Source organism: Streptomyces sp. NPDC002276, assembly GCF_053891435.1.
In genome coordinates, this window is record NZ_JBSFCQ010000002.1 from 699,557 (window position 1) to 809,798 (window position 110,242).

The window sequence follows — 110,242 nt, forward strand, 5'->3', positions numbered from 1 at the left end:
GCGAGACCCAGACCGCCGAGCGCTGGTACCGGGCCGCGATGGACGCCGGTGACGTGAACGGCGCGTACAACCTCGGGCTGCTCTGCGCCGAGCAGGCGCGTACCGCGCAGGCCGAGCAGTGGTACCGGCGCGCGGCCTACGCCGGACACCGCGAGGCGGCCAACGCGCTCGCCGTGCTGTTGCTCCAGGGCGGTGACGCGACCGGTGCGGAGCCGTGGTTCTCCAAGGCCGCGGAGGCCGGCAGCGTGGACGCGGCCTTCAACCTCGGGATTCTCTTCGCCGGGCGCGGCGAGGAGACGGTCGCGCTGCCCTGGTACGAGCGGGCCGCCGCCGCCGGGCACACGGAGGCGGCGCTCCAGGTCGGGATCGCGCGGCTGCGGGACGGCGACGAGCGGGAGGCCGAACGGCATCTGCGGTGCGCCGCCGGCGGGGGGAGCCCGGAGGCGGCGTACCGGCTGGCCTCGGTGCTCGACGCGCGGCGGCCGCCGACGCCCGCGCACGAGCTGGGTGAGCAGGTGCACGAGAAGACCGAGTGCGAGGAGTGGTACGAGCGGGCGGCCTCCCAGGGGCACCGGCGTGCGCAGGTGCGGGTCGGGATGCTGTCCGCCGCGCGCGGGGACGTCGTCGAGGCGGCCCGGTGGTACCGGGAGGCGGCCGAGGCCGGGTCGCGCAACGGGGCCTTCAATCTTGGGCTGTTGCTGGCCCGGGAGGGGAGTGAGCCGGAGGCGGCGGTGTGGTGGGCGCGGGCCGCTGACGCGGGGCATGGGCGGGCTGCGTTGCGGCTGGCCCTGGTGTACGCGCGTCGGGGGGAGCTGGCGGAGGGGCAGCGGTGGGCCGATCGGGCCGTGTCCCTTGGGCCCGCTGAGGTGTCGGAGCGGGCGGCTCGGTTGCGGGACGCGTTGCGGCAGGAGCTGACGGCGTAGGGGGTGGGTTTCTCGCCCCCGCCGCCCCTGCCCGTCCCGTCCCTGGGGGCTGCGCCCCCAGACCCCCGCTTCGGCCTGGACGGCCTCGTCCTCAAACGCCGGACGGGCTGACCACAGCTGACCTGGGCTGATAAGTGATTTGCTTCTTGCTGCACCGCTGACGTACGGTTACAACACAACGGCGCGGGGTGGAGCAGCTCGGTAGCTCGCTGGGCTCATAACCCAGAGGTCGCAGGTTCAAATCCTGTCCCCGCTACTAAGGCCGAGGGCCGGAATCCAGATCATGGATTCCGGCCCTCGGTGTTTCTACTGCTGGTGGCCCACCGCCTCCTCGTACAGCGAGCGGTCCACGGTCCGTGACTCCGGGAGCGCGGCCCCCTTCGACACCCCCGCCGCCTTGTACGCGGCCTGCAACCGTGTCGTCGTCCCGGCGCGGATCTCCCAGTCCATGGTGAGCGACGGCGTCGACTTCAGGACCGTCTCGTCCGTCTTCAGGAGCTTCGCCAGGTACGCGACGAAGGCCGGGTCGCTCTTGTAGTCGCCCGCGAAGTACGTGTTCACCGTGCGGATGTAGGCCCGGAGGAGGGCCACGCCGGCGTCCACGTCGTCGTGCAGGAGGCTGCGGCCGTACAGCATGCCGCCCAGGGGCTCGCCGAGGGGCTGGCCGCCCAGGAAGGCGTACGCGGGGTTGCCGTCGACCTTGCGCCAGACCGGGTCCAGGAGCCACGCGGAGTCGACGCCACCGTTCTGGAGGGCGGTGAGGACGTCGGCCGAACCGAGCTGCTGGTACTGGATCTTGTCGAGGCCGCCGCCGTGGGTCGCGAGGGCCTTCTCCATGGGGTACGCGATCACCGAGCCCTTGCCGATCATCGTGCCCATCCTGCGGCCCGCCATCCGGACGTCCGCAGCCGCCTCGCCCTTCTTCAGCTTCACCCACAGACCGCTCTTCGACCTGGGGTCGGGCGAGAAGTTCCCGGCGACCCACTTGATGTCGAAGCCGCCCTCGACGCCGTTCATGACGGCCGCCTCCGGGGCCGCCCACATCGCGTCGATGTCGCCCTTCGCGAGGAGGGGCAGCGCGTCCGGGGTCGGCAGCACCTTGAGCGTGACGTCCAGGCCCTCCTTCTTGAACTCGCCCTTGTCCAGGGCGACTTCGAGCGGGGCGACATACTCCGCGCTCAGTGTTCCGGTCGCGATCGTCACCTTCCGGGTCTCGGGGAGGGGCTGCGCGGAGGGGGCGAGCGGCAGACAGCGGGCCGGGACGCGGGTGGGGGAGAGGTCCGCCGGGTCCGTCCAGGACGACTTGCCGCAGCCCTCCACGGACTTGACGGTGCGGTTGCCCACGGTCGCGCCCGAACTCCCGGAGTCGTCCGAGTACTTCGACGAGCAGCCCGCCGACACCAGCACCGCCGTCACGACGACCACCACACCGTACGCACGCCGTCTCACGACTGCCCCCGTCCACGGTCCCGCGGTGCCCACGGTGTGAGCAACCGGCCTGCCACACGCACCAGTTCGGAGAAGACGACCCCCAGGACCGCGACGCAGACGATGCCGACGAACATCACGTCGTTCTCGAACAGCGCGCGGGAGTCGAAGATCAGATGGCCCAGGCCGTCCGTCGCGGCGATCTGTTCCGAGGCGACGATGACCAGGACGGCCACGCCCGCCGCGATCCGCGCGCCCACCAGGACCGCGGGGAGGGAGGCGGGGAGCAGGACATGGCGGAACATCTGCCACGGGCTCGCGCCGAAGACCTGGCCCGCGTCGCGGTGGCCGGAGGGGATCGCGACGACCGCCGACATCGTCGAGATCCACACGAAGAAGAACACCGTGGCGGCCACCAGGGCCAGTTGGGGGCCCTCGCCCAGGCCGAACATGTTCAGGAAGACCGGCAGCAGGGCCAGTTTCGGTACGACGTACAGGGCGTCCAACAGCGGTTCCAGCGCGGCCCGTACGAGCGAGAGCGAGCCCATCAGCAGGCCCAGGGCGTAGCCGACCGCCGTGCCGATCGCGTAGCCGCCCAGCACGCGCCGGGTGGTGGCCCACACGTCCGGCCACAGCTCGCCGGCGGTGGCACGGTCCCAGCCGTCGGAGAGGATCGTGGAAGGGGCCGGGTAGACGCGGGGGTCGATCCAGCCCTGGGTGGCGGCCAGTTGCCACCAGAGGATGAGGGCGAGGGGTACGGCCACGGCGAGGGAGAGTTCCAGTGCGCGCCGGCGACGGTGGGTGCGTACGGGGTGGAGTTCGTGCGGGCCGGGGCGGCGGACCAGGACCGATTCCTCGCGGTCGGTGGCGACTGTCGTCATACGGGCATCACCGCCTCCTTGCGCAGCAGCTCCCACAACTCGCTCTTCAGGGCGGTGAATTCGGGAGTGTCGCGGATGTCGCCGGTGCGGGGGCGCGGGAACGGCGGACGGTGTTCGGCGATGATCCGGCCCGGGCGCGCGGACATCACCAGCACACGGTCACCGAGCACGAGCGCCTCCTCCAGGCTGTGCGTGATGAAGAGAGTGGTCGTGTGCAACGCCTGGGTGAGATCGAGGAGTTCGTCCTGGAGGATCGTCCGGAGCTGGGCGTCCAGGGCTGCGAACGGCTCGTCCATCAACAGGAGTTCGGGTTCTACGGCGAGTGCGCGGGCGATCGCGACACGTTGCCGCATGCCGCCGGAGAGGGTCGCGGGGTAGGCGCGCGCGAAGTCGGCGAGGCCCATGCGGGTCAGCCACTCGTCCGCACGGGCGTTGGCCTCGCGGCGCGGGACGCGCTGGATGTCCAGGCCGAAACGGACGTTGGCGCGGACCGACTTCCAGTCGTAGATGCCGTAGTCCTGGAAGATCATGGCCGCCGGGCGGGGGCTGGACGTGCGGATCTCCAGGGTGCCCGTGCTGGGGCGCAGGAGCCCTGCGGCGATGCGCAGCAGGGTGGATTTTCCGCAGCCGGACGGACCGACCAGGCAGACGAACTCGCCCCGGGCGACGGTGAGTTCGACCGGGCCGAGGGCGTGGACCTGGTGGGGCGGGCGGCCGAAGGTTCGGGTCAGGCGGGTGGCGTGGAGTTTGGGGTGCGGGTCTCCCACGGTTGCTCCTTGCGGAGGGCGGTACGGCTGTCTGCACGGGTGGGGGATGGTGCCGCACGACGATATGACGGACCGTCAGATTCGGGAAGCCTGTAGGCAGCACAAAGCCCCGGCATCCGTCCGTGCCGAACGGATGCCGGGGCCCTGCGGAAGGAACTTGCTACGCGCTCGCGCAGTTCGGGCACAGTCCGCGGTACGTCACCTCGACGTCCGAGACCGTGAAGCCGAAGCGCTCCGAGTCGGGGAGGTCGGCGAGGGGGTTGCCGCCCGGGTGGACGTCACGGATCTGGCCGCAGTTGGCGCAGACCAGGTGGTGGTGCGGGCTGTGCGCGTTCGGGTCGTAGCGCTTGGCGCGCTTGTCCGTGGCGACTTCGAGGACCTCGCCGAGGGAGACCAGCTCGCCGAGGGTGTTGTAGACCGTCGCCCGGGAGATCTCGGGCAGCTTGGCCACAGCGCGGGAGTGGACCTCGTCGGCGGTCAGGTGGACGTGGTCGCCGTCGAGCACTTCGGCCACGACGCGCCGCTGTGCGGTCATCCGCCATCCGCGTCCGCGCAGCCGCTCCAGAAGGTCACTCATACAGGCCAGCCTAACAGCAACGTGACCAGTTCCCGAATAGGTGTGACTTTGGAGGACTGCTGGACTTGGACTGGATCCAACCGGGATCGGCGCGGCCGTCAGGCCGGTATCCGTGCGGCCATCGGGCCGGTATCCGTGCGGCCGTCAGGCCGGTACCTGCTGCCGTGCGGGCGCCCAGCAGCGGATGATGTCGCGGACCGAGACGATGCCGGCGGGCTCGGCGCGGTCGAGGACGATGAGATGGCGGAAGCCGCCGTGGGCCATCGCGCTCGCCGCGTCCTCCAGGGTCCAGGCCGGGGTGGCGAACACGACGTCGGTGGTGGTGTGGGCGTGGGCGCGCTCGGTGTCCGGGTTCTGGCCCTTGCCGAGCGAGTTGAGGATGTCCCGTTCGGTGAGGATGCCGATGCCGCCGGCGTCCGGGTCGAGAACCACGGCCGCGCCGACGTGGCGCGAGGACATCAGGGCGGCTGCCTGGCGGAGGGTGTGGGCGGGGCCGATGGTGAGAACCACCGTGCTCATGGCGTCGCGGACCAACATGGGATGAGGCCACCTCCTAGGGAATCCGGATGAGCTAGTTCCCGGATTCACAAGTTCACAAGTGGGGGGACTCTCAGAGTCGCAGGTAAAGCACGGGTCAACAAGAGGGCGTGCGGGGCCGGTTGGGGGCGTGTGCGGGCGTCTCGTGGTGCTCAGTAGCGCATGTATTGAACCGCCCCTTCGGTGGGGTGCGGCATCGGCCTGCATGCCACCGGGGACCTGCGCCAGGGCGGTTGTCCTGGGTCGTCGTTGGTCGTTGCTGGCTCCCCTCGGACGGCCCGCAGACGGCCCGAGGGGAGCCAGCGTTGGCCGGGAGCGCGGTGGTTGGGCAGCATCGTTGTTGCAGGGCAGGACCGATCAACCCGGGCGCGAGTGACCGCCTTGTCATTGGTTGTTCACGGGTTGGTGACGGTTCTGTCGGTGCTGTGACTCGTGAGCCTGGGTGAAGGCATCGTGATCTGCATGACACCGCAACGTCGAATGTGGCTGTGGATCGCGGCAGCCCTGTGTGGGCTGGTCTCGGTTGGGCTCGGCATCTACTTCATCAAGGTCGGAATGGATCAAGCCAGTGAACTTGCTGGAATTATCGGCCTGTTTGTTTCTATCGCTGGATTGGCTACTTCAATCTACTCCATCACTCAGGCGGGCTCGGCGCATCGAGCTTCGCGGACTGGAAATGTCCAAATGACTCAGAGTAGTGGGAATAATTCAACCAACATTCAGTCCGCCGGTGACGTGAATATTGGCGACAGTAATACGCTGGGGGGCCGCTAGTTGACCTGGCTTCGCCAGAAGGCGGGAAATAATTCGCAGCTTGTCCAGGCTGATACTGTGAATAATAACTACGGCATTAGCGTCGCGGATGCGGAGCATATTTGCCTTAGGCTCATAGAGGAGAAGTTTGCTACCCATTCTCAGGAGGCTTACGCAATTGCGAAAGGGCGATTTGAGGAGTTCGCTTTCAATTATCTCAAATCTCTCATGGAGAGAAATCCGTTAGCCGTCGAGAATTTGAGTGACCCTGGCATTCAGTCTGCAATTCTGGCTGCTGAAGAAGGTTACGCGAAGTCGGGTGACACGGATCTTGGAGAGATTCTTGTAGAGATGCTAGTGCAGCGCACTTCGGAAACCAGGAGAGATGTCCGCCAACTGGCGCTCAATGAGGCCATTGATGCGGCTCAGAAGCTGGCGCCGAAGCATCTCGATGCACTGTCTGTTCTCTTTTTTCTCAGGAGGGTTCAAACTACGCCGCTGGATATCCCAGAGTTCTTCCGGGATATGAAGGATCTGATTGAGCCCCTCGCCGGGAGCTTCGCGAGTTTTACTGAGTCTGATGCCCAGTACTTGGAGGCGACTGGGTGTGCTGTGCAAACTATGGGGTCGGTTAGTTGGCCCTTGGCGATGAGGGAAAAATATCCAGGATACTTTCATAAAGGCATGCTCAGGGAGGAAACTCCGGCTGTGGTGGAAATCCTGGAGAAGGCTTCAAGTCCTGATGATCTATTTGTGCCGAGCCTGCATGACCCCGAGATGATCCGTGTAAACGCTATAACGAAAGATCAGGCGCGCGCATTGGCTCTGGCGTCAGGCCTTGATCGTGAATCCCTAGTGAACCTCATGTCGTCGTATCCGTTGCCCGATGAGGCGATTTTCGATCTACTTGTGAGAGAGGTCCCCAGTCTCTCCCGCGTGATCGAAAAATGGTCGATAGTAGGTCTCGAAACTCTCAATGTATCTCTTACGGGGATTGCCATCGGGCACGCCAATTTCAAAAGGGTCGCGGGGGATCTATTCAGTGCAGAGATCGATGCGTGGATCAATTAAGGTGACGGTATGGGATCTTCAACCGCGCCAGTCAGTTGATGATGTGCTTCCCTGCGTGGTCAACTTTTGTCGTAGAGGGAAGTGAGGGTGCGGTTCGGGTCGCAAAGCGGGTCATTTACGTGATCGGGGTATACCCCACCGCGAGCAGATGTGAGCTGGCAGCGAGCAACTCCGGATAGGGCTCAGCCATCCGGGCGGCGGCAATGGCGGAGGCGATCAGATCGTCGGTGGGTCCCTCGCCAGGTTGCTGTTCGACAGCCTTGACGAGTGACCATGCCGGGCCCTCGATCCCGAATACTTCCACCTGCGTAAGCCCTGCCTGGCGAAGCTCCTCGGCAAGTTCTTCTGCCCGATGGAAGTAGGCCAGGGTGAAGTGGGTCCCCTCATGCACTGCGGTGCGGAGAATCTTGGATACCGGCTCATGCATGCGCTCGGTGTGCAGGTGTGCGTACGCGACGTGCTCGAAAAGGGATGCGTAGCGGTTGATCGCTGCCGCAGCTACAAGCCCACCAGGCTTGACCACACGCCGCGCTTCGGCGAGCGCCCGCTGGCGGTCAGCGGCATCGGGCAGGTGATAGAGCGGGCCGAGTAGCTGAACCGCGTCGTAGCTGTCGTCGCTCGCATCTAGCGCCCGTGCGTCTCCAAGTGACGCTGCGCAGATGGCGGTTGCCTGCTCAACGTGGCGGGGGATGGGGTCCACCAAGGAGACTGTGTATCCGTCCTTGACCAACCACTCTGCATGCACGCCGGTCCCACCTCCGACGTCCAGCACACTCGCGGGCGCCGGCGGAAGGAACCGGCGTAGAAGCTCCTTGGTTCGGACCAGCTCAAGACGGCCGTCCGCTGAGCGATGCAGGCGCCTGCTCTCGTCCACGGTCTCGCCGTAGAAGCGCAGAACGGAAGGAGCCAATCCGAGATTCGACATATCGGCAGTATGCTGTGTACCGGTGGACCAGTCCAGCAAGGGGACGGCAAGAGAGGCAGTCATGGCGCTACTGAAGTACGAGGAGATTGCGGAGTCGCTTCGCGCCCGCATCGCCGCTGGCGAGTTCGCGCCAGGCGAGACCGTGCCATCCGGGCGTGACCTGGCAGAACAGTGGTCAGTCTCTCGTGCCACCGCTATCAAAGCGATGGACGTGCTGCGGAACGACGGCGTTGTCGTGGCTAAGCAAGGTACGGGCTTCGTGGTGACGCAGACGCCCGTTGCACGCCCGGCGGGTGCCCGGCGAGCGGGCTCCGCTCGTGTCGTCGGCGGCATGCCCTTCCTGCGTGTCGGTGAGCCGGATTGGGCAGAGCCGCCCGCGCGGGTGGCCGCAGTCCTGGGCATGGACTCGGGTGTGACGACGCTGCGGCGTATCCGGATTCACCAACTCCCTGACGGGAGCCCGCACAGCTATGCCGAAGCGTGGTTCCCTCCCGAGATTGCGGAGGCTTCCCCCCGGCTCGCGCAGACCGCACCTATTCCGGAAGGGACAACTCGATACGTCCGTCGTCAGACCGGCCGTTTCCCTGCGGAAGGGGTAGATGTGACAACGGTCCGCCTGGCGACCGAATCCGAAATCCACCATCTGGGTCTGTCCGGCGCAACGGCGGTTGCTGTGGTTCTGCACACCGCCTACGACCAAGAGGGCCGCCCGCTCGTGTGCGAGGAAGGTGTCACGCCCTCCCCTCACTTCGAACAGGTAGAGAGCTATGAGATGTAGTAGGCCAGAGTGACGTTTGAGGAAGCTGGACCGGTCCGCCGGTCCAGCTTTTTTCTTTCTTTTTGTGCCTCTGAACTGCACGGATAGTCAGTTCGCTGTGTGGGGTGGCGAGTTGGCGCTTGACTGGACCGGTCCACCGGTCCAGTCTATGGATGTGCCCGGAGGAAAGCCCGCAAGGGTGAGTACGAAGTGAGCGCGAATTGATTGAGAACTCAACAGTGTGCTTGAGGTAGTCGCCCCACCTCTGCAAGCAAGAGGGCGACGTGCGCGGGTCCTGTCCCGTGCGCGGTACAGCGCAACCCGACTTTCCGCAGCTCATCCGCTGTGGCCGGTTGCCTCCGCTGCTCGTCTCGTACGAGCAGCGCTGAGGGGAGCCGGAGGGGTTCCACACGAGTGCGGTCCCCCGGGATGCCACCCGAGGGACCGCGTACAGGCACCTGAGTTGGAGGCACCTGTGATCACCAGTCTGACAGACGCGGAGCGGGCGGAACTGGCCCGCAAGAACGGCGAGGCGAACAAGCGCAGCGCGGACAACGCCCGTGTACGGGGCGGCCGTTGATGGCCGACTCCGAGCACGACAAGACGAAGGAACCGCTCCCGCAGCGTCCCCGCGGGCCGCACCCCTACCTGTGGGTGAGCGCCTGCTGAACCATCGCCCCGGCATCCAGCCGTGAGGGCGCGGGGTCGACTCCCGCCCGGGGCGCGCACCCGATCCACCGGAACCGTTCACTCGACACGTCAGGAGTCCGCATGTCCGGCAGCAGCCACCGCTTCACCATCATGGCCGCCCGGGGTGGCCGCAAGTTGCAGTACGTCTGCTCGTGCGGCGCCCGGGGCTGGGAAACCAACAGCTACTCCAGCGCCCAGCAGATGGGCAACCAGCACGTCGCCCGGCGCAAGGCCAGGTAGCCCACGTTCGAGCACTGCCCCATCACTCAACGGCGCGCACCCCCGGAGCTGGAACTCCGGGGGTGCTGTTCGGGCCGTTGCACCTTCTAGGGAGACCACGACCCAATGAGCAACATCGTCACACTTCAGGACGCTGTTACCGCGTTCGCCGACTGGCGTGAGCCAACAGCCGCTGAGCTGACCGCGATTGAGCGGGAGATGCCCGTCATCCTGGCGGACGTCGACCTGCTGGACGCGCAGATCATCACCCTGGACCGCACCCCCAGCGAGCTGGACTCCCAGCGCATCCGCCGGGCCACGCGCCGCCTGCTCACCGCCCGCCGCGAGCACGCCAACCGCACCCCGGCCGCAACGCTGCCGGAGGTGGGGGCATGAACGACGACACCCGCGCGTTCCTCGCTGCCGTCCTGGCGGCCATCGACATTCCCTCACCTGCCCCCTACGGCGATCACGAAGCGTTCCGGCTCCTGCTGGAAGACCGCGTGCTGGACGCGGTCGTTGCTCTGACCGGGGCGCTCGGTGAGCCGCCGGCCTCCGGCTGGGGGCTCGGCTGGCACACCGACTACCTGCGCAAGCGGCTGGCGACGAAGCCACCGACCACCTACCGCCACGTCAACGCGGTCGGGGGTGCGTGATGGCCCGCCGGTTCAAGGACATGCAGACCCCGGAGCAGCAGTACGCGGCCCGGCAGGCTCCCGCACTGCGCCGGATGGCTCACGCCGCTGACCAGGAAGCGCAGAAGCACCAGATGACCGCCGACGTGTACGGGCGTCCGGGGCGCGACTACAGCGACCCGGGCAAGGCGCGGGGCGCGCAGCGTGAGGCGGACCGCCAGCGGGGCCGCCGCGATGGCCTGCGGGCCACGGCGGACCGCATGGAGAAGACCGCCGCCCCGAAGGAGAAGAAGCGGGGGTGGCTGTGGTGAACCTCAACCGCACAGGCCGCGCCGCCCTCGTCCTCGCCCTGGTCGGTGTGGTCGGAATGGCGTTCCGGGTGTCGTGGAACGCGCTGCGGGACATCGCCAACGCGATCGGCGCGGACCACACCGCTGCCACCCTCTACCCGTTCGTGGTCGACGGCCTGATGGCCCTCGCCCTCGTCGCCACCCTCGTCCTGGTCGGCGACGACCGGAAGTTCGCGCTGAAGGTGCTGGGCACCTACACCGCCGCCTCCCTGGTCCTCAACTACGTCCACGGCCTGGTCCCCGCCCTGCACGGCGCCACGGTCGACTGGGGACGCCTCGCCGACTGGGACCCTGCCAACTGGGCCCTGGTGCTGCTGGCGACGTCGCTTCCGGTCGGGTCGATCTACTTCGGCTCCGATCTGGTGGCGAAGGTGCTGCACCACCAGCCCGCCCCGATTCCGGCCCCGGTCGCGAATGCGGAGGAATCTACCGAGACCATAATGAAACGGTCTACGGCTGACCTGCCCGAATCGACCCCCGCGCCGATCATCCCGCCCGCTGTGGCGAACCCGGTACCAACGCCCGATCCGGTCGCCGTCGGGTTCCTGAAATCGGCTCTCCCGCTCAAGCCCGTACCCGCCCTCGGATCGACCCCGGTCAACCCGACCGGATCGGCTCCGAAGCGCACGGTCACGGTCGCGGCGACGTCGACCCGCCCGCGCGGGGCGACCGGCCGTGTCCCGGCCGTGGCCCGGTCGGCCCAACCGAAGCGGACACAGGCGCAGTTGCTCGATGAGGCCCGCACCGCGACGGCCGGTCTGCCGGACGCGAAGGTCACCGCCGAAGGGATCCGCCGCGCGATCCGCACATCGCCGGCCAATGCCCGGATGCTGCGCGACACCCTGCTCGCTGAACGGGCAGCGGCATGAACGGGCAGCAGCTCACGTTCTTCGGCTCTGAGCCGACGCTGCCCCCTGCCGTTCTCGGGTCCGCTGTGCTGTCCCACTGCGAGCGGTACCGCTACCGGCTCAGCCGCACGTGGGGCGACGGCCCGACCGCCGTGTTCGTCATGCTCAACCCCTCCACGGCAGACGGCCTGAAAGACGACGCCACCATCCGCCGCCTGGCCGGCCCGAACGGGTTCGCCCGGCACATGGGCGCGGGATCGCTGCTCGTCGTCAACCTGTACGCCTGGCGGGCCACCGACCCGAACGACCTGTGGACCGTTGACGATCCGGTCGGCCCGGACAACGACACCCACCTGCGCGCCGCCGCCAAGGCCGCCGCCGACTCGGGCGGTCCACTGGTCGGAGCATGGGGTGTCAACGCCAAGCCGGACCGGATAGCAGCCGTCCTTGCCCTGCCGGGAATGGACCGGCTGACGGCACTCGCGGTAACCAAGTCGGGCCAGCCGAAGCACCCGCTGTACCTGAAAACCACGCTCACCCCGCAACCGTGGGTCGACCGCACCAAGGCCGCCTGATGTCCGCCGCGTTCGGCAAGTGCTTCGACCCCAACGGCGCCCGCTACGGCATCCCCACCTTCCCCTGGAAGTACGCCCCCAGCGACGAGCAGTACGCCACCCGCCGCCAACTGCGGGCCCGTGGCCTGCGTCCGGGAGGTCAGCCGATAGCGGCGCAGGTCATGCGCATCAACCGCCGTGCCGACACGGTCCGCGTCGCCTACCTCTACCGGATCGACCTCGCGCTGCCGGTACGGCCGATGACCTCGCGGAAGTGGGGCGCCCTCGCCCTCGCGATGCTCGCCCGCCAAACGTGCCCCCTCTGCCAGGTCACCTACAGCTACTGCATGCCCCGCTCGCTCGGCTGCTGCGTGCTGTGCGCCTACCCCACCAACACCCCGACACAGGACGGGAGTTGAGCATGTCGAGGTCCGATATCCGCCGCCTTGAGCGCGCGATCGAGAAGGTTCAGAAGAAGCTGGAAGCCGTGCAGCGGGGCGAGTGGTGGCCCCTGACCGCCCGTGAACGCCTCGCCATGACACGCGCCCTGGCCAGCGGCGCCCACAGCGTCCACCGCGGGCGCAGCACCACCGGAGCCGAGAACCGGATGGAGTCGATCGACTCCTCGGTCACCGCCCGCCTGAACGCCGAACTGACCGCCCTCAACGCCGAGAAGCTGCGACTGATCACCGAAGCCGCCCGCGCCAAGGCCGCGAAGAAGGCGTCGGGGTGGTGGTGAGCAGGGACCGCCGTTGCCCCGCCGCCCACCCGCAGGACCCCACCCCCTGTGACGGACCGCCCGCAGTGACCGTGCTGGACGCGGCGGGCGCCAGCGCGGACGGATGCGAGCACCACGGCGCCCGCCTCCTCGCCTCCCTGGACCGGGGCCGCGTCCACGCCCTCCCGGATGCCCCCGCAGGTGCGGCGATCCGCGTGTTCACAGCCGCCGACACGACCCGCCCGTTCTGCTGGTTCGACGGCCCCCGCAGCGAGCCGTCCCAGCTCAGCCGTGCCGAGAACCGCACCCGGCACCAACGCTGACTCCCTCACTCTTCCCCGAACTCCCGCCCCCACCAGGGCAGTCAGGAGCAGTTCCCGCATGTCCGAGAACGTCGTACGACTCGTCAAGAATCCCCCGGCCGACGCCGTGCCGGAGGTGGCACCCACGGTGCTGACCGTGGTCCCCGACGCCCCGCCCCCGCCCCTGGTCCCGTTGTGGGTGCGCTCCGGGCGGGCCGTGAAGACCGTGGTCACGCACGAGAACACCACGTCCGCCGCCCGCGCCATCGCCCGCCACAGCCTCTACACCTTCAACGGCGGCCGGATCATCGTCCGCCGCACCTGGGACGGCAAGACCGGGGCCCGCTACGAACGCATGATGCGCACGGCGGAAGCCGCCGGGAACCTGGAAGCGGCCGAGGAGTGGGAGGACCGGTTGCAGCGCTTCCGCCAGGCCCGCCACCACCGCCGCATGGACCTCCTGCACTCCCCGGTCGAAGCGGCCAAGGGCGTCGGGGTCGGCGCCGCCATGAGCGTCGGGGCCCTGGTCGCGCTCGGCATCGTGATGGCCATCAACAACCACGACGTCCGCGACGTGATCACCCCGCTCAAAGCCACAGTCGAGTTCATCGCCACCCTGATCCGGATCGTGCAACTCGTCTGGCCCACCGCCATCGTCCTCGGTCCGCTGTTCACGCTGCTCGCCCTGTGGAGCGTGGGCAGCAAGCGCCAGGCCGCCCCGGCCTGGGCGCTTCCCGCAGGCGCCCGCACCGGGGAGGGCGAGCCGATCACCCCGTCGATCGTGGTCAAGGCACTGCGCGACCTCGGGGTGCCCGCGCTGCGCAACGCCATCAAGGACATGGGCGACGCCGGCGCCTCGATGCTGGGACCGATCCGGATCGCCGGGTGCGGAGTCGAGGTCGACGTCACCCTGCCCTCCGGGGTCTCCACGATCGAGGTCCAGCAACGCCGCCGCAAGCTCGCGGAGAACCTGTCGCGGCACGAGCACGAGGTGTTCATCACCATCCCCGAAGCCGCCCGTACGGTCCGCCTGTGGGTCGCCGACTCGGGGGCGCTGGACGAGCCGATCGGCCCGTCTCCCCTGGTCACCGACGAGACGATGACCGCCGACTACGCCAAGGGCCGCGCCCCCTGGGGCCAGGACCTGCGCGGCGATGCCGCCGCGCTGTCGCTGTACCAGCGCCACCTCCTGATCACGGGGTTGTCGAACCAGGGCAAGACCGTCGCCCTGCGCTCCCTCGCCCTGTGGCTCGCACTGGACAAGTCGGTGCGGTTCCTGATGGGCGACCTCAAGGGCGTCGGCGACTGGAACATGTTCGACGGCCTCGCCGACACCCTCATCCAGGGGCCGACCGACGAGCACGTCATCCAGGTGACCGAGATGGTCGAAGGCGCCGTGGACGAGATGAACCGGCGCCTGATGGCTGCGCCCGGCACGGTGTTCCCCGCGCTGATTGTGCTGGTGGACGAGGCGCAGGTGGCGTTCATGTGCCCGCTCAAGGACGAGGACGGCCGCTATTACGGCGGATCGAAGGCCACCTCCCGCTACTTCATGGCCGTCCGCAAGATCCACAACCAGGGCCGTGCCGTGAACGTGCTGATGTGGCAGGGCACCCAGGACCCCACCGACCAGAACCTCCCCAAACTCGTCCGCGAGGGCGCCCACACCCGCGCTTCGCTCGCACTGGGCACCGAATCGCAGGCCCGGATGGCGCTGGGGGACAAGGCCGTCGACGGCGGCGCCGCGCCGAACCTGCTGCGCCCCGGCCTGGACCAGGGAACCCTGGTCGTCGCGTCCTCCGGGATCGACATCCCCAAGGGCCAGTCGTCCCTGACCGTGCGCACCCACTACGTGGACGACGACGCGGCCGTGGCCATCACCGAGCGGGCGAAAGCCCTGCGCGACGGGGTCAGCACGCTGACCGTGATCGAGCGGGGCGAGGACCGTGACCCGCTCGCGGACATCGCGTCGGTGGTCGGTGACGCCTCTCGGGTGCTGACTCAGGACGTGCTGAAGCGGCTCGCCGCGCTGAACGCGGACGCCTACGGCAAGTGGTCCTTCCTCGACCTCAAGCGCGTTCTTGAGGGCACCGGAGCCGAGCCCTACAAGTCGGACGGCCGCATGGTCGTGGGCCGTGACCGCGTCCTGCGCGCCCTCGCCGACCGCGACGCCTACATCCCCGGCGAGGGTTCCGCTTCCGCCGACGGATGACAGGGAGCCACACCCGCCCGGGGCAGGGAGTCAGGGAGAAGTCCCTGACTCCCTCCCTGACTCGCCTCCCTGCCACTGACCTGCACTGATGATCAGTCAGGGAGGCAGGGAGGACCCGCAGGCCAGTCCCCGAAACCCCCCTCCACATGCCCCCGGCACGGGGGTGTGCCTGCCTCCCTGAGCCATGTTTGGAAGGGATTCCGCATGCACCCCGACACCACCCCCGGCACCACCCCGCCGGACGCCGTGATGAGCGACACCGACGCGGCCGTTGAGGCCGCCCGGCTCATCGCCGACGCCTACCGGCCCGCCCCCGAGACGCCGACCGCCTACCGCGACACCAGCCCCGTCCCGGCCCGCGGCGACGCCCCTCCCGTCGCGCAGCCCGGACGGCCCCCGATGAGCCAGGGCGCCACCGACGCCAGCGTCCTCATGCTCGCCGGGGCCACCGCAACCACGATGGTCGGCGGCACCGCGGCCGTCCTCATGTACGTCTCCCAGTACGCCGACCCGCTCGTGTGCGGCCTGGTCTTCGGGGCACCCACCGCCCTACTTCTCGCCCTCGCCCGCCTCATGCGCCGCACGGGCGAGGCCGTACCCGCCACCCATCACCACCACTACAGCGGCCCCATCACGCAGGAACACACGACCACCCACACGCGCGGACTCTTCGCCCGCACCCACAACGACCACCGCAGCCGGTAGGAGCCCCCCTGTGATGCGACTCCGTCTCAAGGTCATCGGCTGGCCCCGCCGGGCCCTGGCTCTGACCGACACCCCCGACCCCCACTGTCCCGACTGCCAGGGCGAGGGCGCCATCGAGTTCGACTACGGCGACCCCGAGACCGGCGAGTACGACGGCACCGACTCGGAACCCTGCCCCTGCTGGAACGACACCCGCCGCATGGTCCTGCTGCCCCTGCCCCGACGTCCCCGCCTGCTGCGCCGCCGACCCGACGGCCGCGACCCGTGGGCCCCTGACGGCTACAGCAACGAACCGCCCTTCTAGCTGCGCCAAGGGCGGCCCCCCTCATCTCGTCAAAGATCACGGGGCCGCCCTTGTCAGCCAGTCACCTGCCAGGGAACTGGAGACATCCAGCATGACCCATGACCCCCGGTCCGCGCTGCTCCACGCAGCACTGGAAGCCGCCGCCCGCGGCTGGCACGTCTTCCCCCTCCGGCCCGGCACCAAGCGCCCCGCCCTGCACGGCGAGACCGCCTGCCCCCGCACCGGAGCCTGCACGGACGGGCACCGCAAGTGGGAGCAGCGCGCCACCACCGATCCCGACCGTATCCATGCGGCCTGGTCGCGGGCCCCGTTCAACGTCGGCATCGCCACCGGACCCTCCGGCCTGCTCGTCGTCGACCTCGACATGCCCAAGCCCAACGGCAAGAGCGGCAAGGGCAGTTCGGACGCGCCTGACGGCGCGGCAACCTTTACAGCGCTCTGCGAGCGCGCCGGGCAGGCCGTCCCCGACACCTGCCGAGTGCGGACCGCGAGCGGCGGACAGCACCTGTACTTCACCGCCCCCGCCGGACTCCGACTGTCCAACACGGCAGGAACCATCGGGGAGTTGATCGACACCCGAGCATGGGGCGGCTACGTCGTCGCCGCGGGCAGCATCACCCCCGCCGGAGCCTACGAAGCCATCAGCGGCCCTGTAACGGCCCCGGTGCCCGAATGGCTGCAAACCATCCTGAAACCCTCCCCCGGGCGCCCTACGGGCCCGCTGAGGCTCCCTGCGGTCGACGGGAGCCGCGCGGCCCTGTCCGCACTCGAAGCCGAGTGCACCGCCGTGTCCGCGGCACCGGACAAGCAGCGCAACACCACACTCAACCGGTCCGCCTTCAAAGTGGGGCGCTTCGTCGCATGGGGCGACGTCCCCCGGTACGTGGTGGAAGCCGCCTTCCAATGGGAGGGGGAAGCCCGCGGACTCACCGCTGCCGAGTGCCGCGCCACGATCCGCAGCGCCCTGGACAGCTCCATCCGCAAAGCCCGGCCCCGGGACGCGGCATGAACGCCCCCCGACCCTCCCCCTTGGAAGGCCAACCCCCCGCGAACCGGACGCAGGCCGCCGAACTCGCCTCACCACGACAGGACTTAGGCGACCCGAAGGGCGTCGCCGAAGGCGTCCCCACTGCTCTTCGCCCTGACCCGCCACGGGGCGGCGGCCGCTACCCCGTCGCCTGGCTGACCATCAGCACCCCCTACAGGGCCACCCCCATCGCCACCTCCACCTGCCTGTGCGGCAGGGACCGCCGGGCATCCGGCGAACGGCATGTACTCGCCCTCATTGCCGACCACGCCGACCACCGCGACACCTGCCCCCTCCGCGCTCCCCAGGAAGGGAGGACGGCCGCATGACCAACCACCCCGAGACCGCAACCGAGGAACTCCCCCCGCCCTCCAACCCGCTCGCCGTGGCCCGCCGACTGCTGCCGGACTGGCAGAGCGAGGAGGGACAGCTCATCTGCCGGCGCTGGCGCGCCTCATGGATGCGCTGGACGGGCACCTGCTGGCGCGAGATCGACGAAGCGCAGGTACGCGCGGCCATGTACACCCGCCTCGAACACGTCGTCTACCTGGCCCCGGTCAAAGACGGAGAGTTCGAGGAACGCGACTGGGCACCCACGAAGCAGAAGATCAGCAACCTTCTCGACGCGCTGGGCGCCATCACCCTGCTGCCCACCGAGACCGACGCCCCCACATGGATCGAGGGCGGGGACGCGGCGGGCAGCGGCCCGATGGTCGCATGTGAGAACGGCCTGCTCCGGATCGAAGACCGCGCCCTGCTGCCGCACGGGCCCGGCTTCTTCAACCTGGTCTCCGTCCCCTTCGCCTACGACCCGGCCGCAAGGGCACCGACATGGGAACATTTCCTGGCGCAGATCTGGCCCGAGGACCCCGACGCCATCGCCGCTCTTCAGGAGTGGTTCGGCTACGTCCTCTCCGGCCGGACCGACCAACAGAAGATCCTGCTCGTCGTCGGCCCCTCCCGCTCCGGCAAGGGCACCATCGCCCGCGTCCTCAAAGAGCTGGTCGGCAAGGAGAATCTCGCCGGACCCACCCTCGCCGGACTCGGCACGAACTTCGGCCTGTCCACCCTGATCGGCAAACCCCTCGCGGTCATCTCCGACGCCCGCCTCTCCGGCAACGACAACAGCCAAGTCGTAGAACGGCTGTTGACCATCTCCGGTGAGGACACCATCGACATCGACCGCAAGTACCGCGCGGTGTGGACCGGCAAACTGCCGACCCGGCTGGTGATCCTCTCCAACGAGCTGCCGCACTTCGGCGACTCCTCAGGCGTGATCGCCCGCCGCTTCGTGCTCCTCAACATGCGGGTGTCGTGGCTGGGCAAGGAAGACCCCACCCTCTTCGACCGGCTCACAGCCGAGATGCCCGGCATCCTCAACTGGGCCCTGGAAGGCCTCGCCCGCCTCCAGCGCACAGGACGGATCACCGAACCGGTATCCAGCCGCGAGGCCGTCACCACCATGCAGGACACCGCCTCCCCCACCAGCGCGTTCGTCCGCGAACGCTGCACCACCGGACCCACACGCAGCGTCCCCGTAGACGCCCTGTGGACGGTCTGGCGCGAGTGGGCCGAAGACAACGGCGTCCGCGCCGGCACCAAGCAAGTCTTCGGCCGAAACCTGCTCTCCGTCGTCCCCCAACTCAACCGCACCCGCCCCCGCGACGCCTACGGCCAACAGGTGGCCACCTACAGCGGGATCACGCTCAACCAGCGCGAACCACATCTGCCTGAGTCGTGACTCATCGCGACTCAAAGCCTGCCCAACACGCTCTGAGTCGCGATGAGTCACGACTCAGAGCAATGTGATTCGAACCTGTGGAGGACGCAGTGAGCACACCCGCTATCCTCCGGGGCGGTCTTCCCGACCGATACCTCACCCCGGACGACATCGCCGGGATGTTCGAGGTACCCATCGAGACCGTCTACCAGTGGCGCAAGAAGCGCACTGGACCGCCCGGATTCCGCATCGGCAAGCACCTGCGCTACGACCCCGCCGACGTCCGCGCCTACGTCATCGAACGCAAAGGCGCCGACCAGGCCGCCGCCTGACGCAGCCGCACAACTCAAAGCCCCGGGGAGGGCCACACCGTGGCCCTCCCTTCCCATGCCCAGAAGGGAACACCCCCGCATGGCAGGCCACATCCAAGACCGCTGGTACAAAGCCGAAACCGATGCCAACGGCAAGACCGCCCGCGTCAAAAGCGACCGCTACGGGACCGGACTGCGCTACCGTGCCCGCTACATCGGCCCTGACAGCACCGAGAAGTCCAAGAGCTTCGCTGATGGACAGAAGCGCGTCGCCGAGAAGTGGCTGTCTCAGATCGAGGCGGACATGACACGCGGTCAGTACATCGACCCGCGCGCCGGGCGCCTGACGGTACGGCAGCACGCGGAACGGTGGCTGGCGTCGCTGACCATCGACCCAGGCACCTTCGTGAGCACAGAGCAGCGCGTGCGCCTGCACGTAGTGCCGCACTTGGGCAGTCGGTCGCTCGACTCGCTGAAGCCGATTCACGTTCGTGAGTGGCTGCGGAAGCTTCAGGATGGCGGGGTGGCGCCTGCCTATCAGCGGGTGATCTTCGCCAACCTCAATGCGATGTTGGGGGCGGCCGTCGACGACCGCTTGATCTCGCACAACCCCTGCCGTTCATCGTCGGTGAAAGCGCCCAAGCTGGAACCCCGCCGGATCGTGCCGTGGAGGCCTGAGCGTGTGCTGGCCATGCGTTCGGCACTGCCGGAGGGGTACCGGGGGATGGTGGACCTGGCCGGCGGATGCGGCATGCGGCAGGGCGAAGTGCTCGGTCTGGCCGTTGACGATGTGGACTTCGTGGAAGGGGTCGTTCACGTCGTGCGACAGGTCAAGCTCATCGCCGGTAAGCAGGTATTCGCCTTGCCCAAGGGAGGCAAGACACGCACTGTCCCTCTGCCGGAGAGCGTCGCGCGCTCGCTTGAGGACCACATCGCGAAGCACCCGCCGACGGCCGTATCGCTGCCGTGGCGGTCGGTCGACGGGCCGCCGGTGACCGCCTCCCTGCTCTTCACCAACATTGGAGAGCGCGCGGTCAACCGCGTCGTCTTCAACCGCCTGGCATGGCGCCCCGCCCTCGACACCGTGGGCGTGCCGCGCGGCAGGGAGAACGGCATGCACGCGCTGAGGCACTTCTACGCGTCCGTTCTGCTGGACGCGGGGGAGAACATCAAGGCTCTGTCCGAGTACCTGGGTCACCACGACCCGGGCTTCACGCTGCGGACGTACACGCACCTGATGCCGAGCAGTGAGAAGCGCACACGGGAGGCGGTGAACGGCGTGTTCGAGGACGGCCCGAAGGCGGATGACGGCCCCACCACGGCCCAGGGGTCTTAGGGGAGGGGGAAACACCCAGGTCAAGCCGCAAGTCAGGTCAGTAGCGCATGTTGAGATACCCCAGGAACTCGTCGTGCAGGATCCCGTTCGACGCCGCCGCGTTGCCGCTGTGCGGGCCGGGGCGGCCGTCGAGGCCCGTGAAGGTGCCGCCGGCCTCGGTGACGATGATCGCGTTGGCGGCCATGTCCCACAGGGAGAGTTCGGGTTCGGCGCAGATGTCGACCGAGCCCTCGGCGACCATCATGTAGGGCCAGAAGTCGCCGTACGCGCGCGTGCGCCACACCTCCCGGGTCAGGTCCAGGAAGCCGCCCAGGCGGCCCTGGTCCTCCCAGCCGGTGAGCGAGGAGTACGCGAAGGAGGCGTCCGTCAGCTTCGAGACCTGGGAGACGCGGAGCCGGGACGCGGAGGACAGGCTGCGCCCGGTGTACGCGCCGTGGCCTTTCGCGGCCCACCAACGGCGGCCCAGGGCGGGCGCCGAGACCAGGCCGACGACAGGCTGGTAGCCACCCTCCGCCGCCTCCGTCAGGGAGATCAGCGTGGCCCACACCGGGACTCCGCGCACGTAGTTCTTGGTGCCGTCGATCGGGTCGATCACCCAGCGGCGGGGGCCGGTGCCCTCGACGCCGTACTCCTCGCCGATGACCGCGTCGCGCGGGCGGGCGCGCTGGAGATGGCCGCGGATGAGTTCCTCGGCGGCCTTGTCCGCCTCGCTCACCGGAGTCATGTCCGGCTTGGTCTCGACCTTGAGATCGAGCGCCTTGAACCGGGCGGTCGTCGCGGCGTCGGCGGCGTCCGCGAGGACGTGGGCGAGGCGCAGGTCATCGTGATAGTCGGCCATGCGTGAACCGTATCTTCAGGGGTCGGCGCGGGGCTACAGGGTCCGGTGGGCGAAACGGGAGGTGGGGGACCCCGGGGAGACCGTCAAGGGAGACCCCACCGGCCCAACTCCCGCGCGCAATGGCCGAAGTGCGCCCCCCGGCGCAGCCGCGAACCCTTGACAGTGCTCCCGTGCGCGTCAAATCTGGGCGCAGAGCCGCTCGTCCCCGGGAGGCGAATGATGCCTGCAGCGCGGGAATCCCTGTTGGACGCCGCCTATACGGCGCTGGCACGCAGGTCGTGGTCCACCGTACGGATGGTGGACGTGGCCGCCGCCGCCGGAGTGTCCCGGCAGACGCTGTACAACGAGTTCGGCAGCAAGGAGGGGCTCGCGCGGGCGCTGGTCAGAAGGGAGGCCGACGGCTATCTCGTCGGCGTGGACCGGGCCCTCGGCGCGCATGCCGACGCCCGCGAGCGGCTGGCCGCGACCGCCGAGTGGACCACGTCCGCGGCCCGGGAGAACGCGTTGGTGCGGGCCATGCTCACCGGCTGCTGGAGCGAACGGCTGCCCTCGCCGACCCTGTCCGCGGTGCCGTCCTCCTCCGCCGTACCGGCCCAGCGCCGGGCCGACGGGCCGTTGCCCTCGCCCGGCGACTTCGTGGCGGTCGTCCGCGACCGTGCCGTGGCCGCGCTCCTCGGACCCGGACCAGGGGCCGCCAGGCCGGACACCGCCGAACTGGCCCGTTCCTGCGAACTCGTCGTGCGGCTCGCGCTGTCCTGCGTGGCGGCGCCACCCGGTGAGGGCGGCGTCGGCGACCTGGTGCGCAGCGCGCTTGGGCCTACGAAATAGAGACAGGCAATAGAGACAGGCAATAGAGACAGTCAGTGCGCGGAACCGGACAGCTGGAGTCCGATCACCCCGACGATGACGAAGCTGATCGACACGAGCTTCAGCGTCGACACCAGGTCGCCGAGGAAGACCATGCCGTAGATCGCGGTGCCGGCCGCGCCGATGCCGGTCCACACGGCGTAGGCGGGGCCCACGTCGAGCTTCCGCAGCGAGAGGGTGAGGAGACCGAAGCTGCCCAGGGCGAAGGCGCAGAAGGCGACCGTCGGCCACAGGCGGGTGAAGCCGTGGGACAGCTTCAGGCACACGGCGAACCCGGTCTCCAGAATTCCGGCCACGACAACCAGCAGCCACGCCATGTGCTGTCCTCCCGTTTGTCCGGCTCGGTGCGATTATGCACTTACCGAACTTGAGCCCCCACAAACACGCGGTGGTCAGTCGCCGTCTGTTCGCTCACGAGTGGCCAACAACCGGCGCAGCGAGTACAACCGCTGCGGGTCCGCGTGGCCGTCGGCCACCCACTGGTCCAGGGCGCAGTCCGGCTCGTCGTGACTGCACGCGCGCGGGCAGTCGACCGTGCCGGGCTCCAGGTCGGGGAACGCCTTGATGACCCGGGACGGGTCCACGTGGTGCAGGCCGAAGGAACGGACGCCCGGGGTGTCGACGACCCAGCCCGAGTCGTCCGGCAGCGGGATCGCGCGTGCCGAGGTCGTGGTGTGCCGGCCGCGTCCGGTGACGGCGTTGACGATGCCGGTACTGCGCCGCCGGTCCGAGGAGACCAGCGCGTTCACGAGGGTCGTCTTGCCGACACCGGAGTGCCCGACGAACGCGGTGATCTTGCCGTCGAGCTGCTTGCGCACCCGCTCCACGGCGGTGCCGTTCTCCAGCTCCTCGCGGCTCGTGACGACATACGGGACGCCCAAAGCGCCGTACAGCTCAAGGAGTTGGTCCGGTGACGCCAGGTCCGACTTGGTGAGGACGAGTAGTGGGTCGAGGCCGCCGTCGTAGGCCGCGACCAGGCAGCGGTCGATGAGGCGGGGGCGCGGCTCGGGGTCGGCGAGGGCGGTGACGATGGCGAGCTGGTCGGCGTTGGCGACGACCACGCGCTCGTACGGGTCGTCGTCGTCGGCCGTGCGGCGCAGCACGGAGGTGCGCGGCTCGATGCGGATGATGCGGGCGAGGGTGTCCTTGTCGCCCGACAGGTCACCGATGATGCCGACCCGGTCGCCGACCACCGCCGCCTTCCGGCCCAGTTCGCGGGCCTTGACCGCCATCACGACCCGGTCCTCGACGAGACAGGTCAGGCGGCCCCGGTCGACGGTGAGGACCATGCCCTCGACCGCCTCCTCGTGCTTGGGGCGGATGTTCGTACGCGGCCGGTTGCCCTTGCGGTTCGGGCGCTGGCGGATGTCGTCCTCGTCGGTGTTCTTGCCGTAGCGGCGCATGGCGTGAGTCCCCTACGCCCCATCGCTCCCGAGCATCCCGGTCCACAGGTCGGGGAAGTCCGGGAGGGTCTTCGCGGTCGTCGCCACGTTCTCGATCTGCACGCCCTCGACCGCGAGGCCGATGATCGCCCCGGCCGTCGCCATCCGGTGGTCCTCGTAGGTGTGGAAGATCCCGCCGTGCAGGCGGCGCGGGCGGATGTGCAGACCGTCGGCGGTCTCGGTCACATCGCCGCCCAGTTCGTTGATCTCCTTGGTGAGCGCGGCCAGCCGGTCCGTCTCGTGCAGCCGGAGATGGGAGACGCCCCGGAGCGTGGACGGGGAGTCCGCGAGGGCGGCCACGGCCGCGATGCCCGGGGTCAGTTCACCGACCTCGCCGAGGTCCACATCGATACCGTGGATCGCACCCGAACCGGTGAACTCCAGCCCGTACTCGGTGAGTTCGCAGGAACCACCCATCTCGGTGAAGATCTCCCGCAGCCGGTCGCCGGGCTGGGTCGTACGGGACGGCCAGTCCGGTACGACGACCTTGCCGCCGGCGACCAGCGCCGCCGCGAGGAACGGCTGCGCGTTCGACAGGTCCGGCTCGACCGTCAGGTCCCGGCCCAGCAGGGCGCCCGGGGTCACCCGCCAGACGTTGGGCTCGCCGCCCGACTCCGGGGTGTCCACCTGGGCGCCGACCGCGCGCAGCATGTCGACGGTCATGCGGATGTGGGGCATGGAGGGGAGGGAGGAGCCGGTGTGGCGGACCTCGACGCCCATGTTGAAGCGCGGGCCCGAGAGCAGGAGCGCCGACACGAACTGCGACGAGGACGACGCGTCGATCTCCACCGGCCCGCCGTCCAGCGCGCCCCCGCCGTGCACGGTCAGGGGCAGCGCGCCCCGGCCGTCGTCGTCGATCCGCGCGCCGAGCACGCGCAGGGCGTCGATCACACCGTTCAGGGGGCGTTCGTACGACCTCGGGTCGCCGTCGAAGCGGATGGGGCCGTCGGCGAGCGCGGCGACCGGGGGCAGGAAGCGCATCACGGTGCCCGCGTTGCCGACGTCCACCGTGGCCGGGCCGTGCAGTCCCGACGGGATGACCCGCCAGAACTCGCCGGAGCCCTTCTCCGTGCCCACGCCCTCCTCGATGCCCACGCCCATCGCGCGCAGGGCGCCTGCCATGAGGAGGGTGTCTCGGGAGCGGAGGGGGCGGCGGAGCCAGCCCGGTTCGCTGGCCAGGGCTGCCAGGACGAGGGCGCGGTTGGTGACGGACTTGGACCCGGGCACGTGGACCGTCGCGTCGACGGCTCCGGCGGCTGTGGGGGCGGGCCAGAGGGCGGATTGGTCGTGGTTCGGGGCCATGGGGTCACTGTATAAGTAGGCCGTCTTTCGAGTGCCGCGCCGTCGTGGCTGGTCGCGCCCGCGCGGCGGAGCCGTGAATCGATACAGCCCCGCGCCCCTGACGCCTGCCCCTTCGGGGCGCGTCATAGCTCCAGCAACCACCGTCCGCCGCCTACCAGCGAGCAAAGCGACACCAGGTGGAACAGGAAGAGCCAAAGCCCCGCCGGTACGTGCGTCAGGCGCGCCAGTTGGTCCGCGTCCGAGTCGCCCGCGCCGCCCCTCGACCTCTTCGCCTGCAACTCGAAAGCCGGGCGAACCCCACCCAGCAGCAAGAACCACACCACCGCGTACGCGAACGCCGCCTGCACCTGGGGGCCTGTCAGCCACGACACCAGGAGGAAGGCCGCGCCGCTCAAGATCACCGTCAGGGCGCCGTACGCGTTGCGGATCATCACCAGCATGGCGATCAGCAGCAGGGTCGACAGCCACAGGAGGAGGGTGATGTGGCCCGCGCCCAGAAGGGCCGCGCCGCCCAGGCCCAGGAGTGGGGGAGCGGTATAGCCGGCCGCTGCCGTGAGGATCATGCCGAGGCCGTGCGGCTTGCCTCGGCTGACCGTGAGGCCGCTGGTGTCGGAGTGGAGGCGGATGCCGGTGAGCTGGCGGCCGGTGAGGAGGGCCACCAGGCCGTGGCCGCCCTCGTGGGCGATGGTGATGGCGTTGCGGGAGAGGCGCCAGAGTCCGTGCGGGACGACCACGGCCAGTGCGGCGACCAAGGTGGCGATCACCACCCACAGATCGGGCTCGGGCTGGCTGCCGAAGACCTCGTCCCAGAGGGCGGGTATCGAGGCGATTGCGGTGCTGTCCATTGGCGGCGGAGGCTCCCGTGCGTGTTGTCGAATCTGGCAGTCTGGCACGTATGTGCGGACGGTATGCAGCTAGTCGTGGGCCCGAGGATCTCGCAGGAGTCTTTGAGATCGAGAAGTGGGAGCCCGAGGAGGTTCTGGCCCCCGACTACAACGTGGCCCCGACCAAAGAGGTCTATGCAGTCCTCGACCGTCCACTTAAGGACGCGGACAGCCCGAAGCCGGTTCGCCAGCTGCGGAAGCTCAAGTGGGGGCTCGTGCCGAGCTGGTCGAAGACCCCCGAGGGCGCCGCCCGGATGATCAACGCCCGCGCGGAGACCGTGCACGAGAAGCCGTCGTACCGTCGCGCCTTCGCCGCCCGGCGCTGCGTCATCCCCGCCGACGGCTACTACGAGTGGGTCACCGCCAAGGACGAGCGGGAGCTGGAGGTCGAGGGGAAGAAGAAGCGGCAGCGCAAGCAGCCGTACTTCGTGCTGCCCGCCGACGGGTCGGTGTTCGCGATGGCCGGGCTCTACGAGTTCTGGCGGGACCGGACGCTGCCCGACGACCATCCGCTGTCCTGGTGGGTCACCTGCTCGGTGATCACCACCGAGGCCGAGACGACCCCGCTCGCGGTCGCCCCCGCCGACGGGCCGTACGCGCTCGCCGACATCCACCCCCGGATGCCCCTGATGCTCACCCCGGACCGCTGGGACGCCTGGCTCGACCCGGCCCGTACCGACCCCGACGAGCTGCGCGAGCTGCTCGCCCCGCCGCCCGCCGGGCTGATGCGCGCCTATCCGGTGTCCACGGCGGTCAGCAACGTCCGCAACAACGGACCGGAGCTGCTGAAGGAGCTGGAGGGGCCCGAGGAGGGCACACTCTTCTAGCGTGACCGAGATCATCGAGACCGACGCGGGGACCGCCCGCATCACCTGGCACCCGGCAAAGAAGGCGCGGCTCGTCCTCGCCGTCAGTCACGGCGCGGGCGGTGGTATCGAAGCGCGGGATCTTCAGGCCCTCGCCGCCGCACTTCCCGCGCACGGGGTGACCGTCGCGCTCGTCGAGCAACCGTGGCGGGTGGCCGGGAAGAAGGTGGCGCCCGCGCCCAAGACGCTCGACATCGGCTGGCGGGGGATCTGGCCGGCCGTCGCGAAGCCCGGGCTGCCGGTGGTCTCCGGGGGCCGCAGCGCAGGGGCCCGGGTTGCCTGTCGCACGGCGACGGAGCTGGGCGCCGCCGCCGTCCTCGCCCTGAGCTTCCCGCTGCACCCGCCGGGCAGGCCGGAGAAGTCGCGGGCCGACGAGTTGCTCGGTGCCGGAGTGCCCACGCTCGTCGTGCAGGGCGGCAACGACCCCTTCGGGAAACCGGCGGAGTTCCCGGAGGGCGACTTCGAGCTGGCCGAGGTGCCGTACGGCGATCACGGGTTCGCGGTGCCGAAGCGGGCGGAGATCGGGCAGGACCAGGCCCTGGAGATCATCACGGGGCGCGTGGTGGAGTGGACTCGAACACTCGGGTGAAGGGCGGGAATGCCGGGACCCTTACCACTGTTGTGCCGAGCACAGAGAGTCGTAGAAAGGAAGTCCGCCGCATGGGTTCGACCTTCTGCCCGGCCCGTGGCAGCCGCTCCGACCTGGACTGGTCGGTGCTGCACGCGACCAAGGCCACCCCTATTGGGGCGGCGGGCGGACCGGATCGTCGTCTATCCTCCGATTCTGGTGGCATCGGCTTCGGTGCTGCCCGGAATCTTGAGGAGGTGGGTCCGGTTCCCGGTACCGACGCAGGGACCGAACACGGCCAGGCGGAGCAGCCCGAGGGCCAGGGCACGAGCACGGAGTCCACGTCGGAGCGCAGTGCGCGCTTCGAGCGGGACGCGCTCGAATTCCTCGACCAGATGTACTCGGCCGCGCTGCGCATGACCCGCAATCCGGCCGACGCCGAGGACCTGGTGCAGGAGACGTACGCCAAGGCGTACGCGTCCTTCCACCAGTTCCGTGAGGGCACCAACCTCAAGGCGTGGCTGTACCGGATCCTCACCAACACGTTCATCAACTCGTACCGCAAGAAGCAGCGTGAACCCCAGCGCTCCGCGGCCGAGGAGATCGAGGACTGGCAGCTGGCGCGTGCCGAGTCGCACATGTCGACGGGTCTGCGCTCGGCCGAGTCGCAGGCGCTCGACCACCTGCCCGACTCGGATGTGAAGGAAGCCCTCCAGGCCATCCCGGAGGAATTCCGTATCGCCGTGTATCTCGCGGACGTAGAGGGCTTTGCGTACAAGGAGATCGCGGACATCATGGGGACACCCATCGGCACGGTGATGTCCCGGCTGCACCGGGGCCGCCGTCAACTGCGCGGCATGCTTGAGGACTACGCGCGTGACCGCGGACTGGTCCCGGCCGGTGCCGGAGAGTCGAACGAAGCGAAAGGCTCGGGCTCATGAGCTGCGGAGAGCCGCACGAAACGGACTGCAGTGAGGTCCTCGACCATCTCTACGAGTTCCTCGACAGAGAGATGCCGGACGCGGACTGCACCAAGTTCGAGGTGCACTTCGAGGAGTGCTCGCCGTGCCTGGAGAAGTACGGCCTCGAACAGGCCGTGAAGAAGCTCGTGAAGCGGTGCTGCGGGCAGGACGACGTGCCGTCGGACCTCCGCTCCAAGGTGATGGGACGCCTGGAGATGATCCGATCGGGGCAGGTCGTACCCGAGCATGATGTGGCGGCCACTCCGCAGGAGTCCTGAACGGGCTGTCGTCACTCGAATGTGCTAATCCCCGGGTGATACGCCCGCTGCCTCCCCCTGATCGCCCTAGGCTCCTCGGCCTGGACAGGCATGGTCGGGGGGAAGGGCGTCAGCCATGGAGGCGACACCGGCACGGGCACGTGCGTACGTCCTCTGTGTCGTCGCGGGCGCCCTGTTCTGCCTCCTCCCGTTGCCGGCCGTCCACGCACCCTGGTGGGCGGTCGCGCTGTTGGCGGCCCTCTACGCCGGCTGCGAGCAGATCGCCCGGCGCCGGTTCGCGGGCACCTTCTACCCGGTGCTGCTCGCCGCCGCCTTCCTCCTCCCGCCGCCCGCCGCCGCGCTCGTCCCGCTGCCGGGCGCGCTCTTCTCCCACGTCGAGCAGGGCTCGCCCTGGCTGCGGCGGAGCTGGCGGGCCGCGCAACTCGCGCTCGCCGTATGGGCGGCGGGCCGCGTCCACTGGGCGCTGGGCGGCCGGAACGCGGTCGTCGCCTCCGACTTCCCCTACGCCCTGCTGCCCGCCCTGGCCGCCGTCCTCGCCTTCTGCCTGGTCCTGACCGTCCTCGACGGCGGCATCCTGGCCCTCGCCGAGCGGATGCCGCTACGCCGGGCCTGGCGCGGCCTGTTCCTACGGTCCCTGGCGCCCATCGGCGTGCACGGGCTCGCCGGGCTGATGATGGCCGTCCTGTGGCGCAGCCCCTACGGCCCGGTCGCCGCGCTGCTCGTGCTGCTGCCGATGGGGGTGTCCTGGTGGGTGTTCGCCCAGTACCACCGGGAACACGCGGCCCACCAGGCCACCATCCGGGCTCTCGTCCAGGCCGTCGACATCAAGGACGGGTACACCCGCGGGCACAGTGAACGGGTCGGACAGGCGTCGATGATGATCGCGCGGGAGCTGGGCATGGACGACTCCCGGGTGGAGGTGCTGCGCTTCGCCGGGATCCTGCACGACGTGGGCAAGCTGGGCGTGCCCACGCGGTTGCTGCGCAAGGACGGGCCGCTCACCCCCGAGGAGCGGCGGGTGATCGAACTGCACCCCGAGTACGGGCACGAGATCGTGCGGGGCATCGGCTTCCTGGGGGAGGCCCGGGCGGCCGTCCTGCACCACCACGAACGGCTGGACGGCAGCGGGTACCCCTACGGGCTGCTGGGCAGCCAGATCCCGGAGTCCGCACGGGTGGTCGCCGTGGCCGACGCCTTCGACGCGATGACGTCGACCCGGTCGTACCGGAGGGCGCGGCCGGTTCCGGCAGCGCTGGCGGAGCTGGAGCGGTGTGCGGGCGCGCAGTTCGATCCGCGCATGGTGGCCGCGCTGATGCTGGCCCTCGGCAAGTACGGCTGGCGGCCGACTGTCACCGCGGACGAGCCCGCCGACCTCGCGCCGCCGCCCGCGCCGGTCCCGAGCCGGCCGGGAGCGAACCGATGACGCGGCGCCGCGACCTCCTGCCCCTCACCGTCATCCACACCTCCGCCCTCCTCCTCGCCACCACCGCCCTCACGCACACCCTCTGGACCGGCCTCGAAGAACGCGGAGTCGCCCTCGCCTTCGGACTCCTCGTCGCCGTAGGGGAGTTGAGCCGCTGGAGCGGGACGACCGGGCTCGGGCTCAGGGAGACCGCCCCGCTCGGCGCCGCCGGTGCCCTCTCCTACGCGCTGCTCGGCGCCGACGCCGGACAGCCCACCCACCACGGCGCCCTCCAGGTCGTCACCGTGGTCGTCGCCGCCTCCCTCGTCGGCTGTGTGCCGCACATCGCGCGCGGCCGGAGCCGCATCCCCGACCACCTGGCGCGCCGCGTACTGACCGTCGGCTTCGCCGCCGTCTGCTTCCAACCCCTTTACAACCAAGGGGTGTTCGGCCACTGGGGCGGCCCCGCCTACGCCCTCCTGCTGCTCGCGCTGCTCTCCCTCACCGCGCTCTGCGACGCCGTGCTCGCGGCGGCCCTCGCGCACTCCCGCACCCGCTGGCCCTTCGGCCCGCTGCTCCGCGACGAGCTGCGCGGGATGCTCGGCATCGGGTCGGCGGTCTGCGCGACCGGCGCGGTGATGGCGCTCGCGGTCGCCGTCGTGGGGCTGTGGGCGCTGCCCGTGTTCTCGCTGCCGCTGCTGCTGACCCAGCTGTCCTTCCGGCGGTACGCGGCCGTAAGGGACACCTACCGGCAGACCATCACCTCCCTCGCCCGCTCCACGGAGATCGCCGGGTACACCCCGGCCGGGCACGCCCGCCGGGTCGCCGCGCTCTGTCAGGCGGTCGGGCGGGACATGGGACTCTCCGAACCCGACCTCACCGTCCTGGAGTACGCAGCCCTGATGCACGACATCGGCCAGCTCAGCCTCGTCGACCCGGTACCGGCCGGCGCCACCGCCGTACTCCCCGTGGCCGAGCAGCGGCGGATAGCACTGCTCGGCGGGGCCGTCGTACGGCAGACCGGGGTGAGCCCGCAGGTGGCGGCCGTCGTGGAGCGGCAGGCCGACCCGTGCCGGGAGCAGCCGGTCTCCGCGCGGATCGTGCGTGCCGTCAACGCGTACGAGGAGAAAACCCGGGCAGGAGGCCCCGGCGGGCCCCTCCAGGCGCTGGAGGAGCTGCGCCTCGGGACCGCCGGGGACTACGCTCCCGAGGTCGTGGAAGCGCTGGCCCGGGTGCTCTCGAATCAAAGGTGTGGCGCGTGAGCGCCTCCGGCAAGGGTGGTGGTGGGTGACGGGCGGGCTGTCTGACCTTGCCCTCGGCTGGGTAACCCATGGGTAATGAGCGCCCTCCCAGCCGTACGTGGTTGGATGCGAAGAAGAGGGTGTCCGGGGGCAGAGCCAGCCCAACGAACGGAACTGGCAGGCGGGAATCGTGAGGATCTTCGGCAAGGGACGGCACCGGCCCTCCGCCTCCTGGCGGCAGGCCACAGACCGCGCGTTCACGCTGATCGGCGACGGTCGCTACGAGGACGCCGGCGCGTTGCTGACACGTGCCGCCGATCTGGAACCCTGGCTGTCCGAGTCCTGGTTCAACCTCGCCCTGCTGCACAAGTTCCGGCACGACTGGGAGCAGGCCCGCGCGGCCGGGCTCCGCGCGGTCGCGCTGCTGGAGCGGGAGGCGGGCGCGCCCGACTGGTGGAACGTGGGCATCGCGGCCACCGCCCTCCAGGACTGGCCGCTGGCCCGGCGGGCCTGGCAGGCGTACGGGCTGCGGGTGCCGGGCGGGGTCACCGCGGCGGGCGAACCGGCCGGGATGGACCTCGGCAGCGCGGCCGTACGGCTCTCTCCTGAGGGGGAGGCCGAGGTGGTGTGGGGGCGGCGGCTGGATCCGGCGCGGATCGAGGTGCTGTCCATTCCGCTTCCCTCGTCCGGGCGACGCTGGGGTGAGGTCGTGCTGCACGACGGGGTGCCGCACGGCGAGCGGACGACCGCGTCGGGCCATGCGTATCCGGTGTTCGACGAGATCGAGCTGTGGGCGCCGTCGCCCGTGCCGACGTGGGTGGTGCTGCTCGAAGCCGCCGCCGAGGCCGACCGGGACGCGTTGGAGCAGCTGGCGGCGGACGCGGGGTTCGCGGCGGAGGACTGGTCGTCCTCGGTGCGGTTGCTGTGTCGGATGTGCTCGGAGTCCCGGATGCCGTCCGACGAGGGTGACGGGGAGCATCTTGATCCGCATGACCACAGTGAGCCGGGGCATCCTGGGCCGCTGGGGCATCGGACGGACGGGCAGTTGTGGGTGCCGGAGCGGGAGTGTGGGCTTGCGGCGCCGGCGTCGCTGGTTCGGGGGTTGTTGGACGGGTGGGTCGCCGACAGCCCAGATTCAAGGGACTGGCGGGATCTGGAAGAGGTCTGCTGAGACCGTTGTCGTCTGCCGTGCCGTCGTGGCTGGTCGTGCCCCGCGGCGGAGCCGCAAATATGCACAGCCCCCGCGCCCCTAAAAGAACTCCACGTACCCTGTATCAGCAACTCACCCCCCTTGGTTTTCAGGAAGGCGTTCGTCGGCATGGCGCAGCAGGACACCGATCAGCAGCACGTGGGCGTGCTTCCCGTGGACGACGAGGGGTTTGTCGTCGACACCGAGGGGACCGAGGAGCGTGAGGCGGCCTGGCGGGAGCGGGGGACCTCGCGGGCGATCACGGTCGTCGGGAATCCGGTGCTGCACAAGGAGTGCGCGGACGTCACCGAGTTCGGTGACGAGCTGGAGGCGCTGGTGGCGGACATGTTCGCCTCGCAGCGCACCGCCGAGGGTGTCGGCCTCGCCGCCAACCAGATCGGCGTCAGCCTGAAGGTCTTCGTCTACGACTGCCAGGACGACGAGGGCAAGCGGCACGTCGGCGTCGTCTGCAATCCCAAGCTGGTCGATCTGCCCGCTGACAGGCGGCACTTGGACGAGAGCAACGAGGGGTGTCTGTCGGTGCCGACCGCGTATGCGCCGCTCGCCCGCCCCGACTACGCCGAGGTGACCGGGCAGGACGAGCGGGGCAACCCGATCAAGGTCCGCGGCACCGGCTACTTCGCCCGGTGTTTGCAGCACGAGACCGATCACCTCTACGGCTACCTCTACATCGACCGGCTCTCCAAGCGCGACCGCAAGGACGCGCTGCGGCAGATGGCCGAGAACGAGCCCCGGTACGCCGTGGTCGCCAACGACTGAGTCCCAGAAACGATCACAACCCCCTTACGTACGGCGTCTGTTCAGGTGCAACTCCCTGACCAGGCGCCGTTCGCATGTCCGTCGCACATTCGATCGTTTCTGCTCTTGTAGTGATCCAAAATCAGTCACACAAGGATGGATTCTCGGCACTTGGGGGTAGTGAAGGGAGCAAATCCGTTCCCAGAACGGTCAGTTGTGGTGCTGAATGGGAAGTGCGGGGATACGCAACGGCGCACGCCCGGCACGGCGGGAGGGGCGTGCGCAACTGGCTGCTGAGAGGGGTTTGTTCGTGCCTGCTTTCTCGTACAGCACCACAACGGCATCGACGTCGGCATCGACGGCGATCGCGGTTCCACCATCGCTCTCTCTCCCGGTGATCGAGGCGGCGTTTCCCCGGCGACTGCATCCGTATTGGCCGAGGCTCCAGGAGAAGACACGCGTCTGGCTGCTGGAAAAGCGTCTGATGCCGGCGGACAAGGTGCGCGAATATGCCGACGGTCTTTGCTACACGGACTTGATGGCCGGGTACTACTTGGGCGCGCCGGACGAGGTGCTCCAGGCGATAGCGGACTACAGCGCGTGGTTCTTCGTCTGGGACGACCGTCATGACCGGGACATCGTGTACGGCCGGCCCGACGCCTGGCGGCGGCTGCGGTTCCGGTTGCACGCGGCGCTGGACTCGCCACGCCACCACCTGCTTCACCCGGATCCCCTGGTCGCGGGGTTCGCCGACAGCGTGATGCGGATCTACTCGTTCCTCCCGGCCACCTGGAACGCGCGGTTCGCCCGGCACTTCCACGCCGTGATCGAGGCCTACGACCGGGAATTCCGCAATCGCTCCGAGGGGATCATTCCCACGGTCGAGGAATATCTGGCACTGCGCCGGCTCACCTTCGCGCACTGGATCTGGACGGATCTGCTGGAGACGAGCGCGGGGTGCGAACTCCCGGACGCGGTAAGGAAACACCCGGGATTTCGACGGGCGGCACTGCTCAGCCAGGAATTCGCCGCCTGGTACAACGACCTCTGCTCACTGCCCAAGGAAATCGCGGGCGACGAGGTCCACAATCTCGGAATCAGCCTCATCAAACACGAGGGACTGACTCTTGAGGAAGCGGTCGCCGAACTGCGGCGCCGGATCGAGGAATGCATAGCCGAATTCCTCGTCGCGGAGCAGGAGACCTTACGGCTCGCCGACCGCCTGGACGACGGCACCGTACAGGGAATGGAATGGAGCGCCGCCGTACGGTCCTGTCTCGGCAATATGCGGAACTGGTTCAGTTCCGTCTACTGGTTCCACCACGAGTCCGGCCGTTACATGGTCGACAGCTGGGACGACCGGTCCACACCCCCGTACGTCAACAACGAAGCGGCAGGTGAGAAATGACCGTCGAGTCTGTGAAGCCCGCGCCCCCCGAGGCGCCGCAACCGCTGGAGCCGCCCGTCGCGGGCGGCGGGGTCCCGCTGCTCGGCCACGGCTGGAAACTGGTCCGCGATCCGCTGGCCTTCATGGCCCGACTGCGCGACCACGGCGACGTCGTACGACTTCGCCTCGGTCCCAAGACGGTGTACGCCGTCACCGCGCCGGCCCTCACCGGGGCGGTCGCGCTGAGCCCCGACTACATCATCGCGGGCCCGCTGTGGGAGTCCCTGGAGGGACTGCTCGGCAAGGAGGGGGTGGCCACCGCCAACGGGCCCACCCACCGGCGCCAACGGCGCATCATCCAGCCCGCGTTCCGGCTCGACGCGATCCCCGGCTACGGGCCGATCATCGAGGAGGAGGTGCACGCGCTCACCGAGCGCTGGCGGCACGGCGGGACGATCGACTGCACCTCCGAGGCCTTCCGGGTCGCCGTGCGGATCGCGGCCCGCTGTCTGCTGCGCGGCGACTTCATGGACGAGCGCGCCGAGCGGCTGTGCGTCGCCCTCGCCACCGTCTTCCGCGGCATGTACCGGCGGATGGTCGTCCCGGCAGGACCGCTCTACCGGCTGCCTCTTCCGGCCAACCGCGAATTCGACCGGGCACTGGCCGATTTGCATCTCCTCGTCGACGAGATCGTCGCCGAACGCCGGGCATCTGGTCAAAAGCCGGACGATTTGCTGACAGCGCTGCTGGAGGCGACCGACGAGAATGGCGACCCGATCGGGGAACAGGAGATCCACGACCAGGTCGTCGCGATCCTCACCCCCGGAAGTGAAACCGTGGCGTCCACGATCATGTCGCTGCTCCAAGTCCTGACCGAACACCCGGAACACACCGACAAAGTATGTGCGGAAGTTGAATCCGTGACGGGCGGACGCCCGGTGGCATTCGACGACGTCCGCGCGCTCACCCACACCAACAATGTCCTCGTCGAGACACTGCGCCTGTGGCCCGCCGTATGGATATTGACGCGGCGGGCGGTCACCGACACCGAACTGGGCGGCTATCGGATTCCGGCCGGGGCCGACATCGTCTACAGCCCCTACGCGATCCAGCGCGACCCGCGTTCGTATGCGCGCAACACGGAGTTCGACCCCGACCGCTGGCTTCCGGAACGGTCCAAGGACGTACCGAAGTTCGCCATGAGCCCGTTCAGCGTGGGCAACCGGAAGTGTCCGAGCGACCACTTCTCGATGGCCCTGCTGAGCCTGTTCACGGCGGCGGTGGCGGCGAAGTACCGCTTCGAGCTGGTGTCCGGCTCCTACGACACCACCCGCGTCGGCATCACCCTCCACCCGCACCGGCTGATGCTCAGGCCGATCCCCAGGTGAGACGACGGGCGTGCGTTCAGGCGGCTTCCGGGCCCCTGAACGTGCGCCGGTAGGCGTTCGGGGTGGTGCCCAGGGCGCGGACGAACTGGTGGCGCAGCGCGGGCGCGGTGCCGAAGCCGGCGCGCCAGGCGATCGCGTCCATCGTCTCGTCCGTCCCCTCCAGCAACTGCTGTGCCAGCAGCACCCGTTGACGCAGGATCCAGCGGTACGGCGTGGTCCCCGTCTCCTGCTGGAAACGGCGGGCGAAGGTCCGCGGCGACATGTGGGCGCGGGCGGCGAGCTGTTCGACGGTGACCTCCTGGTCGAGGTGCTCCGCCATCCACACCAGCACCTCGCCCACGGTGTCGCACTGCGAGCGCGGCAACGGCCGCTCGATGTACTGGGCCTGGCCCCCGTCGCGGTGCGGCGGTACGACCATCCGCCGGGCGATGGCGTTGGCGACCTCCGGCCCCTGCTCCTTGCGCACGATGTGCAGACAGGCGTCGATACCGGCGGCCGTACCGGCGGAGGTGATCACCGGGCCCGCGTCGACGTACAGCACATCGGGCTCCACGACGATCTTCGGATACCGCCGGGCCAGCAGCTCCGCGTGATGCCAGTGCACCGCGCACCGCCGCCCGTCCAGCAGCCCGGCGGCGGCCAGCACGAACACCCCCGAGCAGACGCTGAGCACCCGGGCGCCCCGGTCCACGGCCCGCCGCAGCGCGTCGAGCAGCTCCTCCGGGTACTCCCGCGCGGCGTAGGTCGCACCCGCCGGTACGGCGATCAGGTCCGCGCTCTCCAGCCGATCGAGCCCGTGCTGGACCGCCAGCGAGAAGCCCGCGTGGGTGGAGAGCGTCGGCCCCTCGGCGGAGGCGACCGCGAAGTCGTAGACCGGCAGGCCCTCGTCGCTGCGGTCGAGGCCGAACACCTCGCAGACGACGCCGAGTTCGAAGGGATGGACTCCGTCGAGCAGGACTACGGCCACGTTTCTCAGCATGCTGCCAGTGTGCGCCCGATGTGGCAGTAAATCGAGGGTGTACGGCAGTTCTGCCACTCACGGTAAGGAGTGTAAGCCGCGACACTGGTGTCTATGAACGCAGCCATGGACAACCTCATCGCCCTACTGACCGTCCTCGGCGTCCTCGTCGCCGTGACCTTCCCGTCGCTGCTCGGCATCGCGCACGACCGGCGCATCGACCGTCAGATCCGGACCGCCCACCGGATCATGACTTCGTCACCACGACGGTGACCGACCACTCCTGAATGCCCTTGCAGGAGATCTTGTGCGGGGCGGTCGCACACAGCGGCCGGGACGACGTGAGCTTCACGGTCCCGGCCGAGACCGCCTTGAACGCGTTGCTCGCGTCGCCGGGCCGGATCAGGATCCCGCTGTTGGTGGCCTCCAGGCCGCTGCCCGCGGTCTTGACCTGCGCCCACGGCCGGGACGCCGTCCCGTCCAGCAGGATCCGGACCGTACTGCCGGTGGTCAGACAGAACGTGCCGTTGCTGTCGGTGGCGGCGAGCTGCTCCTTCGCCGTGCAGGCCGACCTGCTCCTGCTCGGGGTGGGGGACTGGGACGGCGACACGCTGTTGCTGCCGGTGTCGGACTTCGTGCCGCCGCAGCCCGTGAGGGCGAGTGCCAGGGTGGCGACGGCGAGGGACGGGGCGAGGATGGATCGGCGCATGGGGGGCCTCCTTGCCCCTTTGACGTGTCACGGACGCATCCGGATCCGCCGTGAGAAGTGAAGTATTCGTGGACATGACACTCGCGGGCATGACAGAGCCCCGGCCGCTGCGAGACGGCCGGGGCTCAGCTCATGAGGAGGTCAGCTGGTCGTGACGGCGGTGTCGTCGACGACGAAGCTGGTCTGGAGCGAGGAGTCCTCGACCCCGCTGAACTTCAGGGTGACGGTGGTACCGGCGAAGGCCGACAGGCTGAAGGACTTCGCTACGTATCCGGTGGCCGCGTTGAGGTTGGAGTAGGTGGCCAGGGTGGTCGATCCGGCGGTGACCGTCAGCTTGTCGTACGCGGTGCTGGTGCTGGTCTCGGCCGTGTCGACGTGCAGGTAGAAGGTGAAGGTCGTGCCCGTGCAACCGCTCGGGACCGTCACCGACTGGGACAGCGTGTCGGTGTGGGTCGAGCCGTAGCCGTCGAGCCAGGCCTTGTACGAACCGGTGCGGGCCGCCTCACCGGTGTCATTGGTGATGACACCGCTGCTCGCGGTCCAGGTGGTGTTGCCCGACTCGAAGCCCGCGTTGCCCAGCAGCTGGGTCGAGGTGCAGGAGCCGCCGCCGGAGGTGCTGACCGTCCAGGTGAAGGAGGCCGAGCCGGAGGCGCCGGTGGAGTCGGTCGCGGTCACCGTCACGGCGTAGGTGCCGGCGGTGGACGCGGTGCCGGAGATCAGCCCGGTCGAGCTGCTGATCGACAGGCCGGTCGGCAGCCCGCTCGCGCTGTAGGTGAGGGTCGCGCTCGCGCTGTCCGAGGCCGAGATCTGGAGGCTGGCCGTGGAACCGGTCGCGGTGGACTGGCTGCCCGGGTTGGTGACGGTCACCGTGTTGCCCGTGGTGGTACCGGAGGTGAAGGCGGCGGTGCCGTCCGGGGTGCCCCAGCCGGTCGGGCCGTCGTAGCCGGTGCCCGCGGTGCAGAAGTAACTCGTCGTGCAGGAGCCGTTGTTGCCGCTCGTGACGTCGTACAGGTTGCTGGTGTGGGAGTAGGGGTACTTCGCCGGGTAGTCACTGGAACCGGGGGTGCCGGCCAGCGCGTAGACGCCCGCGATGATCGGGGACGAGGCGCTGGTGCCGCCGTAGACCGCCCAGCCGGAGCCGCCGTAGGTGTCGTAGACGGCCACGCCGGTGGCGGGGTCGGCGACGGCGGAGACGTCGGCCTCCATGCGCTTGGTGCAGCCCGTGTCGGTCTGCCAGCTCGGCTTCGCGTCGTAGGCGGAGCAGCCGGAGCCGCCGCCCTCGGTGCTGCTGGTCTTCCACACGGACTCGGTCCAGCCGCGGGTGTTGGACGACGTGGACAGCGCGGTGCCGCCAACTGCCGTCACGTACTGGGACGTTGCCGGGTACTCGGCGCCGTAGGCCTCGTCACCGGAGGAGACGGTGATCGCGACACCCGGGTGCTTGAAGTACGAGGTGTCCTCGCTGGTCTGCGAGGAGGACTCGGAGCCGCCCCAGCTGTTGGAGACGAACTTCGCGCCCAGGGCGACGGCCTCGTTCTCGGCGGCACCGAGGTTGGCGTCGGTGGCCGAAGTGGCCTCCACCAGAATGATGTTGCAGTTCGGGCAGACCGCGCTGACCATGTCGATGTCGAGCGCTTCCTCGCCCGCCCAGCCGGTGTCGTTCGTCGGCAGGGAGGTGGTCGAGCCGGTCTGGCTGACCTGCTTGAAGCAGCCGCTGGCCACCGTGCAGGCGGACAGGCCGAAGTTCGAGCGGTAAGTGGCCAGGTCCGAGGCCGCGTTGGGGTCGTTGTACGCGTCGACCACCGCGACCGTCAGGCCGGAGCCGCCGGTCGAGGGAAGCGCGTAGGCGCTGTGCAGGTTGGCCGGGTTCAGCCCGGAGACCGCGGCGGCGGCGTCCGCGTGCACGGCGGAGGCCAGCTGCTGCTTGATGTCGGTGCGCCGCTGGGCGAAGCAGGACGCCGAACCGGGGGCCGCGGTCGCGCACAGGTGCTCGGTCGGCACCTTCTGCCCGGCCTTGCCGGTCGAGTGGACGGCCTGGGCCGCGGGAGCGGTCAGGGCCTTGGCGTTCTGGGTGACCTTGGAGACCTGGGTGGTGGCGTGGGGGACGGGCTGCGCGTCGGCGGGGGAGGCCGCCGCGAGCCCGAAGACGCTGAGGGTGAGGACGGGTATGGCGGCGGTCAGCAGTCTTCGCAGACTCCGTCGGGGCTTTTCACGCATGGGGTACTGCCTCCATCGTGGGAGTGGGGTTCCTCGGCGTGGTGGCAGGCCTGTGACGCGCGTAGCGGCGGCAGATGACGTCGTCATGGGCATGACACTTTGAGCGTCCTGTGGGGCACTGGTGAATGACATGAACAGGACGGGCAGAACGTAGCCGGGTCGACGAGACCGCGAACAGACGCACCCCATGAACTTTGCCGCTCCATAGAAACTCCATGGACGACCCATGGAAGCTCCATGGGCCGTCCGCGAAGTAAGCGATACATAAAGGGGGTTAGAAGTCCTCGTCGAGGTCGACCGTGCCCTCCACCGCCACCTGGTACGCCGACGGGCGGCGCTCGAAGAAGTTGGTCAGCTCCTGCACGCCCTGCAACTCCATGAAGGAGAAGGGGTTTTCGGAGCCGTAGACCGGCGCGAAGCCCAGCCGCTGGAGGCGCTGGTCCGCGACGCACTCCAGGTACTGGCGCATCGAGTCGGTGTTCATGCCCGGCAGACCCTCACCGCACAGATCGCGCCCGAACTGCAACTCCGCCTCTACGGCCTCCTTCAGCATGTCCGTGACCTGCTGCTGGAGTTGGTCGTCGAAGAGCTCCGGCTCCTCCTTGCGGACGGTGTCGACGACCTCGAACGCGAAGCTCATGTGCATGGTCTCGTCGCGGAACACCCAGTTGGTGCCCGTGGCCAGACCGTGCAGGAGACCCCGGCTGCGGAACCAGTAGACGTACGCGAACGCGCCGTAGAAGAACAGGCCTTCGATGCATGCGGCGAAGCAGATCAGGTTGAGGAGGAAGCGGCGGCGGTCGGCCTGGGTCTGGAGGCTGTCCAGCTTCTCGACCTCGTTGATCCACTTGAAGCAGAACTCGGCCTTCTCGCGGATGGAGGGGATGTTCTCCACCGCGTCGAAGGCGGCGGCCCTGTCCTCGGGGTTCGGGAGGTAGGTGTCCAGCAGCGTCAGGTAGAACTGGACGTGCACGGCCTCCTCGAAGAGCTGACGGCTCAAGTACAGCCGCGCCTCGGGGGAGTTGATGTGCTTGTACAGCGTCAGCACGAGGTTGTTCGCCACGATCGAGTCGCCCGTCGCGAAGAACGCGACCAGCCGCCCGATCATGTGCTGCTCACCCGGCGTCAGCTTCGCGAGGTCGGCGACGTCCGAGTGGAGGTCGACCTCCTCGACGGTCCAGGTGTTCTTGATCGCGTCCCGGTAGCGCTCGTAGAAGTCCGGGTAGCGCATGGGGCGGAGGGTCAGTTCGAAGCCCGGGTCGAGGAGGTTCTTCGCAGTCATATCTGTCGGCGCGAAGCGCTGTCCTTCAGGGGCGGTGGTCGGGCGACGGGTGGGCATTACTGGCAGGCCTCGCAGGACTCGGGGTTTTCCAGGGAGCAGGCGACCGCGTCTTCGTCGGGGGTCAACTGCTGTACGGGGATGGGGGTTTGGGTTTGGGCCTGGGCCGCGCGGGCGATGCGGGTCGCCGGGCGGGAGCGCAGGTAGTACGTCGTCTTCAGGCCCTGCTTCCAGGCGTACGCGTACATCGAGGAGAGCTTGCCGATCGTCGGCGTCTCCAGGAACAGGTTCAGGGACTGGGACTGGTCCAGGAACGGAGTGCGGGCGGCGGCCATGTCGATCAGGCCGCGCTGCGGGATCTCCCACGCCGTGCGGTACAGCGCACGGACCTCGGCGGGGATCCAACTGAACGCCTGCACCGAGCCGTTGGCGTCACGCAGCGCCTCCCGGGTGCGGGCGTCCCACACGCCGAGCTGCTTCAGCTCGTTCACCAGGTAGGAGTTGACCTGGAGGAACTCACCTGACAGCGTCTCGCGCTTGAAGAGGTTCGAGACCTGCGGCTCGATGCACTCGTACACGCCCGCGATGGACGCGATGGTGGCCGTGGGGGCGATCGCCAGCAACAGGCTGTTGCGCATGCCGACTTGGGCGATACGTTCCCGCAGCGCGGCCCAGCGCTCGGGCCAGGTCAGCTCCACGTCGTAGTGGTCGGGGTGCAGGACGCCCTGCGCCGTACGGGTCTTCTCCCAGGCCGGCAGCGGGCCGTTGCGCTCGGCGAGGTCGGCGGAGGCCTCGTACGCGGCGAGCATGATGCGCTCGGCGATCCGGGTCGAAAGTGCCTGCGCCTGAGGGGAGTCGAAGGGGACGCGGAGTTTGAAGAAGACGTCCTGGAGACCCATCGCGCCGAGACCCACCGGGCGCCAGCGGGCGTTGGAACGGCCCGCCTGCTCGGTCGGGTAGAAGTTGATGTCCACGACCCGGTCGAGGAAGGTGACGGCGGTGCGGACGGTCTCGTCCAGCCGTTCCCAGTCCAGCTCACCATGGGTGACGAACGCACCCAGGTTCACCGAGCCCAGGTTGCAGACCGCCGTCTCGCCGTCGTCCGTGACCTCCAGGATCTCCGTGCAGAGGTTCGAGGAGTGGACGGTGTGGCCCGGCTCGGCGGTCTGGTTGGCGGTGCGGTTGGCCGCGTCCTTGAACGTCATCCAGCCGTTGCCGGTCTGCGCGAGGGTGCGCATCATGCGGCCGTAGAGGTCACGGGCCGGGATGGTCTTCTTGGCCAGGCCCCGCGCCTCCGCCTCGCGGTAGGCCGCGTCGAACTCGGCGCCCCACAGGTCGACCAGCTCGGGCACGTCGGCGGGGGAGAACAGCGACCAGATGCCGTCCTCGTTGACCCGGCGCATGAACTCGTCCGGGATCCAGTGCGCCAGGTTCAGATTGTGCGTACGGCGGGCGTCCTCACCGGTGTTGTCCCGCAGCTCCAGGAACTCCTCGATGTCGGAGTGCCAGGTCTCCAGGTACACCGCGGCGGCACCCTTGCGCCGGCCGCCCTGGTTCACCGCGGCGACCGAGGCGTCCAGCGTCTTGAGGAACGGGACGATGCCGTTGGAGTGCCCGTTCGTGCCCCGGATCAGCGAACCGCGGCTGCGGATACGGGAGTACGACAGCCCGATGCCACCGGCGTGCTTCGAGAGACGGGCGACCTGGTGGTAGCGGTCGTAGATGGAGTCCAGCTCGTCCAGCGGGGAGTCGAGGAGGTAGCAGGACGACATCTGGGGGTGCCGCGTACCGGAGTTGAAGAGCGTGGGGGAGGAGGGGAGGTAGTCGAGGCGGCTCATCAGGCGGTAGAGCGCGGCGACTTCGTCGAGCGCGCGCGTCGAGTCGTCCTCGGCGAGACCGGCCGCCACGCGCAGCATGAAGTGCTGGGGCGTCTCGATGACCTTGCGGGTGATCGGGTGCCGGAGGAGGTAGCGGCTGTGGAGGGTACGGAGCCCGAAGTAGCCGAAACGGTCGTCGGCACCCTCATCGAAGGAGGCGGCGATCAGCGCGTCGAGACGGGCCGCGTGGAGCGTCACGAACTCGGCGGTGCGGTCCGCGATCAGGCCCTCGCGGTGGCCCACGGCGACGGACTCGGTGAACGTCGTCACGCCCTGGGAGGCGGCCTCGGCGGCGATGCTGACCGTCAGCAGCCGGGCGGCGAGCCGGGAGTAGACGGGGTCCTCGGAGATGAGGCCGGCGGCGGCCTCCGTGGCCAGTTCGCGCAGTTCCGTCTCGTCCGCGTGCGCGGACCGGCCGCGCAGTGTGGCGGCGGCGACCCGGCCGGGGTCGGCGTCGGGAAGGTCGGCGGTCAGCTCGGTCAGGGTCCGCAGGATCGCGGCGCCGGGACCGTCGGCTCCGGGAACGATCGCTCCCGGAACGTCGGCTACGGTCGCGATCGCCTCGTTCGCCTGGGTCGCTGATGCCGGCTCTGCTGGCGCGATGGTCACGGTGGGGCTCTCCCTCGCTCGGCACGGGGCCTTGCGGAGGGCAGGCGGCAGTACACGAGCGCACGGGGCGTCGCGTCCACCGGCCCACTCCACGAGGCCCGGACGTCATGCGCCCTGACCGGGTGGCCGGGCGCGCCGTCGGCAGGTCCTCGGACTGACCAGGCGTGCATATGCACGCAAGTACACCGTTGCGGGACAGTTCCGGATTCGCACCGGATTCCCCTGCGGCGACAGCGAGCATGAGCATACATCTTGTGCCGGGCAGTCGTGGCACCCCCAGATGTTGTGTCGCGGCTGTTTCAGAGCGTCAACTTGTAAGTGAGGAGAGTGATCTCGTCCAGCTCCGGCAGGGGGTTCCAGTCGCGCTCCGGGGTGCGGGTGAAACCGAGGCGTTCGTAGATGCGGTGGGCGGTGTGCATGGTGCGCTGGGTCGACAGGACGATGGCTGTGCAGCCCGCGGTGGCCCGTGCGCGGTCGATGCAGGCGCGGACGAGGGCCTCGCCGGCGCCCTTGCCGCGGGCCTCGCGGGCGATCGCCAGCATGCGGATCTCGGCCTCGCCTTGTCGCGCGATGTCTGCCATGGGGCCGCCGGACGGGACGAAGGTCACTCCGCCTAGGAGGTGGTCGTTCTCGACGGCTACGAGGACGTCGGCTGCGGCGGCTCGTTTTGCTACGGCTCTCAACTCGCCTAGGTATTCGTCGCTTTCGCCGAAGTCGAGGAGGCCGTCTTGTAGGTAGGCCTGGGCTGTGATCTCGCCCAGGGTTTCGTATTCGGTGGGGGCTGCTCGGCGGATGAGGATGTCCATGTAGGTGAGTGTGTACGAAAGAGCGGGCCGCCGAGGGGGGTGCTCTCGGTGGCCCGCTGCGGGTGCGTTGTGGCTGGGCGCGCAGTTCCCCGCGCCCCTGAGGTGGGATCAGTGACCGGCGATCACAGGTAGCTCTTCCTTTACCCCCCGGTCGCCTGCGTCTGCCGTGTAGTCCCCGGCGCTCGTCTCGTCCACGCCCTCCGGAGCCTTCAGGGCCTTCAGTACGAACGTCAGGACCACCGTGACCACGACGTTCAGGACGAACGCGGTCAGGCCGATGTAACCGATCTCGCCGATGCCCGGGATCTCCTTGGACGAGCCGCCGAAGTGATCCTGGGTCGGGGAGGCGACGCCGTAGGCCGCGAGCGTGCCGTAGAGCATGCCCACCGCCCAGCCCGCCAGGAGGGCCCAGCGGTGGAACCAGCGGGTGAAGAGGCCGCCCACCAGGGACGGGAAGGTCTGGAGGATCCAGATGCCGCCGAGGAGTTGGAAGTTGATGGCCACTGTCTTGTCCATCGTCAGGACGAAGGCCAGGGCGCCGACCTTCACCAGGAGGGAGACCAGCTTGGAGACCTTAGTCTCCTGGGCCGGGGTCGCGTCCGGGTTGATGAAGTCCTTGTAGATGTTGCGGGTGAAGAGGTTCGCCGCCGCGATGGACATGATCGCCGCGGGGACCAGCGCCCCGATGCCGATCGCCGCGAAGGCCACGCCCGCGAACCAGTCCGGGAACATGTTCTCGAAGAGCTGCGGGATGGCCAGTTGGCCGTTGGTGACCTTGACACCCGCCGCGATCGCCATGAAGCCGAGCAGCGCGAGCAGGCCCAGCATCAGTGAATACAGCGGCAGGATCGTGGTGTTGCGGCGGATCACGTTGCGGCTCTTGGAGGAGAGCGTCGCGGTGATCGAGTGGGGGTACATGAAGAGCGCGAGTGCCGAGCCCAACGCCAGTGTGGCGTACGTCCATTGGCCCGCCGGGGCGGGGACCAGACCGCCCGCTCCCGCCGCCTTGAACTTGGCGCCCGCCGCGCTGAAGATGTCGTCGAAGCCGCCGAGCTTGATCGGGATGTAGATGATCGCCACCGTGATCACGATGTAGATCAGGCCGTCCTTCACGAACGCGATCAGCGCGGGCGCGCGGAGGCCGGACGAGTAGGTGTACGCGGCCAGCACCGCGAACGCGATCAGCAGCGGCAGGTCCTTCACGAACCAGTTGGAGTTCGCGCTGCCGCCCACCCCCATGACGTCCAGCACGGCTTGGATGCCGACCAGTTGGAGCGCGATGTACGGCATCGTCGCGAGGATGCCGGTGACCGCCACCGCCAGCGACAGGCTCTTCGAGCCGAAGCGACCACGCACGAAGTCGGACGTCGTCACGTATCCGTGCTTGTGCGACACCGACCAGAGGCGGGGCAGGAACGTGAAGATGAGGGGGTACACGAGGATCGTGTACGGCACCGCGAAGAAGCCGGCCGCGCCCGCCGCGTAGACCGCCGCCGGTACGGCGACGAACGTGTACGCGGTGTAGAGGTCGCCGCCGAGCAGGAACCAGGTGACCCAGGTGCCGAACGACCGTCCGCCCAGGCCCCATTCGTCGAGGCTGTGCTCGTTGTCGGCCCGGCGCCAGCGCGCTGCCAGGAAGCCCAGGACCGTGACGGCCAGGAAGAAGAAGATGAAGACGGCGAGTGCGACGCCGTTCACGCCGTCGTTCACCGGTTACCTCCGTGGCGGGCCCGCTGGTCGCGCTGCCAGAGCTTGTAGGCGGTCATGGTCAGCGCCGTCGAGATCAGCACCCAGAGCATCTGGTACCAGTAGAAGAACGGGATGCCGATGAACGCGGGATCCGTCTTGGCGTAGGAGCCGACCCAGAGCAGCGCCACGAAGGGTGCGAACAGGCAGACGGCGATGACAGCGCGCACCGGTGTCACCACTGGTTGTCTCACTTCAGGCACATCTGACATATCGCGGCCGTCCCCTCACTGATCGCCTGGTGTAACGCGCAGGCAATGTAGGTCACGGTGTGACGCGAGCGAAAGACCCCGTCCGCATATCGTCATGTCGATTTTGTGAAGGCCTGACATCGGTGTCAACGTCAGGGGTCAACAGCACCGGAAGCCCTGCCTCGGGTCGGCCTCCTGACGGTCCGTCCGCATGCGCTCGAAGTCGCGTAGGCTCGGGACCTCCGCGTCCGGGTGGTCCCGGCGTACGTGTGCGACATACCGGTCGTAGGCCGATTCGTCGGTCAACTCCCGGACGTACCAGCGCACTCCGCTAGTCGCCCGCCTGAACGCCGACCACATCACGCGCCGCCGCCTCCTCTTCCTTCTCCGCCCGGGTCGGGATCAGTCCGGCCGGTGCCACGATCTTCGACTCGACGTACGGCGTCTCGCTCAGCGTGGAGAGCGCCGGGCGGCGGATGTGCCGAACGCAGATCCGAAGGGCGTCCGCGATCACGACCACGACCAGCACCGCGAGAATGGCCGAAAGCACTCCGTCCACCGTGGAGTTGGTGACGACGGTGTGCATGTCGTCCATCGACTTGGCGGGTGGCAGTACCTTGCCCGCGTCGATCGCGTCCTGGAACACCGAGCGTTGCTTGAAGAAACCGACCTTGGGGTCGCCGGAGAACACCTTCTGCCAGCTCGCGGTCAGCGTCACCGTCGCGTCCCAGGCGAGTGGAATCCCGGTGATCCAGGCCCACTTGAGGCGGCCGGACTTCACGAGGAGGGTGGTGCAGACGGCCAGGGCGACGGCGGCGAGCAGCTGGTTGGAGATGCCGAAGATCGGGAAGAGCTGGTTGATCCCGCCGAGGGGTTCGTGGACGCCGACCCAGAGGAAGTAGCCCCACAGTGCGCACACGATGGCGCTCGTCAGGGCCAGGCCCGGACGCCAACTCACGTTCCTGAACGGCCGATAGACGTTCCCCAGCATGTCCTGGAGCATGAACCGGCCCACCCGTGTGCCCGCGTCCAGCGCGGTCAGGATGAACAGCGCCTCGAACATGATCGCGAAGTGGTACCAGAAGGCGCGCAGACTCCCGCCGGTGACCTTGGCGAAGATCTCCGAGACGCCGACCGCGAGGGTGGGCGCCCCGCCGGTGCGGGACAGCAGGCTGGCCTCGTCGACGTTCTTCGCGGCCTGCGCGAGGTCGGCGGGGGAGATGTGATAGCCCCAACTGGTCACCACCTGCGAGGCGTTCTGCACGGTCGTGCCGATCGCGCCGGCCGGTGCGTTCATCGCGAAGTACAGGCCGGGGTCGATGATGCTCGCGGCGACCAGCGCCATGATCGCGACCGACGACTCCATCAGCATGGAGCCGTAGCCGATCATCCGGATCTGCGTCTCCTTCTGGATCATCTTCGGGGTCGTACCGCTCGATATGAGCGAGTGGAAGCCGGACAGGGCGCCGCAGGCGATCGTGATGAAGACGAAGGGGAAGAGGGAACCGGCGAAGACCGGGCCGTTGCCGTGCTTCGCGAAGTCGGTGACGGCGGGCATCCGCAGGTCGGGCAGGGCGACCACGACCCCGATGGCCAGCAGGGCGATGGTGCCGATCTTCATGAAGGTGGAGAGGTAGTCGCGCGGGGCGAGCAGGGTCCAGACGGGGAGGATCGAGGCGATGAAGCCGTACGCCACCAGCCAGATGACCAGCGTCGAGGGCGCGAGCGTGAAGGTGTCGGCCCAGGACGACTCGGCGACCCAGCGGCCCGCGACCAGGGCGAGCAGCAGCAGGGCCACGCCGATCAGCGAGACCTCGGAGACGCGGCCGGGGCGAAGTACCCGTAGATAGAAGCCCATCAGCAGGGCGATCGGGATCGTCATGCCGATGGAGAAGGTGCCCCAGGGGGAGGAGGCCAGGGCGTTCACGACGACCAGGGCCAGCACGCCGAGCAGGATGATCATGATGGCGAAGGTGGCCAGCAGGGCCGCCGCGCCGCCGAAGGGGCCTATCTCCTCGCGGGCCATCTGCCCAAGTGACCTGCCGTCACGCCGGGTTGAGAAGAACAGCACCACCATGTCCTGGACCGCGCCCGCGAAGATGACGCCGACGATGATCCAGATCGTGCCGGGCAAGTAGCCCATCTGCGCGGCCAGTACGGGTCCGACGAGCGGTCCGGCGCCGGCGATCGCGGCGAAGTGGTGGCCCAGCAGGACGCGGCGGTCGGTGGGGTGGTAGTCGATGCCGTTGTCGAGGCGCTCGGCCGGGGTGGCCCGGGTGGCGTCGACCTTCAGGACCTTGTACGCGATGAACCTGGCGTAGAAGCGGTAGGCGATGGCGTACGAGCCGAGCGCGGCGGCGACCATCCAGGCGGCCGACACGTTCTCGCCCCGCGCCAGCGCGAGGACGGACCAGCCCGCCGCGGCGACGAGTGCGACGAGGGTCCAGACGACGATGGTTCGGACGTTCGCGGTACGCACCGGGTTGTCCTCCCGTCCATGCGGCGACGGGAGGAACGTAGAGCAACCGGCGTAACTCCGTAAGTCCCTTGGTTCTATGGGCGCTTGAGTCGCGCCACGGACTAGTCCTGCGGGCGCTTCAGGCGGGCCACGAACTTGTAGCGGTCCCCCCGGTACACCGACCGCACCCACTCCACCGGCTTGCCCTCCTTGTCGAGGGAGTGGCGGGAGAGCATCAGCATCGGGAGGCCGACGTCGGTGCTGAGGAGGCCGGCCTCGCGCGGGGTGGCCAGCGAGGTCTCGATGGTCTCCTCGGCCTCGGCGAGATGGACGTCGTAGACCTCGGCGAGCGCGGTGTAGAGAGAGGTGTACTTGACCAGGGACCTGCGCAGCGCGGGGAAGCGCTTCGCGCTGAGGTGGGTGGTCTCGATGGCCATCGGCTCGGCGTTGGCCATGCGCAGGCGCTCGATGCGCAGGACCCGGCCGCCGGTGGTGATGTCGAGCAGGTCGGCGAGGGTGTCGTCGGCCGTGATGTAGCCGATGTCCAGGAGCTGCGAGGTGGGTTCGAGGCCCTGGGCCCTCATGTCCTCGGTGTAGGAGGTGAGTTGGAGCGCCTGCGAGACCTTCGGCTTGGCGACGAACGTGCCCTTGCCCTGGATGCGTTCGAGACGGCCCTCCACGACCAGTTCCTGCAAGGCCTGGCGGACCGTCGTGCGCGAGGTGTCGAACTCGGCGGCCAGGGTGCGTTCGGGCGGGACCGGAGTGCCGGGCGGCAACGTCTCCGTCATGTCCAGCAGGTGTTTCTTCAGGCGGTAGTACTTGGGCACGCGCGCGGTACGGACGGTAGCCCCACCCTCGTTCTCCGCACTGCTGACGTCGGTGCTCATGCTCCGCCTTTCCGGCTCCGGACAAGGGTCACTTCGTGATCCCTTCTGTATACCGTCGCGGTCGCTTTTGGTCTAGTCCACAAGGCCAAGTGGTCTAGTGGAGGAGAGTACTCCGGCGCGGTTGTTTTCGCTGCCTTCTTACTTAAAGGTTCCTGCATATGTAGGTCCCATAACGGCTGGTCAGGGCGGTTTCGGGAACCCTTGACAGGTCCTGTGGTCTGGTCCAAGCTCCCGGTACTGGTCTACACCATTGGTTCAGGTCCCGGCCCATGGGCGGGAGGTGTGGCAGGCATCCCTGAGGAGGGTGGCGTGAAGCGCAAGCTGATAGCCGCGATCGGTATCGCGGGCATGATGGTCTCCATCGCGGCGTGCGGGGGCAACGACGACAAGGGCTCTTCCAAGAGCGGCGCCGACGCCAAGGAGCTGACCGTCTGGCTCACCGTCGACGCGCAGAACAACTGGCCCGAACTGGTCAAGGCGGCCGACGCGACCGTGCAGAAGGCGCACCCCGGCGTCAAGATCAAGCACGAGTACTACGGCTGGCCGGACAAGAACACCAAGCTCGACGCGGTCCTCGCCACCGACAAGGCCCCCGACGTGGTCGAGATGGGCAACACCGAGATGCTGGGCTACATGGTCAAGGGCGCCTTCGCACCCGTCGACGCCTCGAAGTTCACCAACTCCTCCGCCTGGCTCGACGGCCTCAAGGCCTCGGTCACCTACGACGGCAAGACCTACGGCGTCCCGTACTACGCCGGTGGCCGCGTCGGCAACTGGCGTTCGGACATCGCTGCTTCGGTCGGCATCAAGGCGCCCCCGACGACGTACACCGAGCTGACCGCCGACCTGGACAAGATCCAGAAGAAGGAAGGCGACAAGTTCAGCGCCTGGTACCAGCCCACCCGTGACTGGTACGCGGCCATGTCCTTCGTCTACGACGCCGGCGGCTCCATCGCCGCGGAGTCCGGCGGCCAGTGGAAGGGCAACCTCTCCTCGCCGGAGTCCATCAAGGGCCTCACCGAGTTCAAGAACGTCATCGACAAGTACATGCACGGTGACAAGACCAAGGACGAGTCCGACCGTTACATCGTCTACGGCCAGGGCAAGTCGGCCATGATCTTCGGTGCCGCCTGGGAGGGCGCGAGCGCGGCCGACCCGAAGGCCGACAAGACCGGCGGCAAGCTGAAGACCAGCCTCGTCAACTTCGTGATGCCCGGCCCGTCCGGCAAGAACATGCCCGTGTTCCTTGGCGGTTCGGACCTGGCGATCCCGGTCAAGTCCAAGGCGCAGGCCCTCGCCGCCGAGTGGATCAACGCCTTCACCGGTCCGTCCGGCCAGAAGGGCCTGATGGCCAAGGGCAACCTGCCCAACAACAAGACCGACCTCGCGACGCTGAAGAACGACCCCGCGACGGCGGTCCCGGCCACCGCGGCCGAGTCCAACTGGTTCGTCCCGATGGCACCGGGCTGGGGCCAGGTCGAGAAGGCTCAGGTCCTCCAGACCATGTTGCAGAACATCGGCACCGGCAAGCAGTCGGTCGAGGACGCGACGAAGGCCGCGGACACCGCGATCGACAAGGTCATCAACACCAAGTGACCTGAGTGCGGGGCCCTGTTGGACACCTGGGTGTCTTCGGGGCAGGGCCCCGCGACTCGTAAGTGAGGGACCGCTGAGGAGCGCGCGATGAGTGCCGACACGACCACCCCCGCCAAGGTGCCGCCGCCGCGGCAGGCGCCCCCACCGCGCGTCTCCGACGCACCCCGCAGAAAGCGGACGGCAAGAGGCACCGGGGTCCCCTGGCTGCTGCTCGCCCCCTGTCTGCTGATCCTCGGCCTGGTCATGGGCTATCCGCTGGTCCGCCTGGTCACGCTGTCCTTCCAGACCTTCGGACAGTCCCAGCTGTGGGGCTTCAAGCCCGCCGAGTGGATCGGCCTCGACAACTTCTCCGGGATCCTCGGCGACGGCGAGTTCTGGGGCGTCGTCGTCCGCACGATCGTCTTCGCGGCGGGCTCGGTCATCTTCACGATGGTCGCCGGCATGGCCCTCGCCCTGCTCCAGCAGAAGGTCTCCGGCTGGATGAAGACCCTCATCAACATTGTCCTGGTGGCCAGTTGGGGCATGCCGGTCATCGTCGCGACCACCGTCTTCAAGTGGCTCTTCGACACCGACTACGGCGTCTTCAACGCCCTGCTCAGCAAGCTCCCCGGCGTCGACATGGTCGGCCACAACTGGTTCGCCAGCGGACCGCAGGGCCTCCTCGTCATCATGCTGCTCGTGGTCTGGGGCGCGGTGCCCTTCGTGGTGATCACCCTCAGCGCCGGACTCACCCAGGTCCCCCAGGAGTTGGAGGAGGCCGCCCGCCTCGACGGCGCCGGCGCCTGGGGCGTCTTCCGGTACGTCACCCTGCCCATCCTCAAGCCGATCATCGTGATGCTCACGACCCTCTCGGTGATCTGGGACATGGGCGTCTTCCCCCAGGTGTTCGTGATGCGCGGCGGCCATCCCGAGGCCGACTTCCAGCTCCTGAGCACCTACTCGTACGACCGTGCCTTCGTCGTCAACGATTACGGACAGGGCTCTGCGATAGCCCTGGTCACGGTGGTGCTGCTGCTCGGTGTCGTCGCCGTCTACATGCGTCAGATGCTTCAGATCGGAGAGGTCGAATGAGCGCGCTCACGACCGACGCGCCCCGCAGGCCGACCGGCGGGCGCAAGAAGTCCAAGCTCGGCTGGAACCTCGTAGGCCTCCTCGTCTTCCTCGTCGTCGGCTTCCCGCTCTACTGGATGGTCGACACGGCGTTCAAGCCCGCCAAGGACGCCATCGACCCGGACCCGAGCCTGCTGCCCACCGGCATCACGCTCGACAACTTCCGCCGGGCGCTGGACATCGCGGACTTCTGGGGCCCGGTCGGCCGCAGCCTCATCGTGTCCCTGTCGGTCGTCGTGATCGGCATCGTCGTGGGCCTGCTGGCCGCGCTCGCCATCTCCCGCTTCGCCTTCCGCGGCCGCAAGGTCGTGATCGTCGGCATCCTCGCGGTCCAGATGGTCCCGCTGGTCTCGATGATCATCCCGGTCTTCCTGCTGCTGAACGACCTCGACCAGTACGACAAGCTTTCCGGCCTGGTCATCACGTACCTGACCTTCATCCTCCCGTTCACGGTGTGGACCCTGCGCGGCTTCATCGTCAACATCCCGAAGGAGCTGGAGGAGGCGGCCATGGTCGACGGCTGCTCCCGCACCGGCGCCTTCATCCGCGTGGTCTTCCCGCTGCTGGCCCCCGGCATGGTCGCCACCTCGGTCTACGGCTTCATCCAGGCCTGGAACGAGTACCTGTACGCCCTGATGCTGCTCAGCCAGGAGCATCAGACGGCGACCGTCTGGCTCGGCAACTTCACCACCAAGCACGGCACCGAATACGCCCCGATGATGGCCGGCGCCACGATGATGGCCGTGCCGATCGTCGTCCTCTTCCTCCTCGTCCAGCGCAAGATGGCCGCGGGTCTGACCGCCGGCGCTGTGAAGGGATAACGCCAACCGATGACGACATTCGCCAGCGGTACAGACACTCTGACGCGCGACGCCCTCACCGTCCTGCAACCGGGCTTCCCCGGCACCACGGCCCCCGACTGGCTGCTACGGCGCCTCGGCGAAGGCCTGGCCTCGGTGGGCCTGTTCGGCCGCAACATCGCGTCCCCCGAGCAACTCTCCTCCCTGACCGCCCAGTTGAGGGCCGAACGGGACGACGTGCTGGTCGCGATCGACGAGGAGGGCGGCGACGTCACGCGCCTTGAGGTGCGCACGGGCTCCTCCTTCCCCGGCAACCACGCGCTCGGCGCGGTGGACGACGTGGACCTGACGAGGGAGGTGGCCCACGAGTTGGGCCGCAGGCTCGCCGCATGCGGGGTGAACCTCAACTGGGCCCCGTCCGCCGACGTGAACTCCAACCCCTCCAACCCGGTCATCGGCGTCCGCTCCTTCGGCGCCGACCCCGAACTGGTCGCCCGCCACACCGCCGCCTACGTCACCGGCCTCCAGGCCGCGGGCGTCGCCGCCTGCACGAAGCACTTCCCGGGCCACGGCGACACGGCGGTCGACTCCCACCACGCGCTCCCGCGCATCGACGCGGAGTCGGCGGTCCTGGAGCGACGCGAACTCCGCCCGTTCCGCGCGGCCATCGCCGCCGGCACCCGCGCGGTGATGAGCGCCCACATCCTGGTCCCGACCCTGGACCCGGACCACCCGGCCACCCTCTCCCCGCACATCCTGACCGACCTCCTGCGCGGCCGACTCGGCTACGACGGCCTCATCGTCACCGACGCCATCGAGATGCAGGCCATCGCCGCCACCTACGGCATCGAACGCGGCGCGGTCATCGCCATCGCCGCCGGTGCCGACGCCCTCTGCGTGGGCGGCGGCCTCGCGGACGACGAGACGGTACGACGCCTGCGCGACGCCCTGGTCCGCGCGGTCCGCGCGGGCGAACTCCCGGAGGAACGCCTGGCCGAAGCGGCGGAACGGGTACGGGGGTTGGCCCGCTGGGCGGCCTCGCTATCGGCCTCCGCTACGGCCTCCTCTTCGGCCTCGGCATCCGGCTCCGCTACGGCCTCCGTTTCGGACGAGGGCGCCGTTCCCGCGGCGGACGTGACGCGCGTCGATGTCGGTCTCGTCGCCGCCCGCCGGGCCCTCACGGTCACCGGTGCCGAAGCCTTCACCCCCCTCACCGAACCGCCGTACGTAGCGCTCCTCACCCCCGTCGCCAACATCGCCGTCGGCGACGAGACGCCCTGGGGGGTGGGTGCCGAGCTGACCCGGATGCTGCCCGGTACGCAGACGGGGAGCTTCGCCGGGGAGGCCGCGGGGGACGCGGTGCTGGAGGCGGCGGGGGCGCGGCGGGTCGTGGTCGTGGTGCGGGACGAGCACCGGCATCCGTGGATGGCCGCCACCCTCGACACCGTGCTGGCGGCCAGGCCCGACACCGTCGTGGTCGAGATGGGCATCCCGCAGGCCCCGCCCAGAGGCGCCCTCCACATCGCGACGCACGGGGCGGCCAGAGTCTGCGGCCGTGCGGCGGCGGAGGTCATCGCGGGGGAGTGACCTCAGGTGATACGCCGGTGCCGGGCCCTCCACGAGGGAGCCCGGCACCGGTACGTACGCGCGAGGAACCCGCGCCTCAAGTCCCGCGCCTCAAATCCCCTGCCAGTCCGGCTTGTTGACGAACGTGTGCCGGAAATAGTCCGCGAGCTTCAGCTTGGACGCGGCGCCCTCGTCCACCACGACCGTCGCATGCCGGTGGAACTGGAGTGCCGACGCCGGGCACACCGCGGCGACCGGCCCCTCCACCGTCGCGGCGACCGCGTCCGCCTTGCCCTCGCCGGTCGCCAGCAGCACCAGGTGCCGCGCCTCCAGGATGGTCCCGATGCCCTGCGTGATGACGTGGTGCGGGACCTGCCCTATGTCACCGTCGAAGAAGCGCGCGTTGTCCACCCGCGTCTGCTCGGTCAGCGTCTTGATCCGGGTCCGCGAGGCCAGCGACGAGCACGGCTCGTTGAACCCGATGTGCCCGTCGGTCCCGATCCCGAGTATCTGGAGGTCGACCCCGCCGGCCTCGCCCAGCGCCCGGTCGTAGGCCTCGCACGCCGCCTGCACGTCCTCGGCCGTCCCGTCCGGCCCGAGGAACGAGTCCATCCCGACCCCGAGCGGCTCCAGCACCTCACGGCGCAGCACCGAGCGGTACGACTCCGGGTGCTCGGCGGGCAGCCCCACGTACTCGTCGAGCTGCGCGATCCGCGCCCGCGAGGTGTCCACGGCACCGGCGCGGACCTTGGCCGCCAGCGCCTCGTAGATGGGCAGGGGCGTCGAGCCGGTGGCCACGCCCAACAGGGCGTCCGGCCTGCGCCGGAGCAGCTGTGCCATGGCCTCGGCGATCAGCTCGCCGCCCGACTTGGCGTCCGGAACGATGACAACTTCCACGCTGGGCCTGCCGTTCTGAAGAGAACCATGTGGTTTAGACCAATCGTGTCCAATCTAACAGAATCGGTACCGCCCTCCCAGAGTGATCCACGTCCCACCACCCCGCACGGGCGCCGCCGCCGAAGAAGGGGTGAAATGGACACCGCACCGCCGCCACGCCCCACCTCCGGAGGACCCCGCATGACCGCCACGCCCCCGGCCCCCGACAGCGAACTCCCCGGCCGGATCATGGCCCGAGAGATGGCCGAACAGCCCGATGTCCTGCGCCGCATCCTCGACGAGGGCGCCCCGCGCATCCGGCAGGTCGCCCAGGCCGTGGCCGCCCGCAAGCCCCGCTTCGTGCTGCTCACCGCCCGCGGCACCTCCGACAACGCGGCCCTGTACGCCAAGTACCTCCTGGAGATCCGCCTCGGCCTGCCCTGCGGACTCACCTCGATGTCGACCACCACGGCCTACGGCGCCCACCCCGACCTGACCGACGTCCTCGTCGTCACCGTCAGTCAGTCCGGCGGCTCCCCGGACCTGGTCGCCTCGACGCGGGCCGCCCGCGAGGCCGGAGCGATCACCGTCGCCGTCACCAACAACCCGGATTCACCGCTGGCCGCCGTATCGGAGTACCACGTCGACATCATGGCGGGCCCGGAGAAGGCGCTCCCCGCGACCAAGACGTACACCGCCTCCCTCCTCGCGCTCTACCTCTTCGTCGAGGGCCTGCGCGGCGGCGACGGCGCCGCGGCCAAGGCGCTGCCCGATCTCGCCGAGCAACTCCTCGCCCGCCAGGACGAGGTCCGTACCCTCGCCTCCCGCTACCGCTTCGCCGAGCGCATGGTCATCACCTCGCGCGGCTACGGCTATCCCACCGCGAAGGAGGCCGCCCTCAAGCTGATGGAGACCAGCTACATCCCGGCTCTCGCCTACTCCGGCGCCGACCTCCTGCACGGCCCTCTCGCCATGGTCGACAACGTCTCGCCGGTCATCGCGGTCGTGACGGACGGCAAGGGCGGCGCCGCCCTCCAGCCCGTGCTCGACCGGCTGCGCGGCCGGGGCGCGGACCTGGTCGTCATCGGCCCGGCCGGTCAGGTCGAACAGGCCTCGGCCGGTTTCGTCCTGCCCGTCGAGGGCGTCCCCGAGGAACTCCAGCCGATCCTGGAGATCCTCCCGCTCCAGCTCCTCGCCTACGAGGTCACCATCGCCCGGGGCCAGGACCCGGACGCGCCCCGCGCCCTGGCCAAGGTGACGGAGACCCGCTGAACCCGTGTCCCCTGTACCGGCCACATGTACCGGCCACGGAAATTCCCATGACCAACCAGTCCCGAACAGGACCCGACACGGTTAGGCTTCTCGACATCCTTCAAAGCATGGACACGGAATGTGGTCTAGTCCACAATGTGTTAAAGGCGTAAGCCTCCGTCTTCCCCGCACAGGAAGACGGATCGAGGAACCGAGGCTCTCTGCCCTGACTGCCCCGGGTCCTCATCCATCGGCCGATCGGGACCGCACACCCCGTGGCCGTTGCTGCTCCGGGCTGCGGTGCCGAGAGGGCTGAGGGTCCCTCTCAGGCGCCGCGGCCCGCGGGTGTTTTTAGGACAGGTACAGACCGGCGGGTACGCTCGCAGACGTGCCCTCCATGAACGAACTCGTACGCCAGCACACCGCACTCGGTGACTCCGACCTTGAGTGGCTGCACCTGCTGGTCTCGGAGTGGCAGCTGCTCTCCGACCTCTCCTTCGCCGACCTGGTCCTGTGGGTCCCCACGCGTGACGGCACCCGCTATGTCTCCGTCGCCCAGATGCGGCCGAACACCGGTCCCACCTCGTACCAGGACGACATGGTCGGCCACCTCGTCCCGCGCGGCCGCCGCCCCATGCTGGACGCGGCCCTCGACGAGGGCCGGATCGTGCGCGAGGGCGACCCGGAGTGGCGCGAAGAGGTCCCCGTCCGCGTCGAGTCGATTCCGGTACGACGGGACGGACGCGTCCTGGGCGTCATCGCGCGCAACACCAACCTGCTCACCGTGCGCACCCCGAGCCGCCTCGAACTCACCTACCTCCAGAGCGCGTCGGACCTCGCGCAGATGATCGCGGCCGGTTCCTTCCCGTTCCCGAACCAGCAGGTCGACATGGACGCCTCGCCGCGCGTCGGCGACGGACTGATCAGGCTCGACGGCGACGGCATCGTGCAGTACGCCTCGCCCAACGCCCTGTCCGCGTACCACCGGATGGGCCTCGCCACCGACCTCGTCGGCCAGCCGCTGGGCACGACCACCGCCGAACTCGCCCCCACCCGGGGCCCGGTGGACGAGGCGCTCGCCAAGGTCGCCAGCGGATGGGCGCCGCGCGAGTTCGAGATCGAGGCGCGTGACGGGGTCATCCAGTTCCGGGCGATCCCGCTCAAACCCAAGGGCACCCGCATCGGTTCACTGGTGCTGCTCCGGGACGTCACCGAACTGCGGCGCCGCGAGCGGGAGTTGATCACCAAGGACGCGACCATCCGGGAGATCCACCACCGGGTGAAGAACAACCTCCAGACGGTCGCCGCCCTGTTGCGGCTCCAGGCCCGCCGCATCGACTCCGAGCGCGGCCGGGAGGCCCTGGAGGAGGCCGTACGGCGGGTCGGTTCGATCGCGATCGTGCACGAGACGCTGTCCCAGAACCTGGACGAGCGCGTGGAGTTCGACGAGATCGCCGACCGGGTGCTCGCGATGGTCGCCGAGATCTCGCCGGGCAAGGTCACCGGCCGGCGCAGCGGCCGCTTCGGAATACTGGACGCCGAGGTCGCCACCCCGCTCTCCATGGTCCTCACCGAGATCCTCCAGAACGCCCTGGAACACGGCTTCCGCGAGGGCGAGACCGGCACGGTCGAGGTGTCGGCCGTGCGCGGCGGCACCTCCAAGGACGCCCGCCTCCTCGTCACCGTGCAGGACGACGGCGTAGGACTCCCCGAGGGATTCGACCCGCACCGCTCGGGCAACCTGGGGCTCCAGATCGTACGGACGCTGGTGGAGGGCGAGTTGGGCGGCACGTTCGACATGGTGCCGGGGCCGGAGCGGGGGACCCGGGTGATCCTGGATGTGCCGGTGGAGGCACACAAGTGACGTACGGGGACGGGGTGTTCGGAGACGGATTCGGAGACGGATTCGGGGACAGCAAAGAGCCCCGGATCATCAACTGATCCGGGGCTGCTCGCTCGTTGCTATGCGCATCGGGGGTACTGCGCGCTGCGGCTCGGGGGCGGGAGATGCGTACTCGCTGTACGCGCCGCCAAGCTCAGGCTGTTAGCAGGGTGGATGTCAGGCGGAGGCCTGACGGGCCCGGTTGCGAGCGGCGCGGCGCTTCATGGCGCGGCGCTCGTCCTCGCTGAGACCACCCCAGACGCCGGAGTCCTGGCCGGACTCAAGCGCCCACTGCAGACACTGGTCCATAACAGGACAGCGACGGCAGACGGCCTTGGCTTCCTCGATCTGCAGCAGCGCAGGACCGGTGTTGCCGATGGGGAAGAAGAGCTCGGGGTCTTCCTCGCGGCAAACGGCGTTGTGACGCCAGTCCATGGCTGCTACCTCTCCTTGGTATTACGTGCGGGTTGCTTGTGAATGTGAACGCTTTCACGAATCCCTCAACAAGTGAAGGGCCGTACGCCAGGTTCACTGGCGGGGTCCTGTGGATTGAAGAGGGGTTCCGGTGATCCGTGGAGGCCGGTGTTGCGGGCCGTCTCGATCGCCACGTAGAGACTCGCAAACCTCAGCGGCGGATACAACCCCTTCTGGAAAGTTTTTTTTGATTCCTCGGTGTCGACTAGGTCACAGCCGTACTTCCATGGGGTGGATCCTGGTCTAAACGTTCGAGTGAAAGGACTTCAGCCCTTTCTGCTCACACAATCACACGCAGTGCACGGCGTACGCCTGTGAACGTCACGCTCGTACGCAGTCCGAGGTGGTCGCCGTCCATCTGGAGGGGCAACGGGGCCTTCGAATGCAAGGTGAACTCGGTCAGGTCGTGCAGGGCCGCAGCGTGCTTGCCGTGGGGTCCGCGTTCGGGGGACGAAGTGAGCAACTGGGTGCCATACCGGGCAACCGCGGCGCTGGACAGGCGGGTGAGACCGAGTACGTCGAGGCCTTTATCGAACGACGCCTTAGGTGACGTGTACATCGGGCGATTGCCGAGATACGTCCAGGGCGAGGTGTTCGAGACTATGGCCACCACCAGATCCGTGACCGGGTCCTCCCCGGGCTGCTCCAGCGTGATCGTCCCGTGCCGGCGGTGCTGCTCCCCGAGGAACTGCCGGACCACCTGGCGCACATACAGCGCGTGCGTGGACTTCTTGCCCTGCTCCCGCTGCTGCTCGACCCGCCCGACCACCCCCGCGTCGAACCCGAGCCCGGCGTTGAAGGTGAACCAGCGCGACGGCACGGACTCGTCCTCGGTGCCGGGCGTACCGGAGGTCAGCCCGAGCCCCACCGTGCGCTCGCTGCCCTCGCGCAGGGCGTCGAGGATGGCGCCGGTGGCCTCCACGGCGTCGTTGGGCAGGCCGAGGGCGCGCGCGAAGACGTTGGTGGAGCCGCCGGGGACCACCGCGAGGCCGGGCAGGCGCTCCGGGTCGGGGCCGGTGTGCAGCAGGCCGTTGACGACCTCGTTGACCGTGCCGTCGCCGCCGAGGGCCACCACCAGGTCGACGTTCCCGCTCTCCGCCGCCTGCCGGGCGAGGTCGCGCGCGTGGCCTCTGTACTCCGTGGTGACGGCCTCCAGCTTCATCTCGCTGGCGAGCGCGTGGAGCAGGACGTCGCGCGTACGTGCGCTTGTGGTGGTTGCCGCCGGATTGACCACGAGAAGTGCACGCATGAGTTGCAGCGTACCTACTGAGGGGTACCCGTCCCATACCGAGGTAGGGGTTCGGTAAGAGGAGACGACGTGAGCCTGAACACCTGGGGCCGTTTTCCGAGGGCTACCCTTCTGGGGTGAGCGCTGAGCAGACCCCCGCCCCGGAGACCGACGGCCCCGACGGACCCCGTCCGCGCCGTCTGACCTACGCGGCGGCCCTCGTCGCGCTGGAAGGTCTCGCACTCGCCGTCGGCGGGGTGTGGATGCTCGTCCTGGGGCTCACCGGTGACCCGGACGACCGCCAGCAGGCCGTGACCGGAGGCGTGACCCTGGTGGTGCTCGCGCTGCTGCCGCTGCTCGCCGCGCGCGGACTGCTCGGCCGCCGCGGCTGGAGCCGGGGTCCCGCCGTGATCACGCAGATCATGGCGCTGCCCGTGGCCTACAACCTGCTCCGGGCCGACAGCGTGGCCATCCCGGCAGGCATCGCGCTCGCGGTGGTCGCGGTCGCCTCGCTGGTGCTGCTGGTGAACCCGGCGACGACACAGGCCCTCGGAATCCGAGGGCCCGGCCGCCGTACCGAAGAGCCGAAGAGCTGACCTCCGACTCGCTGTCCTACTCCTCGACGAGGAGCTTCTCCCGCAGCTGGGCCAGGGTCCGGGCCAGCAGGCGGGACACGTGCATCTGGGAGATGCCGACCTCCTGCGCGATCTGCGACTGCGTCATGTTGCCGAAGAAGCGCAGCAGCAGGATCCGCTTCTCGCGCGGAGGCAGGTCCTCCAGCAGCGGCTTGAGCGACTCGCGGTACTCGACGCCCTCCAGGGCCTCGTCGTAGGCGCCCAGGGTGTCCGCGACCGCCGGGGACTCGTCGTCCGTGTCCGGGACGTCCAGGGACAGCGTGGAGTACGCGTTGGCGGACTCCAGGCCCTCCAGGACCTCCTCCTCCGAGATGCCCAGCTTCTCGGCCAGCTCGTGGACCGTGGGGGAGCGGCCGTGCCGCTGCGAGAGCTCCGCTGTCGCCGTGGTCAGCGACAGGCGCAGCTCCTGGAGCCTGCGCGGGACGCGCACCGCCCAGCCCTTGTCACGGAAGTGCCGTTTGATCTCGCCCACGACCGTCGGGGTCGCGTACGTCGAGAACTCGACCCCGCGCTCCGGGTCGAAGCGGTCGACCGACTTGATCAGGCCGATGGTGGCGACCTGGGTCAGGTCGTCCAGCGGCTCGCCGCGGTTGCGGAAGCGGCGCGCGAGATGCTCGACGAGCGGCAGGTGCATACGGACCAGCCGGTTGCGCAGCTCCGCGTACTCGACGCTGCCGTCCTTGAGCGTGCGCAGCTCGATGAAGAGCGCGCGCGCTCCGCTGCGGTCCTGGGGGTCGTGCCGGGTGCTCTGCGCACTCTGCACGACCTGCGCGCCCGCCACGTCGTCCCGCTCGTGCTCGCTCATCGCCTGGTCCGTCGCCCTTCCCCGAGCTTTCGCCTCCTCCCCCACGCTCGACTCAGTCGGAGCGGGGGAACCCCCGGCAACGGGGGAGACCCCACCAATACGCACGGCACCGTCCTGCTCACGTTGACCGTCGTCCGTCACACCGGCCTCCGAGGGTTCGTCCTCCGGATGCGGCCGGGCCTGCTCGGGAATTCCGCCGCAGGGCACCAGGGGGCCGGCGTCCGCCGTAGGGCGTGCTCCGCCCGTGCCGCCCTCGGCCGGCAGCTCCCGTGTGCCGCGCTCTTCGTCCCGCACCGGCCCGTCCCCGTTCCTCACGCCGGCCCGGGTCCCGCGCCGCGCTGTTTGTAGAGGCTGATCGTTACGGTCTTGTCCTCGTCGACTGCCGATGAGACCTTGCCCGCGAGGGCCGAGAGCACGGTCCAGGCGAAGGTGTCGCGCGAGGGCGCGTGACCGTCCGTCGTCGGGGCGGAGACGGTGACTTCGAGCGAGTCGTCCACGAGCCGGAAGACACAGCTGAGCACTGAGCCGGGCACGGCCTGCTGGAGCAGGATCGCGCAGGCCTCGTCCACCGCGATGCGGAGGTCCTCGATCTCGTCGAGGGTGAAGTCCAAACGGGCTGCGAGGCCGGCCGTGGCCGTACGCAGCACCGACAGGTAGGCACCCGCAGCCGGCAGCCGGACTTCCACGAAGTCCTGGGTCGCGGGCTCGCCTGCGATCTGGGACACCCTCACCTCCAAGGTGGTACAAGCTCTTTCGGGGGCCCAGGGGTCGCCCCCCGGGGTAACGCGATACTTGGTTCAGCGGTGACGCTACCGCGCTCTGAACTTTCCTGTCCCCGGGACCCCAACCCCATGTTGTCACTCATAGTAAACCTACGGATACGCTCCGTGGCTAGGGGTCCTGCGGGCCCAATTGGGAAGAGCGCGCGCCGGGTTGACGTACCCAGCCGTCAGACGGTCGAACCGTCGAAACCGGCGGTCGGAATGACGAGGTCACAGGAGTACGTGGTCGACGAAGCACCAGCGCCAGCTCTCCCCGGGTTCGTAGGTCCGCATCACCGGATGCCCGGATTCCTTGTGATGTGCTGTCGCGTGGCGCAGGGGCGAGGAGTCGCAGCAGGCGACATGGCCGCAGTAGAGGCACAGTCGCAGCTGTACGGGGTGGGTGCCGGCCGCCAGACATTCGAGGCAGGTCTCGCTCTGGGGCTTCGGTTCCGGGAGCGGCAGCGCGTCGGCGTGCGTGCACTGTTTCATGATTGCCAGATTACGACGGCTGTGCGGTTGGCCGCGCGGAAAAACTGAGGGCGGGCGAGGACGATGGACGTGATGCCACTGCTGTTGCTGGTGGCGGGAAGTGCCGTGGTGGCCGCCGGTGCCCGGCGCACCCCGGTGCCGGCACCGCTGCTGCTGGTCGCGGTCGGGCTGGCCGTCTCGTACGTCCCGGGGGTCCCGGACTACACCCTGGACCCGGACGTCGTACTGCCGCTGCTGCTGCCCCCGCTGCTCTACACGTCGGCCACCGACAGCTCGTACCTCGACCTGAGGGCCCAGGTGCGGCCCGTGGCGCTGCTGTCGGTGGGGTACGTGCTCTTCGCCACGTTCGTCGTCGGCTGGGCCGCCTACGTGATCGTGCCGGGGCTGCCGCTGACCGCGGCGCTGGTGCTCGGCGCGGTGGTGGCGCCGCCGGACGCGGTCGCCGCGACCGCGGTGGCCCGCCGGGTCGGACTGCCCTCGCGGATCACGACGATCCTCCAGGGCGAGTCCCTGCTGAACGACGCCACCGCGATCACCGCCTACAAGGTGGCCCTCGCGGCGGCGGTCGGCGAGGGCGCCACCTGGGCCGGAGGCATCGGCGAGTTCCTGCTCGCGGCCGTCGGCGGGGTCGGGGTCGGGCTCCTGATGATGGTGCCGATCCACTGGCTGCGCACCCACCTCAAGGAGGCGCTGCTCCAGAACACGCTCTCCCTGTTGATCCCGTTCGTCGCCTACGCGGTCGCCGAGCAGGTGGGCGCCTCCGGAGTGCTCGCCGTCGTGGTCGTGGCGCTCTATCTGGGCCACCGCGCGTGGGAGGTCGATTTCGCGACCCGACTCCAGGAGGAGGCGGTCTGGAAGATGGTCGCCTTCGTCCTGGAGTCGGCCGTGTTCGCCCTGATCGGACTGCAACTGCCGGTGGTCCTCAAGGGACTTGGCGAGTACCGCGGCCTGGACGCCGCCCTGTACGCGATCGCCCTCTTCCTTGTCGTCGTCGCGACCCGCTTCGTGTGGGTGTATCCGGCGGCCTTCCTGCCCCGCATGTTCTCCGCGCGGATCAGGGAACGCGAGGACAACCCCACCTGGAAGGGGGCGATGACCACCGCGTGGGCCGGCATGAGAGGCGTGGTCTCGCTGGCCATCGCCTTCTCGATCCCACTCACGGTGCACGGCGGCGACCCCTTCCCGCAGCGCAACATCATCCTGTTCCTGACCTTCACGACGGTCATCGGAACCCTGGTGGTGCAGGGCCTGAGCCTGCCCCCGATCATCCGGCTGCTGAAATTCCCCGGCCGCGACCCCCAGGCCGAGACGCTCGCCGAGGCCAACGCCCAGGCGCAGGCCTCCCGGGTGGCCGAGAAACGCCTCAACGCCCTTCTGGAGGACGAGCGCAACGCCCTGCCCCCTCCGCTGGCCGACCGTCTCCGCGAGGTCCTGGAGCGCCGCCGCAACGCCGTCTGGGAGCGCCTGGGCGCCACCAACCCCGTCACCGGCGAGACCGTCGACGACACCTACCGCCGCCTGTCCCGCGAGATGATCAGCGCCGAACGCTCGATGTTCGTGCGCCTGCGCGACGGCCGCTACATCGACGACGAGATGCTCCGCACCCTGCTCCGCAGACTGGACCTGGAGGAGGCGGCGGCTTATCGGGAGGCGGCGTAGGCCTGTCAGGAGGCCACCTGGGCCCGGCGTGAGGATCAGGTCGTGGACGCGGGGTGTGGCACGCGCTCCCCGCCGACCGAAGTGCGCGGGCGCCCCAGCCGCCGTTGTCGTCACTGGCCGACGTCCGTCAGTGTTCGGCGGGGAGGTGCCGATGTCCGTCAGTGTTCGGCGGGGAGGTGCCGATGTCCGTCAGTCTTCGGCCGGGAGGTGTCGACGTCCGTCAGTCTTCGGCCGGGAGGTGTCGACGTCCGTCAGCTTTCGGCCGGGAGGTGCCGACGCCCGTCAGTCTTCGGCCGGGAGGCGCCCCCGCCGCGTCGCCCGCGGACGCTGATGCCGGCGTCCTCGCTGCCTCGCGGTCGCACGCGCCTCGCCCCGCTCACCGGCGCGCCCGTCAACCACCGCCGCTTTCCCGCGACCTGAGCCGCCGGGCGGCCCCGGCGCCTGGCGGGACGCTACGGGAACGGTCGCCCGGTGACGACGGCGGCGACCGTGCTCCCGCGCGGGAAGGCCCCTTCGTCCACCAGGGCAACAAGTCCGTACAGCAACTTGGCGACATAGAGATGCTCGACGGGCAGCCCGTGGCGGGCCTCGAAGTCCTCGGCGAAGGCGTCGAGTTCGGCCGGCACGCGCGCGTAGCCGCCGAAATGGAAGCGCTCGTCGAGCGACCAGTCGCCGCGGCGGCCGCCGAAGGCCCGCTCCTGGAGGGCTGTGATGTCGGCGCGCAGGAAGCCGCCCCTGAGGACCGGGATCCCCAGCACCCGCTGGTCGGGGGCGAGTCCCGCGGCCAGCCCGGCCAGTGTGCCGCCGGTTCCGCAGGCGAGGGCGACCACATCGACGTCGGCACGCGCGCGCAGCTCCTCGCCCAGGGCCCGGCAGCCGCGTACCGCGAGGGAGTTGCTGCCGCCCTCGGGGACGACGTACGCGTCCTCCGCGTCCACCTCGCGCAGGATCCCGGCCAGTGCCCCGGGCTCGCCCTTGCGCCGGTACGTCGACCTGTCGACGAAGTGGAGGCGCATCCCGTCGGCCGCGCATCGAGCCAGGGACGGGTTGAGCGGGCGGTCCGCCAGCTCCTGCCCGCGGACCACGCCGACCGTGCGCAGACCCAGGAGGCGGCCCGCGGCGGCGGTGGCGCGCAGGTGGTTGGAGTAGGCGCCGCCGAACGTGACGACCGTACGTCCGGCCGCCGCCGCGAGATTGGGCGCGAGCTTGCGCCACTTGTTGCCGATCAGGTCCGGATGGATCAGGTCGTCCCGCTTGAGCAGCAGCCGCACACCGTGCCGAACGAAGCGCCCGTCCGTGATCTGCTCCACCGGCGACGGCAGCCGGGGCCGTAGGGCGGCGAGGTCGGGGCTGGTCACGGCACCATTGTCACCCGGGGCGCCCGTGGCCCTCGTGTCCCCCGGGGGTCACTTCAGGCGCTCGCCGACCCGATCGCGCAGCCAGTCCATCGTGAACCCGCGCGGGTCCACCTTTCCGGGCTGCCACTCCAGGTGCCCGATCACCGACCGCGCGGACCACTCGTGGTGGCGGCAGATCGCCGCGCAGACCTTCTCGATCGCCTCCAACTGGGCGTCGGGCCACGGGTCCTCGCCGTCTCCGAGGTTCTCGCACTCGAAGCCGTAGAAGTGCCGGTTGCCGTCGGTGTTGGCCTCGTTGTCGTGCGGCAGCCGCTTCTCGGCGATCACCGCGCGCAGCACGTCGTCGTCGCCCAGGCCCGCGTGGTTGGCGCGGCCGTAGCCGACCAGGTGGACCCTGCCGTCCTTGGTGATGACGCCGTGGCACAGCGGGCCGGGCAGGTCCGGGCGGCCCTCGCGGCACAGCTCCACCGTCCGCTGGCTGCCGCTGGTGACCGTGTGGTGGATCATCACGCCGTGGACGGGACCCCACGGGCCCTTGTGGTTGCGGTTGTGGTGCTCCCAGTCGCCGACCTCGACGACCGTGACGCCCTCGTCCCGCAGCGCGTCCAGGAAACCGCCTGCGGACATGGGTGAGGCCATGAACGCCTCCTTCGTGCTGTGCGACGGCCGACGTGCACGGCCGCCTGTTATCGCTGCTTGTACCGAAAAAGTCCTGGTACGCACGACTTGTTCGTACGGCGTGCGAGCCGATCCGGACAACGGCGGCCCCGGCCGCAACTCGAACAACATTCGACGTAAACAGCCCCCGTGCCCAGCACGCGAAGATCCATTCCCGCTCTTTCGGGTAATACCACCGGCACGCAGAGTGAGGAAAGCTGATGCGCGAGAACGAATGCCGGGCGCACAGGCCCGGCATGAATGGGGAGGGCATTTCTCTATGTCGGTAGGCGAAGAGGTCCGCGCGGAGCAGAACAAGCCGCAGCAGAGCCTTGGCACGGCGGCTGCGCGGAACCTGGCCACCACCACCAAGTCCGCACCGCAGATGCAGGAGATCAGCTCCCGCTGGCTCCTGCGCACACTGCCGTGGGTGAACGTGCAGGGTGGCACATACCGGGTGAACCGACGACTGAGCTACTCCGTCGGCGACGGCCGGGTGACATTCGTGAAGACCGGCGACCGCGTCGAGGTCATCCCCGCGGAGCTCGGCGAACTGCCCGCGCTGCGGGACTACGAGGACGAGGAGGTCCTCTCGGAACTGGCAGTCCGCTGCCGGCAGCGCGAGTTCGCCCCGGGGGAGGCGATCGCGTCGTTCGGCGGCCAGGCCGACGAGGTGTACCTGCTGGCACACGGCAGGGTGGAGAAGGTCGGCACCGGCCCGTACGGCGACGACACGGTCCTCGGAGTCCTCGCCGACGGCGCCTACTTCGGCGACCAGGCGCTGCTCGACCCGGAGGCCATCTGGGAGTACACGGCCCGCGCGGACACCGCCTGCACGGTGCTCGTACTGGCCCGAGGAGACGTCGAGCAGGTCGCGGAGCGCTCCGACACCCTGCGCGAACACCTCGCGCAACTGCGCGCGATCCCCGAGCAGCGCACCAACAAGTACGGCGAGAGGGCGATCGACCTCGCCGCGGGCCACTCCGGCGAGCCGGACATCCCGCACACGTTCGTCGACTACGACGCCCGGCCGCGCGAGTACGAACTGAGCGTCGCCCAGACCGTGTTGCGCATCCACTCGCGCGTGGCCGACCTCTACAACCAGCCGATGAACCAGACCGAGCAGCAACTGCGGCTCACCGTCGAGGCGTTGAAGGAGCGCCAGGAGCACGAGCTGATCAACAACCGCGAGTTCGGCCTGCTCAACAACTGCGAGTACGACCAGCGGCTCCAGCCGCACGACGGGGTCCCCAGCCCGGACGACCTGGACGAGCTGCTCAGCAGGCGGCGCGGCACCAGGATGCTCCTCGCCCACCCGCGCGCGATCTCCGCGTTCGGCCGCGAGCTCAACAAGCGCGGACTGGTCCCGGAGTCCATCGAGATCGCCGGCAACCGCATCCCGACCTGGCGCGGAGTGCCGATCTACCCGTGCAACAAGATCCCGGTCAGCGACCGGCGGACCACCTCGATCATCGCCATGCGTACCGGCGAGGCCGACCAGGGCGTCATCGGCCTCCAGCAGGCCGGCATCCCGGACGAGATCGAGCCGAGCCTGTCGGTGCGCTTCATGGGCATCAACGAACAGGCGATCATCAAGTACCTCGTGACGGCCTACTACTCGGCGGCGGTCCTGGTGCCGGACGCCCTCGGCGTCCTGGAGAACGTCGAGATCGGCCGCTGGAGGTGACGTTTCAGCAGCTGGACGCGGTGTCCCCGCCCTTCGGGGCGGGTACACCCCGGTCACATGCGCCCAGCCGCAGTGGAAACGCCACCGTCCGCGGACTCTCCGAGGGGGACCCCATGGCCGAGTTCAGGGCGGAGACGAAACAGCATCCTGACCGGACGCAGCCGGCCGACGGACACGAGGCGGCGGTGATCCTGGAAGGGGCCCGGACGACCGTCGACCCCGAACTGCGCTCGGCGATCGACTCGTTGCCCGGCTCCATGCGCAGGGTCGCGCTCTACCACTTCGGGTGGGAGCACGCGGACGGCACCCCGGCGGCGGGCAACGCCGGCAAGGCGATCCGCCCCGCCCTCGTCCTCACCGCGGCCACCGCACTCGGCGGCGAACGGGCACGGGCGGGCGCGCTGCGGGCCGCCGCGGCGGTCGAGCTGATCCACAACTTCACACTGCTGCACGACGACGTGATGGACCGGGACACCACCCGCAGACACCGGCCCACCGCGTGGACCGTGTTCGGCGACCCCGACGCGATCCTCGCCGGGGACGCGCTCCAGGCGCTGGCGCTGCGGCTGCTCGCCGAGGACCCGCACCCGGCGGCCTCGGCCGCCGCGGCCCGGCTCGCGGACTGCGTCGTCGAACTGTGCGCGGGCCAGCACGCGGACACCGCCATGGAGCAGCGCGCCCCCGACGAGGTCACCCTCGACGAGGTGCTCGCCATGGCCGAGGCCAAGACCGGCGCGCTGCTCGGCTGCGCCTGCGCGGTGGGCGCGCTGTACGCGGGGGCGTCCGCCGAGGACGTGGAGGCGCTGGACGCGTTCGGCCGACAGGCCGGGCTCGCCTTCCAGCTGATCGACGACGTCATCGGCATATGGGGCGACCCCGCCCGCACCGGCAAAGCGGCCGGCGCCGACCTCGTCGTACGCAAGAAGTCGCTGCCCGTGGTCGCCGCGCTCACCTCGGGCACCCCGGCGGCCGTGGAACTCGCCGAACTGTACGGAATGCCGTACGAGGAAGGGGACTTGGAGCGCACCGCGCTCGCGGTCGAGCGGGCGGGCGGCCGGGACTGGGCGCAGGCCCAGGCGGCCGACCGGATGGCGCGGGCCGTGCAGGAGCTGGCCCGGGCGATCCCGGACCCGCAGGACGCGGGCGGTCTGCTCGCGCTGGCCGAGTTCGTGACCCGGCGCAGCAGTTGAGGACTCCGGAGCCTTCGGGCGCCGTGCGGCCCTGACTCCGCACGGCGCCCGGGCTCCGGACCGGCGGGTCCCGCGCATCCCCACGGTGCGCGGGGCTCGTTACTCTTTGTTTGTGGCCCGACCCGTAAGTCCCGCTAGGCTCAACACCCGTACGGAATACGACTGTTGAGGCGCGGAGGCGGAACATGGGCGTGGCGATACGGGCGGCCGGCGAGGACGACCGGGAGTTGGTCGTCCGACTGCTGGACGACGCGTTCCAGGACGATCCGGTGAGCGGCTGGATCTTCCCCGACGCCGAGTACCGTCGCGCGACCCACCACAAGCTGATGGCCGCCTTCACGGACGCCGTGCTCGCCGACGGCCGTATCGACCTGGCCGAGGACGGCGCGGCCTGCGCGCTGTGGCTGTCCATGCCGGCCGAGGCGCACGCGGCGGACGGCGAGGACGAGGCCGTCGCGCTGCGGGAGTTCGTGGATCCGGACAACGAGCGAGTCGAGACGATCGTCCGGCTCATGGAGGAGGGGCATCCCACCGGCCGGGCCCACGAGTACCTGTGGATGATCGCCGTCGCACCGGACCGGCAGGGCGAGGGCCTCGGCGCCGCGCTCATCCGGCACGTCCTGGAGCGCTGCGACAGCGAGGGCCTGCCCGCCTACCTGGAGGCGAGCAGCGAGCGCAGCACCAAGCTGTACGAGCGGCTCGGCTACTCGTTCACCGACACCACCCTCGACCTCCCGGACGGCCCGCACATGTATCCGATGTGGCGGGAACCGAGGTCGTAGCGTGGAGCCCATGCCCGAAAACGAACCCACCGCCGCCACCGTCCTCCACATCACCGAGCGCGCCCTCTGGGACGCGGCCCGCGAGCGCGGCACCTACGAGTGGTCGACCCGTGGCCGCACCCTCCAGGAGGAGGGCTTCATCCACTGCTCGACCCGCGCCCAACTCCCGCGCGTGGCAGCCTTTTTGTACGGTTCCTACGACGGCCCCGACGAGCTGGTGGTCCTGGTCGTGGACCCGGCACGGCTCGACGCACCGCTGAAGTACGAGGCGCCGGAGCCGGGCGGGGAGGAGTTCCCGCACATCTACGGGCCGATTCCGGTGGACGCGGTGGTGGGGGTGGAGGTGTGGACGGCTTGAGCCGGTTGTGGCGCCGGGTCCTGGTCGGGTGGGCGGTCGCCGTGGCCGTCGGGGGCGGTCTCACCCTGTGGCTGCAGGACTCCGGCGGGCCGCAAGAGCCGTACAGCTGGCAGCTGAACAAGCCTGATGGCGAGACGCCGACGCCGTCGCTGAGTCAAGACGGTCAGGACGCGACGAACGACTGTCCGACGCCCACGGCCTCGCCGTACGACGACCCGCATACGATCTTCATCTGCCTCAAGAACGGCTAGGCAGCCCGCCGGTCTCCGGGTCGCGCCCCGTCAGGCAGTAGACACCGCCCGCCGGGTCCCGCATCACGGTCCAGTGCGTGCCGTGGGAGACGACACTCGCCCCGAGCCGCTCGTGCCGTGCCGTCGTCGTGCCGATGTCGGCGCAGGCCAGGTCGAGATGGGCGGCGGCGGGGCGTTCCTCGCCGAGGCGTTGGAGCAGGACGCGGATCGGCAGGCCGGGCGGGGGCTTGAGCACATGGAACTCGGGGAGCGCGCCGCGCAGCGACGCCCAGTCGCCCAACAGGGCGCTCCAGAAGGCGACTTCGGCGTCGTAGGAGCCGGGCCCGATGTCGAGGGACACCTGATCGAGGCGGCTCCCGTCCACGACGGGCGGCCGTAGCGACTCGCCGTGCCAGGGAACCGAGCAGAACAACTGCCCGGCGGGGGACCGGAGTACGGCCCAGCCGTCGTGCTCGTGCTCATACTCATGCTCGGTGACGGTGTCCGCGCCGAGCGCCAGCGCGGACGCCACGAACGCGGGCACGTCCTCGACGGAGAAGTCGAGATGGGCGCCGCCGGGCCCGGCCTCGACCCCCTGGACCTTCACGCAGGCGTCCGCCTCTTCGGGCAGCAGGGTGACGAACTCCCCTTCCCCGCCGCGCGGTTCGGACAGCCGGGTGCCCGTGACGGCCGTCCAGAAGGTCCGGGCGGGGTCGAGGAGCGCGCGGGGGCGGTCGACGAAGGCGTAGGTCCAGCGGACGGTGGTTCCGGCGGGGTTGCTCATGGCGTGATCGTAGGCCGGAGGCCGCGAACCGCCCCCCCCGGTGGACCTCAGTCCCCGCTGCGCTGCATGAACCGCAGCATGTTCCCGGCCGGGTCCCGGAACGCGCAGTCGCGGACACCGTACGGCTGGTCCGTCGGCTCCTGGACGACCTCGGCGCCGGATTCCTGGACGCGGGCGTAGAGGGCGTCGCAGTCGGCGGTGGTGAAGTTGACCCCGCGCAGGGTGCCCTTGGCGAGCAGTTCGGCCATGGCCTGCTTGTCGGCGGGGGAGGCGTCCGGGTTCGCGGCCGGCGGCTCCAGCACGATCTCCACGTCCGGCTGCAACGGCGACCCCACGGTCACCCACCGCATGCCCTCGAAACCGACGTCGTTACGGATTTCCAGTTCCAGCACGTCGCAGTAGAAGGCGAGCGCCTTGTCGTGGTCGTCGACGGCGATGAAGCACTGGCGGAGTTTGAGATCCATGGGGGACAGGCTAGGGGCGCAGGGGCGGTCCTGCCCGGTTTGGCCGGGTAAAAGTGCGGGCCACGCAGGACGGGATCACCGCGCCGGCCTCGTGGGAGCGGGCGCGGTAGGCGCTGGGGGTCTCGCCGACCAGTTCGGTGAATCGGGAACTGAAGGAACCGAGCGAGGTACAGCCGACGGCCATGCACACCTCCGTCACGCTCAGATCCCCGCGCCGCAGCAACGCCTTCGCCCGCTCGATCCGCCGCGTCATGAGATAGCTGTACGGCGTCTCCCCGTACGCGGCGCGGAAGCTGCGCTGGAAGTGCCCCGGCGACATCAGCGCGGTCCGCGCGATCGAGGCCATGTCGAGCGGCTCGGCGTACTCGCGGTTCATCCGGTCACGGGCCTGACGCAGCCGTACGAGGTCTTCGCGATTCACGTCGTCCAGGATGGCACGGGGGCCGCGCCGCTACCGTCTCGCCACCGGGTGCGGGGACTCAGCCGTAGGAGACGGCGACTCCGCGCTCGGTGAGACCGGTGAGGACGGGGTCGTAGCGGCCCGGGTTCTGGGGGTCTTTTCTCGGCATGGTGAGGGTTGTGAGCGCGGGGAGGGTGGTCAGGGCGCTCACGTCGGCCAGTTCCTTGAGGACGCCGAGGGTGAGGGTCGTGAGGTTCGGGTGGCCGGTGAGGGGGGACAGGTCCTTCCAGTCCAGGAACGACAGGGAGAGTGTCACGAGCTGGTCGACGGCGAAGTCCCGTGCGTTCTCGCACCTGTAGATCGTCAGTTCGCGCAACTCGGCGCAGTCCTCCAGCACTTGGAGGGAGGTCAGCCCGCCCACGCCGTAGAGGCCGATCTCGACCAGTGGGGTGCCGGCCAGGGGGGCGAGGTCCGTCAGGCGGGAGCCGACCACGGTGAGCTTCCGGAGTGCGGGCAGGGCGCTGAGGTCGCCGAGGTCGGCCAGGCTGTCGCAGCAGAAGTGCAGCTCTTCCAGGGCGGGCAGGCCGGTGAGAGGGCCGGGGGTGGTGAAGGACTCGCAGACGCCGACCGACAGATAGGCCAAGTGGTCGTGGTGGCCCAGGGTTTCGAGGTCGGTGAGCGCGGAGCAGCTCCACACTTCGAGTTTCCGGAGCACGGGCATCGCGGCGACGGGCGCGAGATCGCGGAGCTGGGGCATCCCGTGCAGCTTCAGCCCGCCGAGCGCGGGGAGGGCGGCCAGGCCGGAGAGGTCCTCCAGAGCGGGGCACTGGGAGAGGTCGAGCTGCGTCAGGGTGTGCGGGGCGCCGAGGCCGCGCAGGGAGGCGAGCCGCTCGCAGTCGTGGATCGCCAGCTCGGCCAGACCGGCCAGGGACGACAGCCCGGTCAGGTCCCGCAGTTCGGGGCAGGTCTGGAGCACGAGCCGGGTCAGCCGGGGGTGGGCGCCGAGGCCGCGGAGGGCACCGAGGCGCGGGCAGTTGTCGAGGGTCAGGTCGGTCAGCGCGGGGAGGGCGTCCGCGCCGGTCAGATCCCGCAGTTGCCCGCAACCGCGCAGGTCGAGGCGGGTGAGTACGGGGACGTCCCGGAGCCCGGCCAGATCGCGGACACCGGTCCAGTCGAGGTCGAGGGAGGCGAGCCGCTTCAGCCCGGCCAACTGCCGCGCCTCCCGGAACGAACGGCAGCCGCGCAGCGTCAGGCTCTCCAGCACCGGGAAGGCCGGCCCGAACCCGTCCGTGGACGTCACTTTGGTCATGCTCAGATCCAGCTCACGGAGCCTGCCGAGGGACAGCAACGGCGTCACGTCGGCCACGGCCCGGCACCGGTGGAGGTTGAGGCGGACCAGTTCCGTGAGGCCGCTCAGCGGGGCGAGATCGTCGATTCCGGCGCAGCCGTTCAGATCCAGCTCGGTCAGCGCGGTCAGGGCGGCGACCTCCGTGAGATCGGTGAGGTCCTTGCAGCGGAAGACGTGGAGTGTACGGAGCATGGTGAGGTGCCGTAACCCGGCGAGCGAGGCGCGCCGTTGGAGCCGCACCTCGGTCCGGCCCTCCCGGCGGAAGGCGGGGGCGAGCAGCGCGGCACAGAACGCGTCCGGATCGGCGGCCTCCGTCCACAGCCGCAGCAGGACGTCGGAGGAGAGGTCGGCGACGGGGGCGTACCGGGCGGCCAACGCGAGCGCGTCTCCGCCGTCCACGACGAGGACGAGCTCCCGGACCGCTTTGCGGGCCTGAGGCTGGGTGGCCGTCGCCAGGGCGGCACGGAGTTCGTCTAGGCGGGGTGTGGTGGCGCCGGTGGTGGTCGCGTTGCCTGAGGTCATGGGGGCGAACGTAGTCGGCGGGTCTGACAACGCCGGGGTGGGCGGGGGGAGTTGATGCGTGCGACGCGATGAAGGGGCCTGGCATACGGCGACGCGGACCGGCACACGACGAAGGGACCCCACCGACGAACCGGCGGAATCCCTTCCCCACACCCGCTGACCTGCGATGGTGCACCGATCGCCGGTCGAGTCGGGCCGGGCCGACTGGGTGTCAGGCCTTCTTGGTCTCCCAGAAGATCTTGTCGATCTGGGCGATGTAGTCGAGCGCCTTCTGGCCCGTCGCCGGGTCGGTGGACGCCTTGGCGGCCGAGAGGGCCTTCAGGGTGTCGTTGACCAGCTGGTGCAGCTCCGGGTACTTCTCGAAGTGCGGGGGCTTGAAGTAGTCGCTCCAGAGCACCGAGACGTGGTGCTTCGCGAGCTCGGCGCGCTGTTCCTTGATGACGATGGCGCGCGCCTGGAAGTGCGGGTCGTCGTTGGCGGCCATCTTGTCCTGCACGGCCTTCACCGACTCCGCCTCGATGCGGGCCTGGGCCGGGTCGTACACACCGCAGGGCAGGTCGCAGTGCGCGCTGACCTTCACCTTGGGGGCAAACAGGCGGGAAAGCATGGAGCGTTCCTTCCTCGTGATCGTCTTCTCAGGTGGGACATTACTCCCTGGAGAAGCTGATTTCGCGAGTGCCCCCATGGGCTTAGGACAAAAGTACGGGGTCGGACTCAGACTGGTGGAGGATAGGACCGGGGAGGTGCCGGGGATGCCGGAGCTGTCGCAGGAGACCGAGCGCGGGAGGGCCGTACTGCCCTTCGGGACGGCCGAGGTGACCGGGCCGTCCATGGTGCCGACGTTGAACCACGGGGATCTGCTCGTGGTGCAGTACGGCGCCAGGGTCAGGCCCGGGGACGTCGTCGTGCTGCGGCATCCGTTCCAGCAGGACCTGCTGGTGGTCAAGCGGGCCGTGGAGCGGCGGGACGGCGGGTGGTGGGTGCTCGGGGACAACGCGTTCGCGGGCGGGGACAGTACCGACTACGGCGCCGTGCCCGAGGACCTGGTACTGGGCAGGGTGCGGTTCCGGTACCGGCCGCTCAAGCCCGGTCAGCGTTCGCCGCTCGCGCTGGCGCGCTGGGTGGTCTCCGCCGCCAGGCCCGTCCTCTCCGACCGATCGGCCTCCAGGCGCTTCCGGGCCCGGTAGGCGGCCACGTTGGCGCGCGTCGCGCAGCGGTCCGAGCAGTAGCGCCGGGAGCGGTTGGTCGAGGTGTCGAGGTAGGCGTTGCGGCACGGCGGTGCCTCGCACAGGCCCAGGCGGTCGACGCCGTACTCGGTGAGGTGGAAGGCCAGGCCCATCGCCGCGATGGCCGCGTAGCCGGCGGTCGCGTTCGACGGGTGGTCCGCGAGGTGCATGTGCCACAGCGGGCGGCCGTCCTCGTCCCGGAAGTTGTGCCCGGAGATCTGCGGACTGACCGGGAACTCCAGGAGGAGTGAGTTCAGCAGGTTCACGGAGAGGGTCTCGTCGCCGTCGTCGGCCGCCTGGAAGACCGCCCGCAGCCGGCCCCGGACCGAACGGAAGCGTGTGACGTCGGCGTCGGTGGCGCGGCGGGCCGCCTCCTGGTTGCTGCCGAACAGGTCCCGTACGGCCTCGACCGAGGTCAGGACGTCCTTGCCCCGGGCCGGTTCCTCGGTGTTGACGAGGCGTACGGCATAGTCCGAGTAATAGGCCAGTTCCACTTGTAGTCCTTACAGAGGCGCTCTATGGTCGTGGATGCGGTCGGGTAACAGCTGATCGTGCTTCCAGGGTATTACGACAGCCGCATTGTGACAGTGCGTGGACAGGGGGTCCTCATGACGACCGGTGTCGGAACAGACTGGCAGTCCTGGCAGGAGAGCTGGGACCGGCAGCAGGAGTGGTACATGCCCGACCGGGAGGACCGCTTCCGGATCATGCTCGACATCGTCGAGGCGAGCGTCGGGCCCGAGCCGCGCGTCCTCGACCTGGCCTGCGGCACCGGCAGCATCACGGCCCGGCTGCTGGCCCGCTTCCCGAACGCCACCAGTACCGGTGTCGACCTCGATCCCGCCCTCCTCGCCATCGCCCGCGGCACCTTCGAGGGCGACGAGCGGGTCTCCTTCGTCACGGCCGACCTCAAGGACCCGCGGTGGACGGGGAAACTGCCGTACGACTCGTACGACGCGGTCCTCACCGCCACGGCCCTGCACTGGCTGCACAGCGAACCCCTCGCGGACCTCTACGGCCGGCTCGCCGAACTGGTTCGCCACGGCGGCGTGTTCATGAACGCCGACCACATGATCGACGACAGCACACCCCGGATCAACGCGATCGAGCGCACCCACAGCCGGGCCCGGATGGAACAGGCCCAGCGGAACGGCGCCCTCGACTGGGCCGAGTGGTGGCAACTCGCCGCCCAGGACCCGCATCTCGCCGAACCGACCGCCCGCCGCTTCGAGATCTACGGCGCTCACGCGGACGGCGACATGCCCTCGGCCGCATGGCACGCGCGCGTGCTGCGCGAGAAGGGGTTCGGGGAGGCGCGGGCGGTGTGGTGCTCGCCGTCGGACACGTTGCTGCTGGCGCTCAAGTAGGCCGATTTTTCCGGCTGTTGGCGTACCAGGGGAATTGCTCACTTGCGCAAATGGGCGAACGTTGTGAAATGATCTCCGCCGATGGGCGGCCGGTCGGCCGTCACGGGAACGGGGAAGGTGAGCCTGCGATGCGGCTCAAGAGGTCCGCTGCGGTGGCAGCGATGTGCGCGGCTCTGGCGGCCGCGGGAACGACCGCGGCGCCGATGGCGTACGCCGAAGGGAACGGGGGGTGTTACTCGTACACGGACGTCGACACGTATCCCAACGACAGCACCCTGATCACCTGGAAGGCCTGTATCAGCAAGAAGGCCACGCGGGTGGGACACCCCTACGCGATCGTCTCCATGGGGAAGAAGCACCCCAAGTGCAAGATCCTCATCACCGCGGTCACCACCGGCGAGAAGATCGTCTCCAAGAAGGTCTACCCCTGCCCGACGGGCAAGGTGGTCAACAAGCGGTACAACGGCCCGGACTTCAAGGGGAAAGGGCAGTTCACGACCTTCGTGCACATGTATGGCGTGACGACGGAGGGCAACCTGTCCCCGCGCAGTCCCTGGCTCAATCTGCGCTGACCTGAACGCGGTTGCCGCCTGCCCCGGCCGGAGCGGGCGGCAACTGCCGTCGGTGACGGTTCAGAGCACCTTGGGACGGTTCAGAGCACCTTGGACAGGAACCCCTGCGTCCGCTCGTGCTGAGGGTTCGTCAGGACGTCGCGCGGGTGGCCGGATTCGACCACGACACCGCCGTCCATGAAGACGAGGCTGTCGCCGACCTCGCGGGCGAAGCCCATCTCGTGCGTGACGACGATCATCGTCATGCCGGACTCGGCGAGGTCGCGCATGACGTCGAGGACGTCGCCGACCAGTTCCGGGTCGAGGGCCGAGGTCGGCTCGTCGAAGAGCATCAGCTTCGGGTCCATCGCCAACGCCCGCGCGATCGCGACCCGTTGCTGCTGGCCGCCGGAGAGCTGCGAGGGGTAGTTCTGGGCCTTGTCCGACAGCCCCACCCGCTCCAGGAGCTGCATCGCGCGCTCCCTGGCCTGCCCCTTGTTGACGCCCCTGACCTGCACCGGCGCCTCGATGATGTTCTCCACGGCCGTCATGTGCGGGAACAGGTTGAAGCGCTGGAAGACCATGCCGATGTCCCGGCGCTTCACCGCGACCTCGCGATCGCGCAACTCGTAGAGCTTGTCGCCCTGTTGGCGGTAGCCGACGAGTTCACCGTCGACGTACAGCCGGCCGGCGTTGATCTTCTCCAGGTGGTTGATGCACCGCAGGAAGGTCGACTTGCCGGAGCCCGAAGGGCCGATGAGGCAGAACACCTCGCCGGACTTCACCTCCAGGTCGATGCCCTTGAGCACCTCGACCTGGCCGAACGACTTGTGGACGCCCTCGGACTTGACCATCGGGACCGACGGGTCGGTCGTGGCGGACTCGGTCTTGGTGAGCTTGTCGGTCATGCCGCTGCTCCCTTCGGACGGCCGATGGACAGCAGGTTCGCCCGGATCTTCTGGAGCGGGGTCGGCGGCAGCGCACGGCTGGAGCCGCGGGCGTAGTACCGCTCGACGTAGTACTGCCCGACGCTCAGGACGGACGTCATGATCAGGTACCAGGCGGCGGCGAGGAAGTACATCTCCACCGGGGCACCGGAGTTCTGGCCGATGTCCTGGGCGTAGCGGAAGAGTTCCGGATACTGGACGGCCGCCACGAGCGAGGTCGTCTTCAGCATGTTGATCACTTCGTTGCCCGTGGGCGGCACGATCACCCGCATCGCCTGCGGGATCACGATCCGGCGCAGCGTCTTGGCGTGGCTCATGCCCAGCGCGTGCGAGGCCTCGGTCTGGCCCTCGTCGACCGCGAGCAGGCCGGCGCGGCAGATCTCCGCCATGTACGCGGCCTCGTTGAGGCCGAGGCCGAGCAACGCCGTCAGCAGCGGCGTCATGAAGGCCGACCAGTAGTTTTTATAGATCGGCCCGAGGTTGATGTAGTGGAAGACCAGGCCCAGGTTGAACCAGAGGAACAGCTGGACCAGGACCGGCGTACCGCGGAAGAACCAGATGTAGAACCAGGCGATCGACGAGGTCACCGGGTTCTTCGACAGCCGCATCACCGCGAGGCCGATGCCGCCGACGATGCCGATCACCATCGACAGGACCGTCAGCAGGAGGGTCTTGTAGACACCGGTCATGATCCGGTGGTCGAAGAAGTAGTCCGGTACGGCATGCCAGTTGATCTGGCCGTTGCCGAACGCGTAGATGATCGAGACCAGGATCGCGATCGCGACGACGGCGGAGATGTACCGCCCGTAGTGCTTGACCGGAATGGCCTTGATGGTCTCCGGGGCGGCCGGGGGCGTGTCCTGCGGCCCCGGCGCCCGGTCGATGTCAGTAGTCACGGATGTTGCCTCTCAGCGACGGCGGATCCGCGGTCACTTGCCGCCGTTGATCACGGACGACTTGACGGCACCGTCCTCGGCGCCCCACTTGGTCAGGATCTTCTGGTACTCGCCGCTCTTGATCACCGCGTCCATCGCGGCCTGTAGCGCGTCCCGCAGCTGGGTGTTGCTCTTGGCGACCGCGATGCCGTACGGCGCCGCCTCGACCTGGTCGCCGACGATCTGGAAGTCCTTGCCGCCGCCGGAGGTCTTCACCGCGTAGGCCGCGACCGGGAAGTCGGAGGAGGCCGCGTCCGCGCCGCCCGAGCGCAGGCGGGTCTGGGCCTGCTGGTCGTCGTCGAAGGGCTCGATGGTGATCTTCTTGCCGCCCGTGCACTTCTTCGTCTCGGTCTTGGCGAGGTCCTCGGAGACCGTGCCGCGCTCGACCGCGAGCTTCTTGCCGCACAGGTCGGACCACGAGGCGATGTTCCCCGTGTCGCCCTTGCGCGTGTAGATCGAGACACCGGCGGTCAGGTAGTCGACGAAGTCGACGCCCTCGCCGACCTTCTTGCCCGTGTCGCCGTCGATGCCGTTCTGCCGGTTCTTGTTGTCGGTCATCGCGGACATGGCGATGTCGTAGCGGTCGGAGCGCAGACCGGTGAGCAGGCCGTCGAACGTGCCGTTCTCGAACTCGAACTTCACGCCGAGCTGCTTGCCCATCGCGGCCGCGAGGTCGGGGTCGAGGCCGACGACCTTGCCGGAGTCGTCCTTGAACTCGACCGGCGCGTACGCGATGTCCGAGCCGACCTTGACGACCCCCGCGCTGCGGATCGAGGCGGGCAGCTTGGAGGCCAGCGGCGCCGAGCTGGTGGACGCGCCGCTGGAGTCGTCCTTCTTGGTCTGGTCACCACAGCCGGCGAGCAGCAGGGTGGAGGCGACCGCGATCGCACCGACCGCTGCCAGCCGGGTGTGCGGGGCGGTCGTACGACGGGTGAAGCGTGCGGTCATGGTGGGTTCCTCCGGCGGATGGATGGCGGTGCCGACGGGTCGACGAGAACACACACCTTCGGGTGTCGCGACCTCGTGTGATTAGGGCATCTTGCCATTCGGACTGAACCATTCAGGGGACTCCCTATGTCAAAATCGGATAACGGGTGAACCCCGAATCGCATCAGGTCGGTACATCAGGACGCCCTGATCACACACCATCTGCTGGAATCACTCCTTCCGGCCGGAAGATCTTCGGTATGTCTCACGATGTGATCGATCATCGTTCCGCCCTCGGCCGACGAGATGTGACCTTGCGCCTATTGGACTCGTCCTCGGTGCCGTCCGTCCGGTAAGAAGGTTCTTTACACCCCTCATCCGGGGCTCAGGGCGCGTGTGCGGCGCGCCCGTCGCGCAGGTGCTCGTACGCATCAACTCTCTGGGCCCTGCGCGGTGCCCGCCCACCCCTCACCAGGGCGTGGTCACCCTCAAAATCAATGAAGACTTAAGGGGTAAGACAAAGTGGCAGCGGAGATCGTCAATCCTCGCAGCGACAGCAGTACGGATCAGGACGGCGGGGCCGAGCCCCTCGATTCCTTCGATCCTGCGTTCGCGCTGCACCGCGGCGGCAAGATGGCCGTGCAGGCCACCGTGCCGATCCGCGACAAGGACGACCTGTCCCTCGCGTACACACCCGGCGTCGCGCGGGTGTGCACCGCCATCGCGGAACAGCCGGAACTCGTCCACGACTACACATGGAAGTCGTCCGTGGTCGCCGTCGTGACGGACGGTACGGCGGTGCTCGGACTCGGCGACATCGGTCCCGAGGCCTCCCTCCCCGTCATGGAGGGCAAGGCGATCCTGTTCAAGCAGTTCGGCGGCGTGGACGCGGTGCCGATCGCGCTGGCCTGCACCGGCGTCGACGAGATCATCGAGACCGTGGTGCGGCTCGCGCCCTCCTTCGGGGGCGTCAACCTGGAGGACATCTCGGCGCCGCGCTGCTTCGAGATCGAGCGCAGGCTCCAGGAGCGGCTCGACATTCCCGTCTTCCACGACGACCAGCACGGCACGGCGATCGTGACGCTGGCGGCCCTCCGCAACGCGGCGAAGCTGACCGGGCGCGAGCTGGGCGACCTGCGGGCCGTCATCTCCGGCGCGGGCGCGGCCGGGGTGGCCATCGCCAAGTTCCTGCTGGAGGCCGGGCTCGGTGACGTCGCCGTCACGGACCGCAAGGGCGTCGTCTCGCGCGACCGGGACGACCTCACCCCGGTCAAGCGCGAACTGGCCGAGCTGACCAACAAGGCGGGGCTCTCCGGGACACTGGAAGCGGCGCTGGAAGGCGCCGACGTCTTCATCGGCGTCTCCGGCGGTACGGTCCCGGAACCGGCCGTCGCCTCCATGGCCGAGGGCGCGTTCGTCTTCGCCATGGCCAACCCGGACCCCGAGGTGCACCCCGACGTGGCGCACAAGTACGCGGCGGTCGTCGCCACGGGCCGGTCCGACTTCCCGAACCAGATCAACAACGTGCTGGCGTTCCCGGGCATCTTCGCGGGCGCGCTCCAGGTGCGGGCCTCCCGGATCACCGAGGGCATGAAGATCGCGGCGGCGGAGGCGCTTGCCGGTGTCGTCGGCGACGACCTCGCCGCGGACTACGTCATCCCGTCCCCCTTCGACGAGCGCGTCGCCCCCGCGGTCACGGCGGCTGTCGCCGCGGCGGCCCGGGCGGAGGGCGTCGCCCGCCGCTAGCCCGAATGGCCCCGTCCATCTGGGCGGGGCCATTTCTTTGCCCACCCGCCCGTCCGTTCAGGTGACTTGAGGGGTGGGCGTCGTACGTGCGTGCTCGCGCCGGCTCAGCGGCTGCGGCCAGTCGCGGGGGACGGTCACGCAAACACCCCGCCCCCTCGCGCAAGAGGGCATGTGTCACACCGCGAGGTAGTTCCCCACGCCACCGGCGGAGCCTATGGTCAGAGCCATGTTCGCCGTCTACGCCGCCCGAATCGACCGCGACGAGCCGCTCTCCGGCCTTGAGTTGGGGGAGCGTCCCGCCCCCGAGGCCCGGCCGGGCTGGAGCATCATCGATGTCAGGGCCGCCTCCCTCAACCACCACGACCTGTGGTCCCTGCGTGGCGTGGGCCTCGCCGAGGACAAACTGCCGATGATCCTCGGCTGCGACGCCGCCGGCGTCGACCAGGACGGCAACGAGGTCGTCCTGCACTCCGTGATCGGCCAGACCGGCCACGGCGTCGGCCCCAGGGAACCCCGTTCCATCCTCACCGAGCACTACCAGGGCACCTTCGCCGAGCAGGTCGCCGTACCGACGTGGAACGTGCTGCCCAAGCCGAAGGAACTGTCTTTCGCCGAGGCCGCCTGTCTGCCCACGGCCTGGCTGACGGCCTACCGCATGCTCTTCACCAACTCCGGTGTACGGCCTGGTGATTCGGTGCTCGTCCAGGGCGCGGGCGGCGGTGTCGCCACGGCCGCGATCGTGCTCGCGAAGGCGGCCGGGCTGCGGGTCTTCGCGACCAGCCGGGACGAGGCCAAGCGGAAGCGGGCGCTGGAACTGGGCGCCCTGGAGGCGGTGGAGCCGGGGGCCCGGCTGCCGCAGCGCGTGGACGCGGTCATCGAGACCGTCGGCGCCGCCACCTGGTCCCACTCGGTCAAGTCGCTGAAGCCCGGCGGCACGCTCGTCATCTCCGGTGCCACGAGCGGCGACCGCCCCTCGCACGCCGAACTGACCCGTATCTTCTTCCTCGAACTCAAGGTCGTCGGCTCGACCATGGGCACCAAGGACGAGCTGGAGGACCTGCTCGCCTTCTGCGCCGCGACGGGTGTCCGCCCGGTCATCGACGAGGTGCTCCCGCTGGACCGGGCCCGCGAGGGCTTCGAACGCCTCGACTCCGGCGGCCAGTTCGGCAAGATCGTGCTCACCAACAACTGACGCTCCCTGGTACCTCTCCAGTACTTCTTCGGTACTTCTCCACTACGGCCGGTCCGGTTCCTCCCGGGCCGGCCGTCGACGTCTGTCAACTTTGATTGACAGGTGGGCGAGTGTCAACGTAGGTTGACATCATGACCGAAGCAACGGATCTCGCCGAGCGCGCGGGCGACCGTGACCCACGGGTCGGCCTCCGTGCCGTCTCCGCGCTGCGCAAGCTGGTGGAGCAGCTGGAGGCGGTGCAGGTGCGGAGTGCGCGCAATCAGGGCTGGTCGTGGCAGGAGATCGCCGCGGAACTCGGAGTCAGCAGGCAGGCCGTGCACAAGAAGTACGGGAGGCAGTGATGTTCGAACGGTTCACGAAAGACGCCCGCGCCCTGGTGCGGGGCGCGGTGGAGCACAGTGAGCGGTCGGGATCCGGTTCCGTCGAGGCCGAGCACCTGCTGCTCGCCCTCCTCGACCGCGAAGGCAGCCGAGCCTCCTTCACCCTGACCGCCCTCGGCCTCACCACCGAAGAACGCAAGGAGTCCCTACGGCAGGCTCTGGGCGACGCACGCCGACGGGCCGGGCTCTCGCAGTCCGAGGCCGACGCCCTCGCCGGACTCGGCATCGACGTCTCGGAGATCGTCGCCCGCGTCGAGGAGGTGCACGGTGTCGGCGCGATGTCCGGCGACCGCAAGGGCGGGGAGTGGTGGTCGGGCCGCCGTACCTTCGGCCGGGGTGCCAAGAACGTCCTGGAGAAGTCCCTGCGCATCGCCGTGGCCCACCGCGAGCGGCACATCGGCGACGAGCACTTCCTCCTCGCCCTGACCATCCTCCCCGGTGTGCCCGGTGAGGTGCTCGCCGATCACGGGGTGACCCACGAGGCGGCGACACGGGTCCTGTACGGCGGGTACGGCGAGTACGGCGGGGGAGAGGCGAAGGCGGGGTGAAGGGTGGGGCGGTGCGCGTCGGTTCGATGGCGCGGCGCACCGCCTGCGGGCCTTAGCCTCGGTCCCTGCCCCGGCTCAGGCCCTGCGGCCGCCCCGCAGTATCGCCCCGATGTGTGCCGCTGCCGTGGACAAGTGGCGGCGGGTGTCGCGGAGTTGGTCCTCGGTGACACCCTGGTCGCGGGCCGCGTCACGGATGTCGTCCCGGAAGCGGTCGAGCAGCCGGTCCAGATCGCGGGCCGGGTCGCCGGTGGAGTCCTCGTGGGCCCAGGACGGTTCGAACTCGGCGGGGAAGTCCTCCGGGGTCTGGCTGTACTCCGGTGCCGACGCCCCCGGTGCCGATCCCGGCCCCGACGCGGGTGCCGATGCCGACTTGCCCGTACCCGGCCGCCCCCCGAACCCGAAGTCCTTGCCGAACTCCTTCCCGAAGTCCCCGAACTCCTTTGCCAGTTCGGTCAGGCTCTCCCGTACGCCCGTGGGCCAGTCGCCGCGCGCGAAGTGGTCCTGGGCGTGTTCCTGGACCTGGCGGCCGATGCGCTGCATCTCCTCCTGGGCCTGTGCCCACGCCCGCGCCTGCGCCTCCTTGGCCTGGCGTCGGGCCTGCTGGGCCTCCTCGCGGGCCCGCCGACTCTCGTCCTTGGCGCGCCGGGCCTGCTCCTTCCACTCCTGCTTGGCGCGGCGCATCTCCTCCTTGGCGGCGCGCCACGACTCCTTGTCGCCGAATTCCGTGAAGTCCCCGGCGGCGCCTTCGTGTTCGCCGCTACGGGCCCGCGCGCCGCCGGTGCCCCGCCGGGCCTCGGAGGCCGCCGCGCGCATCTCGCGCCGCAGGTCGCCCGCCGCGCCCCGGACATCGGCCCGGATCTCGGCGGCCAACTCGGCGACGGACTCGCGGATCTCCAGCTCCAGATCGGCCAACTCGCCGCTGCGGTCGGCCAGTTCGGCGCGGCCGGCGTCCGTGATGGCGTACACCTTGCGGCCGCCCTCGGTGGTGTGGGTGACCAGGCCCTCGGCCTCCAGCTTGGCCAGGCGCGGGTAGACCGTGCCCGCCGACGGCGCGTACAGCCCCTGGAAGCGCTCCTCCAGGAGGCGGATCACCTCGTAGCCGTGGCGGGGGGCCTCGTCCAGCAGCTTCAGCAGGTAGAGGCGGAGGCGGCCGTGGGCGAAGACGGGAGGCATGTCAGAGCACCTTCTTGTCGGTCGTACCGTCGGCCGCGGCGCCGCCTGAGGCGTCGTCCGGGCCGGAAACGGAATTCTCCCCCGAGTCGCCCCGAACCCCGTCCACAGGGGCACCGGTCACGTCGTCCTCAACGCCCTGTCCGCCTGCCTGACCGCTGTCCTCCTGACCGCTGTCCTGGACAGTGTCCTCGTCGTCCTCCGCCGCCGGTCGGCGCAGCAGGGCGATGGAGCCGGAGACGGTCGTGGCGCGCAGCTTTCCGGTGCCCGCGCCGAGGCGGCCGGTGATCTTGTGGGCGCCCCACTGGCCGTGCACCCGCAGTCCGTCGAAGGCGTTGGAGATGGAACCGCTCGCCGTGTTCGCCTCGACGTCCGCGTCCGCCGGATGCGGCAGGCGGATGGCGATCTCGCCCGAGACATTGGTCAGCCGGACGTCGGTCGGGCCGTCCGGGTCGAGGTCCACGATCATGGAGCCGCTCACCGACTCGGCGCGCACCGAGGTCCCCGAACCCTCGACGACGGTGAGGTCGCCGGAGACGGAGTTGAAGCGGAGGTCGCCGGTGACGGCCTGGGCCTCCAGGTTCCCCGAGACCGTCTCGGCGCGGACCGGGCCGGAGAGGCTGACGAGGGTCGTGTCGCCCGTGACGCCCCGCACCACGGAGGGCCCGCTGATCCCGGAGACGACGGCCGCGGCGCCGACCACCCCGACCTCGACCCGGGTGCTCGCGGGAACGGCGAGCGAGACCACCGCGCTGCGCCGCCAGCCCTTGCGGTCGAGCCACTTGAGGAAGCCCTTCCAGGGCAGGTCCTCGTACGCCACCGTCAGGGTGCCGTGCTGCTGGGTCACCACCAGGGGCGGCCCGTCGATCTCGGAGATTTCGAGGCGGGCGGAACCCTCGTCCGTCCCCACGACGTTCACCGTTCCGTTGACGATGCGTACATGGAGATCGCTCACGGGCTCGTCGAACGTGAGCTTCCTGGGCTCTGCGACGGACCACTCGGACATGATGCAGACCTCCTCGGTCGACCCGGACGGGACGGGATGCAGACGGGATCGGAAACGACGCGCCATATCGCGTCTTCCGAGAAACACGATATATCGCGGATGCGGAAAGTCAAGACACTCGTTTCGGTGATCGCCGATCGACCCCGACCGTCCAACGAACGGCGGAAAGGGGCGTATTGCCCTAGCGTGTGACCATGTCCACGGAGAAGTCCCAGGTCGGACGCAGGGCCGGTGCCGGTTCTGGCGCGCTGCTGCTCTGCCGGGCGGAGGCGGATTCCGTCGCCCAGGCGGCCCACCCGCTCCACGAACGCATGCTGCTGACCCGCGCGGGCGACGACTGGAGTGTGCTCGTCCCCGAGGGCAAGCCCTGGCTGCACGGCGACGAACCCGTCGACCGCGTCCTCACCGGCTGGGCCGCCGCGCTCGCCGTCGGCGCCCCCTGGCCCGTACTCGCCCTGTGGTGGGACGCCGACCGCGCCGGTTACACCCTGGCCTCGGGCTTCCGCCGACCCGTCGGCTACATCTGGCTCGCCGACGGCACTCCCGCAGGCGAGGACGAGGCGATGCGCACCTTCGCCGCCCGCCTGGACCTGGACCCCGTACTGGACCTGGAGTCCCTCGACCACCTGACGAAACCGGACCCCGAAGCCGACGCCCGCGCCCGTCTGCGTGGCCTCCTGGCGGTCCTCACGCGCGCGGGAGTGGCCCTTCCGACGGGCCTCGCCCCCGGCGAACCGGCGGACCGCCTCCGCGAGATCGCCCGCATCCGCCCGGACGCCCGGCAGATCGAGCGCTCGGGCTGGCGGGAGGCGGTCCGCAGAGAACTGGCGACGGAACTCGAAGCGGTCGACAACAGCCGCCTGGGCCCCTGGCTCCCCTGGTCCGGCACATACGCGACCAGCGCCCTGTCCGTGGCCCAGCTGACGGTGGGCGTCCCGCTCACGGCCTGGGGCCTACGGCACCGCAGCGCGGGCTGGACCGCCGCGGGGGCACTGCTCCTGGCCTACGGGACGGTCGGCATCGCCTACGGCCTGGCCTGCCCGCGCGACTGACACAGGGGGCGCGACGGGCCGTCGTAGGAACTGCTACTCGTCGTCGTCCTCGTCGTCCAGCCGGGCCAGCCAGGTCGCCAGGCGCTCCACCGGGACCTCGAAGTCGGGGTTGAGGTCGACGAACGTCCGCAGCTGCTCGGCGAGCCACTCGAAGGTGACTTCTTCCTCGCCGCGCCGCTTCTCCAGTTCTTCGATGCCACGGTCCGTGAAGTACATGGGTCAAGGATAAGTGCGCGCGAACGGCCGGGCCGCACCCCTGGAGTAGGGGTGCGGCCCGGCCGCGTGCGGTGGTTCGGGGCGGTTACGCCTCGAACACCTCCGTGACTAGCTGCTCCTGCTCGGCCTGGTGCCGCTTCGCCGAGCCCACCGCCGGGGACGACGAGTGCGGGCGCGAGATCCGCCGCAGGCGCTCGCCGTGGGGCACGTCCGCGCCGACCGCGAGGTCCAGGTGGTCGATCAGGTTGAGGGCGATGAACGGCCAGGCGCCCTGGTTGGCCGGCTCCTCCTGGGCCCACAGGTACTTCTCGACGTTCGGGTACTTGTTGACCTCCGCCTGGAGCTCGGCACCCGGCAGCGGGTACAGGCGCTCGACGCGGATGATCGCCACGTCCGTGGTGCCGCGCTTGGCGCGCTCGGCCTCCAGGTCGTAGTACAGCTTGCCCGTGACGAAGACGACCTTGCGGACGGCCGCCGGGTCGGTGACCGTGGCGTCGCCGATGACCGGGCGGAACTGACCCGTCGTGAACTCCTCCGTCTTCGACGCGGCGGCCTTGAGGCGCAGCATCGACTTCGGGGTGAAGACCACCAGCGGCTTGTGGTGCGGGTTGTGCACCTGCCACCGCAGGAGGTGGAAGTAGTTCGACGGGAGGGTCGGCATCGCGACCGTCATGTTGTTCTGGGCGCAGAGCTGGAGGAAGCGTTCCACGCGCGCGGACGAGTGGTCCGGGCCCTGGCCCTCGTAGCCGTGGGGGAGGAGCAGGGTGACGCCGGACGTCTGGCCCCACTTCTGTTCCGCCGCCGAGATGTACTCGTCGACGACCGACTGCGCGCCGTTGACGAAGTCGCCGAACTGCGCCTCCCACATCACGAGCGCGTCGGGGCGGGCCAGCGAGTAGCCGTACTCGAAGCCCATGACCGCGTACTCGGAGAGGAGGGAGTCGTAGACGTTGTAGCGGGCCTGGTCCTCGGCGAGGTACTGGAGCGGGGTGTAGTCCTCGCCCGTCTGGCGGTCGATGAGGACCGCGTGGCGCTGGCCGAAGGTGCCGCGGCGCGAGTCCTGGCCGGACAGGCGGACCGGGGTGCCCTCCAGGAGGAGGGAGCCGATCGCGAGCGTCTCGCCCATGCCCCAGTCGATCGTCCCGTCCTCGACCATCGTCGCCCGGCGCTGGAGCTGGGGCAGCAGGCGCGGGTGGACGTGGAAGTTGTCCGGGATGTTGACCTGGGACTCGGCGATCCGCTTGACGACCTCCGAGGAGATCGCCGTGGAGACCGCGACCGGGAACTCGGCCTGCGGGTCCGTCATCGGGGCGGCGCCGGGCTGGGCGGTCGCCTCGCGGACCTCGGTGAAGACCTTCTCCAGCTGGCCCTGGTAGTCCTGGAGTGCCTGCTCGGCCTCTTCCAGGGTGATGTCGCCGCGACCGATGAGGGACTCGGTGTACAGCTTGCGCACCGAGCGCTTCTTGTCGATCAGGTCGTACATCAGGGGCTGGGTGAAGGCCGGGTTGTCCGACTCGTTGTGACCGCGGCGGCGGTAGCAGATGAGGTCGATCACCACGTCCTTGTTGAACGCCTGACGGAACTCGAAGGCCAGGCGCGCGACGCGGACCACTGCCTCCGGGTCGTCGCCGTTCACGTGGAAGATCGGGGCCTCGATCATGCGGGCCACGTCGGTGGCGTACATGGAGGAGCGCGAGGACTCGGGCGCCGCCGTGAAGCCGACCTGGTTGTTGATGACGATGTGGATCGTGCCGCCGGTGCGGTAGCCGCGCAGCTGCGACATGTTGAGCGTCTCGGCCACCACGCCCTGGCCCGCGAAGGCCGCGTCACCGTGCAGGGCGAGCGGGAGGACCGTGAAGTCCGTGCCGCCCTTGTTGATGATGTCCTGGCGGGCGCGGACGATGCCCTCGATGATCGGGTCGACCGTCTCCAGGTGGGACGGGTTCGCCGCGAGGGTGACCTTGATCTGCTCGCCGTCCAGGCCGGTGAAGGTGCCCTTGGCGCCCAGGTGGTACTTCACGTCGCCGGAGCCGTGCATCGACTTCGGGTCGAGGTTGCCCTCGAACTCGCGGAAGATCTGGGCGTACGACTTGCCGACGATGTTCGCGAGCACGTTCAGGCGGCCTCGGTGGGCCATGCCGATGACGACCTCGTCGAGGCGCGACTCGGCCGCGCTGTCGATGACCGCGTCCAGCAGCGGGATGACGGACTCGCCGCCCTCAAGGGAGAAGCGCTTCTGGCCGACGTACTTCGTCTGGAGGAAGGTCTCGAAGGCCTCCGCCGCGTTCAGGCGGCGCAGGATGCGCAGCTGCTCCTCGCGCTCCGGCTTGGAGTGCGAGCGCTCGATGCGGTCCTGGATCCACTTGCGCTGCTTCGGGTCCTGGATGTGCATGAACTCGATGCCGGTGGTGCGGCAGTAGGAGTCGCGCAGCACGCCGAGGATGTCGCGCAGCTTCATCAGGGACTTGCCGGCGAAGCCGCCGACCGCGAACTCCCGCTCCAGGTCCCACAGGGTGAGGCCGTGCTCGGTGATGTCCAGGTCGGGGTGCTTGCGCTGGCGGTACTCCAGCGGGTCGGTGTCGGCCATGACGTGGCCGCGGACCCGGTAGGAGTGGATCAGCTCGAAGACGCGGGCGGCCTTCGTCACGTCGTTGTCGTGCGACGCGTCGATGTCCTTGAGCCAGCGGACCGGCTCGTACGGGATCCGCAGCGACTCGAAGATCTCGTCGTAGAAGCCGCTCTCGCCGAGCAGGAGGTTGGCGACGATCCGCAGGAACTCGCCCGAGGCGGCGCCCTGGATGACCCGGTGGTCGTAGGTCGACGTGAGCGTCATGACCTTCGAGATGCCGAGCTTGTTCAGGGTGTCCTGGCTGGTGCCCTGGAACTCCGCCGGGTAGTCCATGGAGCCGACGCCCATGATGACCGACTGACCGGGCATCAGACGCGGCACCGAGTGGACCGTGCCGAGGCCGCCGGGGTTGGTCAACGACACGGTGACGCCCGTGAAGTCATCCATCGTCAGCTTGCCGTCGCGGGCGCGGCGGACGATGTCCTCGTAGGCCTGCCAGAACTCGAAGAAGTTCAGCGTCTCGGCCTTCTTGATGCCGGCGACGACGAGCTGGCGGTCGCCGTTGGGCTTCACCAGGTCGATGGCGAGACCGAAGTTGATGTGCTCCGGCTTGACCAGGGTCGGCTTGCCGTCCTTCTCCGCGAAGGAGTGGTTCATCGACGGCATGGCCTTGATGGCCTGCACCATCGCGTAGCCGATGAGGTGGGTGAAGGAGATCTTCCCGCCCCGGGCGCGCTTCAGGTGGTTGTTGATGACGATGCGGTTGTCGAAGAGCAGCTTGACCGGGACCGCACGCACCGACGTGGCGGTGGGCACCTCGATCGAGGCGTTCATGTTCTTCGCGACCGCGGCGGCGGGACCGCGCAGCGTCACGTACTCGGGGCCACCGGGGGCCTCGGTCGCGGGCTCGGCCTTCTTCGGCGCGGGCGCGGCGGCCGGAGCCGGTGCTACGGCCTTCACGGGGGCCGGAGCGGCGACGGGAGCCGGAGCCGGGGCCGGAGCGGCGGCTGCGGGCGCGGGGACCGCGGGGGCGGGAGCTACTGGAGCCACCGGCGCGGCCGGGGTGGAGGTCCCTGCGGCCCCCGCGGCCGCAGTACCCGCCGAAGTCGAGGTCGGGGCGGCAGCCGCGCCCGGCTTGTAGTCGGCGAAGAAGTCCCACCAGGCTCGGTCTACCGAGTTCGGATCCTGGAGGTACTGCTGATAGATCTCGTCGACGAGCCACTCGTTGGGCCCGAACGCCGCCGCGGGATTCTTACCCGCGGCTTGGTCGGACTCGGTCGAGATGGTCGAGTTACTGGGGGACTGTGACGACACGGCGGCAACCGCCCTCTTCCGCTTCACAAGGTGATGGACAGCGGGAATTAAGGCTACGCCCCCATGACCACGAAGGTCAGGTCGGGCCGGTCCATCGTCGTGTAAGTCACACCGGAAAGTGTGTTTCGGGGGCCGAAATGGCGGGAAACAAGCGTGGTTCCGCTACAGAAGGGGTGACTTGGTGCGGGCCGGGCGCACGAACGGCGCGGGCCTCTGCCTGATCACACGTGTCCGTCAGCGCGGACCGCCGTGGATCTTGGGGCTCCGGGTCGAACTTTACGTCAACTTGGCACGGATGACAGTCCCGGAAGGGTGACGATAATCCTGCAACCACGGTCGGATTCGGCCACGCCGATCCGGCCGCCGTGCAGATCCACCGCCCAGCGGGCGATCGCCAGGCCGAGGCCCGTACCGCCGTCGCTGCCGGGTCCGTGGGGCGCGCTCACCGCTCCCCGGTTGAACCGCTCGAAGATGTGCGCCCACTCCGCCTTCGGGATGCCGGGCCCCTCGTCCAGGACCTCCAGCTCCAGCGACTCCGGCAGCGACCCGCGCCGCGCCTTCACCGTCACGCGCCCGTGCGCCGGGCTGTGCTTCACCGCGTTGTCGATGAGGTTGGCGACGACCTGGTGGATGCGCTCCGGGTCCGCGAGCGCCGTCAGCTCCGGCGGGGACACGTCCAGGTGCAGATGGACGTCCGTCCGCGTGTGACTCCCCGAGCCCGACGCGATGCCCGCGCGCGCGGAGGCGACCATGTTGGCCTCCTTGAGCACGCCCGAGAGATACGGCCACACCTCGAAGCGGCGCGTCTTCAGCGGTACGACGCCGTTGTCCAGCCGGGAGAGGTCGAGCAGCGTCTCGACGAGCCGCCCCAGCCGCTCGGTCTGCTTCAGCGCCGTCCGCATGGTCTCCGGGTCGGCGGCCGAGACGCCGTCGACGACGTTCTCCAGTACGGCGCGCAGGCCCGCGATGGGGGTGCGCAGCTCGTGCGAGACGTTCGCGACGAGTTCCTTGCGCTGGCGCTCCTGGGCCTCCAGCTCGTCGGCCATGACGTTGATCGTCCCGGCCAGGTCGCCCAGTTCGTCGCGGCGGTTCTCGCGTACGCGGCGCGTGTAGTCGCCGCGCGAGATGGACCGGGCGACCGTGTTCATCTCGTCCAGCGGCGCGGTGAGCGAATGGGCCACGAACTGCGTTATCAGCAGTGTGGCGATCATCGAGAAGACCGTGATGAAGCGCAGCTCCGTCGCCGTGCGCATGGCGATCATCATCAGTCCGGTGGTGATGAGCACCGAGATGACGACCAGTGCGCCCAGTTTGGTCTTGATCGAGAACGGGCGTACGCCGCCCCAGGGCTCCCCGGGGCTCCTCCGTGACGTCGGCCCGCCGCTCATGGCGTCGGAGTCTCCAGCGCGTAGCCGACACCGTGCACCGTGCGGATCCGCTCGGCGCCGATCTTCCGGCGCAGCGCCTTGATGTGGCTGTCGACGGTGCGGGTGCCGGAGGCGTCCGCCCAGTCCCACACCTCCGCGAGCAGCTGCTCGCGGGAGAGCACGGCACGAGGGGTGTTCGCCAGGCACACCAGCAGGTCGAACTCGGTGGGCGTGAGATGCACGTCGTCGCTGCGCACCCGTACCCGGCGCTGCGCGTGGTCGATCTCCAGCTCGCCGAGGCGCAGGATGCCCGAGCGCGGGGTGGAGGCGGCCACCACGGCACGCTCGACGCGGCGCAACAGGACGTGCACGCGCGCGGCCAACTCCCGCATGGAGAACGGCTTGGTCATGTAGTCGTCGGCGCCGACCCCGAGCCCGACCAGCATGTCGGTCTCGTCGTCGCGCGCGGTGAGCATCAGCACCGGCACCGGGCGGGCGGCCTGCACCCGGCGGCAGACCTCCAGGCCGTCGAAACCGGGCAGCATGATGTCGAGGATCAGCAGATCGGGCTGCCAGGCCTCGGCGGTGTCGACGGCCGAGGGCCCGTCGCCCGCGGTTTGCACGAGGAATCCCTCGGCGCGCAAACGGGCCGCGATGGCGTCGACGATCGTCGCGTCGTCCTCGACCACGAGCACCCGGCGCTGCGCGCCCGGCGTGGCCGTGGCCGTGCCGTTGTGGGAGGTGTGTGTCTGCTCCATCGCCCGCCCCTGAAGTGTGCTTTCCGGAACCAGTGGGGTGATCCCATGACTGCGCTCGACGCTTGAATGATCCGCGTCAGGCAAGCAGGGTACGGGCAGTCACGGCGCCTTTGCTATCCAGGTCGGACGGCGAGGTGCACGACGTCGGGAACTCCTCGGGCAACGGGGATCTCTTCGGTACGCACCTGCTGGAACCCGGCATTCCATAAGGTTCGCTCAAATTCCGGAGAGGGCTGTGCCGACCACACCGCGAGTACCCCGCCAGGCCTCAACACCCTTGCACAGCTTGCCAGTCCGGCCGGTGAGTAGAGGTTGTCGTTGCTGTCGGTGACGGTCCAGCCGGGCCCGTTGTCGATGTCGAGGCAGAGCGCGTCGAAAGTGGCGCAAGTCTCATTGACGAATGCGACCAGGTCCGTTTTCAGAATGTCGGTCCGCGGGTCGGCGAGAGCGGACGCGGAGAGCGCCGACAGCGGCCCGGAGAGGTGCCATTCGACGATCGCGGGCTCGCGCTCCACGACCGCGATCCGGCCCCAGCGCGGGTCGGCCGCGGCGTGCGCGAGCGAGAACCCCACGCCCAACCCGCCGATCAGCACGTCCGGTTGGGGGCGCCCGTCGAGCGCGGCGTACGCGGCGTCGACCAGCAGCCGCTCCGAGCGCCCGTCGGAAGTGTCCATCAGGAAGCACCCGTTGGCGATGATCTGCAACAACTCCCCGTGCCGGCGCAGCACCACCTCGCCGTAGGGGCCCTCGCGACGGTCCAGGACAACGGGAGTGTCGTACGCGGTGCTCATCCGCGCACGGTACCCGCGGACGCGTGAGAAAGCTTTCGGGTTGCTATGAATCGGCTCTCGCGTGGCGTCGGTCATAGACAGCGGCAGGTGGGACGGCGAAGGGTGGGGTGAAACGGAAGGAGCCCCTCACGGTGGAACGGACCGCGACGGCCGATAGCCAGGCCTCCGCCACGCCCCAGGGCGCTCCTTCGGCCGGGGAGGACTCCTCTCTGCTGGACGCGATGCCGAGACAGCGTGAAGTGGTGGAAACGGCCTGGGGGTTGAGCCGCCCCGCGGTCTCCGTCTCGGCCTCCACCCCTGCGATTCCCCGTGCATCGCGCATGCCGGCCGCGCTGCGCCTCCTCGCCCCCTGGCGGCTGCTGCCCACGCCCACCGGGACGCCGTTCACCTTCGGTTACGCGACGCTGCTCGTCGTCACCTCGCTCATCGCGCGGTACGCCGATCCCACGCTGGTGAGCCAGTTGCACCAGGCCTCCAGCACCGATGTCACCCACCTCCTCCGCGACCCGTTCCTCGTGCTGGTCGCCAGTGCGCTGTGGATCGTCGGCGGGGTGCTGTCGCCGTACGCGTTCCTCTTCCTGCTGGTGCTGACCGCGCTGGAGCGGCGGATCGGCGGGGTGCGGGCCGCCGGGGTGTTCCTGACCGGGCACATCCTGGCCACCCTCGCGACCGAGGGCACGGTGGGGCTGGCCGTGTTGGTGGGACATCTGCCCGACACCTCGCTGCACCGCTTCGACTACGGCATCAGCTTCGGCGTCGCCGCGAGCACGGGAGCGCTGGCCGGTCTGCTCAGGCCGTGGCTCGGGCTGCCGCTGCTCGCCCTCTTCGGCTGGACGCTGATCTCGGACCTGATGGCGTTCACCGACCCCATGACGAACTGGGGCCATCTGATCTCGCTGACGATAGGCGTCGCGACCTGGCCGCTGATACGGCGCTGGCAGCGGGCCGAGCGGTTGGCCCGGTTCGGGCTCGCCCGTGTCGAGGTTGCCCGGCTCTGACTCCCCGCTTCGGGACAACGGCGTCGCGGGGGTGTAGAGATGGTGTGGACAGCCGAACGCGGTCCTGGACGGGGGAGGTCCAAGTGGCGGACACGGGTGCGGAATCGGTCGCGGTACGCCGGATCGAGCGGGCGATCGCGGCAACCGGCCTTGTGGTGGCGGGAGTTGCCGAGGACCAGTGGGCGAACCCCACCCCGTGCGCGGAGTGGGACGCGCGAGCCGTCCTCAACCACACCGTGGGCGGGATGCGCATCTTCGCCGCCGAGCTGAACGGCACCGATCCGGGCGCCGAGCACGAGTCCGACTGGCTGGGCGCGGATCCCCGGGGCGCGTACGCGGAGGCGTCCGAGACCGACCGCGCGGCCTGGAACCGCCCCGGCGCCCTCGACACCACCGTCCACATCTCGCTCGGCGCGCTGCCCGGCCCGATGGCGGCGCTGATCCACTTCACGGAGGTCTGTGTCCACGGCGTGGACCTGGCGGTCGCGACGGGCCAACAGGCCGTGGTGGACGAGGAGTTGTGCGGGGAGCTGCTCGCGGTGATGCACGGCCTCGGTGGCTTCGACGCGTACCGCGTACCGGGCGTCTTCGGCCCCGAGGTCCAGCCCGCGCCCGGCGCGGCCCCGCACGGGCGGTTGCTGGCCTACTTGGGCCGTACGGTCACCTGATCCGGTCGGTACGTCGGAAAGCGTGACGCTTTTGCCGCAGGTGTCACGCTTTCGCGGCTCGCCCCCCGTGTTCGTCCCGGCCCGGGTCGAAGTCGTCCGGACGCTCACGGCGGAGCTCCTCGTACCGCGCCGCCAAGATGTCGGTCGCCTGGTGGACGGTGCACCCCAGGGTTTCGCGGATGGTGGCGATCGCGGCGATGGTCCGGTGCTCCAGGATGTCCCGGTCCACGCTCTCGGGCAGCTGTTCGCCCGGCGGCTGGGGGGTGAGCGTTTCGCGGAGCCCGTTGATGGTCGTGTGCCAGGGGACGCCGTCCGGATCGGCCCAGAGTTCCACGAGTTCGGACGGCTCGGTCAGGACGCGGTCGAGGGCCCGGAGGGCGAGGGCGCGCAGACCGGTGAGGTCGGGGACGGGCTCGTCCGGTCCGAAGTGGGGGTGGGCCGGCTCGCCGCCCGGGCACTGCGCGGCGACCAGGGCCGCCGCCGCGACGGCTTCGTCGCCGATGCCCGCGTCGAGGTAGCCGGCGGTGTCGGCCGCTCGGGCGAGGGTGTCCCGCACGAAGCCCTGACGCGCGTCCGGGGAGGCGTCGTCGAGGTCGCCGCACCAGTCCGCCGCCTTGTCGTTGTCGAAGGGGCCGACATCCCACGTACCCATGTGTATCTCCCGATCCCGATCCTGATCCCGATCCCGGTTGCGATGGTGTCCCGCATCGTGACAGCCGCCACTGACATCGGCTGACATCGGCTGCCGAAGCACCCCGCACTCCCGGGAAGCCTCCGCCCCGATTCCGTGTTGACCTGCACTGAGACAGGTCCGCCACCGCTGATCGCTCACGGCGAACAACAGGTGGGGAACAATCGAAGACTCCCAAGCATTGAGTCGGCATAGCTCAACTTGACTGCCTAAGGGGAGATCATGGCTTCGACGTCCACACCGCTCACCCTGCCCGTGCTGCCGCTCGACGACGAGGTCGTGCTGCCCGGAATGGTGGTTCCGCTGGACCTGAACGACACCGATGTACGCGCCGCCGTGGAGGCCGCCCAGGCCGCCGCGCGGTCCGAGTCCGGAAAGCCCAAGGTCCTGCTGGTGCCACGCATCGAAGGGACTTACGCCAGCACCGGCGTGCTCGGCACCATCGAGCAGGTCGGCCGACTGGCCGACGGCGACCCGGGCGCGCTGATCCGCGGCCGCAGCCGCGTGAAGATCGGCGCCGGGACCACCGGTCCTGGTGCCGCGCTCTGGGTCGAGGGCACCGCGCTCGACGAGAGCCTGCCCGAGCCTTTGCCCGGCTCCGTGACCGAGCTCGTGAAGGAGTACAAGGCGCTGGCCACCGCGTGGCTGCGCAAGCGCGGGGCCTGGCAGGTCGTCGACCGCGTGCAGGCCATTGACGACGTGTCCACGCTTGCCGACAACTCCGGTTACTCACCTTTCCTGACCACCGACCAGAAGATCGAGCTGCTGGAGACCGCCGACCCGGTGGCCCGCCTCAAGCTCGCCACCCAGCACCTGCGCGACCACCTCGCCGAGCAGGACGTCGCCGAGACCATCGCCAAGGACGTGCAGGAAGGCGTCGACAAGCAGCAGCGCGAGTTCCTGCTCCGCCGCCAGCTCGAAGCCGTCCGCAAGGAGCTGCGCGAGCTGAACGGCGACTCGGCCAAGGACGGCGAGGAGTCCGACGACTACCGCGCCCGGGTCGAGGCCGCCGATCTCCCCGAGAAGGTCCGCGAGGCCGCCCTCAAGGAAGTCGACAAGCTGGAGCGCTCCTCCGACCAGTCGCCCGAGGGCTCGTGGATCCGGACATGGCTGGACACCGTTCTCGAACTCCCGTGGAACGAGCGGACCGAGGACGAGTACGACATCCGGGGCGCCAAGGCGATCCTGGACGCCGAGCACGCCGGTCTTGAGGACGTGAAGGCGCGCATCACCGAGTACCTCGCCGTGCGCAAGCGTCGTAGCGAGCGCGGGCTGGGTGTCGTCGGTGGGCGGCGCGGCGGAGCCGTGCTGGCCCTCGTCGGTCCGCCCGGTGTCGGCAAGACCTCGCTCGGCGAGTCCGTCGCGCACGCGATGGGACGGAAGTTCGTGCGGGTCGCGCTCGGCGGTGTGCGGGACGAGGCCGAGATCCGCGGTCACCGGCGTACGTACGTCGGCGCGCTGCCCGGCCGTATCGTCCGCGCCATCAAGGAGGCCGGGTCCATGAACCCGGTGGTCCTGCTCGACGAGATCGACAAGGTGGGGTCCGACTACCGGGGGGACCCGGCCGCCGCACTCCTCGAAGTCCTCGACCCCGCGCAGAACCACACCTTCCGCGACCACTACCTGGAGGTCGAACTCGACCTGAGCGACGTGGTGTTCCTGGCGACGGCCAACGTGCTCGAAGCCATCCCGGAGGCGCTGCTCGACCGGATGGAACTGGTCCGGCTGGACGGCTACACCGAGGACGAGAAGGTCGTCATCGCCCGTGACCACCTGCTCCCGCGCCAGCTGGAGCGGGCCGGACTCAAGGACGACGAGGTCGTCATCGACGAGAGCGCGCTGCGCAAGCTCGCCGGTGAGTACACCCGCGAGGCGGGTGTCCGCACCCTGGAGCGGTCGATCGCCCGGCTGCTGCGCAAGATCGCCGCGCAGAACGAACTGGGCGACCGGGAGCTGCCGTTCACGGTGACCGACGCCGACCTGCGGGGTCTCATCGGGCGGCCGCACCACGTGCCCGAGTCCGCCCAGGACCCGGCCGAGCGCCGCACGGCGGTGCCCGGTGTCGCCACCGGCCTCGCGGTCACCGGCGCGGGCGGTGACGTTCTCTACGTCGAGGCGTCGCTGGCCGACCCGGAGACGGGCGCGGCGGGTCTGACCCTGACCGGTCAGCTCGGTGACGTGATGAAGGAGAGCGCGCAGATCGCCCTGTCGTTCCTGCGCTCGCACGGCGCCGAACTGGAGCTGCCCGTCGCCGACCTGAAGGACCGGGGCGTGCACATCCACTTCCCGGCGGGCTCGGTGCCGAAGGACGGCCCGAGCGCGGGTGTCACGATGACGACGGCCCTCGCGTCGCTGCTCAGCGGCCGGCTGGTCCGTACGGACGTGGCGATGACCGGTGAAGTCTCCCTGACCGGCCGGGTCCTGCCGATCGGCGGGGTGAAGCAGAAGCTGCTCGCCGCGCACCAGGCGGGGGTCACCACGGTGATCATCCCGAAGCGCAACGAGCCCGACCTGGACGACGTCCCGGCCGAGGTCCTGGACAAGCTCGACGTCCACGCGGTGACGGACGTCCGCCAGGTCCTGGAGCTGGCCCTGTCGCCCGCGACGAACGGCGCGACCCCGGAGGTTCCGGTGGCGGCGTGACGGACGCCACCGGTCAGGTGAAGGCCCGGGTCCCTTTTCACGAGGGGCCCGGGCCTTCGTCGTACGTAGGTCCCACCCTGCGAAATACTGGCGAAACTGCGGCGACTTTCACGATCAGGAAAGCGGACGATGAGTGCTGACGTGCACAAGGACGAGGCCAGAAGCGACAGCGGGACGGTCGACGGCGGGGTGGGCGACGGCGGGATCCCCGACCCCGAATACCTGTCCCTGGAGCGCGAGTTGACGTTCCTCTTCCGCCGGGCCCGGGCCAACCAGGGCGAGATGGCCCGTGAGGTCCACCCCGACCTGGAGTCCGCCGCGTACGGCCTGCTGGTCCGGCTGGACGAGTACGGGCGGCAGCGGGCCACCGAACTCGCCGCCTACATCGGCGTCGGCAAGGCCACCATGTCCCGCCAGCTGCGCGCCTTGGAGGAGCTGGGCCTGATCTCCCGCGAGCCCGACCCGGCGGACGGCCGCGCCTGGCTGGTCGACGTCACCGACGAGGGCCGGCGCCGCGTCGCGTACGTCCGCGAGGCCCGGCGCGAGCGCTACGTCAGCCAGCTCTCCCACTGGGACCGCCGCGAGGTCGCCGAACTCGCCCGGCTGCTGCACCAGTTGAACGGCGTCATGGAGAAGTGAGCCCCGAGCGGCAAGAGCAGAGACAACGGCTCACAGCTCCACGTACCCGACCGTCGCGTCGTCGTGCGTCTTGCTGCGCCGCAGATACGTCCGCGTCTCCGCGTCGGCCCGCTCCAGCGCCCGTACCCGGCGCACCAGCTCCGCCGCCCCCTCCTTCTCCACGAGGGTGAAGCACTCCGCCCAGTCGCCCTTGCCGAACTTCTCCACCCACCTCGTCGCCCCGTCCGTCAGGGCGGCGAGGGCGCGGACCGCGGTGCGGGGGAGCGCGCCCGTCACCGCCCGCTCCGCGACCGACGGATCGGCCGCGGCCGTGAAGAAACCGCCCTCCTTGTTACGGAGCGTGGCGTCGATCAGTTCGTCGGTGGCGAGTGCGGCGCGCGGCAGCCGTGACAGACGGTCGTCGAGTACGGCGGTCACCTCACCGGCCGGCGAGTCCACCAGCAGGGCGGAGTCCGAAAGGACCAGGTATTCGATCTCCTGCGGGGACCAGCGGGCCAGCACCACAGTTGCCTGAGGGGTGCGTGGGTGAGAAAGGTCACAGGTGGTGGAGTGTGCCTCGGATGTTCGGAGGATCGCCCGGGAGAGAATCTCCGCCAGCGTCAGATCCCGGTAGGAAACGGTCAGTTCGGTCAGTGCGCCGCCCAGCCGCGCGGTGTACCAGGGGACCGGATGCAGACAGCCCGTCTCCCCTCTCGGCGGGGTCACTCCGTCCAGGACGATCAGCGAACCGCCCTGACCCGAGGCCGGAAGGCCGACGCTCGCGAAGTCCTCGTTGGGGCGGTCCGGGTCGCCGGGTTCCGACACAAGTTCCGTACGCATTCGGCCAGTCTGCACGACCTCTTCACAGGCCCCGCAAAAGGTCGGCACGGATTACCGAATCGGCGCAGCCGTGCAGGTCAGACGCCTGGTTTGGGCTGGAATGGATCACTCCGGGAATGCGTGGCGGCGAATCCTGCCAAAGCCCGCCGCTCACGTCCAACCGGCAGGGCCCGCAAGGCCTTTCCACCGTCCGCCGCAACTTGCCCGCCAACTCCCCTACGGGGTTCACTCCTTCGGGTGGCGGCCCGGATGATGCGCGACCGCTGCCCACCGGCACTGGGAGGGTCGCCGTACCGGGATGACGGAGCGTCACCCGGCCCCATGGGTATCACGAGTCAGGAATGCGAGCACCGGTGCAGAAAAAGCGGCCTCGGCGCACAGCCAAGCAGACGGCCCCTCAGGGGGGCGCCACCGGTGCCGTCACGCCCGATCCCGCGGGCAAGGGGCGCGGTACCCACGTCCGCAACCGGCTCATCGTCGCCGTGGCCGTCGTGGCCGCCGCCATCGCCGCCGCGGGTGTCCCCTCCCTCATCACCGCCTCCGGCCAACTCCACGACTCCCAGGACCTGGTGACGCTCGCCGAGCAGACCCAGGACGCCCTGTCGCTGGCCCACTCGCTCGCCGACGAGCGCGACGAGGTCACCTCGTACATCGCCGCCGGACGCCCCAAGTCCCAGGCCCCCGACGAGGACCGCAGCGCCCGCGTCGACCGGCAGGTCGAGGAACTCCGGGCCGACACCGACATCTCCGGCGCGCTCCGCGCGGACCTCGACGACGTCGCCGCCGTACGGCGGGCCGCGCTCACCGGCCAGAACAGCGCCCTGGAGGCGCACCTCGCGTACTCCGGCGCCATCACCGAACTGCACCGGCTCGCCGAGCAGTTGGCCGAGCAGATGCCGCCCCGCGCCGGGTCCGGCGCCTACGCGCTCGCCGAACTCGACGCCGCCGTCCAGCAGGCCGCCGCCGCCCGCGGACTGCTGCTGGCCGCACTGAACGTGCCGACCAGCACCAAGACGGTCATCAACCCCATCACCGGCCTCGCCGTCACCGAGACCAGCTCGACGGACGCCCAGACCAAACAGCGCGACGCCCTCAGCGCCGCCGCCCAGCAGGCCCGGCTGCGCTCCGACGCCGCCCTCGCCGACTTCCGCGACTCCGCGACGAAGACGGCCCTCGCGGGCTACGACTCCACGGTCACCGGACCCGAGGTCAACTCCGCCGAGAAGTACCTCGCCGCCCTCACCGACCAACCCACGCTCTCCGACAGCGAGTTGGACACCAGCACCAAGAAGCTCGACGCGGCGCTCTCCGGCCGCGTCGACCTGATGCGCGGCGAGGAGTCCGCCCTCTACGAGCGCCGCTCCAAGGACCTCGCCCAACTGCGCGACGACGACGTCAAGGCGCTGGAACTCCGCGTCGCGATCCTCGGCGCCCTCATGCTGCTCGCCGTCGGCATCGCCACCGCCATGGCCCGCACCCTCACCCGCCCGCTGTCGGTGCTGCGCCGCGGTTCGGCACGGCTGGCGGGCGCCGAGGACCCGGCGGCCGAGGAAGCCATCAAGTTCACCGGCCGCAACGACGAGTTCGCCCAGGTCGTCCGCTCGGTCAACTCCCTGCACGCGCACGCCGTCGCCCTCCACGAGCGCATCGCCACCCTGGAGGCCGACCGTAAGCACCTGGTCGGCCAGCGCCAGCGGATGGCCGACGCCCGCGAGGAACTCCGGGCCGAAGTCACCGACTCCAGCGAGCAGTTGGAGCGCCTGCGCACCAGCATCGGCGGCACCTTCGTCAACCTCGCGCTGCGCACCCTCGGCCTCGTCGAGCGCCAACTCGCTGTCATCGAGGGCCTGGAGGAGCGCGAGCAGGACCCCGACCGGCTCTCCACCCTCTTCAAGCTCGACCACTTCGCCACGGTCATGCGCCGGCACAGCGAGAACCTCCTCGTCCTCGCCGGCACCGAACACGTCCAGCAGCACGCGGGCCCGGTCCCGCTCGTCGACGTCGTCCGCGCGGCCGTCAGCGAGATCGAACGCTACGAACGCGTCCGCATCTCCGCGCTCCCGCCGCACGCGCACGTGGCGGGCTTCGCGGCGGACGACCTGAGCCACCTCCTGGCCGAACTCATGGAGAACGCCAGCTCGTTCTCCCCGCCGGACGCCCCCGTCGAGATCTCCGGCTGGCTCCTGGAGAACGGCGAGGTCATGCTCTCCGTCCAGGACGAGGGCATCGGCATGACCGACGACCGCATGACCCGCCTCAACACCCGCCTCACCGAGTTCGACCCGAACTCCCCCTACGACCAGGAGGGCGAGGAGGGCCTCGGCCTCGGCCTGTACGTCGTGGCCCGCCTGGCCCACCGCCACGGCGTCCGCGTCCAGCTCCGCGACCAGAAGCAGGGCGGCATCGCGGCGGTCGTGGTCCTGCCCAGCCCGCTCCTGGCGACGGCCCCCATGACGGCCGTACCGACGACCTCACCGACGACCGGCAGCACCCACTCCTACTCCCTCCCGGGCGCCGCCGCCGAGGTCAACTCCAATGTCCTGCCCGGCCGTTCGAAGCCGGACGCGGATCCGTTGGTGGCCCTCGCGGAGAAGGCGGTCCGGGAAGCCCCGGCCGAGACGACGATGGAACTCCTCCTGCCACCGGCGACGGAGGAAGCGCAAACAGCCGAGGAACCAGCGGTCGCCGACGGCGAGTTCCCCCCGCAGGCACCCTCGGCCCCCGACGACGCGGTCCACGAGCGCGCCACCGACGAGGACCCCGTCACCGACAAGGGCCTCCCCAAACGCACCCCCAGGATCACCCGACCCGAACAGGCCCCGCGCAAGCGGACCGGCACCGTCGACGCCGAAGCCCTGCGCCGCAGACTCGGCGGCTTCCGCGCCGGAGCCTCCGCCGGCTACCGGGACGTAGAAGCGGAGATCGCCGAACGGACCGGCCAGAACCCGGTCCCGGCGCCCCGCGGCACGACCGCACCATCCGAAGAAGCCACGGGGGGCACCGTCGAGGAGGCAAGCAGTTGACCGCGCCCAGTACCTTCGGACTGAGCAGTGAAGCCCGCAACCTGCACTGGCTGCTGAGCAACCTCGTCGAGGAAGTGCCCGGCATCCAGTCGGTCGCGGTCGTCTCCTCCGACGGCCTGCTGCTCCTCTCCTCCGACCCGGACCGCAACGAACAGGCCAGAGAGGCCCTCGACACCAAGCGCACAGGACCACGGGGCTCCGCGGCGGACCTTGCCACCATCGTCTCCGGCATCGGCAGCCTCACCATCGGCGCCGCCAAGCTGATGGACTCCGGCCCGGTGAAGCACACCATGGTCGCGATGGAGGAGGGCAGCCTGTTCGTGATGTCGATCAGCGACGGTTCGCTGCTCGGCGTGCACGGCTCCGCGGACTGCGACATGAGCGTCGTGTCGTACCACATGGCGCTCTTCGTCGGCCGCGCCGGCCATGTGCTGACCCCCGAACTCCGCAGCGAGCTGCGGAAATCCCTCGAAGACGCGTGCGTGGAGAGTGCCCGATGACCGGCGGCGGCAGTACGCCGAACGGGCTCCCCGTGCGCGGCGGCGACCGCAAACCCGCCCGGGTGCGCCCCTACTCGCTCACCGGCGGCCGTACCCGCTTCGGGCACGTCCTCCTGGTGGAGACCCTCGTGGCGGCGCTCGAAGCCCCGGAGGAACGCAAGGAGTTGACGAACGGTTCGCTCAACACCCGGGTCATGCCGGAGATGCGCGCCATCGTCGAACTCTGCCGCCGTATGCGCACGGTGGCCGAGATCGCCGCGCTGCTGAAGATGCCGCTCGGTGTGGTCCGCGTGCTCCTGAGCGATCTCGCGGACCAGGGAAAGATCCGTGTGTACGGAACCGGGACCGGTCACGGCCCGGGCCGTCCTGACCGCGCTCTGCTGGAAAGGGTGCTGAGTGGACTCCGTCGTCTCTGACGCCGCCGCCTACGGCGTCCCCCCGCTCCTCGACGACGAGGAGCAGCCGCGGGCCTGGCAGTTGGACCGCACCCGCGCGCCGGTCGCCACGAAGATCGTGGTGGCCGGTGGTTTCGGCGCCGGCAAGACCACCATGGTCGGCGCCGTCTCCGAGATCCAGCCCCTCCAGACGGAGGCGCTGATGACCGAGGCCAGTGAGGACACCGACGACCTCACGGGCACCCCGGAGAAGACGACCACCACGGTCGCCATGGACTACGGCCGCCTCACCCTCGACGACGACCTGGTGCTCTACCTGTTCGGTACGCCGGGCCAGCAGCGGTTCTGGTTCATGTGGGACGACCTGGTGCGGGGCGCGATCGGTGCCGTCGTGCTCGCCGACACCCGCCGCCTCAAGGACTGCTTCCCCGCGCTGGACTACTTCGAGAGCTGCGGACTGCCGTATGTCGTCGCGGTCAACCACTTCGCCGGCAGCGAGCGGTTCGACCCGGAGGATGTGCGGGAGGCATTGACGATTCCCCCGCACATACCTGTAATGATCATGGATGCGCGGCGGCGGATTTCGGCCATCGAGACCCTGCTCGCGCTCGTCGGCCACGCGCTGGACGTCACCCCCGAGTAGCCCCGAGCAGTTCCCGAGCTGTCGCGACCAAGGAGCCACCACCCGCATGCGGAAGATACTCGTCGTCGGAGCCGGCCAGTCCGGGCTCCAACTCGCCCTCGGACTCCAGTCGCACGGGTACGAGGTCACCCTGATGTCCAACCGGACCGCGGACGAGATCCGCACCGGACGGGTCATGTCGACCCAGTGCATGTTCACCACGGCACTGGGGCACGAGCGCGATCTCCAGCTGAACTTCTGGGAGTCCCAGGCCCCGAAGATCGAAGGACTCGGCGTCTCGGTCGCCGCCCCCGGCTCGCACGACCCGGGGCCGACGCAGCGCGTCATCGACTGGGTGGGCAGGCTCGACGGGTACGCGCAGTCGGTCGACCAGCGGGTCAAGATGGCCGGCTGGATGGAGACGTTCGCGCAGCGCGGCGGCCAACTGGTCATCCACGGCGTGGCGGTCGGCGACCTCGACTACTTCTCCCGCACGTACGACCTCGTCCTCGTCTCGGCGGGCAAGGGCGAGCTGGTGTCGATGTTCGGCCGCGACCCGGAGCGCTCCCCGTACACCGAGCCGCAGCGCGCGCTCGCGGTCTCCTACGTCCACGGTCTGGGCCCGCGCCCCGAGCACCCGGACTACGACGCGGTCCGCTGCAACCTGGTCCCGGGCGTGGGCGAGTTGTTCGTCATGCCGACACTCACGACCTCAGGCCGCGCGGACATACTCTTCTGGGAAGGCATACCCGGCGGGCCGTTGGACGTCTTCAACGGCGTCAAGGACCCGGCGGCGCACCTCTCCCTGACCCTGGAACTCATGGAGAAGTTCACGCCCTGGGAGTACGAGCGGGCGCGGAACGTCGAACTGACCGACGCGGGTGGGACGTTGGCTGGGCGTTACGCGCCCACGGTCCGCAACCCCGTCGGTCAACTCCCCGGCGGCGGACTGGTCCTGGGCGTCGCGGACGTCGTCGTCGCCAACGACCCGATCACCGGACAGGGCTCCAACTCCGCGGCCAAGTGCGCCGCTTCGTATCTCGCGTCGATCCTCGAACACGGGGAGAAGGAGTTCGACGGGGACTGGATGCGGGCGACGTTCGAGCGGTACTGGGACACGGCGCAGCACGTCACCAAGTGGACCAACGCGATGCTCTCGCCGCCGCCGGAGCACATCCTCAACCTCATCGGTGCGGCCGGGCAGTTGCAGCCGGTGGCGGATCGGTTCGCCAACGGGTTCGACGATCCGGCGGACTTTGAGAACTTCTTCTATGAGCCGGAGAAGACGGGGGCGTACCTGGCTTCTGTGGCGGTCTAGGCTGCGGGTTCGTTGTGGCTGGGCGCGCCCACGCGGCGGAGCCGCACAGTGTCTCAGCCCCGCGCCCCTTCAGGGGCGCTGATCTGGGCGTACGGCTCCAAGGATCGGGTACGACGCCACAGGTGACACCTGGACCTTCTCACCCGTGCGGGGGGCTTGGACCACCTGGCCCGCGCCCAGGTACAACGCCACATGTGTTGCCTCGGGGAAGTAGATGACCAGGTCGCCGGGGCGCAGTTCATCGAGCGGGATTCTCGGCAGCTGCGCCCACTGCTCTTCGCTGGTCCTGGGGATCGGCGTGCCCGCGTGCCCCCACGCCTCCGATGTCAGGCCCGAGCAGTCGTACGTCTTCGGTCCCTCCGCGCCCCATTCGTAGGGCTTGCCGATCTGCTGGACGGCGTAGCGGAGGGCTCGGTCGCCGGATCGGGAGGGTTCGCGGTCGTCGGTGCCCAACGCCCCTGAAGTGATCAGCTTCTGCTGGGCCTTGTCGACGCCGGTCTTCTCGAAGGCGGCGAGGGCGGTGAGTTGGTCGGGGGTGAGGGCGGCGAGGAGTTTCTCGACGTCGGCCAGGCGATTCCGTACGTCGTCGCGGTCCTTCATCTGCCGTGCGGACAGGGTGAGTTGGGTGTCGAGGGCCTTGCGGGCCGCGCGGGCCAGGCCGTCGCTCTTCTTCTCGCTGCCGACCAGCCGGCCCACCGTCTCGGCCCGCTCGCGCGCCAACTGCCCGATGACATGGCCCTCGTCGAGCGCGTGCTGCGGATCACGGGCGAGGAGCAGGCGTACGTACGGGGAGATGGCCGTGCTGTTCTGGTACTGCTCGCGGGCCAGCCGGCCGGCGGCGCCACGGCTGTCGTGCAGGGTGAGGCGGGCGCGGGCCAGTTCGGAGTCGAGACGGTCGACCTCCGCGCGCTGCTTCTTCAGCTGCTCCTCGGTGGCGTTGTACGTCTCCGTGGCCTGCTCGGCGTCCCGGTACACCGCCTGAAGGTCCGTCAGCAGCTTGGCCACGGGCCGCTGTCCGGGAGCCCCCGGATCGGGTACGGCCGCGGCGGGCAGCGGCGCGAGGACGGTGCCGGCCGCCACCGCCGCCGTACAGACCAGACGCGGAAGCCTTCCTGACACGTCATCACCTCCGGTGCGCGGCGGCACTTCCGCCCCGCATCGTGAGCATCAGACGGGGGCGCCGGGTCCGCGCGCCGGGTGTGCGCGGTTCGGCGCAACCTGGTCACCCGTGGGTGTCGTCCGGCTTGCCGCCCGGCGTGGCGTCTGGTGCGGGGTCCGGTGCGGGGTCCGGTTTGGACCAGGGCCAGCGCAGTGCGCCGCCGCGTTTTCCCGCCGGGTCGAACTCGTACTTCCAGCCCTTGGGGAGACCCAGCCGCTTGCTGTGTGCCCTGGGCACCCGGCGGTAGACGAGAACCGTGGGCGGGCCGCCGGCGTCGTCGGGGACCGGGATGCGGTAGGTCTTCGGCGGGTTCCCGGTGGGTCCGACCAGCACCGGCAGGGACCGCCCGTCCATGGGGCCGCCCTCGAACGGGGTCTCTTCGCTCTTCACGGGATCAGTGTCGGCCATCCGCCGCGAGCGCCCGGACAAGCTCGGCGGTCTGCGGGTCCCGCCGGGCCGTCACCGACAGGACCGCCGCGAACTGCTCGACCAGCCAGTCCCGCAACTCGTCGACGGGCGGCTGCTTGTCCTCGTCCAGCCAGATGAGAGAAGCCGCCTCGACGGCCGTGATCCACATCCGTACGGTCATCCGCAGCCGTGGGCCCGGTTCGGCGACGCCGAGATGGCTGAGGATGTGCACGGCGGCGGCCCGCCGGACCCCGTCCACGATGGCCGTCGTACGAGACGTCTCTACGACGCTCCCGCCCTGGAGCAGCGCGCTGAACCCGGCGTCGTGCTGGTCGACGAAGCCGAGGTAGCGGTCGAGGGCACGGGCGAGACGGGGGAGGAGCGGGCCCTCGCGCGGTTCGTCGAAGCACTGCTGGAGTTCCTCGGCGGCGGACCGCAACGCGGCCTCGTAGAGCTGCTGCTTGCCGCCCGGGAAGTACCGGTACACCAGGGGCCGCGAGACTCCGGCCGCTTCCGCCACGTCGTCGAGGGAGACCTCCTCGGGCGCGCGGTGCGCGAAGAGGGTGAGAGCGGCGTCGAGGAGCTGGCTGCGCCGCTCCTCGACGTTCAGACGGCGGTAGGCGGGAGTGGAAGCGGCGGGGGGCATAGGGGCAGGGTAGTCGGGCGGGTGCGGGTGCGTCGTGGCTGGTCGCGCAGTTCCCCGCGCCCCTGAAAACCGGACCAGTCAAGGCTCTTTCAAGGGGCGCGGGGAACTGCGCGACCAGCCCCCACCGGCCCGCACTACGCACTCACGCCAGCAGCCCCGAAGCCTTCCACAACCTCCGCCCAACCCCCCTCAGCACCCCAATGTCGTCCAAGAAATCCGTCAGCTTCTTCGACCCGTTCTGCATGACCTCCCGCCGATGCCCACTCGCCCGCACCTGCGCCACCGCCTCCCGCCGATCGAGCCCCACATTCGTGTACACCTCGGGATTCACGAAGGCGACGGAGAAGACCCGCGCGAACTCACCCGACGTGACCCGCGTGAACTCCTGCGACCAGCGCGGCGCGGTGACCATCTGCCGCCTCAACTCCTCCCGGGCGTAACGGACATGACGCGCCTCCTCGACCACATGAATCCGCGTGACCCCCCGCACCAACGTCTGCACCCGCTCGTCCGGAAACGTCAACCTCTGCATCCAGTCGAGGACTTCCTCCCCGAGCAGCGTCGCCGTGAAGGAACCGGGCGTCGTGGAGATGGTCTTGAACAGCCGCCCCAGGTTCTGGTGAGTCCGGCTCACCGGATACCAGGGCGCGTCCCCGCGGGAGATCAGCCGCGCGAACATCTTCGAGTGCCGGCACTCGTCCTCGATCTCGGTCAGCGCGTAGCGCACATGCGCACTCGTCGCCGCCTTGTCGTAGATGTGCCGGACGAGCAGCTGCATCAGGATCAGCTCGAACCAGATGCCGAGCGAGGCGAGCGCCGCGGCCTCGTGCTGGGAGAGCAGGATCCGCTGTTCCTCGCCCATCCGCTTCCACAGCGGGGTGTCGTAGAGCGAGACCAGTTCCGGCGGCCAGAACCACTTGCCGTCCTCGAAGGGCGCGTCCCAGTCGAGTTCCTTGTCCGGGTCGAAGGAGTGCTTCGCGGAGGAGGCGAGCAGCCGCTCGGCCACCTGCTCGCGGTCCTTGAGCAGGCCGAGCGCGTCGCGCAGCCCGTCGACCGCGTCGGCTTCGGTCAGGGTC

Annotated in this window: 113 protein-coding genes, 1 tRNA gene, 1 pseudogene and 1 riboswitch (2 of these 116 cut by a window edge); of the genes and pseudogenes, 63 read left to right on the forward strand and 52 right to left on the reverse strand. The window is 69.5% G+C overall.

The genetic code is table 11. The annotated features are described in order from the left end of the window. Both ACWIHT_RS08305 and ACWIHT_RS08310 read left to right on the forward strand, forming a co-directional pair. Positions 1–923: the end of a sel1 repeat family protein gene (locus ACWIHT_RS08305; RefSeq protein WP_456165665.1), read on the forward strand. It extends 1,009 nt beyond the left edge of the window; the window shows 923 of its 1,932 coding nt (coding positions 1,010–1,932); the start codon falls outside the window, past its left edge; it ends in the stop codon at positions 921–923. Positions 924–1,105: 182 nt separating this feature from the next. Beyond that, a tRNA-Met gene (locus ACWIHT_RS08310) sits at positions 1,106–1,179 on the forward strand. Positions 1,180–1,229: 50 nt separating this feature from the next. Here ACWIHT_RS08310 and ACWIHT_RS08315 read toward each other — a convergent pair. From ACWIHT_RS08315 to ACWIHT_RS08335, 5 genes are all read right to left on the reverse strand, one after another. Beyond that, the gene (locus tag ACWIHT_RS08315) at positions 1,230–2,372 is read right to left on the reverse strand and encodes an ABC transporter substrate-binding protein (RefSeq protein WP_456165667.1); all 1,143 of its coding nucleotides are present in this window, start codon (positions 2,370–2,372) and stop codon (positions 1,230–1,232) included. Beyond that, on the reverse strand, positions 2,369–3,232 hold the full coding sequence (locus tag ACWIHT_RS08320) for an ABC transporter permease (protein ID WP_456165669.1): 864 nt from the start codon (positions 3,230–3,232) through the stop codon (positions 2,369–2,371). The genes ACWIHT_RS08315 and ACWIHT_RS08320 overlap by 4 nt, the downstream gene beginning before the upstream one ends. Then, complete coding sequence (locus tag ACWIHT_RS08325; protein WP_456165671.1) at positions 3,229–3,999, reverse strand: ABC transporter ATP-binding protein; 771 nt, start codon at positions 3,997–3,999, stop codon at positions 3,229–3,231. Before ACWIHT_RS08325 ends, ACWIHT_RS08320 begins: the two co-directional genes overlap by 4 nt. 160 nt (positions 4,000–4,159) lie before the next feature. Continuing rightward, positions 4,160–4,576, reverse strand: a complete 417-nt coding sequence (locus ACWIHT_RS08330) for a Fur family transcriptional regulator (RefSeq protein WP_200689012.1) — start codon at positions 4,574–4,576, stop codon at positions 4,160–4,162. 144 nt (positions 4,577–4,720) lie between these two features. Further along, positions 4,721–5,113, reverse strand: a complete 393-nt coding sequence (locus ACWIHT_RS08335) for a CBS domain-containing protein (protein ID WP_456165673.1) — start codon at positions 5,111–5,113, stop codon at positions 4,721–4,723. A gap of 432 nt (positions 5,114–5,545) precedes the next feature. Between ACWIHT_RS08335 and ACWIHT_RS08340 the strand changes: the two genes are divergently transcribed. Both ACWIHT_RS08340 and ACWIHT_RS08345 read left to right on the forward strand, forming a co-directional pair. Further along, the gene (locus ACWIHT_RS08340) at positions 5,546–5,887 is read left to right on the forward strand and encodes a hypothetical protein (protein ID WP_456165675.1); all 342 of its coding nucleotides are present in this window, start codon (positions 5,546–5,548) and stop codon (positions 5,885–5,887) included. After that, positions 5,888–6,937 carry an LPO_1073/Vpar_1526 family protein gene (locus ACWIHT_RS08345; RefSeq protein WP_456165677.1) on the forward strand — a complete coding sequence of 350 codons (1,050 nt, stop codon included), beginning with the start codon at positions 5,888–5,890 and terminating at the stop codon, positions 6,935–6,937. A 115-nt stretch (positions 6,938–7,052) separates the two neighbouring features. Here the strand turns inward: ACWIHT_RS08345 and ACWIHT_RS08350 are convergent, their stop codons facing one another. Continuing rightward, positions 7,053–7,862, reverse strand: coding sequence for a class I SAM-dependent methyltransferase (locus ACWIHT_RS08350; RefSeq protein WP_456166029.1), 810 nt, complete (start codon positions 7,860–7,862; stop codon positions 7,053–7,055). A 61-nt stretch (positions 7,863–7,923) separates the two neighbouring features. Between ACWIHT_RS08350 and ACWIHT_RS08355 the strand changes: the two genes are divergently transcribed. The 17 genes from ACWIHT_RS08355 (at position 7,924) to ACWIHT_RS08435 (ending at position 20,550) form a co-directional block, all read left to right on the forward strand. Further along, positions 7,924–8,640: a GntR family transcriptional regulator gene (locus ACWIHT_RS08355; protein ID WP_456165679.1), complete on the forward strand. Its 717-nt coding sequence runs from the start codon at positions 7,924–7,926 to the stop codon at positions 8,638–8,640. Between the two features lie 750 nt (positions 8,641–9,390). Continuing rightward, complete coding sequence (locus tag ACWIHT_RS08360) at positions 9,391–9,549, forward strand: hypothetical protein (protein WP_456165681.1); 159 nt, start codon at positions 9,391–9,393, stop codon at positions 9,547–9,549. Positions 9,550–9,654: 105 nt separating this feature from the next. Beyond that, the gene (locus tag ACWIHT_RS08365) at positions 9,655–9,924 is read left to right on the forward strand and encodes a DUF6284 family protein (protein WP_456165683.1); all 270 of its coding nucleotides are present in this window, start codon (positions 9,655–9,657) and stop codon (positions 9,922–9,924) included. After that, positions 9,921–10,184 carry a hypothetical protein gene (locus ACWIHT_RS08370; RefSeq protein WP_456165685.1) on the forward strand — a complete coding sequence of 88 codons (264 nt, stop codon included), beginning with the start codon at positions 9,921–9,923 and terminating at the stop codon, positions 10,182–10,184. Before ACWIHT_RS08365 ends, ACWIHT_RS08370 begins: the two co-directional genes overlap by 4 nt. Beyond that, positions 10,184–10,474 (forward strand): hypothetical protein, encoded by a 291-nt coding sequence (locus tag ACWIHT_RS08375; protein ID WP_456165687.1) that lies wholly within the window; start codon positions 10,184–10,186, stop codon positions 10,472–10,474. The genes ACWIHT_RS08370 and ACWIHT_RS08375 overlap by 1 nt, the downstream gene beginning before the upstream one ends. Then, positions 10,471–11,382, forward strand: coding sequence for a DUF2637 domain-containing protein (locus ACWIHT_RS08380; protein ID WP_456166031.1), 912 nt, complete (start codon positions 10,471–10,473; stop codon positions 11,380–11,382). The genes ACWIHT_RS08375 and ACWIHT_RS08380 overlap by 4 nt, the downstream gene beginning before the upstream one ends. Beyond that, positions 11,379–11,936 carry a DUF1643 domain-containing protein gene (locus ACWIHT_RS08385; RefSeq protein ID WP_456165689.1) on the forward strand — a complete coding sequence of 186 codons (558 nt, stop codon included), beginning with the start codon at positions 11,379–11,381 and terminating at the stop codon, positions 11,934–11,936. Before ACWIHT_RS08380 ends, ACWIHT_RS08385 begins: the two co-directional genes overlap by 4 nt. Beyond that, entirely contained in the window at positions 11,936–12,334 is a 399-nt protein-coding gene (locus tag ACWIHT_RS08390) for an RRQRL motif-containing zinc-binding protein (protein WP_456165691.1), read from the forward strand. Before ACWIHT_RS08385 ends, ACWIHT_RS08390 begins: the two co-directional genes overlap by 1 nt. A gap of 2 nt (positions 12,335–12,336) precedes the next feature. After that, complete coding sequence (locus ACWIHT_RS08395; RefSeq protein WP_456165693.1) at positions 12,337–12,654, forward strand: hypothetical protein; 318 nt, start codon at positions 12,337–12,339, stop codon at positions 12,652–12,654. Between the two features lie 65 nt (positions 12,655–12,719). Continuing rightward, positions 12,720–12,956 carry a hypothetical protein gene (locus ACWIHT_RS08400; RefSeq protein WP_456165694.1) on the forward strand — a complete coding sequence of 79 codons (237 nt, stop codon included), beginning with the start codon at positions 12,720–12,722 and terminating at the stop codon, positions 12,954–12,956. Positions 12,957–13,014: 58 nt separating this feature from the next. Beyond that, positions 13,015–15,147, forward strand: coding sequence for an FtsK/SpoIIIE domain-containing protein (locus tag ACWIHT_RS08405; protein WP_456165696.1), 2,133 nt, complete (start codon positions 13,015–13,017; stop codon positions 15,145–15,147). Positions 15,148–15,351: 204 nt separating this feature from the next. Next, the gene (locus ACWIHT_RS08410) at positions 15,352–15,852 is read left to right on the forward strand and encodes a hypothetical protein (RefSeq protein ID WP_456165698.1); all 501 of its coding nucleotides are present in this window, start codon (positions 15,352–15,354) and stop codon (positions 15,850–15,852) included. Between the two features lie 10 nt (positions 15,853–15,862). Continuing rightward, the gene (locus ACWIHT_RS08415; protein ID WP_456165700.1) at positions 15,863–16,156 is read left to right on the forward strand and encodes a hypothetical protein; all 294 of its coding nucleotides are present in this window, start codon (positions 15,863–15,865) and stop codon (positions 16,154–16,156) included. Positions 16,157–16,247: 91 nt separating this feature from the next. Next, a complete protein-coding gene (locus ACWIHT_RS08420; protein ID WP_456165701.1) occupies positions 16,248–17,165 on the forward strand; it encodes a bifunctional DNA primase/polymerase in 918 nt (305 codons plus the stop codon). Positions 17,166–17,508: 343 nt separating this feature from the next. Then, positions 17,509–18,924: a DNA primase family protein gene (locus tag ACWIHT_RS08425; protein ID WP_456165703.1), complete on the forward strand. Its 1,416-nt coding sequence runs from the start codon at positions 17,509–17,511 to the stop codon at positions 18,922–18,924. 89 nt (positions 18,925–19,013) lie between these two features. After that, the gene (locus ACWIHT_RS08430) at positions 19,014–19,235 is read left to right on the forward strand and encodes a helix-turn-helix transcriptional regulator (RefSeq protein WP_456165705.1); all 222 of its coding nucleotides are present in this window, start codon (positions 19,014–19,016) and stop codon (positions 19,233–19,235) included. A 79-nt stretch (positions 19,236–19,314) separates the two neighbouring features. Next, positions 19,315–20,550, forward strand: coding sequence for a tyrosine-type recombinase/integrase (locus ACWIHT_RS08435; RefSeq protein ID WP_456165707.1), 1,236 nt, complete (start codon positions 19,315–19,317; stop codon positions 20,548–20,550). Positions 20,551–20,587: 37 nt separating this feature from the next. Here the strand turns inward: ACWIHT_RS08435 and hisN are convergent, their stop codons facing one another. After that, complete coding sequence (gene hisN, locus ACWIHT_RS08440; RefSeq protein WP_019072141.1) at positions 20,588–21,388, reverse strand: histidinol-phosphatase; 801 nt, start codon at positions 21,386–21,388, stop codon at positions 20,588–20,590. A 216-nt stretch (positions 21,389–21,604) separates the two neighbouring features. Between hisN and ACWIHT_RS08445 the strand changes: the two genes are divergently transcribed. Then, positions 21,605–22,216: a TetR/AcrR family transcriptional regulator gene (locus tag ACWIHT_RS08445; RefSeq protein ID WP_456165710.1), complete on the forward strand. Its 612-nt coding sequence runs from the start codon at positions 21,605–21,607 to the stop codon at positions 22,214–22,216. A gap of 32 nt (positions 22,217–22,248) precedes the next feature. On the opposite strand, the gene ACWIHT_RS08450 is transcribed toward ACWIHT_RS08445, so the two are convergent. The 4 genes from ACWIHT_RS08450 to ACWIHT_RS08465 form a co-directional block, all read right to left on the reverse strand. Continuing rightward, on the reverse strand, positions 22,249–22,572 hold the full coding sequence (locus ACWIHT_RS08450; protein WP_200710829.1) for a DMT family transporter: 324 nt from the start codon (positions 22,570–22,572) through the stop codon (positions 22,249–22,251). 75 nt (positions 22,573–22,647) lie between these two features. Further along, positions 22,648–23,658: a ribosome small subunit-dependent GTPase A gene (gene rsgA, locus ACWIHT_RS08455; protein ID WP_456165712.1), complete on the reverse strand. Its 1,011-nt coding sequence runs from the start codon at positions 23,656–23,658 to the stop codon at positions 22,648–22,650. 12 nt (positions 23,659–23,670) lie between these two features. Further along, a complete protein-coding gene (gene aroA / locus ACWIHT_RS08460; protein ID WP_456165714.1) occupies positions 23,671–24,999 on the reverse strand; it encodes a 3-phosphoshikimate 1-carboxyvinyltransferase in 1,329 nt (442 codons plus the stop codon). 122 nt (positions 25,000–25,121) lie between these two features. Then, entirely contained in the window at positions 25,122–25,844 is a 723-nt protein-coding gene (locus ACWIHT_RS08465; RefSeq protein WP_456165715.1) for a M50 family metallopeptidase, read from the reverse strand. 50 nt (positions 25,845–25,894) lie between these two features. Here ACWIHT_RS08465 and ACWIHT_RS08470 point away from each other — a divergent pair, with 50 nt between their 5' ends. From ACWIHT_RS08470 to ACWIHT_RS08515, 10 genes are all read left to right on the forward strand, one after another. Continuing rightward, entirely contained in the window at positions 25,895–26,710 is an 816-nt protein-coding gene (locus ACWIHT_RS08470) for an SOS response-associated peptidase (RefSeq protein WP_456165717.1), read from the forward strand. Position 26,711: 1 nt separating this feature from the next. Beyond that, positions 26,712–27,338, forward strand: a complete 627-nt coding sequence (locus ACWIHT_RS08475; RefSeq protein WP_456165719.1) for an alpha/beta hydrolase family protein — start codon at positions 26,712–26,714, stop codon at positions 27,336–27,338. A 236-nt stretch (positions 27,339–27,574) separates the two neighbouring features. Continuing rightward, positions 27,575–28,258 carry an RNA polymerase sigma factor SigR gene (gene sigR, locus ACWIHT_RS08480; RefSeq protein WP_456166033.1) on the forward strand — a complete coding sequence of 228 codons (684 nt, stop codon included), beginning with the start codon at positions 27,575–27,577 and terminating at the stop codon, positions 28,256–28,258. After that, the gene (gene rsrA, locus ACWIHT_RS08485) at positions 28,255–28,557 is read left to right on the forward strand and encodes a mycothiol system anti-sigma-R factor (protein WP_456165721.1); all 303 of its coding nucleotides are present in this window, start codon (positions 28,255–28,257) and stop codon (positions 28,555–28,557) included. Before sigR ends, rsrA begins: the two co-directional genes overlap by 4 nt. Positions 28,558–28,672: 115 nt before the next feature. Beyond that, positions 28,673–29,980 carry an HD-GYP domain-containing protein gene (locus tag ACWIHT_RS08490; protein ID WP_456165723.1) on the forward strand — a complete coding sequence of 436 codons (1,308 nt, stop codon included), beginning with the start codon at positions 28,673–28,675 and terminating at the stop codon, positions 29,978–29,980. Next, complete coding sequence (locus ACWIHT_RS08495) at positions 29,977–31,221, forward strand: HD-GYP domain-containing protein (RefSeq protein WP_456165725.1); 1,245 nt, start codon at positions 29,977–29,979, stop codon at positions 31,219–31,221. Before ACWIHT_RS08490 ends, ACWIHT_RS08495 begins: the two co-directional genes overlap by 4 nt. Before the next feature lie 169 nt (positions 31,222–31,390). Beyond that, a complete protein-coding gene (locus tag ACWIHT_RS08500) occupies positions 31,391–32,371 on the forward strand; it encodes a tetratricopeptide repeat protein (protein ID WP_399114702.1) in 981 nt (326 codons plus the stop codon). 147 nt (positions 32,372–32,518) lie between these two features. Next, positions 32,519–33,169 (forward strand): peptide deformylase, encoded by a 651-nt coding sequence (def, locus tag ACWIHT_RS08505; RefSeq protein WP_456165727.1) that lies wholly within the window; start codon positions 32,519–32,521, stop codon positions 33,167–33,169. Positions 33,170–33,458: 289 nt separating this feature from the next. Next, a complete protein-coding gene (gene cyc1, locus ACWIHT_RS08510) occupies positions 33,459–34,556 on the forward strand; it encodes an epi-isozizaene synthase (protein WP_456165729.1) in 1,098 nt (365 codons plus the stop codon). Next, positions 34,553–35,923 (forward strand): bifunctional albaflavenone monooxygenase/terpene synthase, encoded by a 1,371-nt coding sequence (locus ACWIHT_RS08515; RefSeq protein WP_456165731.1) that lies wholly within the window; start codon positions 34,553–34,555, stop codon positions 35,921–35,923. Before cyc1 ends, ACWIHT_RS08515 begins: the two co-directional genes overlap by 4 nt. A 16-nt stretch (positions 35,924–35,939) precedes the next feature. Here the strand turns inward: ACWIHT_RS08515 and ACWIHT_RS08520 are convergent, their stop codons facing one another. After that, entirely contained in the window at positions 35,940–36,902 is a 963-nt protein-coding gene (locus ACWIHT_RS08520; protein ID WP_456165733.1) for a GlxA family transcriptional regulator, read from the reverse strand. 93 nt (positions 36,903–36,995) lie between these two features. Here ACWIHT_RS08520 and ACWIHT_RS08525 point away from each other — a divergent pair, with 93 nt between their 5' ends. Further along, a complete protein-coding gene (locus ACWIHT_RS08525; RefSeq protein ID WP_456165735.1) occupies positions 36,996–37,154 on the forward strand; it encodes a hypothetical protein in 159 nt (52 codons plus the stop codon). On the opposite strand, the gene ACWIHT_RS08530 is transcribed toward ACWIHT_RS08525, so the two are convergent. The 10 genes from ACWIHT_RS08530 to ACWIHT_RS08575 all read right to left on the reverse strand — a co-directional run bounded on the left by ACWIHT_RS08530 (position 37,129) and on the right by ACWIHT_RS08575 (position 49,660). Next, on the reverse strand, positions 37,129–37,590 hold the full coding sequence (locus tag ACWIHT_RS08530) for a hypothetical protein (protein ID WP_456165737.1): 462 nt from the start codon (positions 37,588–37,590) through the stop codon (positions 37,129–37,131). The genes ACWIHT_RS08525 and ACWIHT_RS08530 overlap by 26 nt on opposite strands. A 141-nt stretch (positions 37,591–37,731) precedes the next feature. Continuing rightward, a complete protein-coding gene (locus ACWIHT_RS08535; RefSeq protein ID WP_456165739.1) occupies positions 37,732–39,807 on the reverse strand; it encodes a putative Ig domain-containing protein in 2,076 nt (691 codons plus the stop codon). Positions 39,808–40,081: 274 nt separating this feature from the next. Then, positions 40,082–41,089, reverse strand: a complete 1,008-nt coding sequence (locus ACWIHT_RS08540; protein ID WP_456165741.1) for a ribonucleotide-diphosphate reductase subunit beta — start codon at positions 41,087–41,089, stop codon at positions 40,082–40,084. 56 nt (positions 41,090–41,145) lie between these two features. Then, entirely contained in the window at positions 41,146–43,572 is a 2,427-nt protein-coding gene (locus ACWIHT_RS08545) for a ribonucleoside-diphosphate reductase subunit alpha (protein WP_456165743.1), read from the reverse strand. Positions 43,573–43,695: 123 nt separating this feature from the next. Continuing rightward, positions 43,696–43,819, reverse strand: a riboswitch (cobalamin riboswitch). 52 nt (positions 43,820–43,871) lie between these two features. Next, entirely contained in the window at positions 43,872–44,378 is a 507-nt protein-coding gene (locus ACWIHT_RS08550; RefSeq protein WP_456165745.1) for a GNAT family N-acetyltransferase, read from the reverse strand. 108 nt (positions 44,379–44,486) lie between these two features. After that, positions 44,487–46,088: a monocarboxylate uptake permease MctP gene (mctP, locus tag ACWIHT_RS08555; protein WP_456165747.1), complete on the reverse strand. Its 1,602-nt coding sequence runs from the start codon at positions 46,086–46,088 to the stop codon at positions 44,487–44,489. Then, positions 46,085–46,336 (reverse strand): DUF3311 domain-containing protein, encoded by a 252-nt coding sequence (locus ACWIHT_RS08560; protein ID WP_456165749.1) that lies wholly within the window; start codon positions 46,334–46,336, stop codon positions 46,085–46,087. The genes mctP and ACWIHT_RS08560 overlap by 4 nt, the downstream gene beginning before the upstream one ends. 138 nt (positions 46,337–46,474) lie before the next feature. Beyond that, positions 46,475–46,675, reverse strand: coding sequence for a YbdD/YjiX family protein (locus ACWIHT_RS08565; RefSeq protein WP_456166035.1), 201 nt, complete (start codon positions 46,673–46,675; stop codon positions 46,475–46,477). Beyond that, positions 46,647–48,794 carry a carbon starvation CstA family protein gene (locus ACWIHT_RS08570; protein WP_456165751.1) on the reverse strand — a complete coding sequence of 716 codons (2,148 nt, stop codon included), beginning with the start codon at positions 48,792–48,794 and terminating at the stop codon, positions 46,647–46,649. Before ACWIHT_RS08570 ends, ACWIHT_RS08565 begins: the two co-directional genes overlap by 29 nt. Before the next feature lie 101 nt (positions 48,795–48,895). After that, complete coding sequence (locus ACWIHT_RS08575; protein ID WP_019072168.1) at positions 48,896–49,660, reverse strand: GntR family transcriptional regulator; 765 nt, start codon at positions 49,658–49,660, stop codon at positions 48,896–48,898. Positions 49,661–49,969: 309 nt separating this feature from the next. Here ACWIHT_RS08575 and ACWIHT_RS08580 point away from each other — a divergent pair, with 309 nt between their 5' ends. From ACWIHT_RS08580 to ACWIHT_RS08595, 4 genes are all read left to right on the forward strand, one after another. Further along, positions 49,970–51,256, forward strand: a complete 1,287-nt coding sequence (locus ACWIHT_RS08580) for an extracellular solute-binding protein (protein ID WP_456165753.1) — start codon at positions 49,970–49,972, stop codon at positions 51,254–51,256. Between the two features lie 87 nt (positions 51,257–51,343). Then, a complete protein-coding gene (locus tag ACWIHT_RS08585) occupies positions 51,344–52,327 on the forward strand; it encodes a carbohydrate ABC transporter permease (RefSeq protein WP_456165755.1) in 984 nt (327 codons plus the stop codon). After that, a complete protein-coding gene (locus ACWIHT_RS08590; RefSeq protein WP_456165757.1) occupies positions 52,324–53,187 on the forward strand; it encodes a carbohydrate ABC transporter permease in 864 nt (287 codons plus the stop codon). The genes ACWIHT_RS08585 and ACWIHT_RS08590 overlap by 4 nt, the downstream gene beginning before the upstream one ends. Before the next feature lie 9 nt (positions 53,188–53,196). Next, positions 53,197–54,753: a glycoside hydrolase family 3 protein gene (locus ACWIHT_RS08595; RefSeq protein WP_456165759.1), complete on the forward strand. Its 1,557-nt coding sequence runs from the start codon at positions 53,197–53,199 to the stop codon at positions 54,751–54,753. Between the two features lie 90 nt (positions 54,754–54,843). Here ACWIHT_RS08595 and nagB read toward each other — a convergent pair whose 3' ends face one another. Then, positions 54,844–55,629, reverse strand: a complete 786-nt coding sequence (nagB, locus tag ACWIHT_RS08600) for a glucosamine-6-phosphate deaminase (RefSeq protein WP_456165761.1) — start codon at positions 55,627–55,629, stop codon at positions 54,844–54,846. Positions 55,630–55,809: 180 nt separating this feature from the next. Between nagB and ACWIHT_RS08605 the strand changes: the two genes are divergently transcribed. Next, positions 55,810–56,880 carry an SIS domain-containing protein gene (locus ACWIHT_RS08605; RefSeq protein ID WP_456165763.1) on the forward strand — a complete coding sequence of 357 codons (1,071 nt, stop codon included), beginning with the start codon at positions 55,810–55,812 and terminating at the stop codon, positions 56,878–56,880. Between the two features lie 376 nt (positions 56,881–57,256). After that, entirely contained in the window at positions 57,257–58,723 is a 1,467-nt protein-coding gene (locus tag ACWIHT_RS08610; RefSeq protein ID WP_456166037.1) for a sensor histidine kinase, read from the forward strand. A 195-nt stretch (positions 58,724–58,918) separates the two neighbouring features. Here the strand turns inward: ACWIHT_RS08610 and ACWIHT_RS08615 are convergent, their stop codons facing one another. Both ACWIHT_RS08615 and ACWIHT_RS08620 read right to left on the reverse strand, forming a co-directional pair. Then, on the reverse strand, positions 58,919–59,176 hold the full coding sequence (locus tag ACWIHT_RS08615) for a WhiB family transcriptional regulator (protein WP_006142322.1): 258 nt from the start codon (positions 59,174–59,176) through the stop codon (positions 58,919–58,921). Positions 59,177–59,495: 319 nt separating this feature from the next. Continuing rightward, complete coding sequence (locus tag ACWIHT_RS08620) at positions 59,496–60,464, reverse strand: diacylglycerol/lipid kinase family protein (RefSeq protein ID WP_456165765.1); 969 nt, start codon at positions 60,462–60,464, stop codon at positions 59,496–59,498. A 116-nt stretch (positions 60,465–60,580) separates the two neighbouring features. On the opposite strand from ACWIHT_RS08620, the gene ACWIHT_RS08625 reads away from it, so the two are divergent. Further along, complete coding sequence (locus ACWIHT_RS08625) at positions 60,581–61,039, forward strand: hypothetical protein (protein ID WP_456165767.1); 459 nt, start codon at positions 60,581–60,583, stop codon at positions 61,037–61,039. A gap of 16 nt (positions 61,040–61,055) precedes the next feature. Here ACWIHT_RS08625 and ACWIHT_RS08630 read toward each other — a convergent pair whose 3' ends face one another. The 3 genes from ACWIHT_RS08630 to ACWIHT_RS08640 form a co-directional block, all read right to left on the reverse strand. Beyond that, on the reverse strand, positions 61,056–62,198 hold the full coding sequence (locus tag ACWIHT_RS08630) for an RNA polymerase sigma factor SigF (RefSeq protein WP_456165769.1): 1,143 nt from the start codon (positions 62,196–62,198) through the stop codon (positions 61,056–61,058). Beyond that, the gene (locus tag ACWIHT_RS08635) at positions 62,195–62,608 is read right to left on the reverse strand and encodes an ATP-binding protein (RefSeq protein ID WP_020130755.1); all 414 of its coding nucleotides are present in this window, start codon (positions 62,606–62,608) and stop codon (positions 62,195–62,197) included. The genes ACWIHT_RS08630 and ACWIHT_RS08635 overlap by 4 nt, the downstream gene beginning before the upstream one ends. A 267-nt stretch (positions 62,609–62,875) precedes the next feature. Further along, positions 62,876–63,136: a UBP-type zinc finger domain-containing protein gene (locus tag ACWIHT_RS08640; RefSeq protein ID WP_019072181.1), complete on the reverse strand. Its 261-nt coding sequence runs from the start codon at positions 63,134–63,136 to the stop codon at positions 62,876–62,878. Positions 63,137–63,199: 63 nt separating this feature from the next. Here ACWIHT_RS08640 and ACWIHT_RS08645 point away from each other — a divergent pair, with 63 nt between their 5' ends. Continuing rightward, positions 63,200–64,795 (forward strand): Na+/H+ antiporter, encoded by a 1,596-nt coding sequence (locus tag ACWIHT_RS08645; protein ID WP_456165771.1) that lies wholly within the window; start codon positions 63,200–63,202, stop codon positions 64,793–64,795. Between the two features lie 452 nt (positions 64,796–65,247). Here ACWIHT_RS08645 and ACWIHT_RS08650 read toward each other — a convergent pair whose 3' ends face one another. Together ACWIHT_RS08650 and ACWIHT_RS08655 are read right to left on the reverse strand one after the other, a co-directional pair. Next, entirely contained in the window at positions 65,248–66,153 is a 906-nt protein-coding gene (locus ACWIHT_RS08650) for a 1-aminocyclopropane-1-carboxylate deaminase/D-cysteine desulfhydrase (protein WP_456165773.1), read from the reverse strand. Positions 66,154–66,201: 48 nt separating this feature from the next. Further along, on the reverse strand, positions 66,202–66,792 hold the full coding sequence (locus tag ACWIHT_RS08655) for an N-acetylmuramoyl-L-alanine amidase (RefSeq protein WP_456165775.1): 591 nt from the start codon (positions 66,790–66,792) through the stop codon (positions 66,202–66,204). Between the two features lie 298 nt (positions 66,793–67,090). Between ACWIHT_RS08655 and ACWIHT_RS08660 the strand changes: the two genes are divergently transcribed. The 5 genes from ACWIHT_RS08660 (at position 67,091) to ACWIHT_RS08680 (ending at position 71,078) form a co-directional block, all read left to right on the forward strand. Next, entirely contained in the window at positions 67,091–68,497 is a 1,407-nt protein-coding gene (locus ACWIHT_RS08660; RefSeq protein WP_456165777.1) for a family 2B encapsulin nanocompartment shell protein, read from the forward strand. Between the two features lie 113 nt (positions 68,498–68,610). Then, on the forward strand, positions 68,611–69,687 hold the full coding sequence (locus ACWIHT_RS08665; protein WP_456165779.1) for a family 2 encapsulin nanocompartment cargo protein polyprenyl transferase: 1,077 nt from the start codon (positions 68,611–68,613) through the stop codon (positions 69,685–69,687). Between the two features lie 185 nt (positions 69,688–69,872). Next, positions 69,873–70,469: a GNAT family N-acetyltransferase gene (locus ACWIHT_RS08670; RefSeq protein ID WP_456165781.1), complete on the forward strand. Its 597-nt coding sequence runs from the start codon at positions 69,873–69,875 to the stop codon at positions 70,467–70,469. A 10-nt stretch (positions 70,470–70,479) separates the two neighbouring features. Further along, on the forward strand, positions 70,480–70,827 hold the full coding sequence (locus tag ACWIHT_RS08675; protein WP_456165783.1) for a DUF952 domain-containing protein: 348 nt from the start codon (positions 70,480–70,482) through the stop codon (positions 70,825–70,827). Beyond that, positions 70,815–71,078, forward strand: a complete 264-nt coding sequence (locus ACWIHT_RS08680) for a hypothetical protein (RefSeq protein ID WP_456165785.1) — start codon at positions 70,815–70,817, stop codon at positions 71,076–71,078. Before ACWIHT_RS08675 ends, ACWIHT_RS08680 begins: the two co-directional genes overlap by 13 nt. Here the strand turns inward: ACWIHT_RS08680 and ACWIHT_RS08685 are convergent. The 5 genes from ACWIHT_RS08685 to sodN form a co-directional block, all read right to left on the reverse strand. Beyond that, positions 71,065–71,841, reverse strand: coding sequence for a VOC family protein (locus ACWIHT_RS08685; protein WP_456165787.1), 777 nt, complete (start codon positions 71,839–71,841; stop codon positions 71,065–71,067). The genes ACWIHT_RS08680 and ACWIHT_RS08685 overlap by 14 nt on opposite strands. A 47-nt stretch (positions 71,842–71,888) precedes the next feature. Continuing rightward, positions 71,889–72,305, reverse strand: a complete 417-nt coding sequence (locus tag ACWIHT_RS08690; protein WP_019072193.1) for a VOC family protein — start codon at positions 72,303–72,305, stop codon at positions 71,889–71,891. Between the two features lie 10 nt (positions 72,306–72,315). Beyond that, a complete protein-coding gene (locus ACWIHT_RS08695; protein ID WP_019072194.1) occupies positions 72,316–72,726 on the reverse strand; it encodes a helix-turn-helix transcriptional regulator in 411 nt (136 codons plus the stop codon). 58 nt (positions 72,727–72,784) lie between these two features. Continuing rightward, positions 72,785–74,575: a leucine-rich repeat domain-containing protein gene (locus tag ACWIHT_RS08700; RefSeq protein WP_456165790.1), complete on the reverse strand. Its 1,791-nt coding sequence runs from the start codon at positions 74,573–74,575 to the stop codon at positions 72,785–72,787. A gap of 211 nt (positions 74,576–74,786) precedes the next feature. After that, entirely contained in the window at positions 74,787–75,182 is a 396-nt protein-coding gene (gene sodN / locus ACWIHT_RS08705; protein WP_019058247.1) for a superoxide dismutase, Ni, read from the reverse strand. Between the two features lie 145 nt (positions 75,183–75,327). Between sodN and sodX the strand changes: the two genes are divergently transcribed. After that, on the forward strand, positions 75,328–75,762 hold the full coding sequence (gene sodX / locus ACWIHT_RS08710) for a nickel-type superoxide dismutase maturation protease (protein WP_456165792.1): 435 nt from the start codon (positions 75,328–75,330) through the stop codon (positions 75,760–75,762). On the opposite strand, the gene ACWIHT_RS08715 is transcribed toward sodX, so the two are convergent. Then, positions 75,666–76,295, reverse strand: a complete 630-nt coding sequence (locus ACWIHT_RS08715; protein ID WP_456165794.1) for a CGNR zinc finger domain-containing protein — start codon at positions 76,293–76,295, stop codon at positions 75,666–75,668. The genes sodX and ACWIHT_RS08715 overlap by 97 nt on opposite strands. Positions 76,296–76,409: 114 nt before the next feature. On the opposite strand from ACWIHT_RS08715, the gene ACWIHT_RS08720 reads away from it, so the two are divergent. Together ACWIHT_RS08720 and ACWIHT_RS08725 are read left to right on the forward strand one after the other, a co-directional pair. Then, complete coding sequence (locus ACWIHT_RS08720) at positions 76,410–77,168, forward strand: class I SAM-dependent methyltransferase (protein WP_456165796.1); 759 nt, start codon at positions 76,410–76,412, stop codon at positions 77,166–77,168. Between the two features lie 128 nt (positions 77,169–77,296). Further along, positions 77,297–77,740 carry a hypothetical protein gene (locus ACWIHT_RS08725; RefSeq protein ID WP_456165798.1) on the forward strand — a complete coding sequence of 148 codons (444 nt, stop codon included), beginning with the start codon at positions 77,297–77,299 and terminating at the stop codon, positions 77,738–77,740. Between the two features lie 80 nt (positions 77,741–77,820). On the opposite strand, the gene ACWIHT_RS08730 is transcribed toward ACWIHT_RS08725, so the two are convergent. From ACWIHT_RS08730 to ACWIHT_RS08740, 3 genes are read right to left on the reverse strand one after another with little or no spacing between them, the layout of a single operon-like run. Next, a complete protein-coding gene (locus ACWIHT_RS08730; RefSeq protein ID WP_456166039.1) occupies positions 77,821–78,573 on the reverse strand; it encodes an amino acid ABC transporter ATP-binding protein in 753 nt (250 codons plus the stop codon). 50 nt (positions 78,574–78,623) lie between these two features. Beyond that, the gene (locus ACWIHT_RS08735) at positions 78,624–79,562 is read right to left on the reverse strand and encodes an amino acid ABC transporter permease (RefSeq protein WP_200710789.1); all 939 of its coding nucleotides are present in this window, start codon (positions 79,560–79,562) and stop codon (positions 78,624–78,626) included. 33 nt (positions 79,563–79,595) lie between these two features. Then, positions 79,596–80,549, reverse strand: coding sequence for an ABC transporter substrate-binding protein (locus ACWIHT_RS08740; protein ID WP_456165800.1), 954 nt, complete (start codon positions 80,547–80,549; stop codon positions 79,596–79,598). Between the two features lie 501 nt (positions 80,550–81,050). On the opposite strand from ACWIHT_RS08740, the gene ACWIHT_RS08745 reads away from it, so the two are divergent. The 4 genes from ACWIHT_RS08745 to ACWIHT_RS08760 all read left to right on the forward strand — a co-directional run bounded on the left by ACWIHT_RS08745 (position 81,051) and on the right by ACWIHT_RS08760 (position 84,394). Continuing rightward, entirely contained in the window at positions 81,051–82,274 is a 1,224-nt protein-coding gene (locus ACWIHT_RS08745; RefSeq protein ID WP_456165802.1) for an NAD(P)-dependent malic enzyme, read from the forward strand. Positions 82,275–82,500: 226 nt separating this feature from the next. Further along, a complete protein-coding gene (locus ACWIHT_RS08750) occupies positions 82,501–83,466 on the forward strand; it encodes a zinc-binding dehydrogenase (RefSeq protein WP_456165804.1) in 966 nt (321 codons plus the stop codon). 131 nt (positions 83,467–83,597) lie between these two features. Next, positions 83,598–83,807 carry a helix-turn-helix domain-containing protein gene (locus ACWIHT_RS08755; RefSeq protein ID WP_019058236.1) on the forward strand — a complete coding sequence of 70 codons (210 nt, stop codon included), beginning with the start codon at positions 83,598–83,600 and terminating at the stop codon, positions 83,805–83,807. Beyond that, positions 83,807–84,394: a Clp protease N-terminal domain-containing protein gene (locus ACWIHT_RS08760; RefSeq protein WP_456165806.1), complete on the forward strand. Its 588-nt coding sequence runs from the start codon at positions 83,807–83,809 to the stop codon at positions 84,392–84,394. Before ACWIHT_RS08755 ends, ACWIHT_RS08760 begins: the two co-directional genes overlap by 1 nt. Positions 84,395–84,469: 75 nt before the next feature. Here the strand turns inward: ACWIHT_RS08760 and ACWIHT_RS08765 are convergent, their stop codons facing one another. Then, positions 84,470–85,567, reverse strand: coding sequence for a helix-turn-helix transcriptional regulator (locus ACWIHT_RS08765; protein WP_456165808.1), 1,098 nt, complete (start codon positions 85,565–85,567; stop codon positions 84,470–84,472). Between the two features lies 1 nt (position 85,568). After that, positions 85,569–86,570 (reverse strand): DUF4097 family beta strand repeat-containing protein, encoded by a 1,002-nt coding sequence (locus ACWIHT_RS08770; RefSeq protein WP_456165810.1) that lies wholly within the window; start codon positions 86,568–86,570, stop codon positions 85,569–85,571. A gap of 194 nt (positions 86,571–86,764) precedes the next feature. Here ACWIHT_RS08770 and ACWIHT_RS08775 point away from each other — a divergent pair, with 194 nt between their 5' ends. Further along, positions 86,765–87,622 carry a hypothetical protein gene (locus tag ACWIHT_RS08775; protein ID WP_456165812.1) on the forward strand — a complete coding sequence of 286 codons (858 nt, stop codon included), beginning with the start codon at positions 86,765–86,767 and terminating at the stop codon, positions 87,620–87,622. A 33-nt stretch (positions 87,623–87,655) separates the two neighbouring features. On the opposite strand, the gene ACWIHT_RS08780 is transcribed toward ACWIHT_RS08775, so the two are convergent. The 5 genes from ACWIHT_RS08780 to ACWIHT_RS08800 form a co-directional block, all read right to left on the reverse strand. Continuing rightward, entirely contained in the window at positions 87,656–87,838 is a 183-nt protein-coding gene (locus ACWIHT_RS08780) for a DUF6104 family protein (protein WP_019075209.1), read from the reverse strand. A gap of 85 nt (positions 87,839–87,923) precedes the next feature. Continuing rightward, positions 87,924–91,721 carry a multifunctional oxoglutarate decarboxylase/oxoglutarate dehydrogenase thiamine pyrophosphate-binding subunit/dihydrolipoyllysine-residue succinyltransferase subunit gene (locus ACWIHT_RS08785; protein ID WP_456165814.1) on the reverse strand — a complete coding sequence of 1,266 codons (3,798 nt, stop codon included), beginning with the start codon at positions 91,719–91,721 and terminating at the stop codon, positions 87,924–87,926. A 281-nt stretch (positions 91,722–92,002) separates the two neighbouring features. Then, positions 92,003–93,109 carry a sensor histidine kinase gene (locus ACWIHT_RS08790; RefSeq protein ID WP_456165816.1) on the reverse strand — a complete coding sequence of 369 codons (1,107 nt, stop codon included), beginning with the start codon at positions 93,107–93,109 and terminating at the stop codon, positions 92,003–92,005. Continuing rightward, a complete protein-coding gene (locus tag ACWIHT_RS08795) occupies positions 93,106–93,846 on the reverse strand; it encodes a response regulator transcription factor (RefSeq protein ID WP_262055703.1) in 741 nt (246 codons plus the stop codon). Before ACWIHT_RS08795 ends, ACWIHT_RS08790 begins: the two co-directional genes overlap by 4 nt. A gap of 113 nt (positions 93,847–93,959) precedes the next feature. After that, the gene (locus tag ACWIHT_RS08800; RefSeq protein WP_456165819.1) at positions 93,960–94,637 is read right to left on the reverse strand and encodes a spermidine synthase; all 678 of its coding nucleotides are present in this window, start codon (positions 94,635–94,637) and stop codon (positions 93,960–93,962) included. Between the two features lie 131 nt (positions 94,638–94,768). On the opposite strand from ACWIHT_RS08800, the gene ACWIHT_RS08805 reads away from it, so the two are divergent. Both ACWIHT_RS08805 and ACWIHT_RS08810 read left to right on the forward strand, forming a co-directional pair. Beyond that, a complete protein-coding gene (locus ACWIHT_RS08805; RefSeq protein WP_456165821.1) occupies positions 94,769–95,635 on the forward strand; it encodes a rhomboid-like protein in 867 nt (288 codons plus the stop codon). Between the two features lie 83 nt (positions 95,636–95,718). After that, complete coding sequence (locus ACWIHT_RS08810) at positions 95,719–96,303, forward strand: TIGR03086 family metal-binding protein (protein ID WP_456165823.1); 585 nt, start codon at positions 95,719–95,721, stop codon at positions 96,301–96,303. A 241-nt stretch (positions 96,304–96,544) separates the two neighbouring features. On the opposite strand, the pseudogene ACWIHT_RS08815 reads toward ACWIHT_RS08810, so the two are convergent. After that, a pseudogene (locus ACWIHT_RS08815) lies at positions 96,545–96,955 on the reverse strand (DUF4259 domain-containing protein); the annotation flags it as partial. A 261-nt stretch (positions 96,956–97,216) separates the two neighbouring features. Between ACWIHT_RS08815 and lon the strand changes: the two are divergent. Both lon and ACWIHT_RS08825 read left to right on the forward strand, forming a co-directional pair. Continuing rightward, a complete protein-coding gene (gene lon / locus ACWIHT_RS08820; RefSeq protein ID WP_456165825.1) occupies positions 97,217–99,637 on the forward strand; it encodes an endopeptidase La in 2,421 nt (806 codons plus the stop codon). Positions 99,638–99,766: 129 nt separating this feature from the next. Continuing rightward, positions 99,767–100,276, forward strand: coding sequence for a MarR family winged helix-turn-helix transcriptional regulator (locus ACWIHT_RS08825; RefSeq protein WP_456165827.1), 510 nt, complete (start codon positions 99,767–99,769; stop codon positions 100,274–100,276). A 30-nt stretch (positions 100,277–100,306) separates the two neighbouring features. Here ACWIHT_RS08825 and ACWIHT_RS08830 read toward each other — a convergent pair whose 3' ends face one another. Then, positions 100,307–101,095 (reverse strand): protein phosphatase 2C domain-containing protein, encoded by a 789-nt coding sequence (locus ACWIHT_RS08830; protein WP_456165829.1) that lies wholly within the window; start codon positions 101,093–101,095, stop codon positions 100,307–100,309. A 353-nt stretch (positions 101,096–101,448) separates the two neighbouring features. Here ACWIHT_RS08830 and ACWIHT_RS08835 point away from each other — a divergent pair, with 353 nt between their 5' ends. The 5 genes from ACWIHT_RS08835 to ACWIHT_RS08855 are packed head-to-tail and all read left to right on the forward strand — an operon-like array spanning position 101,449 to position 106,953. After that, on the forward strand, positions 101,449–104,118 hold the full coding sequence (locus tag ACWIHT_RS08835; RefSeq protein WP_456165831.1) for a nitrate- and nitrite sensing domain-containing protein: 2,670 nt from the start codon (positions 101,449–101,451) through the stop codon (positions 104,116–104,118). Further along, positions 104,115–104,618 (forward strand): roadblock/LC7 domain-containing protein, encoded by a 504-nt coding sequence (locus ACWIHT_RS08840; RefSeq protein WP_456165833.1) that lies wholly within the window; start codon positions 104,115–104,117, stop codon positions 104,616–104,618. Before ACWIHT_RS08835 ends, ACWIHT_RS08840 begins: the two co-directional genes overlap by 4 nt. Continuing rightward, on the forward strand, positions 104,615–105,034 hold the full coding sequence (locus ACWIHT_RS08845; protein ID WP_456165835.1) for a DUF742 domain-containing protein: 420 nt from the start codon (positions 104,615–104,617) through the stop codon (positions 105,032–105,034). The genes ACWIHT_RS08840 and ACWIHT_RS08845 overlap by 4 nt, the downstream gene beginning before the upstream one ends. After that, positions 105,015–105,656 carry a GTP-binding protein gene (locus tag ACWIHT_RS08850; RefSeq protein ID WP_456165837.1) on the forward strand — a complete coding sequence of 214 codons (642 nt, stop codon included), beginning with the start codon at positions 105,015–105,017 and terminating at the stop codon, positions 105,654–105,656. The genes ACWIHT_RS08845 and ACWIHT_RS08850 overlap by 20 nt, the downstream gene beginning before the upstream one ends. Positions 105,657–105,702: 46 nt before the next feature. Beyond that, positions 105,703–106,953 carry a styrene monooxygenase/indole monooxygenase family protein gene (locus ACWIHT_RS08855; RefSeq protein ID WP_456165839.1) on the forward strand — a complete coding sequence of 417 codons (1,251 nt, stop codon included), beginning with the start codon at positions 105,703–105,705 and terminating at the stop codon, positions 106,951–106,953. 69 nt (positions 106,954–107,022) lie between these two features. On the opposite strand, the gene ACWIHT_RS08860 is transcribed toward ACWIHT_RS08855, so the two are convergent. The 4 genes from ACWIHT_RS08860 to ACWIHT_RS08875 form a co-directional block, all read right to left on the reverse strand. After that, positions 107,023–108,072, reverse strand: a complete 1,050-nt coding sequence (locus tag ACWIHT_RS08860) for an NlpC/P60 family protein (protein ID WP_456165841.1) — start codon at positions 108,070–108,072, stop codon at positions 107,023–107,025. 103 nt (positions 108,073–108,175) lie between these two features. Beyond that, positions 108,176–108,502, reverse strand: coding sequence for a hypothetical protein (locus ACWIHT_RS08865; RefSeq protein WP_456165843.1), 327 nt, complete (start codon positions 108,500–108,502; stop codon positions 108,176–108,178). A 4-nt stretch (positions 108,503–108,506) separates the two neighbouring features. Next, entirely contained in the window at positions 108,507–109,166 is a 660-nt protein-coding gene (locus ACWIHT_RS08870) for a TetR/AcrR family transcriptional regulator (protein WP_456165845.1), read from the reverse strand. 142 nt (positions 109,167–109,308) lie between these two features. Then, on the reverse strand, positions 109,309–110,242 hold the 3' portion of the coding sequence (locus ACWIHT_RS08875) for an AurF N-oxygenase family protein (RefSeq protein WP_456165847.1). 5 nt of this gene lie beyond the right edge of the window; the window shows 934 of its 939 coding nt (coding positions 6–939); its start codon lies beyond the right edge, outside the window — the gene reads right to left on this strand; its stop codon occupies positions 109,309–109,311.

Bases quoted from the DNA above. Each gene is read 5' to 3' on its own strand.
- ACWIHT_RS08320 (WP_456165669.1), bottom strand. From the start codon at position 3,232: ATGACGACAGTCGCCACCGACCGCGAGGAATCGGTCCTGGTCCGCCGC.
- ACWIHT_RS08330 (WP_200689012.1), bottom strand. From the start codon at position 4,576: ATGAGTGACCTTCTGGAGCGGCTGCGCGGACGCGGATGGCGGATGACC.
- ACWIHT_RS08335 (WP_456165673.1), bottom strand. From the start codon at position 5,113: ATGTTGGTCCGCGACGCCATGAGCACGGTGGTTCTCACCATCGGCCCC.
- ACWIHT_RS08350 (WP_456166029.1), bottom strand. From the start codon at position 7,862: ATGTCGAATCTCGGATTGGCTCCTTCCGTTCTGCGCTTCTACGGCGAG.
- ACWIHT_RS08355 (WP_456165679.1), top strand. From the start codon at position 7,924: ATGGCGCTACTGAAGTACGAGGAGATTGCGGAGTCGCTTCGCGCCCGC.
- ACWIHT_RS08360 (WP_456165681.1), top strand. From the start codon at position 9,391: ATGTCCGGCAGCAGCCACCGCTTCACCATCATGGCCGCCCGGGGTGGC.
- ACWIHT_RS08365 (WP_456165683.1), top strand. From the start codon at position 9,655: ATGAGCAACATCGTCACACTTCAGGACGCTGTTACCGCGTTCGCCGAC.
- ACWIHT_RS08370 (WP_456165685.1), top strand. From the start codon at position 9,921: ATGAACGACGACACCCGCGCGTTCCTCGCTGCCGTCCTGGCGGCCATC.
- ACWIHT_RS08375 (WP_456165687.1), top strand. From the start codon at position 10,184: ATGGCCCGCCGGTTCAAGGACATGCAGACCCCGGAGCAGCAGTACGCG.
- ACWIHT_RS08385 (WP_456165689.1), top strand. From the start codon at position 11,379: ATGAACGGGCAGCAGCTCACGTTCTTCGGCTCTGAGCCGACGCTGCCC.
- ACWIHT_RS08390 (WP_456165691.1), top strand. From the start codon at position 11,936: ATGTCCGCCGCGTTCGGCAAGTGCTTCGACCCCAACGGCGCCCGCTAC.
- ACWIHT_RS08395 (WP_456165693.1), top strand. From the start codon at position 12,337: ATGTCGAGGTCCGATATCCGCCGCCTTGAGCGCGCGATCGAGAAGGTT.
- ACWIHT_RS08405 (WP_456165696.1), top strand. From the start codon at position 13,015: ATGTCCGAGAACGTCGTACGACTCGTCAAGAATCCCCCGGCCGACGCC.
- ACWIHT_RS08410 (WP_456165698.1), top strand. From the start codon at position 15,352: ATGCACCCCGACACCACCCCCGGCACCACCCCGCCGGACGCCGTGATG.
- ACWIHT_RS08420 (WP_456165701.1), top strand. From the start codon at position 16,248: ATGACCCATGACCCCCGGTCCGCGCTGCTCCACGCAGCACTGGAAGCC.
- ACWIHT_RS08425 (WP_456165703.1), top strand. From the start codon at position 17,509: ATGACCAACCACCCCGAGACCGCAACCGAGGAACTCCCCCCGCCCTCC.
- ACWIHT_RS08435 (WP_456165707.1), top strand. From the start codon at position 19,315: ATGGCAGGCCACATCCAAGACCGCTGGTACAAAGCCGAAACCGATGCC.
- hisN (WP_019072141.1), bottom strand. From the start codon at position 21,388: ATGGCCGACTATCACGATGACCTGCGCCTCGCCCACGTCCTCGCGGAC.
- ACWIHT_RS08445 (WP_456165710.1), top strand. From the start codon at position 21,605: ATGATGCCTGCAGCGCGGGAATCCCTGTTGGACGCCGCCTATACGGCG.
- ACWIHT_RS08450 (WP_200710829.1), bottom strand. From the start codon at position 22,572: ATGGCGTGGCTGCTGGTTGTCGTGGCCGGAATTCTGGAGACCGGGTTC.
- rsgA (WP_456165712.1), bottom strand. From the start codon at position 23,658: ATGCGCCGCTACGGCAAGAACACCGACGAGGACGACATCCGCCAGCGC.
- aroA (WP_456165714.1), bottom strand. From the start codon at position 24,999: ATGGCCCCGAACCACGACCAATCCGCCCTCTGGCCCGCCCCCACAGCC.
- ACWIHT_RS08465 (WP_456165715.1), bottom strand. From the start codon at position 25,844: ATGGACAGCACCGCAATCGCCTCGATACCCGCCCTCTGGGACGAGGTC.
- ACWIHT_RS08470 (WP_456165717.1), top strand. From the start codon at position 25,895: ATGTGCGGACGGTATGCAGCTAGTCGTGGGCCCGAGGATCTCGCAGGA.
- rsrA (WP_456165721.1), top strand. From the start codon at position 28,255: ATGAGCTGCGGAGAGCCGCACGAAACGGACTGCAGTGAGGTCCTCGAC.
- ACWIHT_RS08490 (WP_456165723.1), top strand. From the start codon at position 28,673: ATGGAGGCGACACCGGCACGGGCACGTGCGTACGTCCTCTGTGTCGTC.
- ACWIHT_RS08495 (WP_456165725.1), top strand. From the start codon at position 29,977: ATGACGCGGCGCCGCGACCTCCTGCCCCTCACCGTCATCCACACCTCC.
- def (WP_456165727.1), top strand. From the start codon at position 32,519: ATGGCGCAGCAGGACACCGATCAGCAGCACGTGGGCGTGCTTCCCGTG.
- ACWIHT_RS08515 (WP_456165731.1), top strand. From the start codon at position 34,553: ATGACCGTCGAGTCTGTGAAGCCCGCGCCCCCCGAGGCGCCGCAACCG.
- ACWIHT_RS08520 (WP_456165733.1), bottom strand. From the start codon at position 36,902: ATGCTGAGAAACGTGGCCGTAGTCCTGCTCGACGGAGTCCATCCCTTC.
- ACWIHT_RS08525 (WP_456165735.1), top strand. From the start codon at position 36,996: ATGAACGCAGCCATGGACAACCTCATCGCCCTACTGACCGTCCTCGGC.
- ACWIHT_RS08530 (WP_456165737.1), bottom strand. From the start codon at position 37,590: ATGCGCCGATCCATCCTCGCCCCGTCCCTCGCCGTCGCCACCCTGGCA.
- ACWIHT_RS08535 (WP_456165739.1), bottom strand. From the start codon at position 39,807: ATGCGTGAAAAGCCCCGACGGAGTCTGCGAAGACTGCTGACCGCCGCC.
- ACWIHT_RS08540 (WP_456165741.1), bottom strand. From the start codon at position 41,089: ATGACTGCGAAGAACCTCCTCGACCCGGGCTTCGAACTGACCCTCCGC.
- ACWIHT_RS08550 (WP_456165745.1), bottom strand. From the start codon at position 44,378: ATGGACATCCTCATCCGCCGAGCAGCCCCCACCGAATACGAAACCCTG.
- ACWIHT_RS08560 (WP_456165749.1), bottom strand. From the start codon at position 46,336: ATGTCAGATGTGCCTGAAGTGAGACAACCAGTGGTGACACCGGTGCGC.
- ACWIHT_RS08565 (WP_456166035.1), bottom strand. From the start codon at position 46,675: ATGTGGTCGGCGTTCAGGCGGGCGACTAGCGGAGTGCGCTGGTACGTC.
- ACWIHT_RS08575 (WP_019072168.1), bottom strand. From the start codon at position 49,660: ATGAGCACCGACGTCAGCAGTGCGGAGAACGAGGGTGGGGCTACCGTC.
- ACWIHT_RS08585 (WP_456165755.1), top strand. From the start codon at position 51,344: ATGAGTGCCGACACGACCACCCCCGCCAAGGTGCCGCCGCCGCGGCAG.
- ACWIHT_RS08590 (WP_456165757.1), top strand. From the start codon at position 52,324: ATGAGCGCGCTCACGACCGACGCGCCCCGCAGGCCGACCGGCGGGCGC.
- ACWIHT_RS08595 (WP_456165759.1), top strand. From the start codon at position 53,197: ATGACGACATTCGCCAGCGGTACAGACACTCTGACGCGCGACGCCCTC.
- ACWIHT_RS08605 (WP_456165763.1), top strand. From the start codon at position 55,810: ATGACCGCCACGCCCCCGGCCCCCGACAGCGAACTCCCCGGCCGGATC.
- ACWIHT_RS08610 (WP_456166037.1), top strand. From the start codon at position 57,257: ATGAACGAACTCGTACGCCAGCACACCGCACTCGGTGACTCCGACCTT.
- ACWIHT_RS08615 (WP_006142322.1), bottom strand. From the start codon at position 59,176: ATGGACTGGCGTCACAACGCCGTTTGCCGCGAGGAAGACCCCGAGCTC.
- ACWIHT_RS08620 (WP_456165765.1), bottom strand. From the start codon at position 60,464: ATGCGTGCACTTCTCGTGGTCAATCCGGCGGCAACCACCACAAGCGCA.
- ACWIHT_RS08640 (WP_019072181.1), bottom strand. From the start codon at position 63,136: ATGAAACAGTGCACGCACGCCGACGCGCTGCCGCTCCCGGAACCGAAG.
- ACWIHT_RS08645 (WP_456165771.1), top strand. From the start codon at position 63,200: ATGGACGTGATGCCACTGCTGTTGCTGGTGGCGGGAAGTGCCGTGGTG.
- ACWIHT_RS08655 (WP_456165775.1), bottom strand. From the start codon at position 66,792: ATGGCCTCACCCATGTCCGCAGGCGGTTTCCTGGACGCGCTGCGGGAC.
- ACWIHT_RS08660 (WP_456165777.1), top strand. From the start codon at position 67,091: ATGTCGGTAGGCGAAGAGGTCCGCGCGGAGCAGAACAAGCCGCAGCAG.
- ACWIHT_RS08665 (WP_456165779.1), top strand. From the start codon at position 68,611: ATGGCCGAGTTCAGGGCGGAGACGAAACAGCATCCTGACCGGACGCAG.
- ACWIHT_RS08670 (WP_456165781.1), top strand. From the start codon at position 69,873: ATGGGCGTGGCGATACGGGCGGCCGGCGAGGACGACCGGGAGTTGGTC.
- ACWIHT_RS08675 (WP_456165783.1), top strand. From the start codon at position 70,480: ATGCCCGAAAACGAACCCACCGCCGCCACCGTCCTCCACATCACCGAG.
- ACWIHT_RS08685 (WP_456165787.1), bottom strand. From the start codon at position 71,841: ATGAGCAACCCCGCCGGAACCACCGTCCGCTGGACCTACGCCTTCGTC.
- ACWIHT_RS08690 (WP_019072193.1), bottom strand. From the start codon at position 72,305: ATGGATCTCAAACTCCGCCAGTGCTTCATCGCCGTCGACGACCACGAC.
- ACWIHT_RS08700 (WP_456165790.1), bottom strand. From the start codon at position 74,575: ATGACCTCAGGCAACGCGACCACCACCGGCGCCACCACACCCCGCCTA.
- sodN (WP_019058247.1), bottom strand. From the start codon at position 75,182: ATGCTTTCCCGCCTGTTTGCCCCCAAGGTGAAGGTCAGCGCGCACTGC.
- sodX (WP_456165792.1), top strand. From the start codon at position 75,328: ATGCCGGAGCTGTCGCAGGAGACCGAGCGCGGGAGGGCCGTACTGCCC.
- ACWIHT_RS08720 (WP_456165796.1), top strand. From the start codon at position 76,410: ATGACGACCGGTGTCGGAACAGACTGGCAGTCCTGGCAGGAGAGCTGG.
- ACWIHT_RS08725 (WP_456165798.1), top strand. From the start codon at position 77,297: ATGCGGCTCAAGAGGTCCGCTGCGGTGGCAGCGATGTGCGCGGCTCTG.
- ACWIHT_RS08730 (WP_456166039.1), bottom strand. From the start codon at position 78,573: ATGGTCAAGTCCGAGGGCGTCCACAAGTCGTTCGGCCAGGTCGAGGTG.
- ACWIHT_RS08740 (WP_456165800.1), bottom strand. From the start codon at position 80,549: ATGACCGCACGCTTCACCCGTCGTACGACCGCCCCGCACACCCGGCTG.
- ACWIHT_RS08750 (WP_456165804.1), top strand. From the start codon at position 82,501: ATGTTCGCCGTCTACGCCGCCCGAATCGACCGCGACGAGCCGCTCTCC.
- ACWIHT_RS08755 (WP_019058236.1), top strand. From the start codon at position 83,598: ATGACCGAAGCAACGGATCTCGCCGAGCGCGCGGGCGACCGTGACCCA.
- ACWIHT_RS08760 (WP_456165806.1), top strand. From the start codon at position 83,807: ATGTTCGAACGGTTCACGAAAGACGCCCGCGCCCTGGTGCGGGGCGCG.
- ACWIHT_RS08765 (WP_456165808.1), bottom strand. From the start codon at position 85,567: ATGCCTCCCGTCTTCGCCCACGGCCGCCTCCGCCTCTACCTGCTGAAG.
- ACWIHT_RS08770 (WP_456165810.1), bottom strand. From the start codon at position 86,570: ATGTCCGAGTGGTCCGTCGCAGAGCCCAGGAAGCTCACGTTCGACGAG.
- ACWIHT_RS08775 (WP_456165812.1), top strand. From the start codon at position 86,765: ATGTCCACGGAGAAGTCCCAGGTCGGACGCAGGGCCGGTGCCGGTTCT.
- ACWIHT_RS08780 (WP_019075209.1), bottom strand. From the start codon at position 87,838: ATGTACTTCACGGACCGTGGCATCGAAGAACTGGAGAAGCGGCGCGGC.
- ACWIHT_RS08790 (WP_456165816.1), bottom strand. From the start codon at position 93,109: ATGAGCGGCGGGCCGACGTCACGGAGGAGCCCCGGGGAGCCCTGGGGC.
- ACWIHT_RS08795 (WP_262055703.1), bottom strand. From the start codon at position 93,846: ATGGAGCAGACACACACCTCCCACAACGGCACGGCCACGGCCACGCCG.
- ACWIHT_RS08800 (WP_456165819.1), bottom strand. From the start codon at position 94,637: ATGAGCACCGCGTACGACACTCCCGTTGTCCTGGACCGTCGCGAGGGC.
- lon (WP_456165825.1), top strand. From the start codon at position 97,217: ATGGCTTCGACGTCCACACCGCTCACCCTGCCCGTGCTGCCGCTCGAC.
- ACWIHT_RS08825 (WP_456165827.1), top strand. From the start codon at position 99,767: ATGAGTGCTGACGTGCACAAGGACGAGGCCAGAAGCGACAGCGGGACG.
- ACWIHT_RS08830 (WP_456165829.1), bottom strand. From the start codon at position 101,095: ATGCGTACGGAACTTGTGTCGGAACCCGGCGACCCGGACCGCCCCAAC.
- ACWIHT_RS08845 (WP_456165835.1), top strand. From the start codon at position 104,615: ATGACCGGCGGCGGCAGTACGCCGAACGGGCTCCCCGTGCGCGGCGGC.
- ACWIHT_RS08855 (WP_456165839.1), top strand. From the start codon at position 105,703: ATGCGGAAGATACTCGTCGTCGGAGCCGGCCAGTCCGGGCTCCAACTC.
- ACWIHT_RS08870 (WP_456165845.1), bottom strand. From the start codon at position 109,166: ATGCCCCCCGCCGCTTCCACTCCCGCCTACCGCCGTCTGAACGTCGAG.